The organism is Mesorhizobium sp. WSM4871 (assembly GCF_055811295.1).
In genome coordinates this window covers 56,717-166,313 of the sequence record NZ_JBVVPU010000013.1, presented here as the reverse complement: position 1 = coordinate 166,313, position 109,597 = coordinate 56,717, and the positions used below count along the sequence as shown (strand labels likewise).

Here is a 109,597-nt window from a genome sequence, read left to right as displayed (position 1 = left end):
CGCATTACAGCATCGCCACGGTCAAACCTCACCACGCGGCAGCCTCCGGACAATGCACAGTATCAAGCGGTTCATCCCCGCCTCTTTTGTCGTCCTGTGGGCGACAGGCTTCATCGGTGCGCGCTACGCCATGCCATGGGCGGAACCCTTCACCTTTCTCGCCGCGCGCTTCGTCCTGGCAGCCATCCTGCTGGTAGCCTTGATGGCGGCACTTGGTTCGAAGCGCGCCAGCCGTACGGAGGCACTGCACGCCACCGGCGCCGGCATCCTGATGCATGGCGTCTATCTCGGCGGCGTTTTCTGGGCGATCCACAGGGGCATGCCCGCCGGGCTGTCGGCCTTGATCGTCGGCCTGCAGCCGCTGATCACCGCCGTGCTCGCCGGCAAGTTCCTTGGCGAGGCCATCTTGCCGCGCCATTGGCTCGGTCTCGGCATCGGCCTGGTCGGGGTGATCATTGTGTTGTGGCCGAAGCTTGGCGCGATTGGCGGCGGAGTAACGCCTGAAACATTGGCTGCCTCGCTGGTCTCGGTGCTTGGCATGAGCGCCGGCACGATCTGGCAGAAGCGCTTTGCCTCCGGCGGCGATCTCGTGGCGGCCACCATGTGGCAATATGTCGGCGGCGCCTCGCTGATGGTCCTGGCCTCGCTGGCCTTCGAGACGCGCACGGTCACCGTCAATGGCGAGCTGATCTTTGCCATGGCATGGCTGGTGCTGGTGCTGTCGATCGGCGCCATCTTCCTTTTGATGCTGATGATCCGCGACGGCGAGATGTCGAAAGTCGCCTCGCTGTTCTACCTGGTGCCGGCCGTCACCGCGCTCATGGCCTGGGCGCTGTTCGGCGAGCATCTGAACCTTGTCCAGATCGTCGGCATGGCGATCACGACCTTCGGCGTCGGCCTAGCCACCGCCAGGCCAACCGCTCAGCCGACCCGCGCGCGCGCCTCGAGATAGCGGCTGATCGCGGCGTTGAGTTCGCCACCCAGGATGAAGATCGCCGAGACGATGTAGAGAAAGACGACAGCGATCATGATCGAGGCAAGGCCGGCATAGGTCGTCACATAGGACGAGAAATGGTCGAGATAAGTGGCGAAGATGGTTGAGCCGACCAGCCATGCGGCCAGTGTGAAGAGGATGCCCGGCACGATCGAGACGAAGCGGCGCTTGCCCGCCGGTAGCCAGAAATGCACCGCGAACAGCCCACCGACGATGACGGCGGAAGCGATGACGTAACGCCACAGCGTGATCGTCCCCATATAGGGCTTTATCCATTCGAAATTGGCCTCGGCCAGCCGCGCCAGCAAGGGCGCGAAGACCAGGAGCACGCTGATCGCCAGGAACCCTGCCGTGGCGATCAGCACGAAGGCGATGCTCTGCACCCGGCGGTAGATGATGCCGCGCGTTTCGGAGACGCGGTAGGCGCGGTTGAGTGAGGTGCGCAGCGCCTCGATGCCGTTGGAGGCGAAGAAAGCGGCGAGCACGACGCCATAGGTCAACAGATCGGTGCGCCGGACGGTAAGCACGTTGAGCACCTCGCGCGCGATCGGCTTGGCGATCTGCTCCGGCCAGGTGTCGAAGACGATATGCACGGCCGTGTCGGCGAAAGCCTGCGCCCCGAAAAAACTGGCCAGCGTCGTGGCGAAGATCAGGAACGGAAACAGCGCCATAAGCGCCGTGATCGCCAGATGGCTGGCCATCGCCCAGCCGTCGTCGGTGTTGAAATGGCCAAGCGCGTCATAGAGCACGCGGCGCAGGGCGACAATCTTCCGCAACAAGAACCACACCCCCTCGATTGTCTCGACGCCGCGAATATGGGAAGGGATTGCGGCAAATGGCAACCCTTGGTCGAACCACGAACTCCACAGCGGAAGCGTTGCGCACCATCATCGTCACCGGCGCCTCTTCCGGGATAGGCGCTTATTGCGCCCGGGCGCTGAAGGCGGACGGCTGGCGGGTGTTCGCGACGGCGCGCAAGCCTGAAGACATCGCCGCCCTCGAGACCGACGGCATCGAGGCCTTCTACCTCGACTACCGCGAAGCCGGGTCCATCGAGGCCCTGGTGGCGTCGGTGCTGGAGCGCACCGGCGGACAGCTCGATGCCCTGTTCAACAATGGCGCCTATGGACAGCCTGGCGCCGTCGAGGACCTGCCGGTTGCAGCGCTCAGGGAGCAATTCGAGGCCAATGTCTTCGGCTGGCATGACCTCACCCGCCGTGTCATGCCGGCAATGCGCCGTCAGGGACATGGCCGTCTCGTTCATTGCTCCTCGATCCTCGGCCTGACGCCGGTTCCCTTCCGGGGCGCCTATGCGGCATCCAAGCACGCGATCGAAGGATTGATGTTGTGCATGCATCAGGAGTTGCAGGGCAGCGGCATTCATGTCTCGCTGATCGAGCCGGGGCCCGTGACATCGAAGATCGCCAGCAATGGGCTCGTGTGGTTCCTCAGGAATATCGACTATGAGAATTCCGTCCACCGCCTCGCCTACAAGGCGCAACTGGAGCGGCTGCGGGCCGGCGGCAGCACGTCGCGCCTGAAGCCCGGTCCGGAAGTGGTTTATGTGGCCTTGCGCCATGCGCTTCTGTCGCGGCGCCCCCGCCCGCACTATGTGGTAACAGTGCCGGCCAGAATCGGCGTCATCCTCAAACGCATCCTGCCGGCATCGATGCTCTACCGCCTGCTTGCCAAACGCGCCTGAACGCAATCGAACTGGAACTCCACATGGCAACCGTCTTCAATGTCCTCGCCGTTCTCGTCATGGTCGCCGTGGTGATCGTGCTGGTTCGCGGCCTCATCAATATGATGCGCGGCGGCGACGGCGTGACCTCCAACAAGCTGATGCAGGCGCGCGTTCTGTTGCAGTTCGTGGCATTGGTGCTGATCATGCTGGCCGTCTGGTTCACCCGCAAATAAGGCGACCAGCGAGTTCGGGAGGCAGAGCGTGGTCAAGCTCAACAAGATCTACACCCGTACCGGCGACGACGGCACCACCGGCCTCGGCACCGGCGAACGGCGGCTGAAATCCGATCTGCGTGTCGATGCCTATGGTACCGTCGACGAGGCCAATGCCTGCATCGGCATGGCCCGCCTCCATACCGCAACGACGCATCCGTCGATCGATGCGATGCTTTCCCGCATCCAGAACGACCTTTTCGACCTCGGCGCCGATCTGGCGGTGCCTGACAGCGGCAAGCCGCTCGATTATGAGCCGCTGCGCATCACGGCCGCGCAGACCGACCGTGTCGAAAAGGACATCGATCTTCTCAACAAGGATCTTGAGCCGCTCAAATCCTTCGTGCTCAACGGCGGCACGCCGGCCGCAGCCGCCCTTCATCTCGCCCGCACGGTGGCGCGGCGTGCCGAGCGCAGCATGGTGGCGTTGGCCCAGAATCCGCGTGAGCACGTCAACCGCGAGGCCATCAAGTACATCAACCGTGTCTCGGACTTTCTGTTCGTCGCCGCGAGGGCGGTGAATGACAACGGAAATGCCGACGTGTTATGGGTTCCCGGCAAGAACCGCTGAATTTCGCCTGAGGCGGGAGGGGCTCGATGTTTATCCCGCTCTATGACACCAACAAGCTGCGGCACATCAAGCTGCAATACGTGACGATCGGCCTGATCGCGCTCAACACGCTCATCTACCTTGCCACCGCGCTTGCGGGCGAGAATTTCGCCAATGCCGCGGTGCTGGGCCTGGGCTTCATTCCTTCCGTCGTTCACGACAAGGTGGAACTGGCGCCGCAGTTTGTCGTCATCCCCGAGAGCCTGAGCTACCTGACCTATTCCTTCCTGCATGCCGATATTTTCCACCTCGGTGGCAACATGCTGTTCCTGTGGGTGTTCGGCGACAATGTCGAGGACGCGCTCGGCCATGTCAGGTACCTCATCTTCTACCTCCTTTGCGCCGTCGGCGGCGCCTTCTTCCAGGGCCTGGTCGCGTGGGACTCGCAGGTGCCGCTGATCGGCGCCTCGGGCGCCATCGCCGGCGTGGTCGCCGCCTACCTGATCCTCTATCCCAGGGTGAAAGTCTGGGTGCTGGCCTTTGCCCGTATTCCATTGCGGATCCCGGCCTTCATCCCGCTCATCTTGTGGATCCTCTTCCAGATCGTGATGTTCGCCGCCGGTGGCGAGGACCAGATTTCCTGGGCCTGCCATGTCGGCGGCATCATCACTGGGGCCGTGCTGGTGCTGATCTTGCGCAGACGCGGCGTGCCGCTGCTTGCCGCGGCGGATGAAGCGCCTGCGGCGGCGACCGATCCGGCGATCATTGCTCCAGAGCCTGCCGCCAGCGAGCCGCCAGCGGTTCGCTGGGGCCGTGCGTCGGCTCCGGACTGAACCGATTTGAGTGGCTAGAGCATGATCCCGAAAAGTTGCAGGCTTTTCGGACAAGATCATGCGAAAAAACAAAGACCTAGAGCAGGATGACTGGTCCGACTTCAACTCATCCTGCTCTAGCGCATATTGACGTGCAGGTTTGCCGCAACTACGGAAGCGCCATTGTCAGGCGTTTGGAGAGCAGAATTCCGTCCCGAATGTCGGCTTTCGACAACTCTGCGCAGGCGCAGGCTGTTATAGCGCGCAATTATCTCTAGAGAGGTGACAGGCAAATGAAGATCCTTGTGCCCGTGAAGCGGGTTGTGGATGCGAATGTGAAGGTTCGCGTCAAGGCTGACGGTTCGGCGGTGGAGCTCGCCAACGTCAAGATGGCGATGAACCCGTTCGACGAGATCGCGGTCGAGGAAGCGATCCGGCTGAAGGAAGCCGGCAAGGCCGAAGAGATCATCGTCGTCTCGATCGGACCGCAGCAGGCGCAGGAGACACTACGCACCGCACTCGCCATGGGCGCCGACCGCGCCATCCTGGTCAAGACCGACGAGCAGACCGAGCCGCTCGGCGTCGCCAAGGTGCTGAAGGGCGTCGTCGAAGCGGAACAGCCCGGCCTCGTCATTCTTGGCAAGCAGGCGATCGACGATGACTCGAACCAGACCGGCCAGATGCTGGCCGCACTGCTCGGCTGGGCTCAAGGGACATTCGCCTCCAAGGTCGTGCTCGATGGCGACAAGGCCAAGGTTACGCGCGAGGTCGATGGCGGACTGCAGACGGTGGAATTGAAGATGCCCGCGATCGTCACCGCCGACCTGCGCCTCAACCAGCCGCGCTATGCCTCGCTGCCCAACATCATGAAGGCCAAGAAAAAGCCGCTCGACGAGAAATCGCCCGCCGATTACGGCGCCGACGTCAAGCCGCGCCTGAAGGTGATCAAGACCGAGGAGCCGAGTGGCCGCAAGGCCGGCGTCAAGGTCAAGAGCGTCGCCGAACTGGTCGACAAGCTGAAGAACGAAGCCGGCGTGCTCTGAGATCGGAAGGAACAGATAAAATGACAATTCTCCTCATCGCCGAGCACGACAATGCGACGCTTTCCGACCAGACGGCCAAGGCGCTGTCGGCGGCGCTTCAGATCGGTTCGGACGTGCATGTGCTGGTGGCCGGCAAGGGCGCCAAGGGTGCCGCCGATGCCGCCGCCAAGCTCAAGGGCGTCAGCAAGGTGCTGCTCGCCGAGGCTGACGAGTTGAGCGAGCGCCTCGCCGAGCCGATGGCGGCGCTGGTTGTTTCTCTCGCTGGTTCCTATGACACCATCATCGCGCCGGCGACCTCGTCGGGCAAGAATGTCGCGCCGCGCGTGGCCGCACTGCTCGACGTCGCGCAAGTGTCCGAGATCATCGAAGTGGTCTCGCCCGACACCTTCAAGCGGCCGATCTATGCCGGCAACGCCATCCAGACGGTGCAGACGAGCGACGCCAAGAAGGTGATCACCGTGCGTACCGCCTCCTTCCAGGCAGCGCCCGAAGGCGGCTCGGCCGCGGTCGAGACCGTCAAGGCGGCAAGCAATCCCGGCCTGTCTTCCTTTGTCGAGAACAAGCTGTCGGAGACCGACCGTCCGGAACTGACCTCGGCCAAGATCATCATCTCGGGCGGCCGCGCGCTGGGTTCCTCGGAAAAATTCCAGGAGGTCATCCTGCCGGTGGCCGACAAGCTCGGCGCCGCCGTCGGCGCTTCCCGCGCGGCGGTTGACGCCGGCTATGCGCCCAACGACTGGCAGGTCGGCCAGACAGGCAAGGTCGTCGCTCCCGATCTCTACATCGCCGTCGGCATCTCCGGCGCCATCCAGCACCTTGCCGGCATGAAGGATTCCAAGGTCATCGTCGCCATCAACAAGGACGAGGAAGCTCCGATCTTCCAGGTTGCCGACTACGGCCTCGTCGGCGATCTCTTCGTCATCCTGCCGGAACTGCAAAAGGCGCTTTGACGCATTCTGCCAAAGCGTATTAAATTGTGAAGGGTGGGGTAGACGAAGCTGCCCCACCCTTTTAGTTTGCACCGCACAAAAAGCAGGCCGCAAAGGCCTTTTCGACGGGATCGGTGTAATGAGCAAGATCGAGACGATCGGCGTCATCGGGGCGGGCCAGATGGGCGGCGGCATAGCGCATGTGTCCGCGCTTTCTGGCTACAAGGTGCTGATCTACGATATTTCGCCCGACCGCATCGAAAAAGGCATCGCCACCGTCAGCGGCAACATGGCCCGCCAGGTCGGTTCCGGCAAACTGGAAGAGAAGCTGCGCAACGACGCCATGGCGCGCATTTCGGCAGCGCCCACCATGGCCGACCTTGCCGGCGCCGATCTGGTGATCGAAGCAGCGACCGAGGACGAGACGGTCAAGCGCAAGATCTATGCCCAGCTCTGTCCGCAGCTCAATCCCGAAGCCATCCTGGCGACGAACACCTCGTCGATCTCCATCACGCGTCTCGCCGCGCAGACCGACAGGCCTGAGCGTTTCATCGGCATCCATTTCATGAATCCGGTTCCGGTGATGAAGCTGGTCGAGCTGGTGCGCGGCATCGCCACCGAGGACCAGACCTTCGAGGCGGCCAAGGCCTATGTGAAGCAGCTCGACAAGACCATCACCGTCTCCGAGGATTTTCCGGCCTTCATCGTCAACCGCATCCTACTGCCGATGATCAACGAGGCGATCTACACGCTTTATGAAGGTGTCGGCTCGGTCGACGCCATCGACACCGCCATGAAACTCGGCGCCAACCATCCGATGGGGCCGCTGCAGCTTGCCGATTTCATCGGGCTGGACACCTGCCTGTCGATCATGCAGGTGCTGCATGACGGCTTGTCGGATTCGAAATACCGCCCCTGCCCGCTGCTGGTGAAATATGTCGAGGCCGGCTGGCTCGGCCGCAAGACCGGGCGCGGCTTCTACGACTATCGCGGCGAGCACCCCGTTCCGACCCGCTAGAGCGTCCATTTGGGCGCACAAGCACGCGCTTCTGTGTATACGAGTATCCAAGCGTCGTGCTTTCCAGAAGTCGAATTCGATTTCTCGTCGAAGCACTTACCGCGCGTTTTCTTGTTCCGATTGCGCGACTGTCGCTACCAGCGCACGAAAAGCCGTCCGCCGAGCGCGCCGAGCGCGGCAAGGGCGGTGATCGCGATCGAGTACCAGGTGGCGACGAAAAGCGGCGAATCGTCGAAGCAATGCGCCGCGTAGAAAGTCGCGGCCAGCCCGCCGGCGAGCAGGCCCGCGACCGCGCCGGCAAGCACCGGCCGCGTCGGCGCGCCGTAACGCAGCATCCATAGAAAGATGGCGAGCGGGCCGATGCCGATCAGCGGGATGAACGTCATGCAGACCATCATGTTGGTGCCGACCAGCCGCGTGCCCCAATCGGCCTCGGGCACGGCGAAAAGCTCCAGAACCACCGCAACCAGCACAAGCAGCGGCGCAGCGATCATCCATGCCGCCGCCTTGCCGGTCGACGCGCCGGGCGTCGACAGCGCCCGGATCAGGCCAAAAGCGGTGACGGCAAGCACGATGGTAAAGACGAATTTCGAAAGGAAGCGCATCGTGTGCATGGCTATCATGATGTCGAGACGTGGACCGATGGAGAGCCAGAAAACCGCCGCGGCGATCGCCGCTGCGGCAGCCGTGGCCAGCCACCAGGCCGAGCGCAGCGGCATCGCCTTGCTGCCGGCGTCAGCGTCCAATGCCTTGATGAGATCCTCGGTCCTCATGTCACCCGGCTCCGAACCGCTTGGCTATTGCGGCAAGCCCGCGGTGCAGCGACACCCGCACGGCCGTCTCGCTGATACCGAACTTCGCTGCCGTCTCGCCGATGGAGCGGCCTTCGACCGACACCGACGAAACCACTGAACGCTGCGCCGGCGGCAGGCCGTCCAGGGCCCGGTTGATGTCGCGCTCGCTGACCGTCTCGGCCTCCGGTTCGGCGAATGTCTCTGCGATCTCGTCGATTTCGATCTCGATGCGCCGCCCGCGCCGCCGGAAAGCGTCGATCAGCTTGAAACGCGCGATTGCATAGATCCATGGCAAGACAGGCGCATCCTGACGCCAGGTGTGCCGTTTCACATGAATGGCCAGCAAGGTTTCCTGCACGACATCCTCGGGGTCGACCCCGCCCTTTACGATCTTGCGCCTGACAAAGCCGCGAACGAGAGCGGCCGTCCGGTGCAGAAAGTCGGCATAGGCCCTTTCATCTCCTCCTATCGCAGCTCGCAATAGCCGGGAGAGTTCGGCTTCGTCCTTGCCGGTCACAAGAGTTCACTCCCCGATGTTCGCGCCTCGGCGCTGATTTGTTACGTGGCCGGCGAAATAATGTCCAAGCCAAAGTAGGGAGCGTCACGAAAGTTTGCAGCCTGCTCAGTGTTCGACAGTCAACGGATCAGACTTTCTCACCAAGCACGGCATTCCTGACAAATCTCAGGCCCTTCTTAACGATGAGCTTCCTACGTCTCTTCCCATACTCTCGCCGCAGACCCGCTAAAATCTCGGAATGCTTCTCATTGATCCCGGCAGGGCACGAAAGGTCATATGCATACCGCAGGGCCAAAAGGGCATCGGCGTGCATGCTGGCATAAGGCGTTGAATCATATGAATCGAAAGGTGTCGGCGGATAGCTCAGCACAGTCGGATTTGTATTGATCTCGAAGACCTGGATACGGCCATCCACGACCGTGTAGTCAATTCGGCCATATGTGATCGATGCTTTGTCGAAAATCGGCATCAGGCTCAATCTGTGCGGATTGTCGCGGACATAAGCGCGATGCTCCTCGACATGCTGCTCCGGAACACCTCGTCCCGGATCCTTGATGAACCAGTTCTGCTTGGCAAAACAATGTTGGGCATAGATGCGGCCGCCGATCCGGTAGGCGGAGTATTTTCGATAGTAGCCATCGAATCCAGGCTTCGAGCCGAACTCGACGATCATCGGCCGGACAAATCCCATGCCAGGCAAGCCTGCAAGGGCGTTGTCCAGTTCTCTATAGTTCTGCAGCAGTCGCGGCCTTTCGTAGGCCGCACCCGTCTCATCGCGGAGGAAGACGGGAAAGCGCGTGTCGTCCGGCAATGCCTCCGGCCGATAAACTCGGAAATCATTGATACCGTTCGCGAACAATTCGCGCAGCAGGTCGAAACGTTGGAGGCTTTCACGGGGATGATTGAGTTGAGCGACGTCCGGCTGCTCCAGCCGCATCTTGTGGCTGAGAGCGGACGCCGTTTCAATTTCGGCGACAGTCAGCCGATCCATATCGCTCCAGATCACCGTCCCCTTGGAAAGGGCGCTTAAAAGAGCCTTGTTTTCGTAGGGAACCAGCCGAAAAACTGCTTGGAGATCTGTGCGAAAATAGAGAAGCATAGTTGCCTGGGTATAGGCGTGCCGGCTATGGCAGACATAAAAAATCATAAGGATTAGCTGCCCACCCCGTGCGAAAGAGCACGACTAGCAAATAAAGGCGGCTTGTTCCATACCGGACTGTAGGGCGGAGACTTGCGATGACGAAGAAGATCCAGCTTCAACTGGTTTCCGAAGATGCGGTACCGCTGATGGCTGAGCTGGAAACCGCAGCCTGGGGCCCGCTCGGGGCCGGCCCGGACGTCATTCGTCGCCGCCTGTCGCTTGGGCACACGATGATCGCCGGCTCTGCAGGCTCTCTCGTCGCCGGCGCTATTTGTTTCGTCGAAACGAACCAGGACCCTCACGATACGGCAACTTTTCCCAAGACCTTTGCAGACTACTCTTCGATGGAAAGAAGCCAGCCACCGCTTTCGCTATACGTTTACAATCTCGGCCTGCGACCGGAGTTTCGCGGGACCGATCTGGTGCGTCGGCTGCTTTCGGAGATGCTTGAGCATGGTCGCCGGGTAGGAGCCCGCTGGGCCGTGGGCGATGGGCGATGCCCATCCTATGCGGGCGCGCAGGAAGATAGTCCAGACAAGGTCGTTATGGATCCAGGGTTCCGCGAAACCATCGGTGAATGGCACCGGACCGGTGTGATGCCTTCGGTAGATTCCATAGTCAGGGACCCATTGCTGCGGTTCTACCACAGAACCCTAAATTGCAAATTTCTGCATCTGGCCCCCGATTTCCTGCCGGAGGATGCAAGCTCTGGAGGCTACCGGGTCATCTTCGCGGTGGATGTCACCCGATGATCGGCGACGTTGAGCTTTTCGATCCTTTCGTTCTTGGCGACGATCCGTTCCCGGAGTTCGCTCGCCGCCGGGCGAATGGCGCAGCCGCCCGGGGCAAACCGCCCTATCCCGAGGCTGGCCAAGCCTACTATGTCTTCAGCCATGCACTGGTTTCGAAGGCACTGAAACATCCGTCGCTTTTGCAGGCGCCTCCCGGTGCTTATGAATCGGTTCGGCAAAAGATCACCCTTGATTTCGCGCTCGATCTCTTGACCAAATCCATGCTGCTTTCCGACCCGCCGGAACATATGCGGCTGCGCCGTCCGCTCGGCGGGTTGCTGGCGTCGTCCTCTATTGCCGGCCTGTTCGATAGGCTCCTGGCAACTGCATCGGAGTTGACGCGGAGATCCGCAAGCAAGCCGGAATTCGACGCGATTGGCGATCTGGCTGTCCCGCTGTCGTTCTCCGGGCTGGAACAGATCCTCGGGCTGAACATCGAGGACCCATGGTTGATCGGTGGCGATGCGCAACGCATGGCCACCGCATTGGAAATGAGGCTTGGTGGCATCGATCCGCAGGCCAATGATGCCTGCCGGCGGCTGCAGGATTGGGTGTCCTCGGCGATAGACAATGGGTCAGTGGTGCCGAATGGCATGACGGCGCAGATGCTGGCGGAAGTCGACGCCGGTCGCTGGCGGCGTGAAGACGCCGTTGCCAACGTCGTGTTTCTCCTTTTTGCGGGGCAGGCGACGGTCGTCGATACGTTCGGCAATGCGCTGATGGCGCTGGAGCGTTTCCCCGAACAGCGAAGACTGCTTGACGACGGACGCGTCAGCTGGTTGTCCGCCGCGGAAGAACTGCTGCGCTATTGCGCCCCGGTTCACTACGCCGGCGCGCGCATCGCCGCGGAGGACCTGGAGTTTGGGGGCATCGTCATTCAGGCCGGACAGGCTATCGTCCCGGTGCTTGCCAGCGCCAATCGCGACGCTTCGGTTTTCGTTGCCGGCGACCGATTGGATTTGCAGTCCAGCGTTCCTTCCACTCTTACTTTCGGCACCGGCCTGCATGTCTGCCTCGGTCAGCATCTCGCCCGGCTGGAACTTGCCGCCCTGCTGGAAGCCTTGTTCACCCATGCCGAGGGCTGGCGCCTTGATCTTCCAAGGGTTGGAAGGCGGCAATCGGTGCTGCTCTACGGCCTGCAAACGGCTCCTGTGATTTTGCCTAACACCGCATAAGCGCCCCAGCTGCCAGCGCACCTTTAGCCGCTCATTCCTTTCACACAGAGTTGTCCTTCGAAGGCGGGGCCTTTGCAGCCGGCGACCGATTGAAGCAGCCTCTCAATGTTGACTATTGTATTCAGGTATTGCTAGGTGCAGCTGTGCCAATTCAGAGACCATCGAGAGCGAGGACGACGCCCATGAAATCTGCCCTTTCCACCCTTGCCGGCGCCGCGCTGGCAATCGGCCTGATCATAGGCGCGGCAGTGGCCGAGGAAGACGGCATCGTCGTCTACAACGCCCAGCATGAAAGCCTGGCCAAGGAATGGGCCGAGGGCTTCACCAAGGAAACCGGCATCAAGGTCACGCTACGCAATGGCGGCGACAGCGATTTCTCCAACCAGATCGTTGCCGAAGGCGCCGCCTCGCCGGCCGATGTGTTCCTGACCGAAAATTCCCCGGCCATGGCTCTGGTCGAGGCATCGGGCCTGTTCGCGCCCGTCGATGCCGACACGCTGGCGCAGGTTCCCAAGGAATACCAGCCGACCACCGGCAAATGGGTCGGCGTTGCCGCGCGCAGCACCGTCTTTGCCTACAACAAGACCAAGCTCAGCGCCGACCAGTTGCCCAAGTCGCTGCTCGATCTTGCCGATCCGAGCTGGAAGGGCCGTTGGGCCGCATCCCCCTCCGGCGCCGACTTCCAGGCGATCGTCAGCGCGCTCTTGCAGCTCAAGGGCGAGGCCGCCACGACCGACTGGCTGAAGGCGATGAAAGAGAATTTCACCGCCTACAAGGGCAATGGCACGGTGATGAAGGCGGTCAATGCCGGCGAGATCGAAGGCGGCGTGATCTACCACTATTACTATTTCGGCGATCAGGCCAAGACCGGCGAGAACAGCAAGAACGTCGCGCTGCACTATTTCAAGAGCCAGGACCCCGGCGCTTTCGTCTCGATTTCGGGGGGTGGCGTGCTGGCCTCCAGCAAGCACCCGAAGGAAGCCCAGGCGTTCCTGAAATGGGTGACCGGCAAGGGCGGCCAGGAGGTGCTGAAGACCGGCACTTCCTATGAGTACGCTGTCGGCAAGGGCGCGGAGTCCAACCCCAAGCTGGTGCCGCTGGCCGATCTGCAAGCGCCGAAGGTCGATCCGGCGACGCTGAATTCCAGGAAGGTGACCGATCTGATGACGGCAGCCGGCTTGCTTTAGCCCGCATTCGTCCTAAAAGAGCAACCGACTGCGCTCCTGCGGGAATTCGCTTTCCGCGGGAGCGCTCTGTTTTCGAGATGGCATTCGTCCCCATGACGACCAGCATGACGGCAGACTGCATTTCCGGCCGCGTTCGCGGTTCCTTCAACCGTTGCCGCCGGCGGGCGGCGGCATGGCGTCCGGCCTGATGCAGTCAGCGGCCGATCTTGCCCGCCCAGGCCTGGCTGCCGGCCGGTCGGCCCGGCTTCGGTCCCCATCCTGGATCTTGCTCGCCGCAATCCTCGTCTCGCTGTTTGCGCTGCTGCCGCTTGCCTTCATCTTATGGGTCGCGGTGCAGACCGGCTGGGAAACCGTATCGACGCTGGTCTTCCGGCCGCGTGTTGGCGAGCTTCTGGTCAACACCGTGCTTTTGGTGGTGCTGGCCATTCCGATCTCGATCGTGCTTTCGGTGGCGCTGGCCTGGCTGACCGAACGCTCGGACCTGCCCGGCGCCCGCCTCTGGGCCTGGCTATCGGTGGCGCCGCTGGCCATTCCAGCCTTCGTCCACTCCTATGCCTGGATCACCCTGGTGCCTGGACTGCACGGCCTGTGGGCCGGCGTTCTGGTTTCGGTCATCGCCTATTTCCCGTTCCTCTATCTGCCGGTGGCGGCGGCGCTGCGCCGGCTCGACCCCGCCCTCGAAGACGCCGCCGCGGCGCTCGGTCTCGGTCCGTGGCGCGTGTTCGCCCGCGTGGTGCTGCCGCAGCTCAGGCTTGCCATCTGCGGCGGTTCGCTGCTGGTCGGCCTGCATCTGCTTGCCGAATACGGCCTCTACGTCTTCATCCGCTTCGACACCTTCACCACGGCGATCGTCGACCAGTTCCAGTCGACCTTCAACGGTCCCGCCGCCAACATGCTGGCCGCCGTGCTGGTGACCTGCTGCTTCGTCCTGCTTGGGCTGGAAGTGCTGGTGCGCGGCGAGGAGCGCTACGCCCGCGTCGGCTCCGGCGCCGCACGCCAGCAGCAGCGCACCGGGCTCGGCCGTGCCACGCTCCCTTGCCTGGCTCTGCCTGCCGTCACCGCGCTGCTGGCGCTTGGCGTGCCGTTTATCACCATCGGTCGCTGGCTGATCGCCGGCGGCGCCGATGTCTGGCGCCTCGACGAGATCGGCCTGGCGCTCGGCCAGACCCTGTTCCTGGCGCTCGCCGGCGCCTTGCTTGCCACCCTCGCCGCCATGCCGATGGCCTGGATCTCGATCCGCGCGCCGGGACCGCTGCAGCGTCTATTGGAGGGCTGCAACTACATCGTCGGTTCGCTACCCGGCGTGGTCGTGGCGCTGGCGCTGGTCACCATCACCGTGCGCATCGCCCTGCCGCTCTACCAGACCTTGTTCACCATCCTTGTCGCCTATGCGCTGATGTTCCTGCCGCGCGCCCTGATCAGCCTCAGGGCGTCGATCGCGCAGGCGCCGGTCGAGCTCGAACGCGCCGCCTCCAGCCTCGGCCGGCCGCCGCTCAAGGCGCTGTGGTCGACGACGATCCGCCTGTCGGCGCCGGGCGCGGCGGCGGGCATGGCGCTGGTGGCGCTCGGCATCATGAACGAACTGACCGCCACGCAGATGCTGGCGCCGAACGGCACCCGCACGCTGGCGATGGCGTTCTGGTCCTACAGCGGCGAGATCGACTATGCGGCGGCCGCACCCTATGCCTTCATCATGGTGGCGATGTCGCTGCCGCTGACCTGGCTGCTCTATGTCCAGTCGAAGCGAATGGCCGGACGATGAGCTTTCTCGAACTCACCGACGTGCACAAGCGCTACGGTTCGGTAGCGGCACTGGCCGGCGTCGACCTCAGCGTGGCCAGCGGCAGCCGCACGGCGATCGTCGGGCCGTCCGGCTGCGGCAAGACGACCTTGCTCCGTCTGATCGCCGGTTTCGAGGCGCCAGACCAAGGCCGCATCGTGCTCGACGGCGAGGTGCTGGCCAATGGCGGCGCTGCCGTGCCGGCATATCGCCGCGGCATCGGCGTGGTGGCGCAGGACGGCGCCCTGTTTCCGCATCTGAGCATCGCCGACAATATCGGCTTCGGCATGGCGCGCGGCGAGGACAAGCGCAGCGAACGCATCGTCGAACTCGCCTATATCGTCGGCCTGGACAAGGCGATCCTGAAGCGACGGCCGCACGAGCTCTCCGGCGGTCAGCAGCAGCGCGTGGCGCTGGCCCGCGCCATGGCGATGAAGCCACGGCTGATGCTGCTCGACGAGCCGTTCTCGGCGCTTGACACCGGCCTGCGCGCCTCGATGCGCAAGGCGGTCGCCGAGCTTCTGGAGGCGGCCGGCATCACCACCATCCTGGTCACCCACGACCAGGCCGAAGCGCTGTCCTTCGCCAGCCAGGTCGCTGTGATGCGCGACGGCCTGTTCTCGCAGGTCGGCACACCACGCGAGCTCTATCTCCAGCCGAAAGACCGCATGATTGCCGAATTCCTTGGCGACGCCATCATCTTGCCGGCGAAGATCGCCGATGGCTTCGCCAGCTCGCCGCTCGGCCGCATCGCCGTCGACACCAGGGAACGGCGCGACGTCGCCCGCATCATGCTGCGGCCGGAACAGGTGCTGTTGAAACGAACGTCGCGCGAAGGCATGTCGGGCACGCCGGAGATGCTGTTCGGCGAGGTGACGGAATCCGAATTCGCCGGCTCCATGTGCACTATCGCTGTGCGGCTGCTGAACAGTCCCGATCCGCCCGACGCCGCCGCGATCGGCAACACGCCGTTGATCCTGCGCAAGCCAGGCATGGACACGCCTGTCGTCGGCGAGATCGTGCGGCTGACCGTGTCCGGCAAGGCGCATGTATTCGCCTGAACGCTCTTGCGTCTCTCGCAGCTCGCTGGTCAGGACGATAGGCTGGCTTCAATCGACCCGTTTACCAGCCCGATCGAACCAGTGCAGCTTTTCGGACTTGGCCACGACGCGCAACTGGTCGCCGGGTTTGGCGGTGGCGCGACCTGAGACGCGCACGACGATACGGCTGCCGCCTGCCGAGCAGTGAAGAAAGCTTTCGGCGCCCACTGGTTCGACCGCCTCGACTGTCGCCGGCAAAACGAGCGCTCTGGGCGGCGCCTCCGCATTAAAGGTGACATCGGCATCTTCCGGGCGAAAACCGAGTGTCGCGGCGTTTGTTGCGGGAGGTGCCAAGCCGATCGCCGTACCGTCGGCCAATATTGGCCCCGAGGAACCTCCAGCCAGCGCCAGAAGATTCATCGGCGGCGCGCCTATGAAGGAGGCGACGAAGGTCGAGGCCGGTTTCTCGTAGATATCGAGCGGAGCGCCCATCTGCTCGACCAGTCCGCCATTCATCACGACGAGGATATCGGCCAACGTCATCGCCTCGAGTTGGTCATGCGTCACGTAAACAGAAGTAACGCCGAGCGTGCGCTGCAGATTCTTTATCTCGACCCGCATCTGGCCGCGCAATTTGGCGTCAAGGTTGGAAAGTGGTTCGTCGAACAGGAAGACCTTCGGATTGCGCACAATCGCGCGGCCCATGGCGACACGCTGGCGCTGACCGCCAGACAGCTCGCGCGGGCGGCGGTCGAGCAGCGCCGAAAGCTCCAGCACCTTGGCCGTCGAGCGCACCCTGCTGTCGATCTCGGCCTTCGGCGTGCCACGGTTACGCAGCCCATAGGCCATGTTGTCGTAGACCTTCATATGCGGGTAGAGGGCGTAGTTCTGGAACACCATGGCGATGTCGCGCTCGGTCGGACCGATTGTGTTGACCACCTTGCCGTCGATGGCGACCGTGCCGGCGGAAATGGTCTCCAGCCCGGCGATCATTCTGAGAAGGGTGGACTTGCCGCAGCCGGATGGACCGACCAGCACGCAGAGCTCTTTATCGGGAATGGCGATGGAGACGCCCTTCACCGCTTCGACCCCGCCGGGATAGACCTTCTTCACATCCTTCAGATCGACGGTAGCCATCAGCCTCTCACTTTTCGGAATCGACCAGGCCGCGCACGAACCAGCGCTGCATCAGCACCACCACCAGGATCGGCGGCACGATGGCCAGCATCGCCGTGACCATGACCAGATGCCATTGGGTGTCGGCATCGGCGAAGGACACCATCTTTCTCAGGGCGATGACGATGGTGTTCATGTCGTTGCTGTTGGTGACGAGCAACGGCCACAGATACTGCGTCCAGCCATAGATGAAGAGGATGACGAACAGCGCCGCGATGTTGGTGCGCGACAGCGGCAGGAGAATATCGAAGAAGAACCGCCAGGGCCCGGCGCCGTCAATCCGCGCCGCTTCGACCAGTTCACCCGGAATGGTCATGAAGAACTGGCGGAACAGCAGCGTTGCGGTGGCCGAGGCGATCAACGGGATGATCAGGCCCGCATAGGTGTCGATCATGCCGAGATCGACCATCACCTTGTAAGTCGGCAGGATGCGCACCTCCACGGGCAGCATCAAGGTGATGAAGATCAGCCAGAAGAAGGTCATGCGCAGGGGAAAGCGGAAGAACACGATCGCGTATGCCGACAGGATCGAGATGAAGATTTTTCCCACCGCCACGCCGAGCGCCATGATCGTGGTGTTGAGGAGCAGCCTGCCGACGCTGACACCGCCGATGCGACCAATGCCGCCGAACAGCGCCTCGCTGTAGTTGTTCCAGAGCTGGTCGCCGGGCAAGAGCGGCAGCGGCGGCCTGAGGATCGTTTGCAGCGTGTGTGTCGATGCCACGAACGTGTAGTAGATCGGAAAAGCCACGATCAATATGCCAAGGATGAGCACGGCATGGGCGATGAAGGTGCGGAGCGGGGACTGGCCGATCATCGCTGCCCTCAGCCGTAATGCACTTTGCGTTCCACGTAGCGGAACTGGATGGCGGTAAGCGCAATGACGATGGCCATCAGGATGACCGACTGCGCTGCTGAATCGCCGAGGATCAGATTGACGAAACCATCGTTGTAGACCTTGTAGACCAGCGTCTCGGTCGCCTTGCCCGGCCCGCCGCCGGTGACAGCATGGACGATGCCGAACGTGTCGAACAGGGCATAGACGGTGTTGACGACCAGCAGGAAAAAGGTCGTCGGCGCAAGCAGGGGGAAGACGATCGTCCAGAAGCGCTTGGTGTCGCGGGCGCCGTCCATGGCCGCCGCCTCGATCAGCGTTTTCGGCACCGCCTGCAGGCCGGCGACGAAGAACAGGAAATTGTAGCTGATCTGCTTCCAGGCCGCGGCCGACACCAGCAGGATCATGGCGTGGGTGCCGTTGAGCAGGGGGTCCCAGGCAATACCGAGATTTCTCAGCAAATAGGCCAGCGAGCCGATCGACGGATTGAACAGGAACAGCCAAAGCATGCCGGCAATAGCCGCGGCTACCGCGTAAGGCCAGATCATCAGCGTCCGATAGAGACCTTTGCCGCGCACCACTTTCTCCGCCATCACGGCAAGCAGCAGCGCCACGCCCATGGCGACGATCGCGGTCGCAAGCGAAAAAACCACCGTGACCTTGATCGAGTTGAGATATGCCGGGTCGGCCAGCACCTTCCGGAAATTGGCGAACCAGACGAACTTGGTCCTTAGCCCGAACGGATCTTGCCTGAGCATCGACTGGTAAACCGCCTGACCGGCCGGCCAGTAGAAGAAAACCAGTGTTATGGCGAGTTGTGGCGCCACCAGCAAGTAGGGCAGGATCTTGTTGGGAAAGACGACGCGTGGAGACAGGGCTGATTTCCCTCGCTATTCAGAAGTTACCCACGCGAGCTCGCGTGGGCGTTATTGCAACCGACTGACCGAGATAAACCTCGTCAGTTCTCGAGCGCTTCCTTGATCGCCGCGTCGCCGCGTGTGACAGCATTGTCAAGCGCCTGCTGAGCGGTTTGCTGACCGGCCAGCATCTTTTCGAACTCCTCGTTCTGGATATCGCGCACCTGCGGCAGATTCGGCAGGCGCACGCCCTTCGAGTTGTCGGTCGGCGCCTTGCCCGTCATTTGCAGAATGGGTGTCTCGCGGCCGGGGTTCTTGTCATAGAACCCTGATTTTTTGGTCGCCTCGTATGCAGCGAGCGTCACCGGCAGATAACCCGACTTCTGGTGCAGATATTCCTGCACATCTGTCTTGGACAGATAGGCGAAGAAGGCCGCGACGCCCTTGTATTCCTCGTCCGACTTGTTGCCGAACACCCAGAGGCTGGCACCGCCCGGGGTTGTGTTCTGCGGTGCGCCCTTGGCATCGGTATCATAGGGAAGCTGGCCGATACCATAGTTCATGCCGGACTTGACGATGTCGCCAAGGCCGCCCGACGATTCGGTGAAGATGCCGCATTCGCCGGCAAGGAATATCTGCTTGGCTTCGGAGGTGCGCCCGCCATATTTGAACGTACCATCCTTGGCGAGGTCTGCCAGCGCCTGGAAATGGTTGACGAAAATCGGCGCGTTTATCTTGAGCTCGACATCACCGCCGGCCAGGCCGTTCTGCTGTGTGGCCCACGGCACATCGTTCCAAGCCGCAAAATTCTCCAGATGAATCCAGGTCAGCCAGGTCGAGGTGTAGCCGCAAGGGGCCGCGCCGCTCGTCTTGATCTTCTTGGCGGCATCCCAAACCTCGTTCCAGGTCTTGGGCGGATTGTTCACGTCGAGACCCGCCTTTTGGAAGATGTCCTTGTTGTAGTACAGGATCGGGGAGGAAGAGTTGTAAGGGAAGGACAGCATGGTGCCGTCCGGCTTCGAATAATAGCCGACGATGCCGGGTAGATACTGGCTCTTGTCGAAGGTCATCCCAGCACCTGTCATCACATCGGCCACCGGCTTGATCGCGCCCTCGGCCGCCATCATCACGCCGGTGCCGACATCGAACACCTGCAGGATATCGGGCGCCTGTCCGGCACGGAACGCGGCGATGCCGGCATTCAGCGTCTCGGGATAGGTGCCCTTGAACACCGGAACGAGCTCATACTCGCTCTGGCTCGCATTGAAATCCTTGGAGATCTTGTCGACGACCTCGGCGTTGGCGCCGGTCATGGCATGCCACCAGCTTATCTGCGTGACCGCAAAGGCGGATGTGGTGGAAAGCAAGGTCAATGTGGCGGCAACACTGGCCGCGAAGCCGAACAACTTCATGTTTCATCTCCCGTTTGTCATTGGCGAAAGGGGCACTCCCGCAGAGGCAATATGTGGCGCTTGTGACAATCGGACAACGGTTTTGTTGCGGATCGATGAACTTCATCTCCGTCCGAGGTAACACTCGCTTCCGAAGAGAGACGGCGGAAAGGAATTGGTAAGCCGGCTTACTGCCCTAACGAAACGCGACCGCGACCTGCGACAAACGCCGATTGCCCGCGCTCAGTCTGACGGTCTGAGCGCCGTCTCGACCAGCCGCTTGGCGTCCGGGCTCGACCATTCGGCCGGGCCGTTCATATGCGCGATCAGGCAGCCTTCGCCATCAACCAGCATGGTGACCGGCAAGCCGAGCGCCAGGCCGCGCGTCTTGAGATCGTTGAACAGCGCCATCGTCGAATCGCGGTAGTAGTCGAGCGCCTCGATGCCGATATCCCTGAGGAACTTCTTCGGCTTGGCATCGTCTCCGGCATCGACATTGACCGCTACAACCTGGAAGGCGTCGCTGCCTTTGTCCTTTTGCAGCGCATCGAGCGCCGGCATTTCGGCGCGGCAGGGCGCGCACCATGTAGCCCACAGATTGAGCAGCACCGTTTTTCCCGCATGGTCGGCGAGCGTCATCGGCTTGCCGTCGGGGCCGTTGAAGGCGAGACTCTTCAGCGATTGCGGCGGGTCAGCCGGCAAAAGCGCCGCCACCTGGCCGGTGGCGGCCGCGGCGACCTTCTTGGCGCGGTCGGCCTTGGCGGCGCAGGCGACATCGTCCTTGCTGTCACCGGCAGCGACTTGTGCCGGGGCGTTGTTGCCAGAACCGCTCTCGCTGACATATACCGCGACCGCGCCCGCCAGCACGCCCGCCACCAGGGCGGCGAGGATAAGGCGCGGGGCCGGGAAGAATCTATTGCCGTCTGCCATGTCTTAAAAACTGCTCCGGAACAACGGGTTATAGCGATGAGCGACAAGAAGGCCAGCAACCAGATGTGGGGCGGACGTTTTGCCTCGGGTCCGGCCGCGATCATGGAAGCGATCAACGCGTCGATCTCGTTCGACCGCAAACTCTATGCGCAAGACATCAGAGGTTCGATCGCCCATAGCGAGATGTTGGCTGAAACGGGCATTATTTCGGCAGCCGATCAAGAAAAAATCGCTCACGGGCTGAACACGATCCTGACAGAGATCGAAGCCGGCACGTTCGAGTTCTCGACCCGGCTGGAAGACATCCACATGAATGTCGAGGCCCGCCTTGCCGAACTGATCGGCCCGGCCGCCGGCCGCCTGCACACCGCCCGCTCGCGCAACGACCAGGTGGCGGTCGACCTGCGGCTCTGGGTCAAGGACGAGTGTTTGCGCGTCGCCGAGGCGCTGAAAGGCCTGATCGCGGCCTTTCTGGAGCGGGCCGAGGAGCATGCGGCAACGGTGATGCCGGGCTTCACCCACATGCAGGCGGCGCAACCGGTGACCTTCGGCCATCACTGCATGGCCTATGTCGAGATGTTCTCGCGCGATTTGTCACGTGTTCGCGATGCCATCGAGCGGATGGACGAAAGCCCGCTCGGCGCCGCAGCCCTCGCCGGCACCAGCTTTCCCATCGACCGGCACAAGACGGCGAAGGATCTCGGCTTCCGCGAGCCGATGCGCAATTCTCTGGACAGCGTTTCGGACCGCGATTTCGCACTGGAATTCTTGGGCGTCGCGGCGATCTGCGCCACGCATCTGTCGCGGCTGGCCGAAGAGATCATCATCTGGTCGACGCCGCAATTCGGCTTCGTCAGGCTGTCGGACTCATTTTCCACCGGCTCCTCGATCATGCCGCAGAAGAAGAACCCCGACGCCGCCGAACTGGTGCGCGGTAAGACCGGCCGCGTCACCGGCCATCTGGTCGGCCTGCTGACCGTCATGAAGGGCATGCCGCTGACCTATGGCAAGGACATGCAGGAGGACAAGGAATCCGTATTCGACGCCGCCGAGACGCTCGACCTGATGCTGGCGGCGATGACCGGCATGGTGCGCGACATGACGGTCAACGCCGCAGCGATGAAAAAGGCGGCCGGCGCCGGCTATTCGACGGCCACCGATCTTGCCGACTGGCTGGTGCGCACGCTCGGCCTGCCGTTCCGTGAGGCGCATCACGTCACCGGCCGCGCTGTAGCACTGGCCGAGGAGAAAAAGGTTGGGCTCGACAGGCTTTCCCTCCAGGATCTGCAATGCGTTCATCCTGACATCACGGCTGATATCTTTTCGGTGCTTGCCGTGCAGAATTCGGTGAAGAGCCGCGTGAGCTTCGGCGGCACCGCACCGTCGGAAGTGAGGAAGCAGATACGCTATTGGAAAAAGCGGCTCGCCAAGGCCTGAGCCAGGGTGCAATGCGCCGAAAACTCGGCTAAAAGCGGCGGCACGCAAAAGTTTCGGACGGATGGATCGATGACCGGAAGCAGGATTTTGGTAACGTTGACGCTGCTGGCGGTGATCGCGACCGTTACGGCCTGCGGCAGGAAAGCCGGTCTCGACACGCCTTACGAGGCTGCCGTGCAGGCCCGCAAGGACGCCGAAAAGGCCAAGCAGCCGCTCCCGCCGGAGCCGGAAAAACCGGTCGAGGACAAGAAGTTCATTCTCGACCCGCTGCTCTAGCGTGATCCCGAACCGAAGGTCAGCGAAGCAAAAAGTTCCAGACTTTCGGACAGGATCACGCGAAAAAACAAGATCTAGAGCCGATGAGATCAGCCGATCGCAGCGTGCTCCAACTTCCGGAACCATTCTCGTGAACCATTTCGACTACCGCGACGGCGTGCTGCATGCCGAGGACGTCGCGATTTCAGATATCGCGGCCAGCGTCGGCACGCCTTTCTACTGCTATTCGACGGCGACGCTGACCAGGCATTTTCGCGTCTTCACCGACGCCTTTACCGGCCTCGACGCGCTGGTCTGCTATGCCATGAAGGCGAACTCCAACCAGGCGGTGCTGAAAACGCTGGCCAGGCTTGGCGCCGGCGCCGATGTGGTCTCGGAAGGCGAATTGCGCCGGGCGCTCGCCGCCGGCATTCCGGCCAACAAGATACTGTTTTCGGGCGTCGGCAAGACAGCGCGAGAAATGGATTTCGCGCTCTCGGCCGGCATCCTCTGCTTCAACGTCGAATCCGAACCGGAACTCGAGCTGCTGTCGGTCCGGGCCACCGCACTCGGCAAGGTCGCGCCGGTCTCGCTGCGCATCAATCCGGATGTCGATGCCAGGACGCACAAGAAGATCTCCACCGGCAAGGCCGAGAACAAGTTCGGCATTCCCTGGCAAAAGGCGCGCCAGGTCTACGCCCGCGCGGCCGAGCTGCCGGGCATCAAGATCACCGGCATCGACACCCATATCGGCAGCCAGATTACCGAGCTGCAGCCCTTCGACGACGCTTTCGCGCTGCTGGTCGAACTGGTCGGCACGCTGCGCGCCGACGGGCACGCCATCGAGCATATCGATCTCGGCGGCGGCCTCGGCATTCCCTACCGCGTCGACAACAGCCCGCCGCCGCTCCCGGACGCCTATGCCGAGATCGTCGGGAAGCACGTCACCAAGCTTGGACTGAAGGTTATGTTCGAGCCCGGCCGGCTGATATCAGGCAATGCCGGCATTCTCGTATCGGAAGTGATCTTCGTGAAGGAAGGCGACGCCAAGAACTTCCTCGTCGTCGATGCCGCGATGAACGATCTGGTCCGTCCGACACTCTACGACGCTTTTCACGACATAAGGCCGGTGGTGCAGCAGCCGGCAACGGCGCCGCGCATGACAGTCGACGTCGTCGGCCCGGTCTGCGAGACCGGCGACTATCTCGGTCTGGACCGCGACTTGCCCCGGCTCAAGTCCGGCGACCTCATCGCCATCGCCACCGCCGGCGCCTATGGCGCGGTGCAGGCCGGCACCTACAACAGCCGGCTTCTGGTGCCCGAGGTGCTGGTCGACGGCGATCGCTTCCACGTCGTGCGTCCGCGCCAGACCTATGACGAGCTGATCGGGCTGGATTCGCTGCCCGACTGGTTGAAATAGCCCCGGAATTCCAGAGCAGTCTACAATCGGTGCAGAACAAGCGCCCTTGTCTTGGCGATCCCGTCTTCGTCGCGGCGATAGAACGTCCACTGCTTGATCCGCTTGGCTTGCAGCAGGCCTGCCTGCGTGAGCACCCGCATGTGCTCGCTGAGTGTCGCCTGAGTAATGCCGAGTTTTTCGGCGATCAGCAGCGCGCAGACACCGTCCTCGACCAGATCGCCATCGGCTTGGCGTGGGAAATGGGCGCGCGGATCCTTCAGCCAGTCGAGGATATGCAGCCTGCGCTCGTTGGCGATCGCTTTGAAGACATCGACCTCTTGCATTTAGTCATTTTGCTAAGTTACTAAGTAATGTCAATCCCGGGAGGCGAGAACAAGCCATGCCAAATACGATCACGCGCGAACGCATTGCCGCCGCGGAAACGCGCATCCGGCCCTTCGTGCGCCGCACGCCGGTGCTGCGCGTCGACATGGCCGATTTCGACCGCCCGGCTCTCGGCGTCGACCTGAAGCTCGAATGCCTGCAGCATTCCGGCTCGTTCAAGGCGCGCGGCGCGTTCACCAATCTTCTCGAGCGGGCCGTGCCGAAGGCTGGCGTCGTCGCGGCATCGGGCGGCAATCATGGCGCCGCCGTCGCCTATGCCGCCATGCGGCTTGGCCACAAGGCGACCATCTTCGTTCCCGAGGTGAGCCCGCCGGCCAAGCTCGACCGTATCCGCGGCTATGGCGCCGATCTGATTGTCGGTGGCGCCCGCTACGCCGAGGCATTGGCCGCCAGCGAGAGCTTCGCCGAAAAGACCGGCGCATTGCAGATCCACGCCTTCAACCAGGAGGAGACATTGGTCGGGCAAGGCACGCTCGGCCTCGAGATCGAAGCCGAGCTGCCCAAGCTCGACACGCTTCTGGTCGCTGTCGGCGGCGGCGGGCTGATCGGCGGCATCGCCGCCTGGTTCGCCGGCCGCATCAGGATCATCGCCGTCGAGCCGGAAGGCGCGCCGACGCTCTACCGCGCCTTCGAGGCCGGGCGGCCGGTCGACGCGCCGGCCGAAGGCATCGCCGCGGATTCGCTGGCGCCCAAGCGCGTCGGCGAAAAGATGTTTCCGATCGCCGAGGCCTTCGTCGAACGTTCCATACTGGTCAGCGACGACGACATCATTGCAGCGCAGGCGGCACTTTGGGACCGGGTGCGAATCATCTCCGAGCCCGGCGGCGCGGCGGCCTTCGCGGCCCTCCTGTCGGGCCGCTACGTGCCGTCTGAGGGCGAGCGTATTGCCGTTCTGGTCTGCGGCGCGAACACGAATCCGGCGAAATTCTGACGATAATGGCTGCAATCCCCTTCACGTTTTTGGGAACCGCCTCGCCTTCGCCGTGTTTGTTGCTATTCTTCTACCCGTGAGGTTCGGGCTATCCCGCCCGACCAGGAAGGGCCGATGACGCAACGACCCACCTTCACCAGCGATCGCAGCCTGGCCGGGCGCCTTGCCCTGAGCCGGCTGGCGACGCGGGTTTCCATGACGGTCGAGTGCGGCTGGCCGTTGCTGCTGCCGCTGATCATCATCGCCAGCCTGTTCCTCAGCGTCTCGTGGCTCGGCCTCTTCCCTCTCCTGCCCGACATGGCGCGCATCGGCGTCGTCGCGGCATTCGCCATCGCAGCCCTTGGCGCACTCTACCCCTTGCGTTTCTTCCGGATGCCGTCCAGCGCCGAAGTCGACCGGCGTATCGAGGCGGCCAATGAACTGCTGCACAGCCCGGTGCTGGTGCAGACCGACCGTCCGAGCGGCAAGGAAAGCGGCTTTTCGCAGGCGTTGTGGCGCGAGCACCAGAAACGCATGGCCGAAAAGCTCGACCAGCTCGGCGCCGACCTGCCACGCACGCGCGTACCCGAGCGCGACCCGTGGGGACTGCGCGCCGTGGCGGCGCTTCTGCTCGTTACCGCTTTTGCCTTTTCCTTCGGGCCGTCCGGCGGTCGCATGACGGACGGATTCAGCGCCAATGCGGCGCGCGACGTGGTACCGCCGCGCGTCGACGCCTGGGTGACGCCGCCTGCCTATACCGGCAGGCCGCCGATCTTCCTTACGGCCCCTGTCTCCACGGCCGCCAACGCCACCAACGTCAATCAGGCGGCGCCCGCCTTCACCGTGCCGGAAGGCAGCGACGTGTCGCTGCGCGTCACCGGCGGGTCGGGCGAGGAAACGCTGAGCTATGCCGACGCCAGCGGCAATGCCCGCGCCATCGACCCGCAGGCCGCGGCAGCCAAGCCGCCGGCAAACCCGGCGCCTCCTTCCCCCGTGGCGCCCTCCACCGTGCGCCAGTTCACCGGCAAGCTTACGGCCAACGGCACGCTGACGCTGAAATCGGCTGACGACGAACTTGGCCGCTGGGCCTTCGCGGTGATCCCCGACAAGCCGCCGCAGATCCGCTTCGTCGGCGAGCCCAAGCGCGCCGCCAATGGCGCTTTCGAACTCAACTACCAGATCGATGACGACTATGGCGCGGCCTCGGCCAAGGCGAGCTTCGCCTTGGCCGACCCGCAGGCGCCGAATGCGCGTCCGCTCTATGGCCCGCCCGAAATGCCATTGGCCTTGCCGCGCCGCGGCGGCAATGCCGCCAAGGCCACGAAGGACCTGACCGAACATGTCTGGGCCGGCGGCAAGATCAAGCTGACGCTTGTCGCCACTGACGATGCCGGACATACGGCAACCAGCGAAACCAAGACGCTGGTGATGCCGGAGCGGCCATTCTCCAATCCGCTGGCGCGCGCCGTGATCGAGCAGCGCCGGATGCTGGCGCTCGACGCCAATGCCAAGAGCCGGGTGCTCGACCTGATGGACGCGATCACGCTTCGGCCCGAAGACACGTTCGACAACATGGCTCACTACCTCGCCATCATGAGCGCGCGCAGCCGCCTGAAGATGGCCGACAGCGACGACAAGTTGCGCGACGAAGTGTCTTATCTCTGGGAGATCGCGCTCGGCATCGAGGAGGGCAATCTGTCGGCGGCCGAGAGGCGGCTGCGCCAGGCCCAGCAGGCGCTGCAGGATGCCATCAAGAACGGTGCCAGCGACGAAGAAATCGACAAGGCGATGAAGGAACTGCGCGAGGCGATGAACCAGTTCCTGCAGGAATTCGCGGCGCGCGCGCAGCAGAATCCGAATGCGCCTCAGATGCAGCAGAACGGCCAGGAACTGCGCCAGAGCGACATCGAACGCATGATGGACCAGATCGAGAATCTGGCGAAATCAGGCGATCGCGACAACGCGCAGCAACTGCTCTCGCAACTGCAGGACATGATGAACAATCTGCAGGCCGGGCGCCAGCAACCGGGCGGTGGCGAGCAGGACAGCGAGATGCGCCAGCAGATGGACAAGCTCGGCGAGATCATGCGGCGCCAGCAGGAGATGATGAACGACACGTTCCGCATGGACCAGATGCAGCGTGGCGAGCGCCAGCGCGGCCAGAATCGCGACGAGCAGCTCGGTGAGAATGGCGAGCAGGGTCCGATGGGCGAACAGGGCAAGCCCGGCCCGGGCGATGATCGCGATCCGCTTGGCCGGCCGAAGCCGATGACGCCGCAGGAATTCGCCGATGCGCTGAAGCAGTTGCAGGAGGGTCAGGGCAAGCTGCAAGGCGACCTCGATCAGCTGAAGAAAGGGCTGGAAGGCATGGGGCTCGAGCCCAGTGAGGGATTTGGCGATGCCGGCAAATCCATGGGCAATGCCGAACAGTCGCTTGGCGAAGGCGACGGCGATCAGGCTGTCGGTCATCAGGGCCGCGCGCTGGAGGCGTTGCGCAAGGGCGCCAAGGACATGATGAAGCAATTGCAGGCCATGCAGGGCGACCAGGGCGGCAACGGAGAAGGCGGCCGCCAGCAGAATGCCGACCGCGACCCGCTCGGCCGGCCGCGCGCCACCCAAGGTCCCGATTTCGGCGAATCGGTGAAGGTGCCGGACGAGATCGACGTCCAACGCGCCCGCCAGATTCTCGAAGCGATCCGCAAGCGGCTCGGCAATGCGCTCAGCCCGGATATCGAACGCAGCTATCTGGAGCGGCTGCTGGAGCTGAAATAACTCCCCTCACCCCATCGCCTTAAGCATGAACCACTGAGACCACTATGGTGAAACTCGGCGCCGTCACCCCGATCCTGCGCATCTTCGACATCGCCAAGGCGCATGAATTTTATGTCGGCTTTCTCGGCTTTGAGGTGCAGTTCGAGCACCGCTTCGACGACAACGCTCCCCTCTATATGGGGATTTCGCGTGACGGCTGCGTGCTGCATCTGAGCGAACATCACGGCGACGGCGCGCCAGGCGTCCACGTGCGGATCGAGGTGACCGACATTGCGGGGCTGCACCGCGAATTGACGACCAGGAATTACCGTTTCGCCAGGCCGGGGCTTGAAGAGACGCCGTGGAAGACGAGGGAAATCACTGTCGGCGACCCATTCGGCAACCGGCTGACCTTCTATGAGGGCATCCGGTAGCAACTTGCTCTACCGGTTGGTGAACGCCTCGCGGATCGCCTCTTGCATGCCGTCTATGGCCTCGCCGGAAGCGTTCGGGTTGCGGCGCAGCACGACATTCGAGGCGTCGATGTCGCAGAACCCGTCGGCGGCGGCGAGTTCCCGGCAACCGGCCGGTATGTTGCTGCGCGAGATCGGCGCGATCGCCAGCCCGGAGGTGACGGCGAGCTTGAGGCCGCCATTGGTATCGCTGGTATAGGCGACGCGATAGGCGAGACCGCGCTGCTCCAGTGACTTGATGGCGAAATCCTTGCACCAGCCGGCGTGGTTGTAGAGCGCGATCGGCACCGGGCGCTCCTCATGCATGTGATGCAGTTCCGACGTTACCCACACGGTCGGATCCTGCATCAGCACCTCGCCGCCGGAAAGATCCTGCCATTCGAACACCACCGCCAGATCGAGCTCGCCGGTGGCGAGCGCCGCTATCTGGGCACCGGAATGTGCATAGCGCACGGTAACTTCGACCTGAGGATGGCGCTTGGCGAAGGCGCCGAGCGCGCGCGACAGGATGGCGTGACCATATTCTTCCGGGATGCCGATGCGCACCGGTCCGCCAAGCGGCGCCGCGGCCATCGACGCCGCGGTCTCCTCGAGCAGCGACACGATGCGCCGGGCGTTGCCGATAAGCTCACCGCCGCGCCGCGTCAGCGCCACGCCGCGCGAGCCGCGCTCGAACAGGCTGTCGCCGACCAGGCTTTCCAGCTTCTTCATCTGCATCGAGACCGCCGACTGGGTGCGGCCGGCCTGCTCGGCTGCCTTGGTGAAATTGCCGGTGTCGGCAACCGCGACGAAGGTGCGCAACAGGTCACTGTCGAGGGTTGGCCGCATGCTATCCGCCATAAGAAAATCTGATTGCAGGCATCATTCCAATTCGTTTGCAACATGTCAAACGCGAGAAGATACTTCATCCACCCATTGGATATGCGGCCGCGAAATCGGCCGCGGACCAATCTGAAGAGTCCTCACTCATACCCGCTGCCCGAAACGGTGGCGGGTTCTTTTTACCCCAAAGTAGGCCCGGTCTTCGAGGCCGCGCGCAAGGAGCCTGTGAAATCGCATGCAGAACCGGATCGTCCTCGGCATGGCAAGCCTTTGCCTCGGCGTGCTGGTGTTCTCGCTCCAGGATCCATTGGTCAAGGCCGTATCGAGCACCTATCCGGTGACCGAGGTGATGGCCATTCGCTCGATCGTCGCCCTGCCGATCCTGATCTTTCTCGTCCACGCCGATGTCGGATTGCAGGCAATACTTTCGAAGCGGTTTGGCATGCTGACGATGCGCGCCTTCATCCAGTTCTCGTCCTACACGGTCTACTATCTGGCGATCGCCGCCCTGCCACTGGCCGACGCGGTGGCGCTTTACTTCATGGCGCCGCTGTTCATCATGGCCCTGGCCGGACCCTACCTTGGCGAACATGTCTCCTGGCGGACGCTGGCCACTGTCCTGGTCGGCCTGCTTGGCGTGCTGGTGATGTTGCGCCCGGGCGCCGGGCTGTTCGACTGGGCGGCGCTGCTGTCGCTGGCCTCGGCGGCGCTTTACGGTTTTTCGCAACTGATGGCCCGCAAGATCGGCGACACCGAATCCTCCACCGTCATGGCGTTCTACCAGAACGGCGCCTATCTGGTGGGCGCTGCGGTGGTCGCCGGGTTGTTTTGGATGGCCGGCATAACCCATGCGGTCCACCCCAGCCTCGAATTCCTGGTCAGGCCATGGATCTGGCCGACAATGGCCGATTTCCTCAAGATGGGCGCCTGCGGCTTCGTCGCCTCGGCCGGGATGATCCTGTTGTCGCAGGCCTACCGGCTGGCGCCCGCCAACCGCGTCGCCACCTTCGAATACACCGGCATCATCTGGACGCCGCTGTGGGGTTTCCTGTTCTTTGCCGAGGTGCCGCGAGCGACCACCGTCATCGGCGCGGCCCTCATCATCGGCGCCGGTCTGTTCGCGCTTAATGCCAGCCGGCGTCTGACCGGCGAACCGGCAATTGCGGCGACCTGCGATCCCGCATGAACCCGATCAGGCGAAACAGGCAAGCGCCTGTTCGACACGCGCGCGGATTTCGGCCAGCGTGAACGGTTTCTGGACGACGTCGCGAATGATGCCGTTCAGTTCCTCGGCGCGCTCGCGCTGGTCGGCATAGCCGGTCATCAGCATGATCTTCATCGCCGGGAAGAGAGCGGCCGACGCCTTGGCCATCTCGATGCCATCCATCTCCGGCATGCGGATATCGGACAGCACGAGGTCGTAGCCGCCAGATGCGGCGCGGATCAGGGCAAGCCCTTGCGCGCCATCGGCGGCGATGTCGATCACATGCCCGGCGCGTTCGAGCGCGCGGGCCGCGAGGGTGCGAACGGACTCATCGTCCTCGACAATCAGGAGCTTTGCCATGGCGCGAATACTTGGCGAGGAAAAGTTGACTTTTCCTGAACCAAGAACGGCATCAATCTAGGCGTCGCCTTTGACGACGCCGACGAACGGCAGCTCACGAAAGGCGTGGGCGACATCCATGCCGTAGCCGACGACGAAATAGTCGGGGCAGTCGAAGCCGACATAGTCGGCGTTGAGCGCGGTCTGGCGGCGCATGCGCTTGTCGAGCAACACGGCGATGGCGCAGCTTCTGGCGCCGCGCGACAGCATCAGGTCGCGGGTGAAGGACAACGTCTTGCCGGATTCGAGAATGTCGTCGATCAACAGCACGTCGCGGCCGGCGACCTCATTGTCGATATCGCGCAGCACCTTCACCTCGCCGCTGCTGGTACCCGCGCCGTAGCTGGAGATGAAGATGAATTCCACCTCGGGCGACAGGCCGACATCGTGCATGGCGCGAATGAGATCGGCGGCGAAGATGAACGAGCCCTTCAGCACCGAGATCACCAGAAGATCCTGGTAATCGTGCCCGGCGATCTCCTTGGCCAGTTCGAGATTGCGGCGGGCGATCGCCGATGCCGAAAACAGGACTTCGATGTCCTTGCCGCGCACGATTGGCATTCTTTGCTTTCCTAGCTGGCGAACGTCACCGAGACCGCCTTAACGCCATTTCTAGGCACATCGAGTCTGCTGGAAAAGCCAAATCTTTCGCCAGGCGCCAGCGGCCGATTGGATGCCCCCAACGTGTAGCGGGTGATGCGGCCGTCATTGCCGATGACCCGGATTTCCAGCGGCGGCAATTGCGCAGCCTTGGCCCCGTCATTGGTCGCCTCGGCGTTGACAAGCAACACCGGATCGGGACCGGAGGCATCGACGCGGGAAGTGACGCCGGAAATGCTGAGCGCGACGCCGGCCGGCTGTTCAACAGCCCAGAAAGGCGCATGGCGCACCAGCGTGTGGCCACCCGAGACCCAGAAGGCCGCAAAGGCGGCGCTGAGGCCGGCAATCCAGAAGATCGGCCCGCCGCGCGATGCCAGCGGCCGCTCCGCGGCGGCTTCCGCCTTGCGAAGCATGTCCATGCCTTCGATCGATGGCGTGTCGATCACGCGCGAAGGCGGCGGCGACGGATCGATATCGGCGGCAGCGCGGGATACCACTTCGTAGTCGGCTTCGACAATGTCGGCGGCTGGGCCACGCATGACGCGTTCCGGCACGACGGCCGTATCCGTCATGATTTCGCCGGAAACCGGGCGCGCGGTTCGATCCTCAGCCATCATGGCCAACACTGCACCACTTGTTTGCTCTTCGTTTCTTTTGCGTAAATGGAAATGGTTAACGCTTCCCCACCGGAACCGCTGTGACGAACCGAAAAACATCGAAAATTAACCAAGGGTTAACCATGCCGGCCGATGGTCTTTTCCAGGAAAAGGCTGGCGTTTCGCCACCGCAAGTTTCAGGTCGTCGAACGTGATCCGCTTCGAAAATGTCGGCCTCCGCTATGGCATGGGTCCGGAAATCCTCCGCGACATTTCCCTGCACATACCGGAGCGTTCCTTCCAGTTCCTGAGCGGGCCTTCGGGCGCCGGCAAGACGACGCTGCTGCGGCTTTTGTTCATGTCGCTCAAGCCGACACGCGGGCTGATCACCATTTTCGGCAAGGACCGTTCGCGGATCTCGCGCGCCGAACTGCCGCATCTGCGGCGTCGCATCGGCGTAGTGTTCCAGGATTTTCGACTGCTCGACCACATGACGACCTACGAGAATGTCGCCTTGCCGTTGCGCGTGCGCGGGCGCGAGGAGATGAGCTACCGCACCGACGTCACCGAATTGCTGAAATGGGTCGGCCTTGGCGAACGCATGCATGTGCTGCCGCCGGTGCTGTCGGGTGGCGAGAAGCAGCGCGCCGCCATCGCCAGGGCGCTGATCGAGCAGCCCGAGATCCTGCTGGCGGACGAGCCGACCGGCAATGTCGATCCGCCATTGGCTCGGCGTCTGCTCAGGCTGTTCATCGAACTCAACCGGCTGGGCACCGCGGTGGTGATCGCCACGCACGACCTCGGCCTGATGGAACAGGTCGACGCACGGCGCATGATCCTGGCCGGCGGGAGGCTGGATATCTATGACTGACCTTCCCGCCGAACATCTTAGGGATCAGGGCATCGAAGAGGCCGGGATAAAACCCCGCGCCCAGCGCAAGATGGCGCCGATCGTGCCGGCGCAGAACATCGCCGGCCGGGCGCTGCTGCTGGTCATCGCCATCATGACGTTCCTCACCTGCCTGACCTTCGGCGCGGTGACGCTGGTGCGCGACACCGCCTCGGTCTGGGAGAACCAGATCTCGCGCGAGGCGACGATCCAGATCAAGCCAGTCGACGGTCTCGACATGGAGGCAGCCCTTGCCCAGGCCTCCGGGATCGCCGGTGAATTCCCGGGCGTCAAGGCCACAAGGATCATCGACCGCGACGCTACGGCACGGCTTTTGGAGCCGTGGCTGGGTTCGGGTCTCAACATCGACGAACTGCCGGTGCCGCGTCTGATCATCGTCACCATCGACGAGAACAACCCGCCCGACTTCGCCGCCATGCGCGCGGCGATCACGCCGAAGCTGCCGAGTGCGTCCCTCGACGACCATCGCACCTGGGTCGACCGTCTGGTGGCCATGGCCCGCACCACGGTGACCATCGGCATCGCCGTGCTGGCGCTGATGCTGTCGGCAACCGTGCTCACCGTGGTATTCGCCACGCGCGGCGCCATGGCCGGCAATGGCCATATCATCGAGGTGCTGCATTTCGTCGGCGCCGAGGCGCGCTTCATCGCTCGCGAATTCCGCCAGCATTTCCTGGTCACCGGCATGAAGGGCGCGGCCGCCGGCGGTGCGGCGGCAATCCTCGTCTTCATCGTCTTCTCATGGTGGTCGTCGCGCAACATGGCGACGCCGCAGGCCGACCAGGCGACTGCCCTGTTCGGCAATTTCGCTATCGGTTCGGCAGGCTATTTCGGCGTCGCCCTCATGGTGCTGGTCGTCGGCGCGCTGACGGCGGCAACCTCCCATGTCACCGTCGTTGCCTATCTCAGCGACATCGATGTTCGCCAGCCGGACGGCGGCTAATGCATGCTGCCCAACGACGACATGCGCAAAAGTACCGATCACGGATGGAAACCTGCCGTAACGCAAAGTGCGACTTCGACCTATCAAAGGCCGCAATTCGGGGTTAACCATGAGATGATGGACGCGAGGGACTCGATCGATACGGCTGGACGCATGCCAGTTCTGGTCATGCCGTCGCGTGGCTTTGGCAAACTTGGCCGGCTAAGTTCCGTCATCCGTGTCTGCGCTTATACCCTGATCGCGCTCATAGCGGTTTTTGTCGGCGGCTTTGCCTTCTTTGCCAATACCGTCAGTCACCTGACGACGCCTGCCAATCCGGTCAAGGCCGATGCTATCATCGTTTTGACCGGGGGCCAGTCGCGCCTTGACGCGGCGATGAACCTGCTTGCGTCCGGCAAGGGCGAACGGCTGCTGATCAGCGGCGTGCATCCATCCGCCAGCCGCCGCCAGCTTCAGGCCGCGACCGGCGGTGACAAGAAGCTGTTTTCCTGCTGCGTCGACATCGACCGCGCCGCGCTCGACACGATCGGCAATGCCGAGGAAAGCGCCAAATGGGTGGAAGACCACGCCTACGGCACCGTGATCCTCGTCACCAACAACTATCACATGCCGCGCAGCCTGCTGGAGATGGGCAGGCTCTTGCATGGCGCCAAGCTTGAGCCCTACCCGGTGGTCAACACCAATCTCGACAATGGCGGCTGGCTGACCAAGCCCCGGGCATTGCGCGTGCTGTTCACTGAATACAACAAGTACCTGCTGGCGCTGGCGCGCGGCATCGTGCCGGTGAAGCCGACGCCTGACGGCATCGCGCTGGCCGAGGCTGCCGCACCGAATTAAGCCGCCCTTGGACCCGGAGCGACAGCATTATTCTTTGCCCGCAGTGCTTGGAATGCCGCGCAGGCGCGCGATCTCCTGTTCGAGCAAGTCGATACGCTTGTCCCGCTCGGCCAGCGCCGCGGCCACGTCGGCCGCTTCGAACCGTTGCGGGATGTGCTGCGGGCAATTGGCATCCCAGGCCGAGACCGTGAACAGGATGATCTGCTCGGGCCTAGCCTTGTAGCCTTCCGGCATCAGCTTCGCCATCAGTTCCGCATCATCCTCGACCACGCGCGCTCTGCCCCAGAGCTTGATGCGCTGCCGGTGCGCATAGTCGATCAGGAACAGGAAGGCGCGCGGATTATCGGCCAGATTGCCCTGGGTGATGAATTGCCTGTTGCCGGCGAAATCCGCGAAACCGATCGTCCGCTCGTCGAGCACCTTGAGGAAGCCGGCCGGCCCGCCGCGATGCTGGATATAAGGCTGGCCCTCGCCATTGGCCGTCGAGAGGAAGACGCTGGTCTGCGCCTCGATGAAGGCGGCGAGATCGGGCGTGATACTGGCCTGCCAGCCGCCGCGCTCCTCGACCCGGGCATAGGCCTCGCGAGAGCCTTTGCGAGCCTGGATCGCCTTGACGGTCGGTGTAAAGGCGACGTCGCTGGTGAAAGCATGGGCGTTCATGAAGCCTCCTTCAGGCAGAGCCTCGAACCATAATCCGCTCTAAATAGAACCTTCCATCTTTCGGATGCAGATGGCATATTTGCAATCTATCCTTCCATTTTCCGGAAGAACCTATGGATCGTTTCGAAGCCATGTCGCTTTTCGTCGCCGCCGCGGAAGCCGGCAGCCTTTCGGCCGCGGGGCGCCATTTCGGCATTCCGCTCGCAACGGTCAGCCGCAAAGTCTCCGATCTGGAGCGGCATCTGGAGACGCGTCTCCTGAATCGCTCGACGCGGCGGCTAACGCTGACCGATGCCGGCCAAGCCTATCTCGCCGCCTGCCGCCGCATTCTGGGTGAGGTCGGCGAGGCCGAGCGTGCCGCTGCCGGCGAATACAGCACACCGACCGGCGAATTGATCGTCACCGCGCCGATCGTCCTTGGCCGCCTGCACGTGTTGCCGGTCGTCACCGGCTTCCTCGCAGCCTACCCCGACGTGGACATCCGCCTGACGCTTGCGGACCGGATAACCCAGTTGATCGAGGAGCATATCGATCTCGCCATCCGCATCGGCCAGCTTCCCGATTCGAGCCTGGTCGCCATCCGCGTCGGCTCGATCCGTCGCGTCGTCTGCGCGAGCCCGACCTATCTCGCCGAACACGGCACGCCGAAGACCCCGAGCGACCTTGCCGCGCACAGTTGCATCGCCTTCGAGGGGCTGACCTCTCCCGCCACATGGACTTTCGCCACAGGCAAGACCGAACGCGCCGTCACGATCCGCTCCAGGCTTCGGGTCAACACCGCGGAAGCGGCGATCGATGCCGCGATTGCCGGTGTCGGGGTTACAAGGGTGCTTTCCTACCAGATCGCCGCCGCGGTGCGCTCGGGCACGCTCTGCCCGGTGCTGGAGGCGTTCGAGCCGCAGCCATGGCCGGTGAACCTCGTGCATGCCGGCCAGGGCCTGCTGCCGGTGAAGCTGCGCGCCTTCCTCGATTTCGCCGCCCCACGCCTCAGGGAGCGCCTGGCGCAGGCGACGTGGTAGACTGGGAGAAGAAGCTGAACTGCAGCTCATTGCCGGCCGGACCGATCCGCGCCATCGTGCCGTTTCCTTTTTGCCCGCGCTTGGTGTAACCAACGCACACTTCCTCACCGGGCACTTCCCACATGCTCTATATCCGCTCGCTGGCGTTCAACCTCGTCTTCTACGTCAATTTGATCGTCCAGATGATCCTCTGGACGCCCTACTATTTTCTGTCGCCTCGCCACCGCGCCTGGTTCGTGCCGAAATTCTGGTCGCGCACCTCGATGTGGCTCTACGACAAGATCGCCGGCACCGGAAACGACATTACCGGGCTGGAAAACCTGCCCGAAGGCTCCTTCATCCTGGCGCCCAAGCACCAGTCCTTCTGGGACGCGATCGCCTTCTTCCCCTTCCTCAAGGACCCCCTCTATATCCTCAAGCGCGAATTGACCTGGATCCCCTTCTTTGGCTGGTACATCATGAAGATGCGGATGATCCCGGTCGACCGCGGCAGCCGCTCGAAAGCGCTCAAAGCGGTGGTCGCCGCCACCAGGCAGGAGATGGCGCGCAACCCGCGCCAGCTGATCATCTATCCCGAGGGCACGCGCCGGGCGCCGGGCGACGAGCCGGCTTACAAATACGGCATCGTCGAGCTCTACGCGCAGCTTGGCGTGCCAGTGGTGCCGGTCGCTCATGTTGCAGGCCTCTATTGGCCACGCCGGAAATTCATGCGCTATCCCGGCACGATCAAGGCCCGCTTCCTGCCACCGATCCCGCCCGGACTGGACAAGGAGGCATTCATGGAACGGCTGATCAGCGAGACGGAAGCCGCTTGCGACCAGCTGCTCGTCGAAGCCTCACGCTCGCCAAACCCGCCACCCATGCCGCCAACGGCGGTGAAGCGGCTGGCTGAACTGGGCGCGGCCGCGAAACAGAAAGCCTGATTCAGATTTTTTCGGCCGAAATGGATTGACCTCAAGAAAACGCAGCCAGCGCCGTGGTTAAGACCAGCGTCGCCGCGAAGATCAAATTGATGATCCGCGAGGCGCGCGGCCTGCGCAGGAAGCGCGCAAACGCTGCCCCGGCGAGAAGCCACAGGACGTGGATAGCGACGATCATCACGGCCACGACCACCAGTTTGAGCCGCGTGTCGAGGTCGGACGTACCGGCGAACACGGCGGCAATCGCCACATAGGCTTTTGGGTTGGCGATGGCCAGCAGGAACCCGCCCAGGAAGGTGGGAAGCGCGGCCCCGACGGCGCGCGCCGCCACGGGCGGGGCCGTTGCGATCTTGAAGGCAAGGTAGAGGATGTAGGCCGCTGACGCCGCGGTCAGCAGCGGCGTCAGTTTCGGTACAGAGGCGAGCACTGCCATGACGCCCGTCGTCACCACCAAAAGCACCGCAATGGTGCCAACGATGACGCCCCAGGTGTAGCGGAGCGATTGGCGCAGGCCGAAGGCGGCCGCGACAGCGGTGACGCTTATCGTCGCCGGCCCCGGACTGCCCATGACGACCGTCGATGCCAGGACAAGCGCGAGCAAGTGCTGCCATAGTTCCGGATTGGAGAGGGTCTGCTCGGCCACCTGCCGTCCCCGCATCTTGCGACGATGAAGGGACGGTATGGCAGGGCCGCGCCGGATGTCTTGAACGATCGTGCATCCCAGCCGGGATGCCTAAATTTAGTGCTGGAATGTCCAGGGAGGACAAGCAGCTTGAGATTTGGGCTACGCGCTCGCTTTGTCGAGTTCGGCCATGTCGTCCGGTCCGAGCTTCAACGATGCCGCGCGTACCAGGCTGTCGATCTGATCGAGCGTCGTGGCGCTGGCGATCGGGGCGGTCACGCCGGGTCGCGCTATCACCCAGGCGAGCGCCACTTCCGCCTGTTTGGCCGAATGCCGGGCCGATACCGCATCGAGGGCGGCCAGGATGCGCATGCCGCGCGCATTGAGATAATCCTTGACGCCATCGCCGCGCGCGCTTTTGCCGAGATCGGCCTCGCTGCGGTACTTGCCGCTCAAAAACCCCTTGGCGAGGCTGAAATAGGTGATCACACCGATATTCTCGGCCACGCACAGATCGTGCAGCGCGCCGTCGAAGGACGAGCGGTCGTAGAGATTGTATTCCGGCTGCAAGACCTCGTAACGCGGCAGGCCCCGCAGGCTCGCAACGTCGAGCGCGGCACGCAACTGCCCGGCATCGAGGTTCGACGCGCCAGCGTAGCGGATCTTGCCCTTGGCCAGGAGCTTCTGGTAGGCGCCGAGCGTTTCCTCGTAAGGCGTGGCCGGATCCGGCCAGTGCGACAGATACAGATCGACAACATCGGTCTGCAGCCGCTTCAGCGACGCGTCTATGGCTTTCTCGATATAAGCGGCGGAAAGGTCCTTCCTGCCCTGCCCCATATCCGACCCGACCTTGGTGATCACCACGACCTTGTCGCGATTGCCGCGGCTCTTCATCCATTTGCCGATGATGGTTTCCGATTCGCCGCCCTTGTTGCCGGCAATCCAGCGCGAATAGGAATCGGCGGTGTCGATGGCGTTGAGGCCGGCGTCGACGAACCGGTCGAGCAGGTCGAAGGAGGTTTTCTCGTCGGCGGTCCAGCCGAAGACGTTGCCGCCCAGAACCAGCGGCGCGATGGACAGGTCGGTTTGACCGAGACGACGTTTCTGCAAGGCTGATCTCCATGAGGATGGGAAAGCTCGGACGGGAACGCGCCCGACTGCGCTTAACCTATGTCGTGCGGCACGGAGGTCAAAGGCCAGGTCGTCCTTTACACCCCACCAGTGCTTCACAAAGGCGCGACCTGTCGCGCCACCTCTTCCAGCCAATGGTCACGGATGCCCAGCGCCTCGAGATGCTCCAGCGTGTTCGATACATAGTCCTCGTTCTTTCCCGACCGGCCGACGGCGCCGCGAACCACGCGCGCCGCGTCCGCTTCATCCAGCGCGCCGGCATATTGCTCATGGTCGCGGTCGACGACATAGGCGACCGCCTCGACCGTCCTGTCCGCGCCTGTATCGCTGTCGTCGAGGCGGACCCGCAGCATGCGCTCGAGATAGACACTGGTGACCAGCTCGCGCTCACGCAGATAGGCGATGACTTCGTCGCGCAGGTCACCGGGGACGCGGAAAGCCAGTCCGACGCAGGAGCCGCCGCGATCGAGGCCGAGCACCAGGCCGGGCCGCTCGCGCGTGCCGCGATGCACATAGGAATAGACGCAGAGCGACCGGCGGTAGCCGTGGAGGCGCGCGCGCCGCGTCTCGACATGCGCAAATCCCGGCCGCCAGATCAGTGAACCATAGCCAAAAACCCAAAAATCGCCCATATCGCCAAGCCTGACTGCAGCACCGCACCGGAATCGGTGTCTTTTCAATCGTCTCCGTCTATCTCTGTTGCCGGAAGCGATTCCTGCAACACGCGTTAACGAGAGCCGCAGCATGACGTCAAGTGAAGAGCGCCCGCCGAATTTTCGCCGCCGCCTCTTCTGGCTTGCCGCCTTCGTTGCGGTGCTGTTCGGCATCTACAGCGCCGGCTGGTTCTACCTGGCCGACAAGGTCAGGAGCGAAACCGACAAGGCCGTCACCGAGCTCAACGGCAAGGGCATCGAGGCTGACTGCGCCAATCTCACAGTCGGCGGCTATCCGCTGAGCTTTGCCATTTCCTGTGACAATCTGGCGTATCAGGACGACAACAGGAACGTCGCCGTTTCGAGCGGCAGCCTCAATGCCGTCACGCGGATCGACCGGATCCTGTCGCCTTTTGCCGAATTGCGCGGGCCGCTCAGAACCTCGTTTCCGGGTATGGCGCCGCTGTGGATCGACTGGGACAATCTGCAGGCGAACGCAAAATTGTCCTGGCCCCTGCCGCGGCGCGTTTCGCTGGAGACCGAAGGCCTGTCCGGCCAGACCGACCCGGCCGACGGCACCGATCCGGTCGAACTGTTCAGCGCCGGGACGGCGGCCGGGCAACTCAGTCCGAATGGCCAGGACATCGGTTATGTCGGGAGTTTTACCGATCTCGAAATCGACCCGGATGCCATCGATGGGCGCGTGCTGCCGCCGCTCAACGGCAGCGGCGAGGTGACCTTGAAGAACGGGCTGGCGCTGATCAAGATGCAAGCCAGGAGCCTGCGCGGCCAGGCTGTCGACATCACCAAGCTCGATCTGTCGTCGGGAACCGCACGTATCACCGTTTCCGGACCGGTGTCGGTCAACACCGACGGCCTGATCGACGCCAACCTGATGATCAAGCTGAACGACCCGAAAGCCGTTGCGGCAATCCTCGGCGCGGCTATCCCAGAGCAGAAAAGACAGATTGAAACCGGCTTTGCCGGACTGGCCCTGCTCGGCAACGAACCGTCGATGCCGCTGAGGATCGTCAAGGGCAAGGCCTCGCTGGGTTTCATCCCGCTGGGCAAGATCAAGCCGGTCGACTGACCCCATGAAAAAACCGGTCAGGCTCCTCAGCGTTGGCGCGTTTACCCAAGACACCATCCTTCGTGTCGAGACCCTGCCCGTGCATCAGGGCAAGTTCATAGCCACCGATGGTGTCCAGATCGCCTCGGGCATGGCGACAAGTGCCGCCTGCGCCGCGCGACGCCTCGGCGCGGCGGTATCGCTCTGGGCCAGCGCCGGGGACGACGCCGTCGGCGATCGTCTCATCGCTGAGGTCGAGGCCGAAGGCGTCGATTGCAGTCTTGTCCGGCGAATTCCCGGCGCGCGATCGGCACTGGCCGCCATCCTGGTCGATGCCCATGGCGAGCGTGTCATCGTCCCTTTCTACGACACGCGCACGCAGGCCGATCCCGTGGCGCTGCCTGTCGCGGATCTCACGGCCTTCGATGCCGTGCTGGTCGATGTGCGCTGGCCGGGCGCCGCCGCCCTGGCGCTGGCGGCGGCGCGCGCCATCGGCCGGCCGGCGATACTGGACGCCGACACCGCGCCGCTCGAGGTACTGGAGCATCTGCTGCCGCTGGCCTCGCACATCGTTGCTTCGGAATCGGCCGCGCGCATCGTCTGTGGCCAGGCCTTGGACCCGGAGACCGCCTGCGCCGATCTCGCCAGCCGCACGGACGCCTTCGTCGCGGTGACCGGCGGAGCGGCGGGAAGCTGGTGGTTCGATCGCCCGGCGCAATCCGTGCGCCATGTCGCGGCGCCGCGGATCAAGGCGGTGGACACTTTGGCCGCTGGCGACGTGTTTCACGGCGCCTTTGCCGTCGCATTGTCGGAAGCCATGCCGGTCGAGCAGGCCTTGCACTTTGCCAGCGCCGCCGCCGCGCTCAAATGCCTGCGTTTCGGCGGCAGGCTGGGCGCGCCGGACCGGGCCGAGACGCTGGCCATGATGGCGGCTCACTGGCCGGCCGACTGACGGCCCGCCGCCGAGACGGACTACTGCTTTACAGGATGCTCGACCGCCTGTCGGCCGAAATCCGGCGCATCGATATCCTGGCCTGCCTCGATGATCGAGCGGCGCACGGCGCGGGTGCGGGTGAACAGGTCGAACAGTTTCTCGCCGTCACCCCAGCGGATCGCTCGCTGCAGCGAGGCGAGGTCTTCCGAGAACCGCGCCAGCATTTCGAGGATGGCGTCCTTGTTGTGCAGGCAGACATCCCGCCACATGGTCGGGTCGGAAGCGGCAAGGCGAGTGAAGTCGCGAAAGCCGGAAGCCGAATATTTGATGACTTCGGACTTGGTCACCGACTGCAAGTCGTCGGCGGTGCCGACGATGTTGTAGGCGATGATGTGCGGCAGATGCGAGACGATAGCCAGCGTCATGTCGTGATGCTGCGGATCCATCGTGTCGATGTTGGACCCGCAGCGGCGCCAGAATTCCGAAAGCTTTTCCAGGGCCACGGGGTCGGTGCCGGGCAGCGGCGTAAAGATGCACCAGCGGTTTTCGAACAACTCGGCGAAGCCGGCGTCCGGCCCCGACTTTTAGGTGCCGGCCAGCGGGTGGCCAGGGATGAAATGCACGCCGTCGGGCACATGCGGCTCGATCTGTGCGATGACCGACGCCTTGGTGGAACCGACATCGGTGAGGATGGCGCCCTTTTTCAGTGCCGGCGCAATCTCCTCCGCCACTTCGCCCGAGGACCCGACCGGCACCGAGACGATGACCAGATCGGCATCGCGGACCGCTTCCCTGGCATCCATGGTGTAGGAGGAGCCGAGGTCCAGGTCGCTGGCCCGCGCCAGCGTGGTTTCGCTGCGCGTCGCGATGGCGACATGCAGGGCCAGGCCCTCGCGGCGGATGACGCGGGCCAGTGACGAGCCGATCAGGCCGATGCCGACCAGCGCGATCTTATCGAACATCGGTGATGTCATTGTCTCAGCTTTTCAGGAATGTCGTGAGTGCGGCGACAACGCCGCGATTGGCCTCTTCGGTGCCGATAGACATGCGCAGCGCATGCGGGAAGCCGTAGCCGGAAACACGCCGCAATATGTAGCCGCGCTGGGTGAGATAGTCGTCCGCGGCGGCCGCCGAATGCTTCTTGTCCTCGGGAAAATGGATGAGGATGAAATTGCCGACGCTCGGCGTCACCCGCAGCCCGAGCTTTGTCAGCTCCTCGCTCAGCCAAGCAAGCCAGGTTTCGTTGTGCGCGACGCTGCGCTCGACATGGGCACGGTCGCGGATCGCGGCAATGCCGGCCTCGATCGCCGTCGCATTGACGTTGAAGGGACCGCGAATGCGGTTGATCGCATCGACGATGTGCATGGGCCCGTACATCCAGCCGATCCGCGCGCCGCCAAGCCCGAGCTTGGAGAAGGTGCGGGTCATGACCACGTTCTCGGTTCCGCCGACCAACTCGATGCCGGCTTCATAGTCGTTGCGGCGCACATATTCGGCGTAAGCCGCGTCCAGCACCAGAAGCACGTTTTTGGGCAGCCCGGCATGCAGCCGACGCACCTCCTGGAACGGCATATAGGTGCCGGTCGGGTTGTTGGGATTGGCGAGAAAAACGATCCTGGTACGCGGTGTGATGGCCGCCAATATCGCATCGACATCGGCGCGCTCGTCGGTTTCCTTGACCGACACCGGGACAGCACCTGCCGACTGGATATAGATCTTGTAGACCATGAAGGCGTGTTCGGTGAAGATAGCTTCGTCGCCCGGCGCCAGATAGGTCTGCGCCAGCAGGCCCAGAATCTCGTCGGAACCATTGGAACAGATGATGTTTGCCGCATTCAGGCCGTGCACCTCGGCGATCGCCTCGCGCAGGCGCCTGGCGGTGCCGTCGGGATAGACGTCGAGCCTGGCTGCGACCTCGCGCGCGGCCTCTATCGCCTTCGGCGAGGGACCGAGCGGGTTCTCGTTCGACGACAATTTGTGGACTTTCGCCACGCCGGCCGGCGCCGTGCTCTTGCCCGGCACATAGGCTTCGATGTCCATGATCCCCGCGCGGGGCGTTGGCCGTGCCTTGTCCGGTGTCTGGTTCATGTCGTAAAAATCCGTCGAGAGTGCTTCCGTCCGGAAGCCGCAGCGGAAATACAAGCCATGGCCCGGAATGTCGAGAGGTGGCAAATCATGGCCGTTGACGCCGGCCCGCGCCGGTCTTAGAAGAGAGTGAAATTCCGTGGTGATTTGGCCGGTCGGCTTGCAGCCACGTTAAACAACTCGCTAAAGGGCCGTTTGCATCCTGTAACCGGCTTTGCGATGGCATTGCCGGTTTTTTGTTGTCCGCGGCCGGCCGGACGACCGCATCGGCGCGACGATCGCAAGCGATCTTCGCAAGGCCGTGTAAGAGGATGTGATGGCCGCTCTGCGCGCTCGAAAAACCAATAATGAGGCCGACCAGCCATCGAGCCCGGTATTGCGTTTCGGCGCCGACAAGCCGCTCAAGCTCGACGCCGGCGCGCTGCTGTCGCCGTTCCAGATCGCCTACCAGACCTACGGCACCCTCAATGACGCCCGCTCCAACGCCATCCTCGTCTGCCACGCCCTGACCGGCGACCAGCATGTCGCCAACACCAATCCGGTGACCGGAAAGCCCGGCTGGTGGGAGGTGCTGATCGGCCCTGGCAGGATCATCGACACCAACCGCTTCTTCGTCATCTGCTCCAACGTCATCGGCGGCTGCCTCGGCTCCACCGGTCCCGCCTCGATCAATCCCGCCACCGGCAAGCCTTACGGGCTCGATCTGCCGGTCATCACCATCCGCGACATGGTGCGGGCGCAGCTCATGCTGATCGACCATTTCGGCATCGAAAAACTGTTCTGCGTGCTCGGCGGCTCGATGGGCGGCATGCAGGTGCTGCAATGGGCGTCGAGCTATCCGGAACGCGTCTTCTCGGCGCTGCCGATCGCCACCGGCGCCCGCCATTCCTCGCAGAACATCGCCTTCCACGAGGTCGGCAGGCAAGCTGTCATGGCCGACCCGGACTGGCATGGCGGCAAATATTTCGAGCTAGGCAAGCGGCCTGAAAAGGGGCTGGCGGTGGCGCGCATGGCCGCCCACATCACCTATCTGTCGGAGGCGGCACTGCATCGGAAATTCGGCCGCAATCTGCAGGACCGCGAAGCACTCACCTTCGGTTTCGACGCCGATTTCCAGATCGAAAGCTACCTGCGCCATCAGGGCATGACCTTCGTCGACCGTTTCGACGCCAATTCCTATCTCTACATGACCCGTTCGATGGACTATTTCGACCTTGCCGCCGACCATGGCGGACGGCTGGCCGACGCCTTCGCCGGCACCAAAACCCGCTTTTGCCTGGTCTCTTTCACCAGCGACTGGCTGTTCCCGACCGAGGAAAGCCGCTCGGTCGTCCATGCGTTGAACGCGGCAGGCGCTTCGGTCTCCTTCGTCGAAATCGAGACCGACCGCGGCCACGACGCCTTCCTGCTCGACGAGCCGGAGCTGTTCGCCGCCATCAATGGCTTCATTGCCTCGGCCGCGCGCGCCAGAGGGCTCAGCGCATGACCCCGAAAAGTTGCCGACTTTCCGGATCGGGACCATGCGCCAGGCATCAGCGCATGACCCCGAAAAGTTGCAGACTTTTCGGATCGGGATCATGCGCCAGGCAAAGGTTCCGCCCATGAGCGTCAATCGCGCCCAGCGCGTCGACCTCGAAGTCGTCGCCGATCTCATCCCACCGCAGTCGCGGGTGCTGGACGTCGGCTCCGGCGACGGCCTGCTGCTCGAATTGCTGCAGGACACCAAGCAGGTCGACGGCCGCGGGATGGAATTGTCGCAGCGCGGCGTCAACGAATGCGTGGCGCGCGGCCTTTCGGTCATCCAGGGCGACGCCGACAAGGATCTCGAATTCTATCCCGACAAGGGCTTTGATTTCGTCGTCCTGTCGCAGACGCTGCAGGCGACCCGCAACCCCAAGCTGGTGCTCGACGAACTACTCCGGATCGGCAACCGCGCCATCGTCTCTTTCCCCAATTTCGGCCACTGGCGGGTGCGCCTCTCGCTGTTCGTCCATGGGCGGATGCCGGTGAACGACGACCTGCCCTACTCCTGGTACGACACGCCCAACATCCATTTCTGCACCATTCGCGACTTCGTCAATCTGTGCGACGAGCTCGGCGCCACTGTCGAAAAGGCGACCGCGCTCGACGGCAACGGCCAGAAGATCGGCCTCTCCATGCCGTGGTGGTTCTGGAATTTCTTCGGTCAGCAAGCGGTGTTCCTGCTGAAGCGATGAAACTCGCGCCCCGGCGATATGCCTACTTCAGGACATCCGTTGCCTTGTGCGGATGTTCGACGCCGTCGGCGAACACCACATCGGCTCGGGAATTGTCCGTGCGCAAGGCCAGTATCGCCTGGTAGGCCGGCGAATTGTACCAGCCGCGCACATGCTCCCTGTCGGGGAATTCGATGATGACGAGGTGGCCCGGCCATTCGTTCTCGATCACCTCCACATCGCCGCCATGGACCAGAAAACGGCCGCCGAAGGGCTCCAGGGTGGCGTCGATCCTGTGCAGATATTCGACGATCCCAGGCCCCATTGTGGCCTGGCGCATATGGGCAACGGCGTAAGCGGTCATGACGAAACTCCCTTGAAGATCGAAGCTGAACAACAGGCTTCATGCAGGGGACTTTGCCGACGCGCCGGACGCTGGTCGATTACCTCCAAGGTCATGAAATGTACCTCAGAGGTCATGAAATGTGCCTCCAAGGTCATGAAATCTACCCCGAAGCCACGAAGTACATACCGGCCAAGGGGTGGCGCCTGGAGCGCCGAGTTGCAAATTCGCCACATCGGATCAACCACCGTTCACTTTGGCGTGACACCGGTGCTTCTTTTTTGTACGGTCCCGCTAAACGCGACCTGGGACGGGCATGGAAGGCGAATATCAGATCCATTCGATTGTCGTGGAACGCGCCGAGGCGACATGTCCGAGACGATGAATCCCGCTCCGCTCATCACGGTGATAACGCCGACCCACAACCGGCGCGACAAAGTCCTGCGCGCGGTGGAGAGCGTGCTGGCGCAAAACCTCACCCGCTTCGAGCACATTGTCGTCGACGATGGCTCGACCGATGGCACCGAAGCCGCGCTTGCCGCCATCCGCGATCCCCGCCTCATCTATGTCGGCGCTAAATGGCGAGGCGCCAATGCCGCCCGCAATGCCGGCATTGAGCGCGCACGCGCCCCCGTGGTGACCTTCCTTGATTCCGACGACGTCTATCTGCCGAACCGGCTGGAGCGGACGCTGGCCTGGTTCGAGGAGAACCCAACGCTCGAAATCCTGATCAGCTCGTTCGTGTCCCTAAAGGGTGGCCGCAGCACCAACTGCATCAACCGCGACGCGTTCCTGAGCCGGGACACGCTGGAACGGGCATTGGTGGCGCAGACGATTTTCATTGCCGGATCGGCGATTACCGCCCGGCGCGAGGCCTTGCTGGCGATCGGCGGCTACGACAGCGACATAGCGCGGATGCAGGATCGCGAATTGCTGTTGCGCCTGGCTCGCCGCAGTGGCGCGCAACTGTCCGAAGACGTCGACTGGAAAAAGTACAATTCGGAGAATTCGATCTCCGGCCAGCGTGACGGCTATGTCGAAGCCTATGCGAACCTGATCTGCAAGCATCCCTATATCATCGACCGCTATCCCGACATTCCGCCCTACATGATCGCAAGACAGATCATTGCCGACACGATGAAGGGCAGGATCTCGCAGGCATTTGCCGGCTATCTGGCCAACCGCTCGTCGAAGGCGCTCGGTTACTCCTTGCCGCAATTGCTTCGCGGCTATGTCGGCGGCCGGCGCTGGCGGCGCGATCTCTACGATGAGTTCCGCAGCAAGTACGGCGCACGGCCCGCCTGACCCAGCTGCGAAGTTTCACCGGTCGAGTTCGGGGAAAAACGGATCTGAGAAAAACCGCCGGTCGCGCTCGCCTTGCAAGCAGTCGATCGGCGCCGCCGCATCGATCCGGACCGGCCGGGGATCGGCCCCCGGGTCGACCGACGGGTCGCCGCTGACCTCGAGGATCAGCTTGCGGCGTATGGCGGTGGTGAATTCGGACGCCGCGTAGATCGGCAGCACGAAGGAGCCGGGCCCGCCGGTCACGCATTCGGCATAGTACCGGTCGAGATGGCTGAAGGTCGGCGACGGGCTGATCAGGATCGGCAGGCCGTTGATGACGATGCCCTTCGCCAGCGCGGCGTCGCGTGTCATGGTGACCGGTAGCCCGATATTGTTCGGGCCATCGCCAGAAATATCGATGACCCTGCGCGCCGCATCAAAAGCGGCTCCATCCAGCAGCTCCGTGCCGAAGGCGAGCGCGCCGGAGATCGAGGTGGCGCGGAAACTCCTGAACGGGCGGGCCTCGATCCTGTCGGCGAAAGCGTTGGCGCTCTCGGCATCGTCGATGACCTGCCAGGCAATGACCCCATCGTCGCGGACGGTGCCGGCCCATTCGAAATAGGCCAGCGCAATGCGGCCGGTGGTGCCCGAGCGCACCGCCCTGATGAAGTCGGGGTGGCGCAACGCCTCGACATAGCCGGCGCGCTGCAGGGCGAACTCGTTTTCATCCATCGACTGCGAAATGTCGACCGCCAGCACCAGTTCGACGTCCACGGCCATACCATTGGCGGGTGCGGCCAGAGGGGTGGCAACAGGCGCTGCCTGGGCGCAGGCAAGGCAGGCAAGCAGGCTGATCGCGCCGCGCATGGTCTAAAGCCTCACAGGCTTTGCAACTATGCCGACAATTTCCCCGGCGATCGCGGCGAAATAAAGCTGGCGGGATGAAACCGGCTACTTCTTCTTCCGGCGCATAGCAGCGGCCGGCGGCGGCTCGATCGCCCCGGCCCTGACACTGGCCGGCTTGAGCGCCGGCCGGCCGGCATCCTTGACGATCGTCAGCGAGCGCGGAAAGAACTGGGTGTTGTGCTGGCCGCGGCCGATGTTGAGGATGGCCGCACCGGCGAGACGTTTTTCCAGCATCGCCAGCACCTGTCTCAGCGTCGCGCCGTCGAACGTATCCAGCGCTTCGTCGATGATCACCCATTTCGGCCGCCGCAAGGCGAGCCTGGCAAAGGCCAGCAGGCGCTGCTCGTCGTCGCTGAGTTCATGCTCCCACCGCGCGGAACGGTCGAGCGAGGACGACAGGCGCTCGAGACCGACCTCGGCGAGCACCTCCGAGATCTCGGCATCGTCGACCTTGGCGGTGCCGTCCACGTGATTGAGCACATCGCGCAGCGTGCCGAGCGGGAAATAGGGGGTGCGCGGGACGAAGGCGGGTATTTCCTTGGCCGGCATGCCGATCCGCCCGCTTCCCCACGGCCACAGGCCGGCGATGGCGCGGAAGAACAGCGTCTTGCCGGCGCGCGGATCGCCGGTGATCATGACGCGCTCGCCGGCGCCGATCTCGACATGCGGCTCGGCAAGCTTCGTGCATCCGTCGGGCGAGGCAATTTCGAGCTTCTCGAAGGTCAGGCGGCCATCCGGGTTTTCGCCGAACTCGATGCGGCTTTCCGTGTCGTGCAGCACATCCGTTTCGCCAAGCGCGATGCGGAAGTCGGCGACGCGCATCAGCGTGGCGCGCCAGTCGGCGATGGCGCCGATATTGTTGATGAACCAGCGCAGCGACGCATTGACCTGGTTGAAGGCGCCGACCGCCATCATCAGCCCGCCGAAGCTGATATCGCCGGCGAAATAGACCGGCGAAGCGACCAGGATGGGCGCGACGACGGTGATCCAGCCATAGGTGTCGGTGACCCAGGACAGGTTGATCTGGGCATGATAGATCCGCCGCATCGCGCCCAGCACCGTGCCAAGGTCGAGTTCAAGCTGGCGTCTGGCATCGACCTCGCCATGCGCGAGCGCTATGGCATCGATATTTTCGTTGACGCGAACCACCGAGGACCGCAGCTCCGCCTCGCGCGAATAGCGATCGCTGTTGAAACGGATGAGCGGCCTCCCGACCAGCCAGCTCAGCCAGGAGGCGATGCCGGCATAAAGGATGGCCGCCCAGACCATGTAGCCGGGGATCGCCAGCGAATGGCCGCCGATATGGAAGACGAAGCCCGAAGACAGCGTCCACAACACGCCGATGAACGACGCGAGCAGGATGAAGGATTGCAGCAGCCCGACGCCGAGATCGGTCGAGAGATCGGAGAGATGCCCGACATCCTGCTGTATGCGCTGATCGGGATTGACGCCGATGGCGCCGGCATGGGTCAGCCGGAAGGCACGCGCCGGCAGCATCCATTCGCCGATCAGGTCGACCGTCAGCGCCTCGCGCAACTTCAGCCGGATCATCTGGTTGAGCCAGGTCTGACCGACATTGAGCACCAGCAGCGTCCCGGCTATTGCCGCAAAGACGAGAAGCTGATGCAGGAAGCCCTGCATGTCGCGCCGCGCCAGCGCGTCGTAGAAAGGCTGGTTCCAGCGATTGAGCAGAACCTGCCCGACCGAGGTCGCCACGATGACGGCGACGATGCCGATGGAGAGCCAGAGCAGATATTTGCGCACCGGCGAAGCCGCCAGCGCCAGCCTGATCGTCGCGAGCTGGTCGCGCAGGCTGCTGGCCTCGACAGACGCGCGGGCCATGTCGTCTGGATGATCAGCCATGAGTGAGATCCCTGCGTTCGGAAGCGGCACTGGAACCGGTCACGGGCATTGGCGGCCCGCGCCTTCAATCGGGCTGCAAACCCGCTTTCGACAGATAGTTAGGAAAAAGCGCAAGCCCGATCACGAACGCGTCACCCTTGTGGGTAGGGACGCTCTGTCGGCGGCTTCGGACAGCCGCCCGAGCCTGGTGGCGCCATGCGGCGAGAAAACCGGCACGAAGACGCGGCGCGAGGCGCGCTGCGCGACCGGCACGCCCTGATAGAGCCGCTTCTGCGCCTCGACCACGATGACGCCGGAAAAGATCGGCCAGAACCGCCGGCCGGCGCGTTCCAGCACATTGTGGAACCGCATCATGAAGCGCCGCCGCGATGGCGGGAAGAACAGGGCATCGGACCAGGCAGCCGGCGTGAAATTCGTTTCGCGCAGCAACTCGGTGAGCTGGCCGCGCGAGAAGGGCCGGCCGTTGCCGAACGGCGTGTGCTCGAAACGGGCCCAGACGCCGCGCCTGTTGGGCACGACGATGACGACGCGCCCCGCGGGCGACAGCACCCGCCAGATCTCGTTCAGCGTCTCGCGCGGGTTCTCCACATGTTCGAGCGAATGGACGAGCAGCATGCGGTCGATGCAGGAATCGACCAGCGGCAATTCCTCGTCGAAGACCAGCGCCGTCGCGCTCGGCCCCGTGACCGGCCAGACCACCGCGCCTTGCGTCGCCGGCATGAAGGCGAAGACACGCTCGGCATCGGCGCCGAACCGCTCCAGCCACGGCAAGGTATAGCCGAGGCCGACCAGCCGCTCGTTGGGCACGACGGCCCATATCGAGGACAGCGCCATGGTGATCGAGCGCTCGGCGAGTCGCCCGAGCGTGGTCGAATAAAAGGAGCGGAGGTCGACGATGTCGGAATGCATGCGCCGGACGGTAGCTTCGATGCCGCCCAAGTTCAACAAAAGGCGGATGACATATGCGGGCAAGCGCCCTATGTCTGCGACGACTGCATTCCCGAAAATCGGATCCGATTTTCGGAAAGCACGATGCAGCAGATAAAAGCGAGAGATACTATGCCGGTTGAGATCGAACAATTCATGTGCCGCAGCGACAATTTCGGCGTGCTCGTGCATGACCCCAAAAGCGGCCAGACCGCGATCATCGATGCGCCCGAGGAGGCGCCGATCCTGGCCGCGATCGAGCGCACCGGCTGGACGCCGACGATGATCCTGATCACCCACCACCATGCCGACCACGTCGAGGCCAATCTGGCGCTGAAGGACCGTTTCAAGCTGCGCATTATCGGGCCGAAGGCCGAAGAGGCAAAGATCCCCGGCATCGACGAGACCGTGGCCCAGGGCTCGGTCATCCGCCTCGGCGACGAAAAGATCGACGTCATCGAGACGCCAGGCCACACGGCGGGCCATGTCTCCTATCATCTGCCGGCTTCGAAAGTGGCGTTCACCGCCGACACGCTGTTTGCGCTCGGCTGCGGCCGGCTGTTCGAATGCAAGCCGCCGGTGATGTATGATTCGCTGAAGAAGCTCGCCGCCCTTCCGGCCGAAACGGTCGTCTATTGCGGCCATGAATACACGCTCGCCAACGCCCGCTTCGCGCTGACGGTCGATCCGACCAATTCGGCGCTGAAGGAACGCGCCGCGAAAATCGAGGCACTGCGCGCCGACGACAAGCCGACGCTGCCGACCACGATCGGCGAGGAATTGTCGACCAACCCGTTCCTGCGCTGGCACGACCCGGCAATCCGCAAGCATCTCGGCATGGAGAAGGCCACCGACGCCGAAGTGTTCGCCGAGATCCGCAAGCGCAAGGACAATTTCTAGAGCACGATCCCGAACCGAAGGTCAGCACAGCAAAAAGTCGCAGACTTTTCGGAGAAGATCATGCGAAAAAACAAAGACTTGGATCTACTGCGTCATGGTTTTTTGGCCGAACACGGCAGTTACCGTTGGCGCTGCCCCTCACTGTCCTGCCGGACATCTCTCCCCGTATAGTGACGGGGAGAGAGTGGCTGGCCGCGACGCCGGCGTTCTTCCTCCAGCGCTGACAATTGGCGAAATCGTGGATGAGAGTGCCCCTCTCCCCGTCACTATACGGGGAGAGGATGCCGGCAGGCAGGTGAGGGGCAGCGCCGAGGAGCGACAATTATGAACAGTGGATATGACGCAGTAGAACTAGATCTTCGGACCCAGGGTGAGGATCGGCGTTGGGAAAAACCCGATGCTGGAACAAAAGCCGTGCTAGCCTGAACGCATGACCAGCGCCGCCGAAATCATCGCCACGCTCGGCCTGAAGCCACATCCGGAAGGCGGCTGGTACGCCGAGACCTTTCGCGACGGCGCGGAAGGCGGGCGCGGCCATTCGACCGCGATCTACTTCCTGCTGGAAGAGCAGCAACTGTCTGCCTGGCACCGGGTCAGGGACGCGGCCGAGGTCTGGCATTTCTATGCCGGCGCCCCGCTGGCGCTGTCGATGCACCAGGAAGATGGTCCGGTGATCGAACAGGTGCTGGGCACGGCGCTGGCCGCGGGCGAACGGCCGCAGATCGTCGTGCCCGCCGGCTGGTGGCAGTCGGCGCGCAGCCTCGGCGAATGGACGCTGGTCGGCTGCACCGTGGCGCCAGGCTTCGATTTCGCCGCCTTCGAGCTGGCCGAACCGGGCTGGGAGCCGGGGGCGCCCTAAAACCCAATCGCTTCGAACGACGAAATTCGACCTCAGCCGTTCAGCCTGCAACGGTCGCTACCCGAAACCCGTCGTTCGACTACAGACCGATTATGGGCATCAATGGGGCCGGAACCGGATTGGCGGCTTTAGGCTGCGGGTCTTCAAGAGCGGACGCTTGGATCGGCGTGGGCATTGTCGTGACGTGACCCGCTTCGGAAGTTCGGTCACGCTATCGATGATCAAGATTGAGCGTGCGTGTGCCTGTTAATTGACACTTGAAGTGGCCAACTCGGGCGATGGCCGGATTCGGATCCTGGCGGCTTTCAAGTCGCGAGCGGGCGGCAGCCCGAACATGCGACCGTACTCGCGCGTGAACTGCGGGACGCTCTCGTATCCCACGGCGTAGGCCGCGTTGCTGATCATCTCGCCATCGGCCAGCATCATCCGACGTGCTTCGATCAGCCTGAGTTGCTTTTGGAACTGAAGCGGCGTCAGGGACGTGATGGCCCGGAAGTGCTCATGGAACGACGAAACGCTCATGCTGGCGGCGTCCGCCAGCTGCTCCACGCCGAGCGGCTCAGCGACGTTTGCGCGAATGAGCGCCACCGCGCGCGCCACGCGCTGCGCATGGCTGTCGGTAACGCCGAGGCTACGAATTGCTCCGCCGTGCCGACCCGACAACAGCCAGAAATGCAGTTCCCGGATCAACTGAGGCTGCAGAACGGCCAACGACGCTGGCCGATCGAGGAGGCGCATCAAGCGCAATGCGGAGTCGGCGACTTCCGCTTCGGTCGGATCGACGCGGACCGGGTTGCCGGCATCGAACGGGAGCGAACCCATGTCAACGACCAGGCTCTCGATCACCGCGGGATCGAGATCGACGACGAGCGAGAAATAGGGAACGCTGATGTTGGCGCGCGTGATCTGGCTGACGGTCGGCACGTCGGCGGTGATCAGGAGAGACTCTCCCGAGCCGAAGTCGAACGTGCTGCTTCCCATGGCCACTCGCTTGCTTCCTTGCAGCACCATGGCGATCAGCGGCTTGTTGATGGCGTATTGCAACTCGGTCGGCGCCGTCTGCCGAATGAGCGTCAGTCCCGGGATCGGCGTCTGGGCAATGCCGTTCGCGTCTGCGTGTGCCTCCGCATAGCGCCGTACGGCCTCGAGCAAAGTGTGAGCCATGGGCGAATAGTAACCCACGTCCCCCCGGCGTCACAACGCCATGAGGAGAAATAGGCAAGAACTCGCGAGTTTCCAGCAACTTCGGACGTTTCTTTGATGGGGCTAGGGACGGGCGTGGGTTGCTAGGCTACTGGCTGCCACACGAAGACCGCAGGAGGTGCAGTTGACCTTCATCGATAATCCGTTCTTTCCGCTGTCCTTCATAGCGGGGCCAGCGATCCTGACGAACGCCTGCGCCGTCCTGCAAAACGGCGCGACGATGCGCTACAACCTCGCGATCACGCAATGGCGAGAGTTTCGCGCGTCGCTGGCCGCTCGCGACGACCGGTTGTCGTCGCAATATGCGGACCCGGCGGCGGCGACCACTCTCGCGGAGCGGCGGATACGCCTGCAGTTGCGCGGACTTGACCTGCTGAATGCCGCAGTGGTCCTGTTCGCTGCAACTACCGTCCTGGGTCTCGCCGGTTCGTACCTTGTCCAGTTGGGGTATCTCCCTGCCGCCCCTGTTACCACGGCCATGGTGGTCACCGGCGTCACCGGGCTTCTCTTTCTCCTCGTTGCCACCGTCACGCTTTTCCTGGAGAGCGTGTGCGGCAGGGCGCTGCTCCGCCTGCAGTTGCACTTCGACGGTTCCAACGGCGCGGATATGCAACGACGGAGCAGCAGCAGCGACGGCGTTTGAATCCCTTGCCCTACTTGCGCCACGCCGTCGCTCGTCGACTGGCCGCTGTTTGCAGCGAGCGCCGTCGACCTCGGCGGCGCCCGGGAAATGGCTATCGCGTCCCCGCATCGCACCGCGACAGCACATGCCCCGCGTAGAAACAGGCAAGAATGGCCGACTATCCGGCAACATGGATCGGGTCCGGTCGACGATAGTGCTGATGGGCACAATGCTCATCACCAAGGAGATACCGATGACCACCATCTCGATCGTCACCGGCGGCAGCCGCGGCCTGGGCCGCAACACCGCCATCAGCATCGCTCGCCATAGCGGCGATGTCATCCTCACCTATCGCAGCGGCGCCGAGGGCGCCAAGGCCGTGGTGGCCGAGATCGAAAGCATGGGCCGCAAGGCGGTCGCGCTGCAACTCGATGTCGGCGACGTCTCCGCCATTCCCGCCTTCGTCAAGAGCGTCCGTTCGGCGCTGAACTCGACATGGAACCGAGATAAGTTCGATCATCTGATCAACAACGCCGGCCACGGCGAAATGGCCGCCTTTGCCGAGACGACCGAGGCGCAGTTCGACCTCCTGTTCAACGTTCACGTCAAGGGCGTGTTCTTCCTGACCCAGGCGCTCCTGCCGCTGCTCGCCGATGGCGGGCGCATCGTGAACTTTTCTTCGGGCTTGACCCGCGTCAGCTATCCGGGATTCTCGGCCTATTCAGCCGCCAAGGGAGCGGTCGAGATCCTGACGCTCTACATGGCCAAGGAACTGGGCAGCCGCGGCATCACAGTGAACACAATCGCCCCCGGGGCGATCGAGACCGACTTTCTCGGCGGCGCGGTGCGCGACACGCCTGCGTACAATGAGGCCTTCGCCAACATGATCGCGCTTGGCCGCGTCGGTTTGCCAGACGACATCGGTCCGGCGGTCGCCAGCCTGATCGGTTCCGACAACCGCTGGGTCACCGCGCAGCGGATCGAAGTGTCGGGCGGCCAGAACATCTGACCGCGACCAGCCCGTCTCGCGGGCCGAAAAGCTCAGGCCGGCGCGGAGTCTCCGTCGCGTTGCGCAAGGGGTCCGAGAGCTGCCGGAAGGTGCTTCTCTCGATGCGTGCGCGATGCGACCTGGCTCTCGTAATTTCGCTGAACGCGACGAGGTCAGCTTATTGCCCCCAATTCCCAGGGGCGCGTCACTGGACGCGCCTCGCTACAGCACGAGTATGGTGGCCAGCCCCAGCATCAGGCCCATGCCTACGATATCGGTCAAGGTGGTGAGGAAGATCGCCGAAGCGACCGCCGGGTCAGCGCCGACCCGGCGCAGGCCCAACGGGATCAGCACGCCGGAGATTCCGGACATGAGGCACGATCCGGACATGGCAAGCAGGATCACAAGTGCCAGCATGGGCGCTTGGGCCGCCGACTCCGGTTGCCTCGAGGCGTAGAACCACATCGCCGCAGCCGCAAGAAGGCCGACCAGCAAGCCGTTGGCGATCCCGAGCGCGCCCTCTCTCATCACCAGGTGCAGCTTCGGTCGTTTGTCCACATCCCCCAGGGCAAGGCCACGCAGGGTCATCGCCAGTGCTTGGCAGCCGGTGTTTCCGCTCTGCCCGGCCAAGACCGGGAGGAACGCCGCCAGGGCAACGATCTTCTCGATCGTCCCTGTGAACGAACTGACGACGAATGCGGCCATGAAGGCCGTCAGGAGGTTTAACTGCAGCCACGGATGACGCTTCAGGAAGGCTGAAAACAGCGGCGTAGAAGGGCGCTCCTCCTTCTGGACACCTACCATCTGGCCAGACTGGGCGGAAACCTCGATGATTTGCTGCTCGAACAGGCGCCAACCGCGAACCTGGCCGAGCAGCCGGTTCTCCGCGTCCACCACCGGGTAGACAGGGTAGTGACGCCGTACCGCTGCCTCGCATGCGTTGCTCAAAGAGAGACCGACATTAAGAGCGAACGGCCTGGGCAGCATGATCTGATCGACAATTGCGTCCGGTTCGCTCAGCATTAGATCGCGCAGGACCACCAGGCCAACCAGTTTATTGCCCTCGTCCGTGACATAGAGATAAGTGAGCTCGGTCGGCACCTGGGCGCGTCTGACAGCTTCAACCGCGGCAGCAACTGTCGTCCCGACAGGAACGCTGGCGGAAATCGGGTCCATCAGCTCGATGAGCGACTCGGGCATCGCGACATCCTCGCCACCGCCATGAGACCCGATGGGCCGCATATGCAGTGGCAAATGCTCGGCCAGCTTACGGGCGTGCCCGTCCGGCAACAGCTTTAGTGTGTCGCGGATGAACTCGGGAGACTCTCTGGCGAGCAATTCAGCTGGGTCATCAGGTGCTCGGGCACGCAGCGTGCGCACCAACTTCTGAACGCCGGTCTCTTCTTTCATTTGCTATAGCCCCCAATTGAAGGCCACATAGTATGTAAAGTATCGGATCGTACCAGTGTGGAAATACCCAGCTTCTTCCGGCCCCTGCATTCCGCCTTGTGGTTCTCGAAGTTATTGCGGCCTAATATGAGTTGATGCACGTCGACTGAGCGTCGACCCAGCAGACGCCATCTCGCCACGCTCGGCCTGAAGCCGCATCCGGAAGGCGGCTGGTACGCCGAGACCTTTCGCGACGGCGCGGAAGGCGGGCGCGGCCATTCGACCGCGATCTGTTTCCTGCTGGAAGAGGAACAACTATCGGCCTGGCACCGGGTCAGGGACGCGGCCGAGGTCTGGCATTTCTATGCCGGCGCCCCGCTGGCGCTGTCGATGCACCAGGAAGACGGGCCGGTGATCGAACAGGTGCTGGGCACGGCTCTTCGCGCGGGCGAGCGGCCGCAAATCGTCGTACCCGCCGGCTGGTGGCAGTCGGCGCGCAGCCTGGGCGAATGGACGCTGGTCGGCTGCACCGTGGCGCCAGGCTTCGATTTCGCCGCCTTCGAACTGGCCGAACCGGGCTGGGAGCCGCCCCAGGGTTGAAACCCAATCGCTGCGAACGACGAAATTCGACCTCAGCCGTTCAGCCTGCAACGGTCGCTACCCGAAACCCGTCGCTCGACTACAGACCGATTATGGGCATCAATGGGGCCGGTAGCTGCACGTCGGCTTCGGTCTTCGGAAGGGCGACAGCGACGTGTGGCGCCTCATATCCCAGCCCGTCAGGGATGAGCATCTGCCGATCGTATCGCCCCATCAATCGCTGCTCTGTCGCCGGTGGCCCCCGCAAATCCTCGCGATCGTGCAGGCCTTCCGCTACGTAAGGCTTAAGTCCCGTTTCCGCTTCCCATTCACTTTTAGCCAGCGTCAGGGACGACGGGTCAACTTACTCGTGCTATGACTATACATGGACGTGGGGAGCGAGTGGGGGCTTGCCGGTACCATTGGTCGACCGGCCGATCCGAATCCATGCGCTGCGCGCGGCAGGATGTTCGGCATGTTCGGTCAGAGGTCGCAATGGAACTCATCATCCTCGGCATTATCGCCCTGATCGTAGTCGCCTGGTATTTCAGGAGGATCAAGACGCTCACGCCGAACAGCGAGGAACAGGGCTACGACTCAATCGCGGAACCGGCGCTGCATGAGTTCTTCGACCGCAAGGACGGCGTGCTTTGGTCCACGGGCATGGTGGACCGGAAGGTCAAAATCGAGATCGAGCGCAACGGCCAGCGCACCACGCCGAATGTGCGCGTAAGGTGCGCCTACCAGCTGCGCCGGAGCGTGGCGACAATGCAGCAGGAAGAACGCGAGGCCGCGCGCATACTTTTTCTGCTGCACCGTCGCAACCTGCTCGCAAAAGGCCGTTTCCGCAAGCTCCTCTTCGCGCTGGTCTGGGGCGACGGTAAGTGCGAGATCATAAAGGGAAACTGGGCTGTCGCCGACGTCCGCGCGGCCAACCAGTTCCAGCTCACATCCAGCGCCGGCATCATCAACTTCGAGGCGGTCAACTCTAACCTGACGCGCGACAGCGCCATCTCGGAGATATTCTCCACAGTCGAGAGCGTCCAAAAGCGCTACAAAGGCAAGCCCGCCGCCCAGGGACTGACAGACCGCATTTCCGGAGGCAACCGCTGGCACGAGCCCAGCGGCAGCGGGGCCGAGGCGGTCACGACGCAGGACGGGCTGGACGGGCTGTTCATCGGTAATAAGGAGGGCGGAACCGTACCGGTCTACTACCAAGGCGAGGGCTCGCTGATCACCATCGCGCCTCCGGGCTCTGGCAAGACCCAGTGCCACGTTCTGCCCAACCTTTTGAGATGGCGAGGTGCGGCCGTCGTGCTTGACGTGACCGGAGAGCTCTATCGAAAGACAAGCAAATGGCGCGAGGCTCTCGGCGGTCCCGTCTTCCGGCTGGATCTCGTCAACGCCGAGGAGAGCCATTCCTACAACCCCCTCGACGCCGTGCGCACGAATCCAGACTACATCTGGGAAGACAGCAAGCTCGTCGCCGACATGCTGGTCGTGAATAGGAGCGAACAAGACCCCTACTGGGACAATGCCGCGATCGGCCTGCTCACGGCAGTCGTCTGCTACACCTGCCTTCTACTCAAGCCAAAGGAACGCAACTTCGAGACCGTCCTCGACGTCTTGAGCCAGCAAATGTGGTCGCAGTTCATCCTGGGATCGGAAGACCAGTCCCAGGTGAGGAGCCTGCAGCGCGCGGCCCATTCGCTGAAGGCCATGGACCCCAAGACGCTGTCCGGCGTCACACAGACCGCCCTGGTCGCGCTGTCGGCCTGGGAGGGCAGCCAAATCCCCAAGGTCACGGCGAAGTCCGACTGGCGGCCGGGCGTGCTGAGGGAAGACAAGCCCGCCACCATCTACATCTGCCTATCGCCCGCTATACTGCGCACCTATGCTGGCCTGATCCGGCTGATCATCGCCCAGCACGTCAAGATGCTGTTTGACATGCCGGTCGAACGCAACGCGCCCCTCGTGCAACTTTTCCTCGACGAGCTACCGCAACTCGGCCGTATGGATCCCGTCCGCCAAGCGTTGGAAGTCGGTCTCAACAAGCGGCTCCGGCTCTGGATGTTCGTTCAATACATCTCCCAGCTCGAGGACGCCTACGGCAAGGACATCGCGCGCGGCATGATCGGCGCCTGTGGCCTGCGGGCCTACATGAACCCGCCGCTGGCGGACCAGACCGCGCAGCAGCTCTCAAACGAGCTCGGGGACGTCGACGCGGTCTTCGACAAGACGCGCCGCAAGCTCGCCGAGCCGCACGAGCTCGCGGGACCGCCCTACAAGGACCTGATCGTGGTCATGGCCACAGGCATGAAGCCGATCAGGTTAACGAAAACCTTCGCCGACAAAATGCCGGCGATTGCCAAGCTGTTTGGGACGAGGACCTGGACGCGCCGCGACGAAGCGGCTGACGCTGACTAACAGGTCCGTGGCGACCACTGCCCACCGCAGCCCCACAGACCGGGCGCGGGGACCAGGTATCAGCGAGAGCGGTCGAAATCGCGACGGACCTTGGTGATCTCGTCAGGCCCTTTGCCGTTGCGCACCTGGTCGAGCATCCGTTCGGCTTCTTGCTGCGCGCGGCGCTCCAGTTCTTCGCGTGCCCGTTGCTCGGCCAGGATTCTGTTGTTGTGCTCCAGCGCCTCGCGGCTCTGCTTTTCCGTGCCGACATTGCCCCGCCCCGCGACGTCGGGGCCACGGGTCTGACCCTGCGGAATGTGGTCGGGGGAGTCGTTGGTGCGCGTGGTCCGATCCTGTGCCTCCCGGGCCTGCTTCTGCTTTTCCTGCTCGCGGCGCTCGAGTTCCCGCTTGGCCGCCAACTCCTTGGCCTGCTGCTCCTTGCGCAACGCTTCCTTCCGCTGCCGCTCCTTCGTGGTTGCGTCGTCCTTCTGGAGCTGTTGCTTCTTTGCGGCTTCCTCCTTCAGGAGGTGCTCCTTACGTGCCCCTTGCTCCGCGAGGCGGCGCTCCTTCTCCGCGGTCTCACGGCGCTGGAGCTCCTGGGCGGCTTCCTGCTCCCTGGCCCTCCGCTCCAGATCCCGCTCGACCAGTTTCTCGAGGTCGCTCTTGAACTGCGCATCCTTTTCCAGCATCTCCTTCAGAAGATCCTGCTTCTCCTTTTCACGGCGCTCGCGCTCCTCAAACAACCGCCTCTCTTCTTCCTTACGGCGTTTCTGGTCATCGTCGATCATGACACCCCTCCTGCCCCCGTACCGCCCGCTGGCGCGCCTTTTTGCGCCCAGCCTGTCATCGCCGGTCCTAGGCCTCCATTGGCGCAAGGATCGGAAGCGCATGCCGTTACGTCATTTCGCAGACGGTCTTGGCAAAAGCATGGCCATCGACGTGATCTGCGAGGTCAAGCTCTCGCGTTCGACCTTACGCGACAGCTCGCGCCGCGAGACGAGGCGGGCAAGGAAGGCCTCGTCGGCGTCGTCGGTGCCGATCGCCATGATGTCGACGCCGCGCAGCCTAGCATTCTCGGCCGCGGACAGTGTGGCGGCGCGGTCGTTTGGCGCGCCGTCCGTGATGATGCACATGACGCGTTCGCGCTTAACCTTGAGCAGCTCGGTCTCGGCCAGCCTAATGGCCGCCGCCATGTCGGTCGTGCCCCCGGCATTCATCCTGGCAAGCGTATCCGAAATCGCCTGGCGTCCGCTCTGGGGCGGCAGGATGAGGCGCGCAGTGTCGTCGAAGGCGATCACGCCGACGTCGAACTCCCTCGTCACCGCCTCATCGAAATAGCCCAGGGCGCCTCTGCGCGCCTTATCGAGCTTGGACTGTTCGGCCATGCTGCCGGACGTGTCGAAGAGCAAGAAGACGACGCGGTCGCGGGTGCCTATCACTTTGCCGGTCGCCGACTGGAGCTTGAGCTGCCAAGCCGGCTTGCCGCCAGGATTGTGATTGGCCGGTAGCTGAGACATGTTGCCCCCCGGCTATAACTTCATTTCCTTCTTCAATATAGCATAGGCCTGGTTGAGCTTCTTCATGAATTTCTCCGAGACGTCCTTGACGCGATCGTCCGCGCCGGCGTGCTTGTCCGAGTGGTAGATCTGCACGAGAAGCCGGTAGCTTGCCTTCACCTCAGCCGCCGTCGCACCTGGCTCAAGGTCGAGCACCTTCAGCGCGGCCTCCCTGTCCATGTCGCCGGCTGAGCGATCACGCTGGGCGCTCTCCTTGGCATTGCCTCTGCTGAACGCCTCCTCCTGCTGCCGCTCCTGAGCGTCCTTCTGGGCCGCCTTGAGTTCATCACAGATGCTCCTGACGATTTCGATATATTCGTCCCAGCGCTCGCCCAGCAGGCATTCTGCCAAGGCCTCCGACTGCAGTCCTTCGAAGCACGCATCGACGCGGTCTCTCAGGCGGATGCTGTCCAGCGGCTCGATCGCATTTTTGGCCCGATGGTAGTCGCTCATCGCATCGAGGTAGGCGGCGTCGGCCTCGCCGAGTTTGCGGCGCATGTGACGTGTGGCGCCGGCGATGTCGCCGAAGACCGCTTGAGGGTCCGGCATTCCTTGGGTCACGCTTTCGGAGACCCATCGCGTCGCTGCCGCCTTTAGCGGGAGGGCGATCGACAAGACGTTGCGCTTGCGTGTCATACGCTCGTAGAAAGCGTTGACCTCGACAGCGTTGGACAGCGCCTCGGCGACCTGCGTGGCGGCCCCGGTCTGCAGGCTCTCCAGCGCAGGTTCGACTAGGCGGCGCATGTCGGCGCATTGCCGCTCCGTCTTCATCGCGTCCGCGGACGCGATGAAGACGGAGCGGCAATGCGCCGACATGCGCCGCCTAGTCGAACCTGCGCTGGAGAGCCTGCAGACCGGGGCCGCCACGCAGGTCGCCGAGGCGCTGTCCAACGCTGTCGAGGTCAACGCTTTCTACGAGCGTATGACACGCAAGCGCAACGTCTTGTCGATCGCCCTCCCGCTAAAGGCGGCAGCGACGCGATGGGTCTCCGAAAGCGTGACCCAAGGAATGCCGGACCCTCAAGCGGTCTTCGGCGACATCGCCGGCGCCACACGTCACATGCGCCGCAAACTCGGCGAGGCCGACGCCGCCTACCTCGATGCGATGAGCGACTACCATCGGGCCAAAAATGCGATCGAGCCGCTGGACAGCATCCGCCTGAGAGACCGCGTCGATGCGTGCTTCGAAGGACTGCAGTCGGAGGCCTTGGCAGAATGCCTGCTGGGCGAGCGCTGGGACGAATATATCGAAATCGTCAGGAGCATCTGTGATGAACTCAAGGCGGCCCAGAAGGACGCTCAGGAGCGGCAGCAGGAGGAGGCGTTCAGCAGAGGCAATGCCAAGGAGAGCGCCCAGCGTGATCGCTCAGCCGGCGACATGGACAGGGAGGCCGCGCTGAAGGTGCTCGACCTTGAGCCAGGTGCGACGGCGGCTGAGGTGAAGGCAAGCTACCGGCTTCTCGTGCAGATCTACCACTCGGACAAGCACGCCGGCGCGGACGATCGCGTCAAGGACGTCTCGGAGAAATTCATGAAGAAGCTCAACCAGGCCTATGCTATATTGAAGAAGGAAATGAAGTTATAGCCGGGGGGCAACATGTCTCAGCTACCGGCCAATCACAATCCTGGCGGCAAGCCGGCTTGGCAGCTCAAGCTCCAGTCGGCGACCGGCAAAGTGATAGGCACCCGCGACCGCGTCGTCTTCTTGCTCTTCGACACGTCCGGCAGCATGGCCGAACAGTCCAAGCTCGATAAGGCGCGCAGAGGCGCCCTGGGCTATTTCGATGAGGCGGTGACGAGGGAGTTCGACGTCGGCGTGATCGCCTTCGACGACACTGCGCGCCTCATCCTGCCGCCCCAGAGCGGACGCCAGGCGATTTCGGATACGCTTGCCAGGATGAATGCCGGGGGCACGACCGACATGGCGGCGGCCATTAGGCTGGCCGAGACCGAGCTGCTCAAGGTTAAGCGCGAACGCGTCATGTGCATCATCACGGACGGCGCGCCAAACGACCGCGCCGCCACACTGTCCGCGGCCGAGAATGCTAGGCTGCGCGGCGTCGACATCATGGCGATCGGCACCGACGACGCCGACGAGGCCTTCCTTGCCCGCCTCGTCTCGCGGCGCGAGCTGTCGCGTAAGGTCGAACGCGAGAGCTTGACCTCGCAGATCACGTCGATGGCCATGCTTTTGCCAAGACCGTCTGCGAAATGACGTAACGGCATGCGCTTCCGATCCTTGCGCCAATGGAGGCCTAGGACCGGCGATGACAGGCTGGGCGCAAAAAGGCGCGCCAGCGGGCGGTACGGGGGCAGGAGGGGTGTCATGATCGACGATGACCAGAAACGCCGTAAGGAAGAAGAGAGGCGGTTGTTTGAGGAGCGCGAGCGCCGTGAAAAGGAGAAGCAGGATCTTCTGAAGGAGATGCTGGAAAAGGATGCGCAGTTCAAGAGCGACCTCGAGAAACTGGTCGAGCGGGATCTGGAGCGGAGGGCCAGGGAGCAGGAAGCCGCCCAGGAGCTCCAGCGCCGTGAGACCGCGGAGAAGGAGCGCCGCCTCGCGGAGCAAGGGGCACGTAAGGAGCACCTCCTGAAGGAGGAAGCCGCAAAGAAGCAACAGCTCCAGAAGGACGACGCAACCACGAAGGAGCGGCAGCGGAAGGAAGCGTTGCGCAAGGAGCAGCAGGCCAAGGAGTTGGCGGCCAAGCGGGAACTCGAGCGCCGCGAGCAGGAAAAGCAGAAGCAGGCCCGGGAGGCACAGGATCGGACCACGCGCACCAACGACTCCCCCGACCACATTCCGCAGGGTCAGACCCGTGGCCCCGACGTCGCGGGGCGGGGCAATGTCGGCACGGAAAAGCAGAGCCGCGAGGCGCTGGAGCACAACAACAGAATCCTGGCCGAGCAACGGGCACGCGAAGAACTGGAGCGCCGCGCGCAGCAAGAAGCCGAACGGATGCTCGACCAGGTGCGCAACGGCAAAGGGCCTGACGAGATCACCAAGGTCCGTCGCGATTTCGACCGCTCTCGCTGATACCTGGTCCCCGCGCCCGGTCTGTGGGGCTGCGGTGGGCAGTGGTCGCCACGGACCTGTTAGTCAGCGTCAGCCGCTTCGTCGCGGCGCGTCCAGGTCCTCGTCCCAAACAGCTTGGCAATCGCCGGCATTTTGTCGGCGAAGGTTTTCGTTAACCTGATCGGCTTCATGCCTGTGGCCATGACCACGATCAGGTCCTTGTAGGGCGGTCCCGCGAGCTCGTGCGGCTCGGCGAGCTTGCGGCGCGTCTTGTCGAAGACCGCGTCGACGTCCCCGAGCTCGTTTGAGAGCTGCTGCGCGGTCTGGTCCGCCAGCGGCGGGTTCATGTAGGCCCGCAGGCCACAGGCGCCGATCATGCCGCGCGCGATGTCCTTGCCGTAGGCGTCCTCGAGCTGGGAGATGTATTGAACGAACATCCAGAGCCGGAGCCGCTTGTTGAGACCGACTTCCAACGCTTGGCGGACGGGATCCATACGGCCGAGTTGCGGTAGCTCGTCGAGGAAAAGTTGCACGAGGGGCGCGTTGCGTTCGACCGGCATGTCAAACAGCATCTTGACGTGCTGGGCGATGATCAGCCGGATCAGGCCAGCATAGGTGCGCAGTATAGCGGGCGATAGGCAGATGTAGATGGTGGCGGGCTTGTCTTCCCTCAGCACGCCCGGCCGCCAGTCGGACTTCGCCGTGACCTTGGGGATTTGGCTGCCCTCCCAGGCCGACAGCGCGACCAGGGCGGTCTGTGTGACGCCGGACAGCGTCTTGGGGTCCATGGCCTTCAGCGAATGGGCCGCGCGCTGCAGGCTCCTCACCTGGGACTGGTCTTCCGATCCCAGGATGAACTGCGACCACATTTGCTGGCTCAAGACGTCGAGGACGGTCTCGAAGTTGCGTTCCTTTGGCTTGAGTAGAAGGCAGGTGTAGCAGACGACTGCCGTGAGCAGGCCGATCGCGGCATTGTCCCAGTAGGGGTCTTGTTCGCTCCTATTCACGACCAGCATGTCGGCGACGAGCTTGCTGTCTTCCCAGATGTAGTCTGGATTCGTGCGCACGGCGTCGAGGGGGTTGTAGGAATGGCTCTCCTCGGCGTTGACGAGATCCAGCCGGAAGACGGGACCGCCGAGAGCCTCGCGCCATTTGCTTGTCTTTCGATAGAGCTCTCCGGTCACGTCAAGCACGACGGCCGCACCTCGCCATCTCAAAAGGTTGGGCAGAACGTGGCACTGGGTCTTGCCAGAGCCCGGAGGCGCGATGGTGATCAGCGAGCCCTCGCCTTGGTAGTAGACCGGTACGGTTCCGCCCTCCTTATTACCGATGAACAGCCCGTCCAGCCCGTCCTGCGTCGTGACCGCCTCGGCCCCGCTGCCGCTGGGCTCGTGCCAGCGGTTGCCTCCGGAAATGCGGTCTGTCAGTCCCTGGGCGGCGGGCTTGCCTTTGTAGCGCTTTTGGACGCTCTCGACTGTGGAGAATATCTCCGAGATGGCGCTGTCGCGCGTCAGGTTAGAGTTGACCGCCTCGAAGTTGATGATGCCGGCGCTGGATGTGAGCTGGAACTGGTTGGCCGCGCGGACGTCGGCGACAGCCCAGTTTCCCTTTATGATCTCGCACTTACCGTCGCCCCAGACCAGCGCGAAGAGGAGCTTGCGGAAACGGCCTTTTGCGAGCAGGTTGCGACGGTGCAGCAGAAAAAGTATGCGCGCGGCCTCGCGTTCTTCCTGCTGCATTGTCGCCACGCTCCGGCGCAGCTGGTAGGCGCACCTTACGCGCACATTCGGCGTGGTGCGCTGGCCGTTGCGCTCGATCTCGATTTTGACCTTCCGGTCCACCATGCCCGTGGACCAAAGCACGCCGTCCTTGCGGTCGAAGAACTCATGCAGCGCCGGTTCCGCGATTGAGTCGTAGCCCTGTTCCTCGCTGTTCGGCGTGAGCGTCTTGATCCTCCTGAAATACCAGGCGACTACGATCAGGGCGATAATGCCGAGGATGATGAGTTCCATTGCGACCTCTGACCGAACATGCCGAACATCCTGCCGCGCGCAGCGCATGGATTCGGATCGGCCGGTCGACCAATGGTACCGGCAAGCCCCCACTCGCTCCCCACGTCCATGTATAGTCATAGCACGAGTAAGTTGACCCGTCGTCCCTGACGCTGGCTAAAAGTGAATGGGAAGCGGAAACGGGACTTAAGCCTTACGTAGCGGAAGGCCTGCACGATCGCGAGGATTTGCGGGGGCCACCGGCGACAGAGCAGCGATTGATGGGGCGATACGATCGGCAGATGCTCATCCCTGACGGGCTGGGATATGAGGCGCCACACGTCGCTGTCGCCCTTCCGAAGACCGAAGCCGACGTGCAGCTACCGGCCCCATTGATGCCCATAATCGGTCTGTAGTCGAGCGACGGGTTTCGGGTAGCGACCGTTGCAGGCTGAACGGCTGAGGTCGAATTTCGTCGTTCGCAGCGATTGGGTTTCAACCCTGGGGCGGCTCCCAGCCCGGTTCGGCCAGTTCGAAGGCGGCGAAATCGAAGCCTGGCGCCACGGTGCAGCCGACCAGCGTCCATTCGCCCAGGCTGCGCGCCGACTGCCACCAGCCGGCGGGTACGACGATTTGCGGCCGCTCGCCCGCGCGAAGAGCCGTGCCCAGCACCTGTTCGATCACCGGCCCGTCTTCCTGGTGCATCGACAGCGCCAGCGGGGCGCCGGCATAGAAATGCCAGACCTCGGCCGCGTCCCTGACCCGGTGCCAGGCCGATAGTTGTTCCTCTTCCAGCAGGAAACAGATCGCGGTCGAATGGCCGCGCCCGCCTTCCGCGCCGTCGCGAAAGGTCTCGGCGTACCAGCCGCCTTCCGGATGCGGCTTCAGGCCGAGCGTGGCGAGATGGCGTCTGCTGGGTCGACGCTCAGTCGACGTGCATCAACTCATATTAGGCCGCAATAACTTCGAGAACCACAAGGCGGAATGCAGGGGCCGGAAGAAGCTGGGTATTTCCACACTGGTACGATCCGATACTTTACATACTATGTGGCCTTCAATTGGGGGCTATAGCAAATGAAAGAAGAGACCGGCGTTCAGAAGTTGGTGCGCACGCTGCGTGCCCGAGCACCTGATGACCCAGCTGAATTGCTCGCCAGAGAGTCTCCCGAGTTCATCCGCGACACACTAAAGCTGTTGCCGGACGGGCACGCCCGTAAGCTGGCCGAGCATTTGCCACTGCATATGCGGCCCATCGGGTCTCATGGCGGTGGCGAGGATGTCGCGATGCCCGAGTCGCTCATCGAGCTGATGGACCCGATTTCCGCCAGCGTTCCTGTCGGGACGACAGTTGCTGCCGCGGTTGAAGCTGTCAGACGCGCCCAGGTGCCGACCGAGCTCACTTATCTCTATGTCACGGACGAGGGCAATAAACTGGTTGGCCTGGTGGTCCTGCGCGATCTAATGCTGAGCGAACCGGACGCAATTGTCGATCAGATCATGCTGCCCAGGCCGTTCGCTCTTAATGTCGGTCTCTCTTTGAGCAACGCATGCGAGGCAGCGGTACGGCGTCACTACCCTGTCTACCCGGTGGTGGACGCGGAGAACCGGCTGCTCGGCCAGGTTCGCGGTTGGCGCCTGTTCGAGCAGCAAATCATCGAGGTTTCCGCCCAGTCTGGCCAGATGGTAGGTGTCCAGAAGGAGGAGCGCCCTTCTACGCCGCTGTTTTCAGCCTTCCTGAAGCGTCATCCGTGGCTGCAGTTAAACCTCCTGACGGCCTTCATGGCCGCATTCGTCGTCAGTTCGTTCACAGGGACGATCGAGAAGATCGTTGCCCTGGCGGCGTTCCTCCCGGTCTTGGCCGGGCAGAGCGGAAACACCGGCTGCCAAGCACTGGCGATGACCCTGCGTGGCCTTGCCCTGGGGGATGTGGACAAACGACCGAAGCTGCACCTGGTGATGAGAGAGGGCGCGCTCGGGATCGCCAACGGCTTGCTGGTCGGCCTTCTTGCGGCTGCGGCGATGTGGTTCTACGCCTCGAGGCAACCGGAGTCGGCGGCCCAAGCGCCCATGCTGGCACTTGTGATCCTGCTTGCCATGTCCGGATCGTGCCTCATGTCCGGAATCTCCGGCGTGCTGATCCCGTTGGGCCTGCGCCGGGTCGGCGCTGACCCGGCGGTCGCTTCGGCGATCTTCCTCACCACCTTGACCGATATCGTAGGCATGGGCCTGATGCTGGGGCTGGCCACCATACTCGTGCTGTAGCGAGGCGCGTCCAGTGACGCGCCCCTGGGAATTGGGGGCAATAAGCTGACCTCGTCGCGTTCAGCGAAATTACGAGAGCCAGGTCGCATCGCGCACGCATCGAGAGAAGCACCTTCCGGCAGCTCTCGGACCCCTTGCGCAACGCGACGGAGACTCCGCGCCGGCCTGAGCTTTTCGGCCCGCGAGACGGGCTGGTCGCGGTCAGATGTTCTGGCCGCCCGACACTTCGATCCGCTGCGCGGTGACCCAGCGGTTGTCGGAACCGATCAGGCTGGCGACCGCCGGACCGATGTCGTCTGGCAAACCGACGCGGCCAAGCGCGATCATGTTGGCGAAGGCCTCATTGTACGCAGGCGTGTCGCGCACCGCGCCGCCGAGAAAGTCGGTCTCGATCGCCCCGGGGGCGATTGTGTTCACTGTGATGCCGCGGCTGCCCAGTTCCTTGGCCATGTAGAGCGTCAGGATCTCGACCGCTCCCTTGGCGGCTGAATAGGCCGAGAATCCCGGATAGCTGACGCGGGTCAAGCCCGAAGAAAAGTTCACGATGCGCCCGCCATCGGCGAGCAGCGGCAGGAGCGCCTGGGTCAGGAAGAACACGCCCTTGACGTGAACGTTGAACAGGAGGTCGAACTGCGCCTCGGTCGTCTCGGCAAAGGCGGCCATTTCGCCGTGGCCGGCGTTGTTGATCAGATGATCGAACTTATCTCGGTTCCATGTCGAGTTCAGCGCCGAACGGACGCTCTTGACGAAGGCGGGAATGGCGGAGACGTCGCCGACATCGAGTTGCAGCGCGACCGCCTTGCGGCCCATGCTTTCGATCTCGGCCACCACGGCCTTGGCGCCCTCGGCGCCGCTGCGATAGGTGAGGATGACATCGCCGCTATGGCGAGCGATGCTGATGGCGGTGTTGCGGCCCAGGCCGCGGCTGCCGCCGGTGACGATCGAGATGGTGGTCATCGGTATCTCCTTGGTGATGAGCATTGTGCCCATCAGCACTATCGTCGACCGGACCCGATCCATGTTGCCGGATAGTCGGCCATTCTTGCCTGTTTCTACGCGGGGCATGTGCTGTCGCGGTGCGATGCGGGGACGCGATAGCCATTTCCCGGGCGCCGCCGAGGTCGACGGCGCTCGCTGCAAACAGCGGCCAGTCGACGAGCGACGGCGTGGCGCAAGTAGGGCAAGGGATTCAAACGCCGTCGCTGCTGCTGCTCCGTCGTTGCATATCCGCGCCGTTGGAACCGTCGAAGTGCAACTGCAGGCGGAGCAGCGCCCTGCCGCACACGCTCTCCAGGAAAAGCGTGACGGTGGCAACGAGGAGAAAGAGAAGCCCGGTGACGCCGGTGACCACCATGGCCGTGGTAACAGGGGCGGCAGGGAGATACCCCAACTGGACAAGGTACGAACCGGCGAGACCCAGGACGGTAGTTGCAGCGAACAGGACCACTGCGGCATTCAGCAGGTCAAGTCCGCGCAACTGCAGGCGTATCCGCCGCTCCGCGAGAGTGGTCGCCGCCGCCGGGTCCGCATATTGCGACGACAACCGGTCGTCGCGAGCGGCCAGCGACGCGCGAAACTCTCGCCATTGCGTGATCGCGAGGTTGTAGCGCATCGTCGCGCCGTTTTGCAGGACGGCGCAGGCGTTCGTCAGGATCGCTGGCCCCGCTATGAAGGACAGCGGAAAGAACGGATTATCGATGAAGGTCAACTGCACCTCCTGCGGTCTTCGTGTGGCAGCCAGTAGCCTAGCAACCCACGCCCGTCCCTAGCCCCATCAAAGAAACGTCCGAAGTTGCTGGAAACTCGCGAGTTCTTGCCTATTTCTCCTCATGGCGTTGTGACGCCGGGGGGACGTGGGTTACTATTCGCCCATGGCTCACACTTTGCTCGAGGCCGTACGGCGCTATGCGGAGGCACACGCAGACGCGAACGGCATTGCCCAGACGCCGATCCCGGGACTGACGCTCATTCGGCAGACGGCGCCGACCGAGTTGCAATACGCCATCAACAAGCCGCTGATCGCCATGGTGCTGCAAGGAAGCAAGCGAGTGGCCATGGGAAGCAGCACGTTCGACTTCGGCTCGGGAGAGTCTCTCCTGATCACCGCCGACGTGCCGACCGTCAGCCAGATCACGCGCGCCAACATCAGCGTTCCCTATTTCTCGCTCGTCGTCGATCTCGATCCCGCGGTGATCGAGAGCCTGGTCGTTGACATGGGTTCGCTCCCGTTCGATGCCGGCAACCCGGTCCGCGTCGATCCGACCGAAGCGGAAGTCGCCGACTCCGCATTGCGCTTGATGCGCCTCCTCGATCGGCCAGCGTCGTTGGCCGTTCTGCAGCCTCAGTTGATCCGGGAACTGCATTTCTGGCTGTTGTCGGGTCGGCACGGCGGAGCAATTCGTAGCCTCGGCGTTACCGACAGCCATGCGCAGCGCGTGGCGCGCGCGGTGGCGCTCATTCGCGCAAACGTCGCTGAGCCGCTCGGCGTGGAGCAGCTGGCGGACGCCGCCAGCATGAGCGTTTCGTCGTTCCATGAGCACTTCCGGGCCATCACGTCCCTGACGCCGCTTCAGTTCCAAAAGCAACTCAGGCTGATCGAAGCACGTCGGATGATGCTGGCCGATGGCGAGATGATCAGCAACGCGGCCTACGCCGTGGGATACGAGAGCGTCCCGCAGTTCACGCGCGAGTACGGTCGCATGTTCGGGCTGCCGCCCGCTCGCGACTTGAAAGCCGCCAGGATCCGAATCCGGCCATCGCCCGAGTTGGCCACTTCAAGTGTCAATTAACAGGCACACGCACGCTCAATCTTGATCATCGATAGCGTGACCGAACTTCCGAAGCGGGTCACGTCACGACAATGCCCACGCCGATCCAAGCGTCCGCTCTTGAAGACCCGCAGCCTAAAGCCGCCAATCCGGTTCCGGCCCCATTGATGCCCATAATCGGTCTGTAGTCGAACGACGGGTTTCGGGTAGCGACCGTTGCAGGCTGAACGGCTGAGGTCGAATTTCGTCGTTCGAAGCGATTGGGTTTTAGGGCGCCCCCGGCTCCCAGCCCGGTTCGGCCAGCTCGAAGGCGGCGAAATCGAAGCCTGGCGCCACGGTGCAGCCGACCAGCGTCCATTCGCCGAGGCTGCGCGCCGACTGCCACCAGCCGGCGGGCACGACGATCTGCGGCCGTTCGCCCGCGGCCAGCGCCGTGCCCAGCACCTGTTCGATCACCGGACCATCTTCCTGGTGCATCGACAGCGCCAGCGGGGCGCCGGCATAGAAATGCCAGACCTCGGCCGCGTCCCTGACCCGGTGCCAGGCAGACAGTTGCTGCTCTTCCAGCAGGAAGTAGATCGCGGTCGAATGGCCGCGCCCGCCTTCCGCGCCGTCGCGAAAGGTCTCGGCGTACCAGCCGCCTTCCGGATGTGGCTTCAGGCCGAGCGTGGCGATGATTTCGGCGGCGCTGGTCATGCGTTCAGGCTAGCACGGCTTTTGTTCCAGCATCGGGTTTTTCCCAACGCCGATCCTCACCCTGGGTCCGAAGATCTAGTTCTACTGCGTCATATCCACTGTTCATAATTGTCGCTCCTCGGCGCTGCCCCTCACCTGCCTGCCGGCATCCTCTCCCCGTATAGTGACGGGGAGAGGGGCACTCTCATCCACGATTTCGCCAATTGTCAGCGCTGGAGGAAGAACGCCGGCGTCGCGGCCAGCCACTCTCTCCCCGTCACTATACGGGGAGAGATGTCCGGCAGGACAGTGAGGGGCAGCGCCAACGGTAACTGCCGTGTTCGGCCAAAAAACCATGACGCAGTAGATCCAAGTCTTTGTTTTTTCGCATGATCTTCTCCGAAAAGTCTGCGACTTTTTGCTGTGCTGACCTTCGGTTCGGGATCGTGCTCTAGAAATTGTCCTTGCGCTTGCGGATCTCGGCGAACACTTCGGCGTCGGTGGCCTTCTCCATGCCGAGATGCTTGCGGATTGCCGGGTCGTGCCAGCGCAGGAACGGGTTGGTCGACAATTCCTCGCCGATCGTGGTCGGCAGCGTCGGCTTGTCGTCGGCGCGCAGTGCCTCGATTTTCGCGGCGCGTTCCTTCAGCGCCGAATTGGTCGGATCGACCGTCAGCGCGAAGCGGGCGTTGGCGAGCGTGTATTCATGGCCGCAATAGACGACCGTTTCGGCCGGAAGGGCGGCGAGCTTCTTCAGCGAATCATACATCACCGGCGGCTTGCATTCGAACAGCCGGCCGCAGCCGAGCGCAAACAGCGTGTCGGCGGTGAACGCCACTTTCGAAGCCGGCAGATGATAGGAGACATGGCCCGCCGTGTGGCCTGGCGTCTCGATGACGTCGATCTTTTCGTCGCCGAGGCGGATGACCGAGCCCTGGGCCACGGTCTCGTCGATGCCGGGGATCTTTGCCTCTTCGGCCTTCGGCCCGATAATGCGCAGCTTGAAACGGTCCTTCAGCGCCAGATTGGCCTCGACGTGGTCGGCATGGTGGTGGGTGATCAGGATCATCGTCGGCGTCCAGCCGGTGCGCTCGATCGCGGCCAGGATCGGCGCCTCCTCGGGCGCATCGATGATCGCGGTCTGGCCGCTTTTGGGGTCATGCACGAGCACGCCGAAATTGTCGCTGCGGCACATGAATTGTTCGATCTCAACCGGCATAGTATCTCTCGCTTTTATCTGCTGCATCGTGCTTTCCGAAAATCGGATCCGATTTTCGGGAATGCAGTCGTCGCAGACATAGGGCGCTTGCCCGCATATGTCATCCGCCTTTTGTTGAACTTGGGCGGCATCGAAGCTACCGTCCGGCGCATGCATTCCGACATCGTCGACCTCCGCTCCTTTTATTCGACCACGCTCGGGCGACTCGCCGAGCGCTCGATCACCATGGCGCTGTCCTCGATATGGGCCGTCGTGCCCAACGAGCGGCTGGTCGGCCTCGGCTATACCTTGCCGTGGCTGGAGCGGTTCGGCGCCGATGCCGAGCGTGTCTTCGCCTTCATGCCGGCGACGCAAGGCGCGGTGGTCTGGCCGGTCACGGGGCCGAGCGCGACGGCGCTGGTCTTCGACGAGGAATTGCCGCTGGTCGATTCCTGCATCGACCGCATGCTGCTCGTCCATTCGCTCGAACATGTGGAGAACCCGCGCGAGACGCTGAACGAGATCTGGCGGGTGCTGTCGCCCGCGGGGCGCGTCGTCATCGTCGTGCCCAACAGGCGCGGCGTCTGGGCCCGTTTCGAGCACACGCCGTTCGGCAACGGCCGGCCCTTCTCGCGCGGCCAGCTCACCGAGTTGCTGCGCGAAACGAATTTCACGCCGGCTGCCTGGTCCGATGCCCTGTTCTTCCCGCCATCGCGGCGGCGCTTCATGATGCGGTTCCACAATGTGCTGGAACGCGCCGGCCGGCGGTTCTGGCCGATCTTTTCCGGCGTCATCGTGGTCGAGGCGCAGAAGCGGCTCTATCAGGGCGTGCCGGTCGCGCAGCGCGCCTCGCGCCGCGTCTTCGTGCCGGTTTTCTCGCCGCATGGCGCCACCAGGCTCGGGCGGCTGTCCGAAGCCGCCGACAGAGCGTCCCTACCCACAAGGGTGACGCGTTCGTGATCGGGCTTGCGCTTTTTCCTAACTATCTGTCGAAAGCGGGTTTGCAGCCCGATTGAAGGCGCGGGCCGCCAATGCCCGTGACCGGTTCCAGTGCCGCTTCCGAACGCAGGGATCTCACTCATGGCTGATCATCCAGACGACATGGCCCGCGCGTCTGTCGAGGCCAGCAGCCTGCGCGACCAGCTCGCGACGATCAGGCTGGCGCTGGCGGCTTCGCCGGTGCGCAAATATCTGCTCTGGCTCTCCATCGGCATCGTCGCCGTCATCGTGGCGACCTCGGTCGGGCAGGTTCTGCTCAATCGCTGGAACCAGCCTTTCTACGACGCGCTGGCGCGGCGCGACATGCAGGGCTTCCTGCATCAGCTTCTCGTCTTTGCGGCAATAGCCGGGACGCTGCTGGTGCTCAATGTCGGTCAGACCTGGCTCAACCAGATGATCCGGCTGAAGTTGCGCGAGGCGCTGACGGTCGACCTGATCGGCGAATGGATGCTGCCGGCGCGTGCCTTCCGGCTGACCCATGCCGGCGCCATCGGCGTCAATCCCGATCAGCGCATACAGCAGGATGTCGGGCATCTCTCCGATCTCTCGACCGATCTCGGCGTCGGGCTGCTGCAATCCTTCATCCTGCTCGCGTCGTTCATCGGCGTGTTGTGGACGCTGTCTTCGGGCTTCGTCTTCCATATCGGCGGCCATTCGCTGGCGATCCCCGGCTACATGGTCTGGGCGGCCATCCTTTATGCCGGCATCGCCTCCTGGCTGAGCTGGCTGGTCGGGAGGCCGCTCATCCGTTTCAACAGCGATCGCTATTCGCGCGAGGCGGAGCTGCGGTCCTCGGTGGTTCGCGTCAACGAAAATATCGATGCCATAGCGCTCGCGCATGGCGAGGTCGATGCCAGACGCCAGCTTGAACTCGACCTTGGCACGGTGCTGGGCGCGATGCGGCGGATCTATCATGCCCAGATCAACCTGTCCTGGGTCACCGACACCTATGGCTGGATCACCGTCGTCGCGCCCATCCTGGTCGCTTCGCCGGTCTATTTCGCCGGCGATATCAGCTTCGGCGGGCTGATGATGGCGGTCGGCGCCTTCAACCAGGTCAATGCGTCGCTGCGCTGGTTCATCAACAATATCGGCGCCATCGCCGACTGGCGCGCCACGCTGATGCGCGTCGCCGACTTCCGCATCGCGCTTGGCGAAACGGATGTGCTGCACGACACGGAAAGCCGCATCGAGTTCGGCGAAAACCCGGATGGCCGCCTGACCTTCGAGAAGCTCGAAATTGCCTCGCCCGACGGATGCACGAAGCTTGCCGAGCCGCATGTCGAGATCGGCGCCGGCGAGCGCGTCATGATCACCGGCGATCCGCGCGCCGGCAAGACGCTGTTCTTCCGCGCCATCGCCGGCCTGTGGCCGTGGGGAAGCGGGCGGATCGGCATGCCGGCCAAGGAAATACCCGCCTTCGTCCCGCGCACCCCCTATTTCCCGCTCGGCACGCTGCGCGATGTGCTCAATCACGTGGACGGCACCGCCAAGGTCGACGATGCCGAGATCTCGGAGGTGCTCGCCGAGGTCGGTCTCGAGCGCCTGTCGTCCTCGCTCGACCGTTCCGCGCGGTGGGAGCATGAACTCAGCGACGACGAGCAGCGCCTGCTGGCCTTTGCCAGGCTCGCCTTGCGGCGGCCGAAATGGGTGATCATCGACGAAGCGCTGGATACGTTCGACGGCGCGACGCTGAGACAGGTGCTGGCGATGCTGGAAAAACGTCTCGCCGGTGCGGCCATCCTCAACATCGGCCGCGGCCAGCACAACACCCAGTTCTTTCCGCGCTCGCTGACGATCGTCAAGGATGCCGGCCGGCCGGCGCTCAAGCCGGCCAGTGTCAGGGCCGGGGCGATCGAGCCGCCGCCGGCCGCTGCTATGCGCCGGAAGAAGAAGTAGCCGGTTTCATCCCGCCAGCTTTATTTCGCCGCGATCGCCGGGGAAATTGTCGGCATAGTTGCAAAGCCTGTGAGGCTTTAGACCATGCGCGGCGCGATCAGCCTGCTTGCCTGCCTTGCCTGCGCCCAGGCAGCGCCTGTTGCCACCCCTCTGGCCGCACCCGCCAATGGTATGGCCGTGGACGTCGAACTGGTGCTGGCGGTCGACATTTCGCAGTCGATGGATGAAAACGAGTTCGCCCTGCAGCGCGCCGGCTATGTCGAGGCGTTGCGCCACCCCGACTTCATCAGGGCGGTGCGCTCGGGCACCACCGGCCGCATTGCGCTGGCCTATTTCGAATGGGCCGGCACCGTCCGCGACGATGGGGTCATTGCCTGGCAGGTCATCGACGATGCCGAGAGCGCCAACGCTTTCGCCGACAGGATCGAGGCCCGCCCGTTCAGGAGTTTCCGCGCCACCTCGATCTCCGGCGCGCTCGCCTTCGGCACGGAGCTGCTGGATGGAGCCGCTTTTGATGCGGCGCGCAGGGTCATCGATATTTCTGGCGATGGCCCGAACAATATCGGGCTACCGGTCACCATGACACGCGACGCCGCGCTGGCGAAGGGCATCGTCATCAACGGCCTGCCGATCCTGATCAGCCCGTCGCCGACCTTCAGCCATCTCGACCGGTACTATGCCGAATGCGTGACCGGCGGGCCCGGCTCCTTCGTGCTGCCGATCTACGCGGCGTCCGAATTCACCACCGCCATACGCCGCAAGCTGATCCTCGAGGTCAGCGGCGACCCGTCGGTCGACCCGGGGGCCGATCCCCGGCCGGTCCGGATCGATGCGGCGGCGCCGATCGACTGCTTGCAAGGCGAGCGCGACCGGCGGTTTTTCTCAGATCCGTTTTTCCCCGAACTCGACCGGTGAAACTTCGCAGCTGGGTCAGGCGGGCCGTGCGCCGTACTTGCTGCGGAACTCATCGTAGAGATCGCGCCGCCAGCGCCGGCCGCCGACATAGCCGCGAAGCAATTGCGGCAAGGAGTAACCGAGCGCCTTCGACGAGCGGTTGGCCAGATAGCCGGCAAATGCCTGCGAGATCCTGCCCTTCATCGTGTCGGCAATGATCTGTCTTGCGATCATGTAGGGCGGAATGTCGGGATAGCGGTCGATGATATAGGGATGCTTGCAGATCAGGTTCGCATAGGCTTCGACATAGCCGTCACGCTGGCCGGAGATCGAATTCTCCGAATTGTACTTTTTCCAGTCGACGTCTTCGGACAGTTGCGCGCCACTGCGGCGAGCCAGGCGCAACAGCAATTCGCGATCCTGCATCCGCGCTATGTCGCTGTCGTAGCCGCCGATCGCCAGCAAGGCCTCGCGCCGGGCGGTAATCGCCGATCCGGCAATGAAAATCGTCTGCGCCACCAATGCCCGTTCCAGCGTGTCCCGGCTCAGGAACGCGTCGCGGTTGATGCAGTTGGTGCTGCGGCCACCCTTTAGGGACACGAACGAGCTGATCAGGATTTCGAGCGTTGGGTTCTCCTCGAACCAGGCCAGCGTCCGCTCCAGCCGGTTCGGCAGATAGACGTCGTCGGAATCAAGGAAGGTCACCACGGGGGCGCGTGCGCGCTCAATGCCGGCATTGCGGGCGGCATTGGCGCCTCGCCATTTAGCGCCGACATAGATGAGGCGGGGATCGCGGATGGCGGCAAGCGCGGCTTCGGTGCCATCGGTCGAGCCATCGTCGACGACAATGTGCTCGAAGCGGGTGAGGTTTTGCGCCAGCACGCTCTCCACCGCGCGCAGGACTTTGTCGCGCCGGTTGTGGGTCGGCGTTATCACCGTGATGAGCGGAGCGGGATTCATCGTCTCGGACATGTCGCCTCGGCGCGTTCCACGACAATCGAATGGATCTGATATTCGCCTTCCATGCCCGTCCCAGGTCGCGTTTAGCGGGACCGTACAAAAAAGAAGCACCGGTGTCACGCCAAAGTGAACGGTGGTTGATCCGATGTGGCGAATTTGCAACTCGGCGCTCCAGGCGCCACCCCTTGGCCGGTATGTACTTCGTGGCTTCGGGGTAGATTTCATGACCTTGGAGGCACATTTCATGACCTCTGAGGTACATTTCATGACCTTGGAGGTAATCGACCAGCGTCCGGCGCGTCGGCAAAGTCCCCTGCATGAAGCCTGTTGTTCAGCTTCGATCTTCAAGGGAGTTTCGTCATGACCGCTTACGCCGTTGCCCATATGCGCCAGGCCACAATGGGGCCTGGGATCGTCGAATATCTGCACAGGATCGACGCCACCCTGGAGCCCTTCGGCGGCCGTTTTCTGGTCCATGGCGGCGATGTGGAGGTGATCGAGAACGAATGGCCGGGCCACCTCGTCATCATCGAATTCCCCGACAGGGAGCATGTGCGCGGCTGGTACAATTCGCCGGCCTACCAGGCGATACTGGCCTTGCGCACGGACAATTCCCGAGCCGATGTGGTGTTCGCCGACGGCGTCGAACATCCGCACAAGGCAACGGATGTCCTGAAGTAGGCATATCGCCGGGGCGCGAGTTTCATCGCTTCAGCAGGAACACCGCTTGCTGACCGAAGAAATTCCAGAACCACCACGGCATGGAGAGGCCGATCTTCTGGCCGTTGCCGTCGAGCGCGGTCGCCTTTTCGACAGTGGCGCCGAGCTCGTCGCACAGATTGACGAAGTCGCGAATGGTGCAGAAATGGATGTTGGGCGTGTCGTACCAGGAGTAGGGCAGGTCGTCGTTCACCGGCATCCGCCCATGGACGAACAGCGAGAGGCGCACCCGCCAGTGGCCGAAATTGGGGAAAGAGACGATGGCGCGGTTGCCGATCCGGAGTAGTTCGTCGAGCACCAGCTTGGGGTTGCGGGTCGCCTGCAGCGTCTGCGACAGGACGACGAAATCAAAGCCCTTGTCGGGATAGAATTCGAGATCCTTGTCGGCGTCGCCCTGGATGACCGAAAGGCCGCGCGCCACGCATTCGTTGACGCCGCGCTGCGACAATTCCATCCCGCGGCCGTCGACCTGCTTGGTGTCCTGCAGCAATTCGAGCAGCAGGCCGTCGCCGGAGCCGACGTCCAGCACCCGCGACTGCGGTGGGATGAGATCGGCGACGACTTCGAGGTCGACGCGCTGGGCGCGATTGACGCTCATGGGCGGAACCTTTGCCTGGCGCATGATCCCGATCCGAAAAGTCTGCAACTTTTCGGGGTCATGCGCTGATGCCTGGCGCATGGTCCCGATCCGGAAAGTCGGCAACTTTTCGGGGTCATGCGCTGAGCCCTCTGGCGCGCGCGGCCGAGGCAATGAAGCCATTGATGGCGGCGAACAGCTCCGGCTCGTCGAGCAGGAAGGCGTCGTGGCCGCGGTCGGTCTCGATTTCGACGAAGGAGACCGAAGCGCCTGCCGCGTTCAACGCATGGACGACCGAGCGGCTTTCCTCGGTCGGGAACAGCCAGTCGCTGGTGAAAGAGACCAGGCAAAAGCGGGTTTTGGTGCCGGCGAAGGCGTCGGCCAGCCGTCCGCCATGGTCGGCGGCAAGGTCGAAATAGTCCATCGAACGGGTCATGTAGAGATAGGAATTGGCGTCGAAACGGTCGACGAAGGTCATGCCCTGATGGCGCAGGTAGCTTTCGATCTGGAAATCGGCGTCGAAACCGAAGGTGAGTGCTTCGCGGTCCTGCAGATTGCGGCCGAATTTCCGATGCAGTGCCGCCTCCGACAGATAGGTGATGTGGGCGGCCATGCGCGCCACCGCCAGCCCCTTTTCAGGCCGCTTGCCTAGCTCGAAATATTTGCCGCCATGCCAGTCCGGGTCGGCCATGACAGCTTGCCTGCCGACCTCGTGGAAGGCGATGTTCTGCGAGGAATGGCGGGCGCCGGTGGCGATCGGCAGCGCCGAGAAGACGCGTTCCGGATAGCTCGACGCCCATTGCAGCACCTGCATGCCGCCCATCGAGCCGCCGAGCACGCAGAACAGTTTTTCGATGCCGAAATGGTCGATCAGCATGAGCTGCGCCCGCACCATGTCGCGGATGGTGATGACCGGCAGATCGAGCCCGTAAGGCTTGCCGGTGGCGGGATTGATCGAGGCGGGACCGGTGGAGCCGAGGCAGCCGCCGATGACGTTGGAGCAGATGACGAAGAAGCGGTTGGTGTCGATGATCCTGCCAGGGCCGATCAGCACCTCCCACCAGCCGGGCTTTCCGGTCACCGGATTGGTGTTGGCGACATGCTGGTCGCCGGTCAGGGCGTGGCAGACGAGGATGGCGTTGGAGCGGGCGTCATTGAGGGTGCCGTAGGTCTGGTAGGCGATCTGGAACGGCGACAGCAGCGCGCCGGCGTCGAGCTTGAGCGGCTTGTCGGCGCCGAAACGCAATACCGGGCTCGATGGCTGGTCGGCCTCATTATTGGTTTTTCGAGCGCGCAGAGCGGCCATCACATCCTCTTACACGGCCTTGCGAAGATCGCTTGCGATCGTCGCGCCGATGCGGTCGTCCGGCCGGCCGCGGACAACAAAAAACCGGCAATGCCATCGCAAAGCCGGTTACAGGATGCAAACGGCCCTTTAGCGAGTTGTTTAACGTGGCTGCAAGCCGACCGGCCAAATCACCACGGAATTTCACTCTCTTCTAAGACCGGCGCGGGCCGGCGTCAACGGCCATGATTTGCCACCTCTCGACATTCCGGGCCATGGCTTGTATTTCCGCTGCGGCTTCCGGACGGAAGCACTCTCGACGGATTTTTACGACATGAACCAGACACCGGACAAGGCACGGCCAACGCCCCGCGCGGGGATCATGGACATCGAAGCCTATGTGCCGGGCAAGAGCACGGCGCCGGCCGGCGTGGCGAAAGTCCACAAATTGTCGTCGAACGAGAACCCGCTCGGTCCCTCGCCGAAGGCGATAGAGGCCGCGCGCGAGGTCGCAGCCAGGCTCGACGTCTATCCCGACGGCACCGCCAGGCGCCTGCGCGAGGCGATCGCCGAGGTGCACGGCCTGAATGCGGCAAACATCATCTGTTCCAATGGTTCCGACGAGATTCTGGGCCTGCTGGCGCAGACCTATCTGGCGCCGGGCGACGAAGCTATCTTCACCGAACACGCCTTCATGGTCTACAAGATCTATATCCAGTCGGCAGGTGCTGTCCCGGTGTCGGTCAAGGAAACCGACGAGCGCGCCGATGTCGATGCGATATTGGCGGCCATCACACCGCGTACCAGGATCGTTTTTCTCGCCAATCCCAACAACCCGACCGGCACCTATATGCCGTTCCAGGAGGTGCGTCGGCTGCATGCCGGGCTGCCCAAAAACGTGCTTCTGGTGCTGGACGCGGCTTACGCCGAATATGTGCGCCGCAACGACTATGAAGCCGGCATCGAGTTGGTCGGCGGAACCGAGAACGTGGTCATGACCCGCACCTTCTCCAAGCTCGGGCTTGGCGGCGCGCGGATCGGCTGGATGTACGGGCCCATGCACATCGTCGATGCGATCAACCGCATTCGCGGTCCCTTCAACGTCAATGCGACGGCGATCGAGGCCGGCATTGCCGCGATCCGCGACCGTGCCCATGTCGAGCGCAGCGTCGCGCACAACGAAACCTGGCTTGCTTGGCTGAGCGAGGAGCTGACAAAGCTCGGGCTGCGGGTGACGCCGAGCGTCGGCAATTTCATCCTCATCCATTTTCCCGAGGACAAGAAGCATTCGGCGGCCGCCGCGGACGACTATCTCACCCAGCGCGGCTACATATTGCGGCGTGTTTCCGGCTACGGCTTCCCGCATGCGCTGCGCATGTCTATCGGCACCGAAGAGGCCAATCGCGGCGTTGTCGCCGCACTCACGACATTCCTGAAAAGCTGAGACAATGACATCACCGATGTTCGATAAGATCGCGCTGGTCGGCATCGGCCTGATCGGCTCGTCACTGGCCCGCGTCATCCGCCGCGAGGGCCTGGCCCTGCATGTCGCCATCGCGACGCGCAGCGAAACCACGCTGGCGCGGGCCAGCGACCTGGACCTCGGCTCCTCCTACACCATGGATGCCAGGGAAGCGGTCCGCGATGCCGATCTGGTCATCGTCTCGGTGCCGGTCGGGTCCTCGGGCGAAGTGGCGGAGGAGATTGCGCCGGCACTGAAAAAGGGCGCCATCCTCACCGATGTCGGTTCCACCAAGGCGTCGGTCATCGCACAGATCGAGCCGCATGTGCCCGACGGCGTGCATTTCATCCCTGGCCACCCGCTGGCCGGCACCTAAAAGTCGGGGCCGGACGCCGGCTTCGCCGAGTTGTTCGAAAACCGCTGGTGCATCTTTACGCCGCTGCCCGGCACCGACCCCGTGGCCCTGGAAAAGCTTTCGGAATTCTGGCGCCGCTGCGGGTCCAACATCGACACGATGGATCCGCAGCATCACGACATGACGCTGGCTATCGTCTCGCATCTGCCGCACATCATCGCCTACAACATCGTCGGCACCGCCGACGACTTGCAGTCGGTGACCAAGTCCGAAGTCATCAAATATTCGGCTTCCGGCTTTCGCGACTTCACTCGCCTTGCCGCTTCCGACCCGACCATGTGGCGGGATGTCTGCCTGCACAACAAGGACGCCATCCTCGAAATGCTGGCGCGGTTCTCGGAAGACCTCGCCTCGCTGCAGCGAGCGATCCGCTGGGGTGACGGCGAGAAACTGTTCGACCTGTTCACCCGCACCCGCGCCGTGCGCCGCTCGATCATCGAGGCAGGCCAGGATATCGATGCGCCGGATTTCGGCCGACAGGCGGTCGAGCATCCTGTAAAGCAGTAGTCCGTCTCGGCGGCGGGCCGTCAGTCGGCCGGCCAGTGAGCCGCCATCATGGCCAGCGTCTCGGCCCGGTCCGGCGCGCCCAGCCTGCCGCCGAAACGCAGGCATTTGAGCGCGGCGGCGGCGCTGGCAAAGTGCAAGGCCTGCTCGACCGGCATGGCTTCCGACAATGCGACGGCAAAGGCGCCGTGAAACACGTCGCCAGCGGCCAAAGTGTCCACCGCCTTGATCCGCGGCGCCGCGACATGGCGCACGGATTGCGCCGGGCGATCGAACCACCAGCTTCCCGCCGCTCCGCCGGTCACCGCGACGAAGGCGTCCGTGCGGCTGGCGAGATCGGCGCAGGCGGTCTCCGGGTCCAAGGCCTGGCCACAGACGATGCGCGCGGCCGATTCCGAAGCAACGATGTGCGAGGCCAGCGGCAGCAGATGCTCCAGTACCTCGAGCGGCGCGGTGTCGGCGTCCAGTATCGCCGGCCGGCCGATGGCGCGCGCCGCCGCCAGCGCCAGGGCGGCGGCGCCCGGCCAGCGCACATCGACCAGCACGGCATCGAAGGCCGTGAGATCCGCGACAGGCAGCGCCACGGGATCGGCCTGCGTGCGCGTGTCGTAGAAAGGGACGATGACACGCTCGCCATGGGCATCGACCAGGATGGCGGCCAGTGCCGATCGCGCGCCGGGAATTCGCCGGACAAGACTGCAATCGACGCCTTCGGCCTCGACCTCAGCGATGAGACGATCGCCGACGGCGTCGTCCCCGGCGCTGGCCCAGAGCGATACCGCCGCGCCGAGGCGTCGCGCGGCGCAGGCGGCACTTGTCGCCATGCCCGAGGCGATCTGGACACCATCGGTGGCTATGAACTTGCCCTGATGCACGGGCAGGGTCTCGACACGAAGGATGGTGTCTTGGGTAAACGCGCCAACGCTGAGGAGCCTGACCGGTTTTTTCATGGGGTCAGTCGACCGGCTTGATCTTGCCCAGCGGGATGAAACCCAGCGAGGCCTTGCCCTTGACGATCCTCAGCGGCATCGACGGTTCGTTGCCGAGCAGGGCCAGTCCGGCAAAGCCGGTTTCAATCTGTCTTTTCTGCTCTGGGATAGCCGCGCCGAGGATTGCCGCAACGGCTTTCGGGTCGTTCAGCTTGATCATCAGGTTGGCGTCGATCAGGCCGTCGGTGTTGACCGACACCGGTCCGGAAACGGTGATACGTGCGGTTCCCGACGACAGATCGAGCTTGGTGATGTCGACAGCCTGGCCGCGCAGGCTCCTGGCTTGCATCTTGATCAGCGCCAGCCCGTTCTTCAAGGTCACCTCGCCGCTGCCGTTGAGCGGCGGCAGCACGCGCCCATCGATGGCATCCGGGTCGATTTCGAGATCGGTAAAACTCCCGACATAACCGATGTCCTGGCCATTCGGACTGAGTTGCCCGGCCGCCGTCCCGGCGCTGAACAGTTCGACCGGATCGGTGCCGTCGGCCGGGTCGGTCTGGCCGGACAGGCCTTCGGTCTCCAGCGAAACGCGCCGCGGCAGGGGCCAGGACAATTTTGCGTTCGCCTGCAGATTGTCCCAGTCGATCCACAGCGGCGCCATACCCGGAAACGAGGTTCTGAGCGGCCCGCGCAATTCGGCAAAAGGCGACAGGATCCGGTCGATCCGCGTGACGGCATTGAGGCTGCCGCTCGAAACGGCGACGTTCCTGTTGTCGTCCTGATACGCCAGATTGTCACAGGAAATGGCAAAGCTCAGCGGATAGCCGCCGACTGTGAGATTGGCGCAGTCAGCCTCGATGCCCTTGCCGTTGAGCTCGGTGACGGCCTTGTCGGTTTCGCTCCTGACCTTGTCGGCCAGGTAGAACCAGCCGGCGCTGTAGATGCCGAACAGCACCGCAACGAAGGCGGCAAGCCAGAAGAGGCGGCGGCGAAAATTCGGCGGGCGCTCTTCACTTGACGTCATGCTGCGGCTCTCGTTAACGCGTGTTGCAGGAATCGCTTCCGGCAACAGAGATAGACGGAGACGATTGAAAAGACACCGATTCCGGTGCGGTGCTGCAGTCAGGCTTGGCGATATGGGCGATTTTTGGGTTTTTGGCTATGGTTCACTGATCTGGCGGCCGGGATTTGCGCATGTCGAGACGCGGCGCGCGCGCCTCCACGGCTACCGCCGGTCGCTCTGCGTCTATTCCTATGTGCATCGCGGCACGCGCGAGCGGCCCGGCCTGGTGCTCGGCCTCGATCGCGGCGGCTCCTGCGTCGGACTGGCTTTCCGCGTCCCCGGTGACCTGCGCGACGAAGTCATCGCCTATCTGCGTGAGCGCGAGCTGGTCACCAGTGTCTATCTCGAGCGCATGCTGCGGGTCCGCCTCGACGACAGCGATACAGGCGCGGACAGGACGGTCGAGGCGGTCGCCTATGTCGTCGACCGCGACCATGAGCAATATGCCGGCGCGCTGGATGAAGCGGACGCGGCGCGCGTGGTTCGCGGCGCCGTCGGCCGGTCGGGAAAGAACGAGGACTATGTATCGAACACGCTGGAGCATCTCGAGGCGCTGGGCATCCGTGACCATTGGCTGGAAGAGGTGGCGCGACAGGTCGCGCCTTTGTGAAGCACTGGTGGGGTGTAAAGGACGACCTGGCCTTTGACCTCCGTGCCGCACGACATAGGTTAAGCGCAGTCGGGCGCGTTCCCGTCCGAGCTTTCCCATCCTCATGGAGATCAGCCTTGCAGAAACGTCGTCTCGGTCAAACCGACCTGTCCATCGCGCCGCTGGTTCTGGGCGGCAACGTCTTCGGCTGGACCGCCGACGAGAAAACCTCCTTCGACCTGCTCGACCGGTTCGTCGACGCCGGCCTCAACGCCATCGACACCGCCGATTCCTATTCGCGCTGGATTGCCGGCAACAAGGGCGGCGAATCGGAAACCATCATCGGCAAATGGATGAAGAGCCGCGGCAATCGCGACAAGGTCGTGGTGATCACCAAGGTCGGGTCGGATATGGGGCAGGGCAGGAAGGACCTTTCCGCCGCTTATATCGAGAAAGCCATAGACGCGTCGCTGAAGCGGCTGCAGACCGATGTTGTCGATCTGTATCTGTCGCACTGGCCGGATCCGGCCACGCCTTACGAGGAAACGCTCGGCGCCTACCAGAAGCTCCTGGCCAAGGGCAAGATCCGCTACGCTGGCGCGTCGAACCTCGATGCCGGGCAGTTGCGTGCCGCGCTCGACGTTGCGAGCCTGCGGGGCCTGCCGCGTTACGAGGTCTTGCAGCCGGAATACAATCTCTACGACCGCTCGTCCTTCGACGGCGCGCTGCACGATCTGTGCGTGGCCGAGAATATCGGTGTGATCACCTATTTCAGCCTCGCCAAGGGGTTTTTGAGCGGCAAGTACCGCAGCGAGGCCGATCTCGGCAAAAGCGCGCGCGGCGATGGCGTCAAGGATTATCTCAATGCGCGCGGCATGCGCATCCTGGCCGCCCTCGATGCGGTATCGGCCCGGCATTCGGCCAAACAGGCGGAAGTGGCGCTCGCCTGGGTGATAGCGCGACCCGGCGTGACCGCCCCGATCGCCAGCGCCACGACGCTCGATCAGATCGACAGCCTGGTACGCGCGGCATCGTTGAAGCTCGGACCGGACGACATGGCCGAACTCGACAAAGCGAGCGCGTAGCCCAAATCTCAAGCTGCTTGTCCTCCCTGGACATTCCAGCACTAAATTTAGGCATCCCGGCTGGGATGCACGATCGTTCAAGACATCCGGCGCGGCCCTGCCATACCGTCCCTTCATCGTCGCAAGATGCGGGGACGGCAGGTGGCCGAGCAGACCCTCTCCAATCCGGAACTATGGCAGCACTTGCTCGCGCTTGTCCTGGCATCGACGGTCGTCATGGGCAGTCCGGGGCCGGCGACGATAAGCGTCACCGCTGTCGCGGCCGCCTTCGGCCTGCGCCAATCGCTCCGCTACACCTGGGGCGTCATCGTTGGCACCATTGCGGTGCTTTTGGTGGTGACGACGGGCGTCATGGCAGTGCTCGCCTCTGTACCGAAACTGACGCCGCTGCTGACCGCGGCGTCAGCGGCCTACATCCTCTACCTTGCCTTCAAGATCGCAACGGCCCCGCCCGTGGCGGCGCGCGCCGTCGGGGCCGCGCTTCCCACCTTCCTGGGCGGGTTCCTGCTGGCCATCGCCAACCCAAAAGCCTATGTGGCGATTGCCGCCGTGTTCGCCGGTACGTCCGACCTCGACACGCGGCTCAAACTGGTGGTCGTGGCCGTGATGATCGTCGCTATCCACGTCCTGTGGCTTCTCGCCGGGGCAGCGTTTGCGCGCTTCCTGCGCAGGCCGCGCGCCTCGCGGATCATCAATTTGATCTTCGCGGCGACGCTGGTCTTAACCACGGCGCTGGCTGCGTTTTCTTGAGGTCAATCCATTTCGGCCGAAAAAATCTGAATCAGGCTTTCTGTTTCGCGGCCGCGCCCAGTTCAGCCAGCCGCTTCACCGCCGTTGGCGGCATGGGTGGCGGGTTTGGCGAGCGTGAGGCTTCGACGAGCAGCTGGTCGCAAGCGGCTTCCGTCTCGCTGATCAGCCGTTCCATGAATGCCTCCTTGTCCAGTCCGGGCGGGATCGGTGGCAGGAAGCGGGCCTTGATCGTGCCGGGATAGCGCATGAATTTCCGGCGTGGCCAATAGAGGCCTGCAACATGAGCGACCGGCACCACTGGCACGCCAAGCTGCGCGTAGAGCTCGACGATGCCGTATTTGTAAGCCGGCTCGTCGCCCGGCGCCCGGCGCGTGCCCTCGGGATAGATGATCAGCTGGCGCGGGTTGCGCGCCATCTCCTGCCTGGTGGCGGCGACCACCGCTTTGAGCGCTTTCGAGCGGCTGCCGCGGTCGACCGGGATCATCCGCATCTTCATGATGTACCAGCCAAAGAAGGGGATCCAGGTCAATTCGCGCTTGAGGATATAGAGGGGGTCCTTGAGGAAGGGGAAGAAGGCGATCGCGTCCCAGAAGGACTGGTGCTTGGGCGCCAGGATGAAGGAGCCTTCGGGCAGGTTTTCCAGCCCGGTAATGTCGTTTCCGGTGCCGGCGATCTTGTCGTAGAGCCACATCGAGGTGCGCGACCAGAATTTCGGCACGAACCAGGCGCGGTGGCGAGGCGACAGAAAATAGTAGGGCGTCCAGAGGATCATCTGGACGATCAAATTGACGTAGAAGACGAGGTTGAACGCCAGCGAGCGGATATAGAGCATGTGGGAAGTGCCCGGTGAGGAAGTGTGCGTTGGTTACACCAAGCGCGGGCAAAAAGGAAACGGCACGATGGCGCGGATCGGTCCGGCCGGCAATGAGCTGCAGTTCAGCTTCTTCTCCCAGTCTACCACGTCGCCTGCGCCAGGCGCTCCCTGAGGCGTGGGGCGGCGAAATCGAGGAAGGCGCGCAGCTTCACCGGCAGCAGGCCCTGGCCGGCATGCACGAGGTTCACCGGCCATGGCTGCGGCTCGAACGCCTCCAGCACCGGGCAGAGCGTGCCCGAGCGCACCGCGGCGGCGATCTGGTAGGAAAGCACCCTTGTAACCCCGACACCGGCAATCGCGGCATCGATCGCCGCTTCCGCGGTGTTGACCCGAAGCCTGGAGCGGATCGTGACGGCGCGTTCGGTCTTGCCTGTGGCGAAAGTCCATGTGGCGGGAGAGGTCAGCCCCTCGAAGGCGATGCAACTGTGCGCGGCAAGGTCGCTCGGGGTCTTCGGCGTGCCGTGTTCGGCGAGATAGGTCGGGCTCGCGCAGACGACGCGACGGATCGAGCCGACGCGGATGGCGACCAGGCTCGAATCGGGAAGCTGGCCGATGCGGATGGCGAGATCGATATGCTCCTCGATCAACTGGGTTATCCGGTCCGCAAGCGTCAGGCGGATGTCCACGTCGGGGTAGGCTGCGAGGAAGCCGGTGACGACCGGCAACACGTGCAGGCGGCCAAGGACGATCGGCGCGGTGACGATCAATTCGCCGGTCGGTGTGCTGTATTCGCCGGCAGCGGCACGCTCGGCCTCGCCGACCTCACCCAGAATGCGGCGGCAGGCGGCGAGATAGGCTTGGCCGGCATCGGTCAGCGTTAGCCGCCGCGTCGAGCGATTCAGGAGACGCGTCTCCAGATGCCGCTCCAGATCGGAGACTTTGCGGCTGACCGTTGCGAGCGGAATGCCGAAATGGCGCCCCGCGGCCGAAAGGCTGCCGGCTTCCGCGGCGGCGACGAAAAGCGACATGGCTTCGAAACGATCCATAGGTTCTTCCGGAAAATGGAAGGATAGATTGCAAATATGCCATCTGCATCCGAAAGATGGAAGGTTCTATTTAGAGCGGATTATGGTTCGAGGCTCTGCCTGAAGGAGGCTTCATGAACGCCCATGCTTTCACCAGCGACGTCGCCTTTACACCGACCGTCAAGGCGATCCAGGCTCGCAAAGGCTCTCGCGAGGCCTATGCCCGGGTCGAGGAGCGCGGCGGCTGGCAGGCCAGTATCACGCCCGATCTCGCCGCCTTCATCGAGGCGCAGACCAGCGTCTTCCTCTCGACGGCCAATGGCGAGGGCCAGCCTTATATCCAGCATCGCGGCGGGCCGGCCGGCTTCCTCAAGGTGCTCGACGAGCGGACGATCGGTTTCGCGGATTTCGCCGGCAACAGGCAATTCATCACCCAGGGCAATCTGGCCGATAATCCGCGCGCCTTCCTGTTCCTGATCGACTATGCGCACCGGCAGCGCATCAAGCTCTGGGGCAGAGCGCGCGTGGTCGAGGATGATGCGGAACTGATGGCGAAGCTGATGCCGGAAGGCTACAAGGCTAGGCCCGAGCAGATCATCCTGTTCACGGTCTCGGCCTGGGATGCCAATTGCCCGCAGCACATCCCGCAACGGTTCGAAGCGGCCGACGTGGCCGCGGCGCTGGCCGAGCGGGACAAGCGTATCGACTTGCTCGAACAGGAGATCGCGCGCCTGCGCGGCATTCCAAGCACTGCGGGCAAAGAATAATGCTGTCGCTCCGGGTCCAAGGGCGGCTTAATTCGGTGCGGCAGCCTCGGCCAGCGCGATGCCGTCAGGCGTCGGCTTCACCGGCACGATGCCGCGCGCCAGCGCCAGCAGGTACTTGTTGTATTCAGTGAACAGCACGCGCAATGCCCGGGGCTTGGTCAGCCAGCCGCCATTGTCGAGATTGGTGTTGACCACCGGGTAGGGCTCAAGCTTGGCGCCATGCAAGAGCCTGCCCATCTCCAGCAGGCTGCGCGGCATGTGATAGTTGTTGGTGACGAGGATCACGGTGCCGTAGGCGTGGTCTTCCACCCATTTGGCGCTTTCCTCGGCATTGCCGATCGTGTCGAGCGCGGCGCGGTCGATGTCGACGCAGCAGGAAAACAGCTTCTTGTCACCGCCGGTCGCGGCCTGAAGCTGGCGGCGGCTGGCGGATGGATGCACGCCGCTGATCAGCAGCCGTTCGCCCTTGCCGGACGCAAGCAGGTTCATCGCCGCGTCAAGGCGCGACTGGCCCCCGGTCAAAACGATGATAGCATCGGCCTTGACCGGATTGGCAGGCGTCGTCAGGTGACTGACGGTATTGGCAAAGAAGGCAAAGCCGCCGACAAAAACCGCTATGAGCGCGATCAGGGTATAAGCGCAGACACGGATGACGGAACTTAGCCGGCCAAGTTTGCCAAAGCCACGCGACGGCATGACCAGAACTGGCATGCGTCCAGCCGTATCGATCGAGTCCCTCGCGTCCATCATCTCATGGTTAACCCCGAATTGCGGCCTTTGATAGGTCGAAGTCGCACTTTGCGTTACGGCAGGTTTCCATCCGTGATCGGTACTTTTGCGCATGTCGTCGTTGGGCAGCATGCATTAGCCGCCGTCCGGCTGGCGAACATCGATGTCGCTGAGATAGGCAACGACGGTGACATGGGAGGTTGCCGCCGTCAGCGCGCCGACGACCAGCACCATGAGGGCGACGCCGAAATAGCCTGCCGAACCGATAGCGAAATTGCCGAACAGGGCAGTCGCCTGGTCGGCCTGCGGCGTCGCCATGTTGCGCGACGACCACCATGAGAAGACGATGAAGACGAGGATTGCCGCCGCACCGCCGGCGGCCGCGCCCTTCATGCCGGTGACCAGGAAATGCTGGCGGAATTCGCGAGCGATGAAGCGCGCCTCGGCGCCGACGAAATGCAGCACCTCGATGATATGGCCATTGCCGGCCATGGCGCCGCGCGTGGCGAATACCACGGTGAGCACGGTTGCCGACAGCATCAGCGCCAGCACGGCGATGCCGATGGTCACCGTGGTGCGGGCCATGGCCACCAGACGGTCGACCCAGGTGCGATGGTCGTCGAGGGACGCACTCGGCAGCTTCGGCGTGATCGCCGCGCGCATGGCGGCGAAGTCGGGCGGGTTGTTCTCGTCGATGGTGACGATGATCAGACGCGGCACCGGCAGTTCGTCGATGTTGAGACCCGAACCCAGCCACGGCTCCAAAAGCCGTGCCGTAGCGTCGCGGTCGATGATCCTTGTGGCCTTGACGCCCGGGAATTCACCGGCGATCCCGGAGGCCTGGGCAAGGGCTGCCTCCATGTCGAGACCGTCGACTGGCTTGATCTGGATCGTCGCCTCGCGCGAGATCTGGTTCTCCCAGACCGAGGCGGTGTCGCGCACCAGCGTCACCGCGCCGAAGGTCAGGCAGGTGAGGAACGTCATGATGGCGATGACCAGCAGCAGCGCCCGGCCGGCGATGTTCTGCGCCGGCACGATCGGCGCCATCTTGCGCTGGGCGCGGGGTTTTATCCCGGCCTCTTCGATGCCCTGATCCCTAAGATGTTCGGCGGGAAGGTCAGTCATAGATATCCAGCCTCCCGCCGGCCAGGATCATGCGCCGTGCGTCGACCTGTTCCATCAGGCCGAGGTCGTGCGTGGCGATCACCACCGCGGTGCCCAGCCGGTTGAGTTCGATGAACAGCCTGAGCAGACGCCGAGCCAATGGCGGATCGACATTGCCGGTCGGCTCGTCCGCCAGCAGGATCTCGGGCTGCTCGATCAGCGCCCTGGCGATGGCGGCGCGCTGCTTCTCGCCACCCGACAGCACCGGCGGCAGCACATGCATGCGTTCGCCAAGGCCGACCCATTTCAGCAATTCGGTGACGTCGGTGCGGTAGCTCATCTCCTCGCGCCCGCGCACGCGCAACGGCAAGGCGACATTCTCGTAGGTCGTCATGTGGTCGAGCAGTCGAAAATCCTGGAACACTACGCCGATGCGACGCCGCAGATGCGGCAGTTCGGCGCGCGAGATCCGCGAACGGTCCTTGCCGAAAATGGTGATCAGCCCGCGTGTCGGCTTGAGCGACATGAACAAAAGCCGCAGCAGCGTCGTCTTGCCGGCGCCCGAAGGCCCGCTCAGGAACTGGAAGGAACGCTCCGGTATGTGCAGGGAAATGTCGCGGAGGATTTCCGGACCCATGCCATAGCGGAGGCCGACATTTTCGAAGCGGATCACGTTCGACGACCTGAAACTTGCGGTGGCGAAACGCCAGCCTTTTCCTGGAAAAGACCATCGGCCGGCATGGTTAACCCTTGGTTAATTTTCGATGTTTTTCGGTTCGTCACAGCGGTTCCGGTGGGGAAGCGTTAACCATTTCCATTTACGCAAAAGAAACGAAGAGCAAACAAGTGGTGCAGTGTTGGCCATGATGGCTGAGGATCGAACCGCGCGCCCGGTTTCCGGCGAAATCATGACGGATACGGCCGTCGTGCCGGAACGCGTCATGCGTGGCCCAGCCGCCGACATTGTCGAAGCCGACTACGAAGTGGTATCCCGCGCTGCCGCCGATATCGATCCGTCGCCGCCGCCTTCGCGCGTGATCGACACGCCATCGATCGAAGGCATGGACATGCTTCGCAAGGCGGAAGCCGCCGCGGAGCGGCCGCTGGCATCGCGCGGCGGGCCGATCTTCTGGATTGCCGGCCTCAGCGCCGCCTTTGCGGCCTTCTGGGTCTCGGGTGGCCACACGCTGGTGCGCCATGCGCCTTTCTGGGCTGTTGAACAGCCGGCCGGCGTCGCGCTCAGCATTTCCGGCGTCACTTCCCGCGTCGATGCCTCCGGTCCCGATCCGGTGTTGCTTGTCAACGCCGAGGCGACCAATGACGGGGCCAAGGCTGCGCAATTGCCGCCGCTGGAAATCCGGGTCATCGGCAATGACGGCCGCATCACCCGCTACACGTTGGGGGCATCCAATCGGCCGCTGGCGCCTGGCGAAAGATTTGGCTTTTCCAGCAGACTCGATGTGCCTAGAAATGGCGTTAAGGCGGTCTCGGTGACGTTCGCCAGCTAGGAAAGCAAAGAATGCCAATCGTGCGCGGCAAGGACATCGAAGTCCTGTTTTCGGCATCGGCGATCGCCCGCCGCAATCTCGAACTGGCCAAGGAGATCGCCGGGCACGATTACCAGGATCTTCTGGTGATCTCGGTGCTGAAGGGCTCGTTCATCTTCGCCGCCGATCTCATTCGCGCCATGCACGATGTCGGCCTGTCGCCCGAGGTGGAATTCATCTTCATCTCCAGCTACGGCGCGGGTACCAGCAGCGGCGAGGTGAAGGTGCTGCGCGATATCGACAATGAGGTCGCCGGCCGCGACGTGCTGTTGATCGACGACATTCTCGAATCCGGCAAGACGTTGTCCTTCACCCGCGACCTGATGCTGTCGCGCGGCGCCAGAAGCTGCGCCATCGCCGTGTTGCTCGACAAGCGCATGCGCCGCCAGACCGCGCTCAACGCCGACTATGTCGGCTTCGACTGCCCCGACTATTTCGTCGTCGGCTACGGCATGGATGTCGCCCACGCCTTTCGTGAGCTGCCGTTCGTCGGCGTCGTCAAAGGCGACGCCTAGATTGATGCCGTTCTTGGTTCAGGAAAAGTCAACTTTTCCTCGCCAAGTATTCGCGCCATGGCAAAGCTCCTGATTGTCGAGGACGATGAGTCCGTTCGCACCCTCGCGGCCCGCGCGCTCGAACGCGCCGGGCATGTGATCGACATCGCCGCCGATGGCGCGCAAGGGCTTGCCCTGATCCGCGCCGCATCTGGCGGCTACGACCTCGTGCTGTCCGATATCCGCATGCCGGAGATGGATGGCATCGAGATGGCCAAGGCGTCGGCCGCTCTCTTCCCGGCGATGAAGATCATGCTGATGACCGGCTATGCCGACCAGCGCGAGCGCGCCGAGGAACTGAACGGCATCATTCGCGACGTCGTCCAGAAACCGTTCACGCTGGCCGAAATCCGCGCGCGTGTCGAACAGGCGCTTGCCTGTTTCGCCTGATCGGGTTCATGCGGGATCGCAGGTCGCCGCAATTGCCGGTTCGCCGGTCAGACGCCGGCTGGCATTAAGCGCGAACAGACCGGCGCCGATGATGAGGGCCGCGCCGATGACGGTGGTCGCTCGCGGCACCTCGGCAAAGAACAGGAAACCCCACAGCGGCGTCCAGATGATGCCGGTGTATTCGAAGGTGGCGACGCGGTTGGCGGGCGCCAGCCGGTAGGCCTGCGACAACAGGATCATCCCGGCCGAGGCGACGAAGCCGCAGGCGCCCATCTTGAGGAAATCGGCCATTGTCGGCCAGATCCATGGCCTGACCAGGAATTCGAGGCTGGGGTGGACCGCATGGGTTATGCCGGCCATCCAAAACAACCCGGCGACCACCGCAGCGCCCACCAGATAGGCGCCGTTCTGGTAGAACGCCATGACGGTGGAGGATTCGGTGTCGCCGATCTTGCGGGCCATCAGTTGCGAAAAACCGTAAAGCGCCGCCGAGGCCAGCGACAGCAGCGCCGCCCAGTCGAACAGCCCGGCGCCCGGGCGCAACATCACCAGCACGCCAAGCAGGCCGACCAGGACAGTGGCCAGCGTCCGCCAGGAGACATGTTCGCCAAGGTAGGGTCCGGCCAGGGCCATGATGAACAGCGGCGCCATGAAGTAAAGCGCCACCGCGTCGGCCAGTGGCAGGGCGGCGATCGCCAGATAGTAGACCGTGTAGGACGAGAACTGGATGAAGGCGCGCATCGTCAGCATGCCAAACCGCTTCGAAAGTATTGCCTGCAATCCGACATCGGCGTGGACGAGAAAGATCAGGATCGGCAGGGCGACGATCGAGCGAATGGCCATCACCTCGGTCACCGGATAGGTGCTCGATACGGCCTTGACCAATGGATCCTGGAGCGAGAACACCAGCACGCCGAGGCAAAGGCTTGCCATGCCGAGGACGATCCGGTTCTGCATGCGATTTCACAGGCTCCTTGCGCGCGGCCTCGAAGACCGGGCCTACTTTGGGGTAAAAAGAACCCGCCACCGTTTCGGGCAGCGGGTATGAGTGAGGACTCTTCAGATTGGTCCGCGGCCGATTTCGCGGCCGCATATCCAATGGGTGGATGAAGTATCTTCTCGCGTTTGACATGTTGCAAACGAATTGGAATGATGCCTGCAATCAGATTTTCTTATGGCGGATAGCATGCGGCCAACCCTCGACAGTGACCTGTTGCGCACCTTCGTCGCGGTTGCCGACACCGGCAATTTCACCAAGGCAGCCGAGCAGGCCGGCCGCACCCAGTCGGCGGTCTCGATGCAGATGAAGAAGCTGGAAAGCCTGGTCGGCGACAGCCTGTTCGAGCGCGGCTCGCGCGGCGTGGCGCTGACGCGGCGCGGCGGTGAGCTTATCGGCAACGCCCGGCGCATCGTGTCGCTGCTCGAGGAGACCGCGGCGTCGATGGCCGCGGCGCCGCTTGGCGGACCGGTGCGCATCGGCATCCCGGAAGAATATGGTCACGCCATCCTGTCGCGCGCGCTCGGCGCCTTCGCCAAGCGCCATCCTCAGGTCGAAGTTACCGTGCGCTATGCACATTCCGGTGCCCAGATAGCGGCGCTCGCCACCGGCGAGCTCGATCTGGCGGTGGTGTTCGAATGGCAGGATCTTTCCGGCGGCGAGGTGCTGATGCAGGATCCGACCGTGTGGGTAACGTCGGAACTGCATCACATGCATGAGGAGCGCCCGGTGCCGATCGCGCTCTACAACCACGCCGGCTGGTGCAAGGATTTCGCCATCAAGTCACTGGAGCAGCGCGGTCTCGCCTATCGCGTCGCCTATACCAGCGATACCAATGGCGGCCTCAAGCTCGCCGTCACCTCCGGGCTGGCGATCGCGCCGATCTCGCGCAGCAACATACCGGCCGGTTGCCGGGAACTCGCCGCCGCCGACGGGTTCTGCGACATCGACGCCTCGAATGTCGTGCTGCGCCGCAACCCGAACGCTTCCGGCGAGGCCATAGACGGCATGCAAGAGGCGATCCGCGAGGCGTTCACCAACCGGTAGAGCAAGTTGCTACCGGATGCCCTCATAGAAGGTCAGCCGGTTGCCGAATGGGTCGCCGACAGTGATTTCCCTCGTCTTCCACGGCGTCTCTTCAAGCCCCGGCCTGGCGAAACGGTAATTCCTGGTCGTCAATTCGCGGTGCAGCCCCGCAATGTCGGTCACCTCGATCCGCACGTGGACGCCTGGCGCGCCGTCGCCGTGATGTTCGCTCAGATGCAGCACGCAGCCGTCACGCGAAATCCCCATATAGAGGGGAGCGTTGTCGTCGAAGCGGTGCTCGAACTGCACCTCAAAGCCGAGAAAGCCGACATAAAATTCATGCGCCTTGGCGATGTCGAAGATGCGCAGGATCGGGGTGACGGCGCCGAGTTTCACCATAGTGGTCTCAGTGGTTCATGCTTAAGGCGATGGGGTGAGGGGAGTTATTTCAGCTCCAGCAGCCGCTCCAGATAGCTGCGTTCGATATCCGGGCTGAGCGCATTGCCGAGCCGCTTGCGGATCGCTTCGAGAATCTGGCGGGCGCGTTGGACGTCGATCTCGTCCGGCACCTTCACCGATTCGCCGAAATCGGGACCTTGGGTGGCGCGCGGCCGGCCGAGCGGGTCGCGGTCGGCATTCTGCTGGCGGCCGCCTTCTCCGTTGCCGCCCTGGTCGCCCTGCATGGCCTGCAATTGCTTCATCATGTCCTTGGCGCCCTTGCGCAACGCCTCCAGCGCGCGGCCCTGATGACCGACAGCCTGATCGCCGTCGCCTTCGCCAAGCGACTGTTCGGCATTGCCCATGGATTTGCCGGCATCGCCAAATCCCTCACTGGGCTCGAGCCCCATGCCTTCCAGCCCTTTCTTCAGCTGATCGAGGTCGCCTTGCAGCTTGCCCTGACCCTCCTGCAACTGCTTCAGCGCATCGGCGAATTCCTGCGGCGTCATCGGCTTCGGCCGGCCAAGCGGATCGCGATCATCGCCCGGGCCGGGCTTGCCCTGTTCGCCCATCGGACCCTGCTCGCCATTCTCACCGAGCTGCTCGTCGCGATTCTGGCCGCGCTGGCGCTCGCCACGCTGCATCTGGTCCATGCGGAACGTGTCGTTCATCATCTCCTGCTGGCGCCGCATGATCTCGCCGAGCTTGTCCATCTGCTGGCGCATCTCGCTGTCCTGCTCGCCACCGCCCGGTTGCTGGCGCCCGGCCTGCAGATTGTTCATCATGTCCTGCAGTTGCGAGAGCAGTTGCTGCGCGTTGTCGCGATCGCCTGATTTCGCCAGATTCTCGATCTGGTCCATCATGCGTTCGATGTCGCTCTGGCGCAGTTCCTGGCCGTTCTGCTGCATCTGAGGCGCATTCGGATTCTGCTGCGCGCGCGCCGCGAATTCCTGCAGGAACTGGTTCATCGCCTCGCGCAGTTCCTTCATCGCCTTGTCGATTTCTTCGTCGCTGGCACCGTTCTTGATGGCATCCTGCAGCGCCTGCTGGGCCTGGCGCAGCCGCCTCTCGGCCGCCGACAGATTGCCCTCCTCGATGCCGAGCGCGATCTCCCAGAGATAAGACACTTCGTCGCGCAACTTGTCGTCGCTGTCGGCCATCTTCAGGCGGCTGCGCGCGCTCATGATGGCGAGGTAGTGAGCCATGTTGTCGAACGTGTCTTCGGGCCGAAGCGTGATCGCGTCCATCAGGTCGAGCACCCGGCTCTTGGCATTGGCGTCGAGCGCCAGCATCCGGCGCTGCTCGATCACGGCGCGCGCCAGCGGATTGGAGAATGGCCGCTCCGGCATCACCAGCGTCTTGGTTTCGCTGGTTGCCGTATGTCCGGCATCGTCAGTGGCGACAAGCGTCAGCTTGATCTTGCCGCCGGCCCAGACATGTTCGGTCAGGTCCTTCGTGGCCTTGGCGGCATTGCCGCCGCGGCGCGGCAAGGCCAATGGCATTTCGGGCGGGCCATAGAGCGGACGCGCATTCGGCGCCTGCGGGTCGGCCAAGGCGAAGCTCGCCTTGGCCGAGGCCGCGCCATAGTCGTCATCGATCTGGTAGTTGAGTTCGAAAGCGCCATTGGCGGCGCGCTTGGGCTCGCCGACGAAGCGGATCTGCGGCGGCTTGTCGGGGATCACCGCGAAGGCCCAGCGGCCAAGTTCGTCGTCAGCCGATTTCAGCGTCAGCGTGCCGTTGGCCGTAAGCTTGCCGGTGAACTGGCGCACGGTGGAGGGCGCCACGGGGGAAGGAGGCGCCGGGTTTGCCGGCGGCTTGGCTGCCGCGGCCTGCGGGTCGATGGCGCGGGCATTGCCGCTGGCGTCGGCATAGCTCAGCGTTTCCTCGCCCGACCCGCCGGTGACGCGCAGCGACACGTCGCTGCCTTCCGGCACGGTGAAGGCGGGCGCCGCCTGATTGACGTTGGTGGCGTTGGCGGCCGTGGAGACAGGGGCCGTAAGGAAGATCGGCGGCCTGCCGGTATAGGCAGGCGGCGTCACCCAGGCGTCGACGCGCGGCGGTACCACGTCGCGCGCCGCATTGGCGCTGAATCCGTCCGTCATGCGACCGCCGGACGGCCCGAAGGAAAAGGCAAAAGCGGTAACGAGCAGAAGCGCCGCCACGGCGCGCAGTCCCCACGGGTCGCGCTCGGGTACGCGCGTGCGTGGCAGGTCGGCGCCGAGCTGGTCGAGCTTTTCGGCCATGCGTTTCTGGTGCTCGCGCCACAACGCCTGCGAAAAGCCGCTTTCCTTGCCGCTCGGACGGTCGGTCTGCACCAGCACCGGGCTGTGCAGCAGTTCATTGGCCGCCTCGATACGCCGGTCGACTTCGGCGCTGGACGGCATCCGGAAGAAACGCAAGGGGTAGAGTGCGCCAAGGGCTGCGATGGCGAATGCCGCGACGACGCCGATGCGCGCCATGTCGGGCAGGAGAGGGAAGAGGCCGAGCCACGAGACGCTGAGGAACAGGCTGGCGATGATGATCAGCGGCAGCAGCAACGGCCAGCCGCACTCGACCGTCATGGAAACCCGCGTCGCCAGCCGGCTCAGGGCAAGGCGCCCGGCCAGGCTGCGATCGCTGGTGAAGGTGGGTCGTTGCGTCATCGGCCCTTCCTGGTCGGGCGGGATAGCCCGAACCTCACGGGTAGAAGAATAGCAACAAACACGGCGAAGGCGAGGCGGTTCCCAAAAACGTGAAGGGGATTGCAGCCATTATCGTCAGAATTTCGCCGGATTCGTGTTCGCGCCGCAGACCAGAACGGCAATACGCTCGCCCTCAGACGGCACGTAGCGGCCCGACAGGAGGGCCGCGAAGGCCGCCGCGCCGCCGGGCTCGGAGATGATTCGCACCCGGTCCCAAAGTGCCGCCTGCGCTGCAATGATGTCGTCGTCGCTGACCAGTATGGAACGTTCGACGAAGGCCTCGGCGATCGGAAACATCTTTTCGCCGACGCGCTTGGGCGCCAGCGAATCCGCGGCGATGCCTTCGGCCGGCGCGTCGACCGGCCGCCCGGCCTCGAAGGCGCGGTAGAGCGTCGGCGCGCCTTCCGGCTCGACGGCGATGATCCTGATGCGGCCGGCGAACCAGGCGGCGATGCCGCCGATCAGCCCGCCGCCGCCGACAGCGACCAGAAGCGTGTCGAGCTTGGGCAGCTCGGCTTCGATCTCGAGGCCGAGCGTGCCTTGCCCGACCAATGTCTCCTCCTGGTTGAAGGCGTGGATCTGCAATGCGCCGGTCTTTTCGGCGAAGCTCTCGCTGGCGGCCAATGCCTCGGCGTAGCGGGCGCCACCGACAATCAGATCGGCGCCATAGCCGCGGATACGGTCGAGCTTGGCCGGCGGGCTCACCTCGGGAACGAAGATGGTCGCCTTGTGGCCAAGCCGCATGGCGGCATAGGCGACGGCGGCGCCATGATTGCCGCCCGATGCCGCGACGACGCCAGCCTTCGGCACGGCCCGCTCGAGAAGATTGGTGAACGCGCCGCGCGCCTTGAACGAGCCGGAATGCTGCAGGCATTCGAGCTTCAGGTCGACGCCGAGAGCCGGGCGGTCGAAATCGGCCATGTCGACGCGCAGCACCGGCGTGCGGCGCACGAAGGGCCGGATGCGCGTTTCCGCGGCGGCAATGCGTTCGCGCGTGATCGTATTTGGCATGGCTTGTTCTCGCCTCCCGGGATTGACATTACTTAGTAACTTAGCAAAATGACTAAATGCAAGAGGTCGATGTCTTCAAAGCGATCGCCAACGAGCGCAGGCTGCATATCCTCGACTGGCTGAAGGATCCGCGCGCCCATTTCCCACGCCAAGCCGATGGCGATCTGGTCGAGGACGGTGTCTGCGCGCTGCTGATCGCCGAAAAACTCGGCATTACTCAGGCGACACTCAGCGAGCACATGCGGGTGCTCACGCAGGCAGGCCTGCTGCAAGCCAAGCGGATCAAGCAGTGGACGTTCTATCGCCGCGACGAAGACGGGATCGCCAAGACAAGGGCGCTTGTTCTGCACCGATTGTAGACTGCTCTGGAATTCCGGGGCTATTTCAACCAGTCGGGCAGCGAATCCAGCCCGATCAGCTCGTCATAGGTCTGGCGCGGACGCACGACGTGGAAGCGATCGCCGTCGACCAGCACCTCGGGCACCAGAAGCCGGCTGTTGTAGGTGCCGGCCTGCACCGCGCCATAGGCGCCGGCGGTGGCGATGGCGATGAGGTCGCCGGACTTGAGCCGGGGCAAGTCGCGGTCCAGACCGAGATAGTCGCCGGTCTCGCAGACCGGGCCGACGACGTCGACTGTCATGCGCGGCGCCGTTGCCGGCTGCTGCACCACCGGCCTTATGTCGTGAAAAGCGTCGTAGAGTGTCGGACGGACCAGATCGTTCATCGCGGCATCGACGACGAGGAAGTTCTTGGCGTCGCCTTCCTTCACGAAGATCACTTCCGATACGAGAATGCCGGCATTGCCTGATATCAGCCGGCCGGGCTCGAACATAACCTTCAGTCCAAGCTTGGTGACGTGCTTCCCGACGATCTCGGCATAGGCGTCCGGGAGCGGCGGCGGGCTGTTGTCGACGCGGTAGGGAATGCCGAGGCCGCCGCCGAGATCGATATGCTCGATGGCGTGCCCGTCGGCGCGCAGCGTGCCGACCAGTTCGACCAGCAGCGCGAAAGCGTCGTCGAAGGGCTGCAGCTCGGTAATCTGGCTGCCGATATGGGTGTCGATGCCGGTGATCTTGATGCCCGGCAGCTCGGCCGCGCGGGCGTAGACCTGGCGCGCCTTTTGCCAGGGAATGCCGAACTTGTTCTCGGCCTTGCCGGTGGAGATCTTCTTGTGCGTCCTGGCATCGACATCCGGATTGATGCGCAGCGAGACCGGCGCGACCTTGCCGAGTGCGGTGGCCCGGACCGACAGCAGCTCGAGTTCCGGTTCGGATTCGACGTTGAAGCAGAGGATGCCGGCCGAGAGCGCGAAATCCATTTCTCGCGCTGTCTTGCCGACGCCCGAAAACAGTATCTTGTTGGCCGGAATGCCGGCGGCGAGCGCCCGGCGCAATTCGCCTTCCGAGACCACATCGGCGCCGGCGCCAAGCCTGGCCAGCGTTTTCAGCACCGCCTGGTTGGAGTTCGCCTTCATGGCATAGCAGACCAGCGCGTCGAGGCCGGTAAAGGCGTCGGTGAAGACGCGAAAATGCCTGGTCAGCGTCGCCGTCGAATAGCAGTAGAAAGGCGTGCCGACGCTGGCCGCGATATCTGAAATCGCGACGTCCTCGGCATGCAGCACGCCGTCGCGGTAGTCGAAATGGTTCACGAGAATGGTTCCGGAAGTTGGAGCACGCTGCGATCGGCTGATCTCATCGGCTCTAGATCTTGTTTTTTCGCGTGATCCTGTCCGAAAGTCTGGAACTTTTTGCTTCGCTGACCTTCGGTTCGGGATCACGCTAGAGCAGCGGGTCGAGAATGAACTTCTTGTCCTCGACCGGTTTTTCCGGCTCCGGCGGGAGCGGCTGCTTGGCCTTTTCGGCGTCCTTGCGGGCCTGCACGGCAGCCTCGTAAGGCGTGTCGAGACCGGCTTTCCTGCCGCAGGCCGTAACGGTCGCGATCACCGCCAGCAGCGTCAACGTTACCAAAATCCTGCTTCCGGTCATCGATCCATCCGTCCGAAACTTTTGCGTGCCGCCGCTTTTAGCCGAGTTTTCGGCGCATTGCACCCTGGCTCAGGCCTTGGCGAGCCGCTTTTTCCAATAGCGTATCTGCTTCCTCACTTCCGACGGTGCGGTGCCGCCGAAGCTCACGCGGCTCTTCACCGAATTCTGCACGGCAAGCACCGAAAAGATATCAGCCGTGATGTCAGGATGAACGCATTGCAGATCCTGGAGGGAAAGCCTGTCGAGCCCAACCTTTTTCTCCTCGGCCAGTGCTACAGCGCGGCCGGTGACGTGATGCGCCTCACGGAACGGCAGGCCGAGCGTGCGCACCAGCCAGTCGGCAAGATCGGTGGCCGTCGAATAGCCGGCGCCGGCCGCCTTTTTCATCGCTGCGGCGTTGACCGTCATGTCGCGCACCATGCCGGTCATCGCCGCCAGCATCAGGTCGAGCGTCTCGGCGGCGTCGAATACGGATTCCTTGTCCTCCTGCATGTCCTTGCCATAGGTCAGCGGCATGCCCTTCATGACGGTCAGCAGGCCGACCAGATGGCCGGTGACGCGGCCGGTCTTACCGCGCACCAGTTCGGCGGCGTCGGGGTTCTTCTTCTGCGGCATGATCGAGGAGCCGGTGGAAAATGAGTCCGACAGCCTGACGAAGCCGAATTGCGGCGTCGACCAGATGATGATCTCTTCGGCCAGCCGCGACAGATGCGTGGCGCAGATCGCCGCGACGCCCAAGAATTCCAGTGCGAAATCGCGGTCCGAAACGCTGTCCAGAGAATTGCGCATCGGCTCGCGGAAGCCGAGATCCTTCGCCGTCTTGTGCCGGTCGATGGGAAAGCTGGTGCCGGCGAGGGCTGCGGCGCCGAGCGGGCTTTCGTCCATCCGCTCGATGGCATCGCGAACACGTGACAAATCGCGCGAGAACATCTCGACATAGGCCATGCAGTGATGGCCGAAGGTCACCGGTTGCGCCGCCTGCATGTGGGTGAAGCCCGGCATCACCGTTGCCGCATGCTCCTCGGCCCGCTCCAGAAAGGCCGCGATCAGGCCTTTCAGCGCCTCGGCGACGCGCAAACACTCGTCCTTGACCCAGAGCCGCAGGTCGACCGCCACCTGGTCGTTGCGCGAGCGGGCGGTGTGCAGGCGGCCGGCGGCCGGGCCGATCAGTTCGGCAAGGCGGGCCTCGACATTCATGTGGATGTCTTCCAGCCGGGTCGAGAACTCGAACGTGCCGGCTTCGATCTCTGTCAGGATCGTGTTCAGCCCGTGAGCGATTTTTTCTTGATCGGCTGCCGAAATAATGCCCGTTTCAGCCAACATCTCGCTATGGGCGATCGAACCTCTGATGTCTTGCGCATAGAGTTTGCGGTCGAACGAGATCGACGCGTTGATCGCTTCCATGATCGCGGCCGGACCCGAGGCAAAACGTCCGCCCCACATCTGGTTGCTGGCCTTCTTGTCGCTCATCGCTATAACCCGTTGTTCCGGAGCAGTTTTTAAGACATGGCAGACGGCAATAGATTCTTCCCGGCCCCGCGCCTTATCCTCGCCGCCCTGGTGGCGGGCGTGCTGGCGGGCGCGGTCGCGGTATATGTCAGCGAGAGCGGTTCTGGCAACAACGCCCCGGCACAAGTCGCTGCCGGTGACAGCAAGGACGATGTCGCCTGCGCCGCCAAGGCCGACCGCGCCAAGAAGGTCGCCGCGGCCGCCACCGGCCAGGTGGCGGCGCTTTTGCCGGCTGACCCGCCGCAATCGCTGAAGAGTCTCGCCTTCAACGGCCCCGACGGCAAGCCGATGACGCTCGCCGACCATGCGGGAAAAACGGTGCTGCTCAATCTGTGGGCTACATGGTGCGCGCCCTGCCGCGCCGAAATGCCGGCGCTCGATGCGCTGCAAAAGGACAAAGGCAGCGACGCCTTCCAGGTTGTAGCGGTCAATGTCGATGCCGGAGACGATGCCAAGCCGAAGAAGTTCCTCAGGGATATCGGCATCGAGGCGCTCGACTACTACCGCGATTCGACGATGGCGCTGTTCAACGATCTCAAGACGCGCGGCCTGGCGCTCGGCTTGCCGGTCACCATGCTGGTTGATGGCGAAGGCTGCCTGATCGCGCATATGAACGGCCCGGCCGAATGGTCGAGCCCGGACGCCAAGCGGCTGGTCGAGACGGCGCTCAGACCGTCAGACTGAGCGCGGGCAATCGGCGTTTGTCGCAGGTCGCGGTCGCGTTTCGTTAGGGCAGTAAGCCGGCTTACCAATTCCTTTCCGCCGTCTCTCTTCGGAAGCGAGTGTTACCTCGGACGGAGATGAAGTTCATCGATCCGCAACAAAACCGTTGTCCGATTGTCACAAGCGCCACATATTGCCTCTGCGGGAGTGCCCCTTTCGCCAATGACAAACGGGAGATGAAACATGAAGTTGTTCGGCTTCGCGGCCAGTGTTGCCGCCACATTGACCTTGCTTTCCACCACATCCGCCTTTGCGGTCACGCAGATAAGCTGGTGGCATGCCATGACCGGCGCCAACGCCGAGGTCGTCGACAAGATCTCCAAGGATTTCAATGCGAGCCAGAGCGAGTATGAGCTCGTTCCGGTGTTCAAGGGCACCTATCCCGAGACGCTGAATGCCGGCATCGCCGCGTTCCGTGCCGGACAGGCGCCCGATATCCTGCAGGTGTTCGATGTCGGCACCGGCGTGATGATGGCGGCCGAGGGCGCGATCAAGCCGGTGGCCGATGTGATGACAGGTGCTGGGATGACCTTCGACAAGAGCCAGTATCTACCCGGCATCGTCGGCTATTATTCGAAGCCGGACGGCACCATGCTGTCCTTCCCTTACAACTCTTCCTCCCCGATCCTGTACTACAACAAGGACATCTTCCAAAAGGCGGGTCTCGACGTGAACAATCCGCCCAAGACCTGGAACGAGGTTTGGGATGCCGCCAAGAAGATCAAGACGAGCGGCGCGGCCCCTTGCGGCTACACCTCGACCTGGCTGACCTGGATTCATCTGGAGAATTTTGCGGCTTGGAACGATGTGCCGTGGGCCACACAGCAGAACGGCCTGGCCGGCGGTGATGTCGAGCTCAAGATAAACGCGCCGATTTTCGTCAACCATTTCCAGGCGCTGGCAGACCTCGCCAAGGATGGTACGTTCAAATATGGCGGGCGCACCTCCGAAGCCAAGCAGATATTCCTTGCCGGCGAATGCGGCATCTTCACCGAATCGTCGGGCGGCCTTGGCGACATCGTCAAGTCCGGCATGAACTATGGTATCGGCCAGCTTCCCTATGATACCGATGCCAAGGGCGCACCGCAGAACACAACCCCGGGCGGTGCCAGCCTCTGGGTGTTCGGCAACAAGTCGGACGAGGAATACAAGGGCGTCGCGGCCTTCTTCGCCTATCTGTCCAAGACAGATGTGCAGGAATATCTGCACCAGAAGTCGGGTTATCTGCCGGTGACGCTCGCTGCATACGAGGCGACCAAAAAATCAGGGTTCTATGACAAGAACCCCGGCCGCGAGACACCCATTCTGCAAATGACGGGCAAGGCGCCGACCGACAACTCGAAGGGCGTGCGCCTGCCGAATCTGCCGCAGGTGCGCGATATCCAGAACGAGGAGTTCGAAAAGATGCTGGCCGGTCAGCAAACCGCTCAGCAGGCGCTTGACAATGCTGTCACACGCGGCGACGCGGCGATCAAGGAAGCGCTCGAGAACTGACGAGGTTTATCTCGGTCAGTCGGTTGCAATAACGCCCACGCGAGCTCGCGTGGGTAACTTCTGAATAGCGAGGGAAATCAGCCCTGTCTCCACGCGTCGTCTTTCCCAACAAGATCCTGCCCTACTTGCTGGTGGCGCCACAACTCGCCATAACACTGGTTTTCTTCTACTGGCCGGCCGGTCAGGCGGTTTACCAGTCGATGCTCAGGCAAGATCCGTTCGGGCTAAGGACCAAGTTCGTCTGGTTCGCCAATTTCCGGAAGGTGCTGGCCGACCCGGCATATCTCAACTCGATCAAGGTCACGGTGGTTTTTTCGCTTGCGACCGCGATCGTCGCCATGGGCGTGGCGCTGCTGCTTGCCGTGATGGCGGAGAAAGTGGTGCGCGGCAAAGGTCTCTATCGGACGCTGATGATCTGGCCTTACGCGGTAGCCGCGGCTATTGCCGGCATGCTTTGGCTGTTCCTGTTCAATCCGTCGATCGGCTCGCTGGCCTATTTGCTGAGAAATCTCGGTATTGCCTGGGACCCCCTGCTCAACGGCACCCACGCCATGATCCTGCTGGTGTCGGCCGCGGCCTGGAAGCAGATCAGCTACAATTTCCTGTTCTTCGTCGCCGGCCTGCAGGCGGTGCCGAAAACGCTGATCGAGGCGGCGGCCATGGACGGCGCCCGCGACACCAAGCGCTTCTGGACGATCGTCTTCCCCCTGCTTGCGCCGACGACCTTTTTCCTGCTGGTCGTCAACACCGTCTATGCCCTGTTCGACACGTTCGGCATCGTCCATGCTGTCACCGGCGGCGGGCCGGGCAAGGCGACCGAGACGCTGGTCTACAAGGTCTACAACGATGGTTTCGTCAATCTGATCCTCGGCGATTCAGCAGCGCAGTCGGTCATCCTGATGGCCATCGTCATTGCGCTTACCGCCATCCAGTTCCGCTACGTGGAACGCAAAGTGCATTACGGCTGAGGGCAGCGATGATCGGCCAGTCCCCGCTCCGCACCTTCATCGCCCATGCCGTGCTCATCCTTGGCATATTGATCGTGGCTTTTCCGATCTACTACACGTTCGTGGCATCGACACACACGCTGCAAACGATCCTCAGGCCGCCGCTGCCGCTCTTGCCCGGCGACCAGCTCTGGAACAACTACAGCGAGGCGCTGTTCGGCGGCATTGGTCGCATCGGCGGTGTCAGCGTCGGCAGGCTGCTCCTCAACACCACGATCATGGCGCTCGGCGTGGCGGTGGGAAAAATCTTCATCTCGATCCTGTCGGCATACGCGATCGTGTTCTTCCGCTTTCCCCTGCGCATGACCTTCTTCTGGCTGATCTTCATCACCTTGATGCTGCCCGTGGAGGTGCGCATCCTGCCGACTTACAAGGTGATGGTCGATCTCGGCATGATCGACACCTATGCGGGCCTGATCATCCCGTTGATCGCCTCGGCCACCGCAACGCTGCTGTTCCGCCAGTTCTTCATGACCATTCCGGGTGAACTGGTCGAAGCGGCGCGGATTGACGGCGCCGGGCCCTGGCGGTTCTTCTTCGATATTCTCCTGCCGCTGTCGCGCACCAACATCGCGGCGCTGTTCGTCATCCTCTTCATCTATGGCTGGACGCAGTATCTGTGGCCGTTGCTCGTCACCAACAGCAACGACATGAACACCATCGTCATCGCCCTGAGAAAGATGGTGTCCTTCGCCGATGCCGACACCCAATGGCATCTGGTCATGGTCACGGCGATGCTGGCCATCGTGCCGCCGATCCTGGTGGTGGTGCTGATGCAGCGCTGGTTCGTGCGCGGCCTGGTCGATTCCGAAAAGTGAGAGGCTGATGGCTACCGTCGATCTGAAGGATGTGAAGAAGGTCTATCCCGGCGGGGTCGAAGCGGTGAAGGGCGTCTCCATCGCCATTCCCGATAAAGAGCTCTGCGTGCTGGTCGGTCCATCCGGCTGCGGCAAGTCCACCCTTCTCAGAATGATCGCCGGGCTGGAGACCATTTCCGCCGGCACGGTCGCCATCGACGGCAAGGTGGTCAACACAATCGGTCCGACCGAGCGCGACATCGCCATGGTGTTCCAGAACTACGCCCTCTACCCGCATATGAAGGTCTACGACAACATGGCCTATGGGCTGCGTAACCGTGGCACGCCGAAGGCCGAGATCGACAGCAGGGTGCGCTCGACGGCCAAGGTGCTGGAGCTTTCGGCGCTGCTCGACCGCCGCCCGCGCGAGCTGTCTGGCGGTCAGCGCCAGCGTGTCGCCATGGGCCGCGCGATTGTGCGCAATCCGAAGGTCTTCCTGTTCGACGAACCACTTTCCAACCTTGACGCCAAATTGCGCGGCCAGATGCGGGTCGAGATAAAGAATCTGCAGCGCACGCTCGGCGTTACTTCTGTTTACGTGACGCATGACCAACTCGAGGCGATGACGTTGGCCGATATCCTCGTCGTGATGAATGGCGGACTGGTCGAGCAGATGGGCGCTCCGCTCGATATCTACGAGAAACCGGCCTCGACCTTCGTCGCCTCCTTCATAGGCGCGCCGCCGATGAATCTTCTGGCGCTGGCTGGAGGTTCCTCGGGGCCAATATTGGCCGACGGTACGGCGATCGGCTTGGCACCTCCCGCAACAAACGCCGCGACACTCGGTTTTCGCCCGGAAGATGCCGATGTCACCTTTAATGCGGAGGCGCCGCCCAGAGCGCTCGTTTTGCCGGCGACAGTCGAGGCGGTCGAACCAGTGGGCGCCGAAAGCTTTCTTCACTGCTCGGCAGGCGGCAGCCGTATCGTCGTG

At 63.4% G+C, this 109,597-nt stretch carries 109 protein-coding genes, 4 pseudogenes and 2 riboswitches (1 of these 115 only partly in view); of the genes and pseudogenes, 61 read left to right on the top strand and 52 right to left on the bottom strand.

The window, feature by feature from the left end; genetic code table 11:
- The first annotated feature begins 52 nt into the window (after positions 1 to 52).
- Positions 53 to 952 carry a DMT family transporter gene (locus AC0L2H_RS25420; protein WP_473592713.1) on the top strand — a complete coding sequence of 300 codons (900 nt, stop codon included), beginning with the start codon at positions 53 to 55 and terminating at the stop codon, positions 950 to 952.
- Here AC0L2H_RS25420 and AC0L2H_RS25415 read toward each other — a convergent pair.
- Positions 922 to 1,773, bottom strand: a complete 852-nt coding sequence (locus AC0L2H_RS25415) for a YihY/virulence factor BrkB family protein (protein ID WP_473592714.1) — start codon at positions 1,771 to 1,773, stop codon at positions 922 to 924. The genes AC0L2H_RS25420 and AC0L2H_RS25415 overlap by 31 nt on opposite strands.
- Before the next feature lie 56 nt (positions 1,774 to 1,829).
- Between AC0L2H_RS25415 and AC0L2H_RS25410 the strand changes: the two genes are divergently transcribed.
- The 7 genes from AC0L2H_RS25410 (at position 1,830) to AC0L2H_RS25380 (ending at position 7,302) form a co-directional block, all read left to right on the top strand.
- Complete coding sequence (locus AC0L2H_RS25410; protein ID WP_473592715.1) at positions 1,830 to 2,696, top strand: SDR family oxidoreductase; 867 nt, start codon at positions 1,830 to 1,832, stop codon at positions 2,694 to 2,696.
- 23 nt (positions 2,697 to 2,719) lie between these two features.
- A complete protein-coding gene (locus tag AC0L2H_RS25405; RefSeq protein WP_097573703.1) occupies positions 2,720 to 2,911 on the top strand; it encodes a twin transmembrane helix small protein in 192 nt (63 codons plus the stop codon).
- A gap of 28 nt (positions 2,912 to 2,939) precedes the next feature.
- Positions 2,940 to 3,521 carry a cob(I)yrinic acid a,c-diamide adenosyltransferase gene (locus AC0L2H_RS25400; protein WP_473592717.1) on the top strand — a complete coding sequence of 194 codons (582 nt, stop codon included), beginning with the start codon at positions 2,940 to 2,942 and terminating at the stop codon, positions 3,519 to 3,521.
- Positions 3,522 to 3,547: 26 nt separating this feature from the next.
- Positions 3,548 to 4,333 (top strand): rhomboid family intramembrane serine protease, encoded by a 786-nt coding sequence (locus AC0L2H_RS25395; protein WP_473592718.1) that lies wholly within the window; start codon positions 3,548 to 3,550, stop codon positions 4,331 to 4,333.
- A gap of 272 nt (positions 4,334 to 4,605) precedes the next feature.
- Positions 4,606 to 5,355 (top strand): electron transfer flavoprotein subunit beta/FixA family protein, encoded by a 750-nt coding sequence (locus AC0L2H_RS25390; protein ID WP_013892836.1) that lies wholly within the window; start codon positions 4,606 to 4,608, stop codon positions 5,353 to 5,355.
- Positions 5,356 to 5,375: 20 nt separating this feature from the next.
- Positions 5,376 to 6,305, top strand: coding sequence for an electron transfer flavoprotein subunit alpha/FixB family protein (locus AC0L2H_RS25385; protein ID WP_473592720.1), 930 nt, complete (start codon positions 5,376 to 5,378; stop codon positions 6,303 to 6,305).
- Between the two features lie 118 nt (positions 6,306 to 6,423).
- A complete protein-coding gene (locus tag AC0L2H_RS25380; RefSeq protein WP_473592722.1) occupies positions 6,424 to 7,302 on the top strand; it encodes a 3-hydroxybutyryl-CoA dehydrogenase in 879 nt (292 codons plus the stop codon).
- Between the two features lie 134 nt (positions 7,303 to 7,436).
- On the opposite strand, the gene AC0L2H_RS25375 is transcribed toward AC0L2H_RS25380, so the two are convergent.
- The 3 genes from AC0L2H_RS25375 to AC0L2H_RS25365 form a co-directional block, all read right to left on the bottom strand.
- On the bottom strand, positions 7,437 to 8,075 hold the full coding sequence (locus AC0L2H_RS25375) for an NrsF family protein (protein ID WP_473592723.1): 639 nt from the start codon (positions 8,073 to 8,075) through the stop codon (positions 7,437 to 7,439).
- Between the two features lies 1 nt (position 8,076).
- Complete coding sequence (locus tag AC0L2H_RS25370; RefSeq protein WP_473592725.1) at positions 8,077 to 8,613, bottom strand: sigma-70 family RNA polymerase sigma factor; 537 nt, start codon at positions 8,611 to 8,613, stop codon at positions 8,077 to 8,079.
- A gap of 127 nt (positions 8,614 to 8,740) precedes the next feature.
- Positions 8,741 to 9,760, bottom strand: a complete 1,020-nt coding sequence (locus tag AC0L2H_RS25365) for a hypothetical protein (RefSeq protein ID WP_473592726.1) — start codon at positions 9,758 to 9,760, stop codon at positions 8,741 to 8,743.
- Between the two features lie 89 nt (positions 9,761 to 9,849).
- Here AC0L2H_RS25365 and AC0L2H_RS25360 point away from each other — a divergent pair, with 89 nt between their 5' ends.
- The 5 genes from AC0L2H_RS25360 (at position 9,850) to AC0L2H_RS25340 (ending at position 15,748) form a co-directional block, all read left to right on the top strand.
- The gene (locus AC0L2H_RS25360; RefSeq protein WP_473592728.1) at positions 9,850 to 10,506 is read left to right on the top strand and encodes an N-acetyltransferase; all 657 of its coding nucleotides are present in this window, start codon (positions 9,850 to 9,852) and stop codon (positions 10,504 to 10,506) included.
- Positions 10,503 to 11,720 (top strand): cytochrome P450, encoded by a 1,218-nt coding sequence (locus AC0L2H_RS25355; protein WP_473592730.1) that lies wholly within the window; start codon positions 10,503 to 10,505, stop codon positions 11,718 to 11,720. The genes AC0L2H_RS25360 and AC0L2H_RS25355 overlap by 4 nt, the downstream gene beginning before the upstream one ends.
- Positions 11,721 to 11,902: 182 nt before the next feature.
- Entirely contained in the window at positions 11,903 to 12,907 is a 1,005-nt protein-coding gene (locus tag AC0L2H_RS25350; protein WP_473592731.1) for an iron ABC transporter substrate-binding protein, read from the top strand.
- Positions 12,908 to 13,094: 187 nt separating this feature from the next.
- Positions 13,095 to 14,669, top strand: coding sequence for an ABC transporter permease (locus AC0L2H_RS25345; protein WP_473592783.1), 1,575 nt, complete (start codon positions 13,095 to 13,097; stop codon positions 14,667 to 14,669).
- Complete coding sequence (locus tag AC0L2H_RS25340; protein WP_473592732.1) at positions 14,666 to 15,748, top strand: ABC transporter ATP-binding protein; 1,083 nt, start codon at positions 14,666 to 14,668, stop codon at positions 15,746 to 15,748. Before AC0L2H_RS25345 ends, AC0L2H_RS25340 begins: the two co-directional genes overlap by 4 nt.
- 48 nt (positions 15,749 to 15,796) lie before the next feature.
- Here the strand turns inward: AC0L2H_RS25340 and AC0L2H_RS25335 are convergent, their stop codons facing one another.
- The 5 genes from AC0L2H_RS25335 to tlpA (AC0L2H_RS25315) all read right to left on the bottom strand — a co-directional run bounded on the left by AC0L2H_RS25335 (position 15,797) and on the right by tlpA (AC0L2H_RS25315) (position 20,916).
- Complete coding sequence (locus AC0L2H_RS25335) at positions 15,797 to 16,864, bottom strand: sn-glycerol-3-phosphate import ATP-binding protein UgpC (protein WP_473592734.1); 1,068 nt, start codon at positions 16,862 to 16,864, stop codon at positions 15,797 to 15,799.
- A gap of 7 nt (positions 16,865 to 16,871) precedes the next feature.
- A complete protein-coding gene (ugpE, locus tag AC0L2H_RS25330) occupies positions 16,872 to 17,720 on the bottom strand; it encodes a sn-glycerol-3-phosphate ABC transporter permease UgpE (RefSeq protein WP_097573673.1) in 849 nt (282 codons plus the stop codon).
- 8 nt (positions 17,721 to 17,728) lie between these two features.
- Positions 17,729 to 18,613 (bottom strand): sn-glycerol-3-phosphate ABC transporter permease UgpA, encoded by an 885-nt coding sequence (gene ugpA / locus AC0L2H_RS25325; protein ID WP_473592784.1) that lies wholly within the window; start codon positions 18,611 to 18,613, stop codon positions 17,729 to 17,731.
- Between the two features lie 83 nt (positions 18,614 to 18,696).
- A complete protein-coding gene (gene ugpB, locus AC0L2H_RS25320) occupies positions 18,697 to 20,007 on the bottom strand; it encodes a sn-glycerol-3-phosphate ABC transporter substrate-binding protein UgpB (protein ID WP_473592736.1) in 1,311 nt (436 codons plus the stop codon).
- Positions 20,008 to 20,229: 222 nt separating this feature from the next.
- On the bottom strand, positions 20,230 to 20,916 hold the full coding sequence (gene tlpA, locus AC0L2H_RS25315) for a thiol:disulfide interchange protein TlpA (RefSeq protein ID WP_473592737.1): 687 nt from the start codon (positions 20,914 to 20,916) through the stop codon (positions 20,230 to 20,232).
- Between the two features lie 36 nt (positions 20,917 to 20,952).
- Here tlpA (AC0L2H_RS25315) and argH (AC0L2H_RS25310) point away from each other — a divergent pair, with 36 nt between their 5' ends.
- The 3 genes from argH (AC0L2H_RS25310) (at position 20,953) to lysA (AC0L2H_RS25300) (ending at position 24,028) form a co-directional block, all read left to right on the top strand.
- Entirely contained in the window at positions 20,953 to 22,353 is a 1,401-nt protein-coding gene (gene argH / locus AC0L2H_RS25310; protein WP_473592738.1) for an argininosuccinate lyase, read from the top strand.
- Between the two features lie 69 nt (positions 22,354 to 22,422).
- The gene (locus tag AC0L2H_RS25305) at positions 22,423 to 22,629 is read left to right on the top strand and encodes a lipoprotein (protein ID WP_473592739.1); all 207 of its coding nucleotides are present in this window, start codon (positions 22,423 to 22,425) and stop codon (positions 22,627 to 22,629) included.
- A 130-nt stretch (positions 22,630 to 22,759) separates the two neighbouring features.
- Complete coding sequence (gene lysA, locus AC0L2H_RS25300) at positions 22,760 to 24,028, top strand: diaminopimelate decarboxylase (RefSeq protein WP_473592740.1); 1,269 nt, start codon at positions 22,760 to 22,762, stop codon at positions 24,026 to 24,028.
- A gap of 20 nt (positions 24,029 to 24,048) precedes the next feature.
- Here lysA (AC0L2H_RS25300) and AC0L2H_RS25295 read toward each other — a convergent pair whose 3' ends face one another.
- On the bottom strand, positions 24,049 to 24,351 hold the full coding sequence (locus tag AC0L2H_RS25295; protein ID WP_473592741.1) for an ArsR/SmtB family transcription factor: 303 nt from the start codon (positions 24,349 to 24,351) through the stop codon (positions 24,049 to 24,051).
- A 56-nt stretch (positions 24,352 to 24,407) separates the two neighbouring features.
- Between AC0L2H_RS25295 and AC0L2H_RS25290 the strand changes: the two genes are divergently transcribed.
- The 3 genes from AC0L2H_RS25290 (at position 24,408) to AC0L2H_RS25280 (ending at position 28,507) form a co-directional block, all read left to right on the top strand.
- Positions 24,408 to 25,343, top strand: coding sequence for a threonine/serine dehydratase (locus AC0L2H_RS25290; protein WP_473592742.1), 936 nt, complete (start codon positions 24,408 to 24,410; stop codon positions 25,341 to 25,343).
- Positions 25,344 to 25,457: 114 nt separating this feature from the next.
- Positions 25,458 to 28,094: a TIGR02302 family protein gene (locus tag AC0L2H_RS25285; protein WP_473592743.1), complete on the top strand. Its 2,637-nt coding sequence runs from the start codon at positions 25,458 to 25,460 to the stop codon at positions 28,092 to 28,094.
- Positions 28,095 to 28,138: 44 nt separating this feature from the next.
- The gene (locus AC0L2H_RS25280; protein ID WP_473592744.1) at positions 28,139 to 28,507 is read left to right on the top strand and encodes a glyoxalase superfamily protein; all 369 of its coding nucleotides are present in this window, start codon (positions 28,139 to 28,141) and stop codon (positions 28,505 to 28,507) included.
- A gap of 9 nt (positions 28,508 to 28,516) precedes the next feature.
- Here the strand turns inward: AC0L2H_RS25280 and AC0L2H_RS25275 are convergent, their stop codons facing one another.
- Entirely contained in the window at positions 28,517 to 29,374 is an 858-nt protein-coding gene (locus AC0L2H_RS25275; protein ID WP_473592745.1) for a LysR family transcriptional regulator, read from the bottom strand.
- A gap of 229 nt (positions 29,375 to 29,603) precedes the next feature.
- Between AC0L2H_RS25275 and AC0L2H_RS25270 the strand changes: the two genes are divergently transcribed.
- Positions 29,604 to 30,554, top strand: a complete 951-nt coding sequence (locus AC0L2H_RS25270; protein ID WP_473592747.1) for a DMT family transporter — start codon at positions 29,604 to 29,606, stop codon at positions 30,552 to 30,554.
- A 6-nt stretch (positions 30,555 to 30,560) separates the two neighbouring features.
- On the opposite strand, the gene AC0L2H_RS25265 is transcribed toward AC0L2H_RS25270, so the two are convergent.
- The 3 genes from AC0L2H_RS25265 to AC0L2H_RS25255 are packed head-to-tail and all read right to left on the bottom strand — an operon-like array spanning position 30,561 to position 32,188.
- The gene (locus tag AC0L2H_RS25265; RefSeq protein ID WP_473592749.1) at positions 30,561 to 30,932 is read right to left on the bottom strand and encodes a response regulator; all 372 of its coding nucleotides are present in this window, start codon (positions 30,930 to 30,932) and stop codon (positions 30,561 to 30,563) included.
- 57 nt (positions 30,933 to 30,989) lie between these two features.
- Positions 30,990 to 31,532: a hypoxanthine phosphoribosyltransferase gene (gene hpt / locus AC0L2H_RS25260; protein WP_473592751.1), complete on the bottom strand. Its 543-nt coding sequence runs from the start codon at positions 31,530 to 31,532 to the stop codon at positions 30,990 to 30,992.
- 11 nt (positions 31,533 to 31,543) lie between these two features.
- A complete protein-coding gene (locus tag AC0L2H_RS25255; RefSeq protein ID WP_473592752.1) occupies positions 31,544 to 32,188 on the bottom strand; it encodes a hypothetical protein in 645 nt (214 codons plus the stop codon).
- Positions 32,189 to 32,378: 190 nt separating this feature from the next.
- Here AC0L2H_RS25255 and ftsE (AC0L2H_RS25250) point away from each other — a divergent pair, with 190 nt between their 5' ends.
- The 3 genes from ftsE (AC0L2H_RS25250) to AC0L2H_RS25240 all read left to right on the top strand — a co-directional run bounded on the left by ftsE (AC0L2H_RS25250) (position 32,379) and on the right by AC0L2H_RS25240 (position 34,857).
- Positions 32,379 to 33,038 carry a cell division ATP-binding protein FtsE gene (gene ftsE / locus AC0L2H_RS25250; protein WP_006328438.1) on the top strand — a complete coding sequence of 220 codons (660 nt, stop codon included), beginning with the start codon at positions 32,379 to 32,381 and terminating at the stop codon, positions 33,036 to 33,038.
- Entirely contained in the window at positions 33,031 to 34,020 is a 990-nt protein-coding gene (locus tag AC0L2H_RS25245) for a cell division protein FtsX (protein WP_473592754.1), read from the top strand. Before ftsE (AC0L2H_RS25250) ends, AC0L2H_RS25245 begins: the two co-directional genes overlap by 8 nt.
- Before the next feature lie 153 nt (positions 34,021 to 34,173).
- Positions 34,174 to 34,857, top strand: a complete 684-nt coding sequence (locus AC0L2H_RS25240; RefSeq protein WP_473592756.1) for a YdcF family protein — start codon at positions 34,174 to 34,176, stop codon at positions 34,855 to 34,857.
- A 27-nt stretch (positions 34,858 to 34,884) separates the two neighbouring features.
- Here AC0L2H_RS25240 and AC0L2H_RS25235 read toward each other — a convergent pair whose 3' ends face one another.
- Positions 34,885 to 35,517: a pyridoxamine 5'-phosphate oxidase family protein gene (locus AC0L2H_RS25235; RefSeq protein ID WP_473592758.1), complete on the bottom strand. Its 633-nt coding sequence runs from the start codon at positions 35,515 to 35,517 to the stop codon at positions 34,885 to 34,887.
- A gap of 113 nt (positions 35,518 to 35,630) precedes the next feature.
- Between AC0L2H_RS25235 and AC0L2H_RS25230 the strand changes: the two genes are divergently transcribed.
- On the top strand, positions 35,631 to 36,536 hold the full coding sequence (locus tag AC0L2H_RS25230; RefSeq protein ID WP_473592759.1) for a LysR family transcriptional regulator: 906 nt from the start codon (positions 35,631 to 35,633) through the stop codon (positions 36,534 to 36,536).
- 122 nt (positions 36,537 to 36,658) lie between these two features.
- Complete coding sequence (locus tag AC0L2H_RS25225) at positions 36,659 to 37,459, top strand: lysophospholipid acyltransferase family protein (protein WP_473592760.1); 801 nt, start codon at positions 36,659 to 36,661, stop codon at positions 37,457 to 37,459.
- Between the two features lie 31 nt (positions 37,460 to 37,490).
- Here AC0L2H_RS25225 and AC0L2H_RS25220 read toward each other — a convergent pair whose 3' ends face one another.
- The 3 genes from AC0L2H_RS25220 to AC0L2H_RS25210 all read right to left on the bottom strand — a co-directional run bounded on the left by AC0L2H_RS25220 (position 37,491) and on the right by AC0L2H_RS25210 (position 39,841).
- Positions 37,491 to 38,114, bottom strand: a complete 624-nt coding sequence (locus AC0L2H_RS25220; protein ID WP_473592761.1) for a LysE family translocator — start codon at positions 38,112 to 38,114, stop codon at positions 37,491 to 37,493.
- Between the two features lie 126 nt (positions 38,115 to 38,240).
- Positions 38,241 to 39,188, bottom strand: a complete 948-nt coding sequence (locus AC0L2H_RS25215; protein ID WP_473592762.1) for an aldo/keto reductase — start codon at positions 39,186 to 39,188, stop codon at positions 38,241 to 38,243.
- 116 nt (positions 39,189 to 39,304) lie between these two features.
- Positions 39,305 to 39,841 (bottom strand): gamma-glutamylcyclotransferase, encoded by a 537-nt coding sequence (locus tag AC0L2H_RS25210; RefSeq protein WP_473592763.1) that lies wholly within the window; start codon positions 39,839 to 39,841, stop codon positions 39,305 to 39,307.
- A 112-nt stretch (positions 39,842 to 39,953) separates the two neighbouring features.
- Between AC0L2H_RS25210 and AC0L2H_RS25205 the strand changes: the two genes are divergently transcribed.
- Both AC0L2H_RS25205 and AC0L2H_RS25200 read left to right on the top strand, forming a co-directional pair.
- Positions 39,954 to 40,952 (top strand): DUF2125 domain-containing protein, encoded by a 999-nt coding sequence (locus tag AC0L2H_RS25205; protein ID WP_473592764.1) that lies wholly within the window; start codon positions 39,954 to 39,956, stop codon positions 40,950 to 40,952.
- Between the two features lie 4 nt (positions 40,953 to 40,956).
- Positions 40,957 to 41,883 carry a sugar kinase gene (locus AC0L2H_RS25200; RefSeq protein WP_473592765.1) on the top strand — a complete coding sequence of 309 codons (927 nt, stop codon included), beginning with the start codon at positions 40,957 to 40,959 and terminating at the stop codon, positions 41,881 to 41,883.
- Between the two features lie 20 nt (positions 41,884 to 41,903).
- Here the strand turns inward: AC0L2H_RS25200 and AC0L2H_RS25195 are convergent.
- Both AC0L2H_RS25195 and hisC (AC0L2H_RS25190) read right to left on the bottom strand, forming a co-directional pair.
- A pseudogene (locus AC0L2H_RS25195) lies at positions 41,904 to 42,839 on the bottom strand (prephenate/arogenate dehydrogenase family protein).
- Positions 42,840 to 42,843: 4 nt separating this feature from the next.
- On the bottom strand, positions 42,844 to 43,953 hold the full coding sequence (gene hisC, locus AC0L2H_RS25190) for a histidinol-phosphate transaminase (RefSeq protein ID WP_473592766.1): 1,110 nt from the start codon (positions 43,951 to 43,953) through the stop codon (positions 42,844 to 42,846).
- Between the two features lie 126 nt (positions 43,954 to 44,079).
- A riboswitch (SAM riboswitch) is annotated at positions 44,080 to 44,157 on the top strand.
- 109 nt (positions 44,158 to 44,266) lie between these two features.
- Here hisC (AC0L2H_RS25190) and metX (AC0L2H_RS25185) point away from each other — a divergent pair.
- Together metX (AC0L2H_RS25185) and metW (AC0L2H_RS25180) are read left to right on the top strand one after the other, a co-directional pair.
- A complete protein-coding gene (gene metX, locus AC0L2H_RS25185) occupies positions 44,267 to 45,436 on the top strand; it encodes a homoserine O-acetyltransferase MetX (protein ID WP_473592767.1) in 1,170 nt (389 codons plus the stop codon).
- Positions 45,437 to 45,551: 115 nt separating this feature from the next.
- Entirely contained in the window at positions 45,552 to 46,166 is a 615-nt protein-coding gene (gene metW / locus AC0L2H_RS25180) for a methionine biosynthesis protein MetW (protein ID WP_107650738.1), read from the top strand.
- 22 nt (positions 46,167 to 46,188) lie between these two features.
- Here the strand turns inward: metW (AC0L2H_RS25180) and AC0L2H_RS25175 are convergent, their stop codons facing one another.
- Positions 46,189 to 46,509: a DUF1330 domain-containing protein gene (locus AC0L2H_RS25175; protein WP_473592768.1), complete on the bottom strand. Its 321-nt coding sequence runs from the start codon at positions 46,507 to 46,509 to the stop codon at positions 46,189 to 46,191.
- Between the two features lie 348 nt (positions 46,510 to 46,857).
- On the opposite strand from AC0L2H_RS25175, the gene AC0L2H_RS25170 reads away from it, so the two are divergent.
- Positions 46,858 to 47,793 (top strand): glycosyltransferase family 2 protein, encoded by a 936-nt coding sequence (locus AC0L2H_RS25170; RefSeq protein WP_473592769.1) that lies wholly within the window; start codon positions 46,858 to 46,860, stop codon positions 47,791 to 47,793.
- 15 nt (positions 47,794 to 47,808) lie between these two features.
- Here the strand turns inward: AC0L2H_RS25170 and AC0L2H_RS25165 are convergent, their stop codons facing one another.
- From AC0L2H_RS25165 to AC0L2H_RS25155, 3 genes are all read right to left on the bottom strand, one after another.
- Positions 47,809 to 48,639, bottom strand: a complete 831-nt coding sequence (locus AC0L2H_RS25165; RefSeq protein WP_473592770.1) for a DUF1194 domain-containing protein — start codon at positions 48,637 to 48,639, stop codon at positions 47,809 to 47,811.
- Positions 48,640 to 48,723: 84 nt separating this feature from the next.
- Complete coding sequence (locus AC0L2H_RS25160) at positions 48,724 to 50,541, bottom strand: ABC transporter ATP-binding protein/permease (RefSeq protein ID WP_473592771.1); 1,818 nt, start codon at positions 50,539 to 50,541, stop codon at positions 48,724 to 48,726.
- A gap of 120 nt (positions 50,542 to 50,661) precedes the next feature.
- Positions 50,662 to 51,450: a class I SAM-dependent methyltransferase gene (locus tag AC0L2H_RS25155; protein ID WP_473592785.1), complete on the bottom strand. Its 789-nt coding sequence runs from the start codon at positions 51,448 to 51,450 to the stop codon at positions 50,662 to 50,664.
- A 150-nt stretch (positions 51,451 to 51,600) separates the two neighbouring features.
- On the opposite strand from AC0L2H_RS25155, the gene gloB (AC0L2H_RS25150) reads away from it, so the two are divergent.
- Both gloB (AC0L2H_RS25150) and AC0L2H_RS25145 read left to right on the top strand, forming a co-directional pair.
- A complete protein-coding gene (gene gloB / locus AC0L2H_RS25150) occupies positions 51,601 to 52,368 on the top strand; it encodes a hydroxyacylglutathione hydrolase (protein ID WP_473592787.1) in 768 nt (255 codons plus the stop codon).
- 430 nt (positions 52,369 to 52,798) lie between these two features.
- Positions 52,799 to 53,227: a cupin domain-containing protein gene (locus AC0L2H_RS25145; protein ID WP_473592772.1), complete on the top strand. Its 429-nt coding sequence runs from the start codon at positions 52,799 to 52,801 to the stop codon at positions 53,225 to 53,227.
- Between the two features lie 246 nt (positions 53,228 to 53,473).
- Here the strand turns inward: AC0L2H_RS25145 and AC0L2H_RS25140 are convergent, their stop codons facing one another.
- Complete coding sequence (locus tag AC0L2H_RS25140) at positions 53,474 to 54,391, bottom strand: AraC family transcriptional regulator (RefSeq protein WP_473592773.1); 918 nt, start codon at positions 54,389 to 54,391, stop codon at positions 53,474 to 53,476.
- Positions 54,392 to 54,554: 163 nt separating this feature from the next.
- On the opposite strand from AC0L2H_RS25140, the gene AC0L2H_RS25135 reads away from it, so the two are divergent.
- Entirely contained in the window at positions 54,555 to 55,073 is a 519-nt protein-coding gene (locus tag AC0L2H_RS25135) for a hypothetical protein (protein ID WP_473592774.1), read from the top strand.
- A gap of 232 nt (positions 55,074 to 55,305) precedes the next feature.
- Positions 55,306 to 56,061 carry an SDR family NAD(P)-dependent oxidoreductase gene (locus tag AC0L2H_RS25130; protein ID WP_107650733.1) on the top strand — a complete coding sequence of 252 codons (756 nt, stop codon included), beginning with the start codon at positions 55,306 to 55,308 and terminating at the stop codon, positions 56,059 to 56,061.
- Between the two features lie 201 nt (positions 56,062 to 56,262).
- Here the strand turns inward: AC0L2H_RS25130 and AC0L2H_RS25125 are convergent, their stop codons facing one another.
- The gene (locus AC0L2H_RS25125) at positions 56,263 to 57,450 is read right to left on the bottom strand and encodes a magnesium transporter (RefSeq protein ID WP_473592775.1); all 1,188 of its coding nucleotides are present in this window, start codon (positions 57,448 to 57,450) and stop codon (positions 56,263 to 56,265) included.
- A 171-nt stretch (positions 57,451 to 57,621) separates the two neighbouring features.
- Between AC0L2H_RS25125 and AC0L2H_RS25120 the strand changes: the two are divergent.
- A pseudogene (locus AC0L2H_RS25120) lies at positions 57,622 to 58,029 on the top strand (cupin domain-containing protein); the annotation flags it as partial.
- A 474-nt stretch (positions 58,030 to 58,503) separates the two neighbouring features.
- Positions 58,504 to 60,435 (top strand): type IV secretory system conjugative DNA transfer family protein, encoded by a 1,932-nt coding sequence (locus AC0L2H_RS25115; RefSeq protein WP_473592776.1) that lies wholly within the window; start codon positions 58,504 to 58,506, stop codon positions 60,433 to 60,435.
- Between the two features lie 59 nt (positions 60,436 to 60,494).
- Here AC0L2H_RS25115 and AC0L2H_RS25110 read toward each other — a convergent pair whose 3' ends face one another.
- From AC0L2H_RS25110 to AC0L2H_RS25100, 3 genes are all read right to left on the bottom strand, one after another.
- Complete coding sequence (locus tag AC0L2H_RS25110; protein WP_473592777.1) at positions 60,495 to 61,202, bottom strand: hypothetical protein; 708 nt, start codon at positions 61,200 to 61,202, stop codon at positions 60,495 to 60,497.
- Positions 61,203 to 61,313: 111 nt separating this feature from the next.
- Complete coding sequence (locus AC0L2H_RS25105; RefSeq protein WP_473592778.1) at positions 61,314 to 61,931, bottom strand: vWA domain-containing protein; 618 nt, start codon at positions 61,929 to 61,931, stop codon at positions 61,314 to 61,316.
- Between the two features lie 12 nt (positions 61,932 to 61,943).
- Positions 61,944 to 62,714 (bottom strand): J domain-containing protein, encoded by a 771-nt coding sequence (locus tag AC0L2H_RS25100; RefSeq protein WP_473592780.1) that lies wholly within the window; start codon positions 62,712 to 62,714, stop codon positions 61,944 to 61,946.
- Here AC0L2H_RS25100 and AC0L2H_RS25095 point away from each other — a divergent pair.
- From AC0L2H_RS25095 to AC0L2H_RS25085, 3 genes are all read left to right on the top strand, one after another.
- Positions 62,713 to 63,555 (top strand): J domain-containing protein, encoded by an 843-nt coding sequence (locus tag AC0L2H_RS25095; protein ID WP_473592779.1) that lies wholly within the window; start codon positions 62,713 to 62,715, stop codon positions 63,553 to 63,555. The genes AC0L2H_RS25100 and AC0L2H_RS25095 overlap by 2 nt on opposite strands.
- A 12-nt stretch (positions 63,556 to 63,567) precedes the next feature.
- Positions 63,568 to 64,185, top strand: coding sequence for a vWA domain-containing protein (locus AC0L2H_RS25090; RefSeq protein ID WP_473592778.1), 618 nt, complete (start codon positions 63,568 to 63,570; stop codon positions 64,183 to 64,185).
- Between the two features lie 111 nt (positions 64,186 to 64,296).
- Positions 64,297 to 65,004 carry a hypothetical protein gene (locus AC0L2H_RS25085; protein WP_473592777.1) on the top strand — a complete coding sequence of 236 codons (708 nt, stop codon included), beginning with the start codon at positions 64,297 to 64,299 and terminating at the stop codon, positions 65,002 to 65,004.
- A gap of 59 nt (positions 65,005 to 65,063) precedes the next feature.
- Here AC0L2H_RS25085 and AC0L2H_RS25080 read toward each other — a convergent pair whose 3' ends face one another.
- Together AC0L2H_RS25080 and AC0L2H_RS25075 are read right to left on the bottom strand one after the other, a co-directional pair.
- Entirely contained in the window at positions 65,064 to 66,995 is a 1,932-nt protein-coding gene (locus tag AC0L2H_RS25080) for a type IV secretory system conjugative DNA transfer family protein (protein WP_473592776.1), read from the bottom strand.
- A gap of 474 nt (positions 66,996 to 67,469) precedes the next feature.
- Positions 67,470 to 67,877: pseudogene (locus tag AC0L2H_RS25075) on the bottom strand (cupin domain-containing protein); the annotation flags it as partial.
- Between the two features lie 171 nt (positions 67,878 to 68,048).
- On the opposite strand from AC0L2H_RS25075, the gene AC0L2H_RS25070 reads away from it, so the two are divergent.
- Positions 68,049 to 69,236, top strand: a complete 1,188-nt coding sequence (locus AC0L2H_RS25070) for a magnesium transporter (RefSeq protein WP_473592775.1) — start codon at positions 68,049 to 68,051, stop codon at positions 69,234 to 69,236.
- A gap of 201 nt (positions 69,237 to 69,437) precedes the next feature.
- Here the strand turns inward: AC0L2H_RS25070 and AC0L2H_RS25065 are convergent, their stop codons facing one another.
- Positions 69,438 to 70,193 carry an SDR family NAD(P)-dependent oxidoreductase gene (locus AC0L2H_RS25065; protein WP_107650733.1) on the bottom strand — a complete coding sequence of 252 codons (756 nt, stop codon included), beginning with the start codon at positions 70,191 to 70,193 and terminating at the stop codon, positions 69,438 to 69,440.
- A 232-nt stretch (positions 70,194 to 70,425) separates the two neighbouring features.
- Positions 70,426 to 70,944 (bottom strand): hypothetical protein, encoded by a 519-nt coding sequence (locus AC0L2H_RS25060; RefSeq protein ID WP_473592774.1) that lies wholly within the window; start codon positions 70,942 to 70,944, stop codon positions 70,426 to 70,428.
- Positions 70,945 to 71,107: 163 nt separating this feature from the next.
- Here AC0L2H_RS25060 and AC0L2H_RS25055 point away from each other — a divergent pair, with 163 nt between their 5' ends.
- Positions 71,108 to 72,025, top strand: a complete 918-nt coding sequence (locus tag AC0L2H_RS25055; protein WP_473592773.1) for an AraC family transcriptional regulator — start codon at positions 71,108 to 71,110, stop codon at positions 72,023 to 72,025.
- Between the two features lie 246 nt (positions 72,026 to 72,271).
- On the opposite strand, the gene AC0L2H_RS25050 is transcribed toward AC0L2H_RS25055, so the two are convergent.
- Both AC0L2H_RS25050 and gloB (AC0L2H_RS25045) read right to left on the bottom strand, forming a co-directional pair.
- On the bottom strand, positions 72,272 to 72,700 hold the full coding sequence (locus tag AC0L2H_RS25050; RefSeq protein ID WP_473592772.1) for a cupin domain-containing protein: 429 nt from the start codon (positions 72,698 to 72,700) through the stop codon (positions 72,272 to 72,274).
- A gap of 430 nt (positions 72,701 to 73,130) precedes the next feature.
- Positions 73,131 to 73,898, bottom strand: a complete 768-nt coding sequence (gene gloB / locus AC0L2H_RS25045; RefSeq protein ID WP_473592787.1) for a hydroxyacylglutathione hydrolase — start codon at positions 73,896 to 73,898, stop codon at positions 73,131 to 73,133.
- Between the two features lie 150 nt (positions 73,899 to 74,048).
- Here gloB (AC0L2H_RS25045) and AC0L2H_RS25040 point away from each other — a divergent pair, with 150 nt between their 5' ends.
- From AC0L2H_RS25040 to AC0L2H_RS25030, 3 genes are all read left to right on the top strand, one after another.
- Complete coding sequence (locus tag AC0L2H_RS25040) at positions 74,049 to 74,837, top strand: class I SAM-dependent methyltransferase (protein ID WP_473592785.1); 789 nt, start codon at positions 74,049 to 74,051, stop codon at positions 74,835 to 74,837.
- A 120-nt stretch (positions 74,838 to 74,957) separates the two neighbouring features.
- On the top strand, positions 74,958 to 76,775 hold the full coding sequence (locus AC0L2H_RS25035; protein ID WP_473592771.1) for an ABC transporter ATP-binding protein/permease: 1,818 nt from the start codon (positions 74,958 to 74,960) through the stop codon (positions 76,773 to 76,775).
- A gap of 84 nt (positions 76,776 to 76,859) precedes the next feature.
- Positions 76,860 to 77,690 carry a DUF1194 domain-containing protein gene (locus AC0L2H_RS25030; protein ID WP_473592770.1) on the top strand — a complete coding sequence of 277 codons (831 nt, stop codon included), beginning with the start codon at positions 76,860 to 76,862 and terminating at the stop codon, positions 77,688 to 77,690.
- A gap of 15 nt (positions 77,691 to 77,705) precedes the next feature.
- Here the strand turns inward: AC0L2H_RS25030 and AC0L2H_RS25025 are convergent, their stop codons facing one another.
- Positions 77,706 to 78,641 (bottom strand): glycosyltransferase family 2 protein, encoded by a 936-nt coding sequence (locus AC0L2H_RS25025; RefSeq protein WP_473592769.1) that lies wholly within the window; start codon positions 78,639 to 78,641, stop codon positions 77,706 to 77,708.
- Positions 78,642 to 78,989: 348 nt separating this feature from the next.
- Between AC0L2H_RS25025 and AC0L2H_RS25020 the strand changes: the two genes are divergently transcribed.
- Positions 78,990 to 79,310, top strand: coding sequence for a DUF1330 domain-containing protein (locus tag AC0L2H_RS25020; RefSeq protein WP_473592768.1), 321 nt, complete (start codon positions 78,990 to 78,992; stop codon positions 79,308 to 79,310).
- 22 nt (positions 79,311 to 79,332) lie between these two features.
- On the opposite strand, the gene metW (AC0L2H_RS25015) is transcribed toward AC0L2H_RS25020, so the two are convergent.
- Both metW (AC0L2H_RS25015) and metX (AC0L2H_RS25010) read right to left on the bottom strand, forming a co-directional pair.
- A complete protein-coding gene (gene metW, locus AC0L2H_RS25015) occupies positions 79,333 to 79,947 on the bottom strand; it encodes a methionine biosynthesis protein MetW (RefSeq protein WP_107650738.1) in 615 nt (204 codons plus the stop codon).
- Between the two features lie 115 nt (positions 79,948 to 80,062).
- The gene (metX, locus tag AC0L2H_RS25010) at positions 80,063 to 81,232 is read right to left on the bottom strand and encodes a homoserine O-acetyltransferase MetX (RefSeq protein ID WP_473592767.1); all 1,170 of its coding nucleotides are present in this window, start codon (positions 81,230 to 81,232) and stop codon (positions 80,063 to 80,065) included.
- Between the two features lie 109 nt (positions 81,233 to 81,341).
- A riboswitch (SAM riboswitch) is annotated at positions 81,342 to 81,419 on the bottom strand.
- Positions 81,420 to 81,545: 126 nt separating this feature from the next.
- On the opposite strand from metX (AC0L2H_RS25010), the gene hisC (AC0L2H_RS25005) reads away from it, so the two are divergent.
- Complete coding sequence (gene hisC / locus AC0L2H_RS25005; RefSeq protein ID WP_473592766.1) at positions 81,546 to 82,655, top strand: histidinol-phosphate transaminase; 1,110 nt, start codon at positions 81,546 to 81,548, stop codon at positions 82,653 to 82,655.
- Between the two features lie 4 nt (positions 82,656 to 82,659).
- Positions 82,660 to 83,595 (top strand): annotated as a pseudogene (locus AC0L2H_RS25000) (prephenate/arogenate dehydrogenase family protein).
- 20 nt (positions 83,596 to 83,615) lie between these two features.
- On the opposite strand, the gene AC0L2H_RS24995 reads toward AC0L2H_RS25000, so the two are convergent.
- Both AC0L2H_RS24995 and AC0L2H_RS24990 read right to left on the bottom strand, forming a co-directional pair.
- Positions 83,616 to 84,542: a sugar kinase gene (locus AC0L2H_RS24995; RefSeq protein ID WP_473592765.1), complete on the bottom strand. Its 927-nt coding sequence runs from the start codon at positions 84,540 to 84,542 to the stop codon at positions 83,616 to 83,618.
- A gap of 4 nt (positions 84,543 to 84,546) precedes the next feature.
- A complete protein-coding gene (locus tag AC0L2H_RS24990; RefSeq protein ID WP_473592764.1) occupies positions 84,547 to 85,545 on the bottom strand; it encodes a DUF2125 domain-containing protein in 999 nt (332 codons plus the stop codon).
- 112 nt (positions 85,546 to 85,657) lie between these two features.
- Here AC0L2H_RS24990 and AC0L2H_RS24985 point away from each other — a divergent pair, with 112 nt between their 5' ends.
- From AC0L2H_RS24985 to AC0L2H_RS24975, 3 genes are all read left to right on the top strand, one after another.
- On the top strand, positions 85,658 to 86,194 hold the full coding sequence (locus tag AC0L2H_RS24985) for a gamma-glutamylcyclotransferase (RefSeq protein WP_473592763.1): 537 nt from the start codon (positions 85,658 to 85,660) through the stop codon (positions 86,192 to 86,194).
- 116 nt (positions 86,195 to 86,310) lie between these two features.
- Positions 86,311 to 87,258, top strand: a complete 948-nt coding sequence (locus AC0L2H_RS24980; RefSeq protein WP_473592762.1) for an aldo/keto reductase — start codon at positions 86,311 to 86,313, stop codon at positions 87,256 to 87,258.
- A gap of 126 nt (positions 87,259 to 87,384) precedes the next feature.
- A complete protein-coding gene (locus AC0L2H_RS24975) occupies positions 87,385 to 88,008 on the top strand; it encodes a LysE family translocator (RefSeq protein WP_473592761.1) in 624 nt (207 codons plus the stop codon).
- Positions 88,009 to 88,039: 31 nt separating this feature from the next.
- Here the strand turns inward: AC0L2H_RS24975 and AC0L2H_RS24970 are convergent, their stop codons facing one another.
- Positions 88,040 to 88,840 carry a lysophospholipid acyltransferase family protein gene (locus AC0L2H_RS24970; RefSeq protein ID WP_473592760.1) on the bottom strand — a complete coding sequence of 267 codons (801 nt, stop codon included), beginning with the start codon at positions 88,838 to 88,840 and terminating at the stop codon, positions 88,040 to 88,042.
- A gap of 122 nt (positions 88,841 to 88,962) precedes the next feature.
- Positions 88,963 to 89,868, bottom strand: coding sequence for a LysR family transcriptional regulator (locus AC0L2H_RS24965; RefSeq protein WP_473592759.1), 906 nt, complete (start codon positions 89,866 to 89,868; stop codon positions 88,963 to 88,965).
- Positions 89,869 to 89,981: 113 nt separating this feature from the next.
- Here AC0L2H_RS24965 and AC0L2H_RS24960 point away from each other — a divergent pair, with 113 nt between their 5' ends.
- On the top strand, positions 89,982 to 90,614 hold the full coding sequence (locus AC0L2H_RS24960) for a pyridoxamine 5'-phosphate oxidase family protein (RefSeq protein ID WP_473592758.1): 633 nt from the start codon (positions 89,982 to 89,984) through the stop codon (positions 90,612 to 90,614).
- 27 nt (positions 90,615 to 90,641) lie between these two features.
- On the opposite strand, the gene AC0L2H_RS24955 is transcribed toward AC0L2H_RS24960, so the two are convergent.
- The 3 genes from AC0L2H_RS24955 to ftsE (AC0L2H_RS24945) form a co-directional block, all read right to left on the bottom strand.
- Positions 90,642 to 91,325, bottom strand: a complete 684-nt coding sequence (locus AC0L2H_RS24955) for a YdcF family protein (protein ID WP_473592756.1) — start codon at positions 91,323 to 91,325, stop codon at positions 90,642 to 90,644.
- Between the two features lie 153 nt (positions 91,326 to 91,478).
- The gene (locus AC0L2H_RS24950; protein WP_473592754.1) at positions 91,479 to 92,468 is read right to left on the bottom strand and encodes a cell division protein FtsX; all 990 of its coding nucleotides are present in this window, start codon (positions 92,466 to 92,468) and stop codon (positions 91,479 to 91,481) included.
- Positions 92,461 to 93,120: a cell division ATP-binding protein FtsE gene (gene ftsE, locus AC0L2H_RS24945; protein WP_006328438.1), complete on the bottom strand. Its 660-nt coding sequence runs from the start codon at positions 93,118 to 93,120 to the stop codon at positions 92,461 to 92,463. The genes AC0L2H_RS24950 and ftsE (AC0L2H_RS24945) overlap by 8 nt, the downstream gene beginning before the upstream one ends.
- 190 nt (positions 93,121 to 93,310) lie before the next feature.
- On the opposite strand from ftsE (AC0L2H_RS24945), the gene AC0L2H_RS24940 reads away from it, so the two are divergent.
- Genes AC0L2H_RS24940 through AC0L2H_RS24930 form a run of 3 tightly spaced genes read left to right on the top strand, consistent with a single transcriptional unit; the run spans position 93,311 to position 94,938 of the window.
- Positions 93,311 to 93,955, top strand: a complete 645-nt coding sequence (locus AC0L2H_RS24940; protein WP_473592752.1) for a hypothetical protein — start codon at positions 93,311 to 93,313, stop codon at positions 93,953 to 93,955.
- A gap of 11 nt (positions 93,956 to 93,966) precedes the next feature.
- Positions 93,967 to 94,509, top strand: a complete 543-nt coding sequence (hpt, locus tag AC0L2H_RS24935; RefSeq protein ID WP_473592751.1) for a hypoxanthine phosphoribosyltransferase — start codon at positions 93,967 to 93,969, stop codon at positions 94,507 to 94,509.
- 57 nt (positions 94,510 to 94,566) lie between these two features.
- Positions 94,567 to 94,938 carry a response regulator gene (locus AC0L2H_RS24930; RefSeq protein ID WP_473592749.1) on the top strand — a complete coding sequence of 124 codons (372 nt, stop codon included), beginning with the start codon at positions 94,567 to 94,569 and terminating at the stop codon, positions 94,936 to 94,938.
- 6 nt (positions 94,939 to 94,944) lie between these two features.
- Here AC0L2H_RS24930 and AC0L2H_RS24925 read toward each other — a convergent pair whose 3' ends face one another.
- Positions 94,945 to 95,895, bottom strand: a complete 951-nt coding sequence (locus AC0L2H_RS24925; protein ID WP_473592747.1) for a DMT family transporter — start codon at positions 95,893 to 95,895, stop codon at positions 94,945 to 94,947.
- Between the two features lie 229 nt (positions 95,896 to 96,124).
- Between AC0L2H_RS24925 and AC0L2H_RS24920 the strand changes: the two genes are divergently transcribed.
- On the top strand, positions 96,125 to 96,982 hold the full coding sequence (locus AC0L2H_RS24920; RefSeq protein ID WP_473592745.1) for a LysR family transcriptional regulator: 858 nt from the start codon (positions 96,125 to 96,127) through the stop codon (positions 96,980 to 96,982).
- Positions 96,983 to 96,991: 9 nt separating this feature from the next.
- Here AC0L2H_RS24920 and AC0L2H_RS24915 read toward each other — a convergent pair whose 3' ends face one another.
- The 3 genes from AC0L2H_RS24915 to AC0L2H_RS24905 all read right to left on the bottom strand — a co-directional run bounded on the left by AC0L2H_RS24915 (position 96,992) and on the right by AC0L2H_RS24905 (position 101,091).
- The gene (locus tag AC0L2H_RS24915; protein WP_473592744.1) at positions 96,992 to 97,360 is read right to left on the bottom strand and encodes a glyoxalase superfamily protein; all 369 of its coding nucleotides are present in this window, start codon (positions 97,358 to 97,360) and stop codon (positions 96,992 to 96,994) included.
- A 44-nt stretch (positions 97,361 to 97,404) separates the two neighbouring features.
- Positions 97,405 to 100,041: a TIGR02302 family protein gene (locus tag AC0L2H_RS24910; protein WP_473592743.1), complete on the bottom strand. Its 2,637-nt coding sequence runs from the start codon at positions 100,039 to 100,041 to the stop codon at positions 97,405 to 97,407.
- Between the two features lie 114 nt (positions 100,042 to 100,155).
- Complete coding sequence (locus AC0L2H_RS24905) at positions 100,156 to 101,091, bottom strand: threonine/serine dehydratase (RefSeq protein ID WP_473592742.1); 936 nt, start codon at positions 101,089 to 101,091, stop codon at positions 100,156 to 100,158.
- Positions 101,092 to 101,147: 56 nt separating this feature from the next.
- On the opposite strand from AC0L2H_RS24905, the gene AC0L2H_RS24900 reads away from it, so the two are divergent.
- Positions 101,148 to 101,450, top strand: a complete 303-nt coding sequence (locus tag AC0L2H_RS24900) for an ArsR/SmtB family transcription factor (RefSeq protein WP_473592741.1) — start codon at positions 101,148 to 101,150, stop codon at positions 101,448 to 101,450.
- A gap of 20 nt (positions 101,451 to 101,470) precedes the next feature.
- Here AC0L2H_RS24900 and lysA (AC0L2H_RS24895) read toward each other — a convergent pair whose 3' ends face one another.
- The 3 genes from lysA (AC0L2H_RS24895) to argH (AC0L2H_RS24885) all read right to left on the bottom strand — a co-directional run bounded on the left by lysA (AC0L2H_RS24895) (position 101,471) and on the right by argH (AC0L2H_RS24885) (position 104,546).
- A complete protein-coding gene (gene lysA / locus AC0L2H_RS24895) occupies positions 101,471 to 102,739 on the bottom strand; it encodes a diaminopimelate decarboxylase (protein ID WP_473592740.1) in 1,269 nt (422 codons plus the stop codon).
- Positions 102,740 to 102,869: 130 nt separating this feature from the next.
- Complete coding sequence (locus tag AC0L2H_RS24890) at positions 102,870 to 103,076, bottom strand: lipoprotein (protein ID WP_473592739.1); 207 nt, start codon at positions 103,074 to 103,076, stop codon at positions 102,870 to 102,872.
- A gap of 69 nt (positions 103,077 to 103,145) precedes the next feature.
- Positions 103,146 to 104,546: an argininosuccinate lyase gene (gene argH / locus AC0L2H_RS24885; protein ID WP_473592738.1), complete on the bottom strand. Its 1,401-nt coding sequence runs from the start codon at positions 104,544 to 104,546 to the stop codon at positions 103,146 to 103,148.
- Between the two features lie 36 nt (positions 104,547 to 104,582).
- On the opposite strand from argH (AC0L2H_RS24885), the gene tlpA (AC0L2H_RS24880) reads away from it, so the two are divergent.
- The 5 genes from tlpA (AC0L2H_RS24880) to AC0L2H_RS24860 all read left to right on the top strand — a co-directional run.
- On the top strand, positions 104,583 to 105,269 hold the full coding sequence (gene tlpA, locus AC0L2H_RS24880) for a thiol:disulfide interchange protein TlpA (RefSeq protein ID WP_473592737.1): 687 nt from the start codon (positions 104,583 to 104,585) through the stop codon (positions 105,267 to 105,269).
- A 222-nt stretch (positions 105,270 to 105,491) separates the two neighbouring features.
- The gene (gene ugpB, locus AC0L2H_RS24875) at positions 105,492 to 106,802 is read left to right on the top strand and encodes a sn-glycerol-3-phosphate ABC transporter substrate-binding protein UgpB (protein ID WP_473592736.1); all 1,311 of its coding nucleotides are present in this window, start codon (positions 105,492 to 105,494) and stop codon (positions 106,800 to 106,802) included.
- An 83-nt stretch (positions 106,803 to 106,885) separates the two neighbouring features.
- Positions 106,886 to 107,770 (top strand): sn-glycerol-3-phosphate ABC transporter permease UgpA, encoded by an 885-nt coding sequence (ugpA, locus tag AC0L2H_RS24870; protein ID WP_473592784.1) that lies wholly within the window; start codon positions 106,886 to 106,888, stop codon positions 107,768 to 107,770.
- Between the two features lie 8 nt (positions 107,771 to 107,778).
- Positions 107,779 to 108,627: a sn-glycerol-3-phosphate ABC transporter permease UgpE gene (gene ugpE, locus AC0L2H_RS24865; protein ID WP_097573673.1), complete on the top strand. Its 849-nt coding sequence runs from the start codon at positions 107,779 to 107,781 to the stop codon at positions 108,625 to 108,627.
- Between the two features lie 7 nt (positions 108,628 to 108,634).
- Positions 108,635 to 109,597, top strand: partial view of a sn-glycerol-3-phosphate import ATP-binding protein UgpC gene (locus AC0L2H_RS24860; RefSeq protein WP_473592734.1) — the 5' portion only. 105 nt of this gene lie beyond the right edge of the window; only the first 963 of its 1,068 coding nucleotides appear in the window; the start codon lies at positions 108,635 to 108,637; its stop codon lies beyond the right edge, outside the window.

Bases quoted from the DNA above. Each gene is read 5' to 3' on its own strand.
- AC0L2H_RS25420 (WP_473592713.1), top strand. From the start codon at position 53: ATGCACAGTATCAAGCGGTTCATCCCCGCCTCTTTTGTCGTCCTGTGG.
- AC0L2H_RS25410 (WP_473592715.1), top strand. From the start codon at position 1,830: ATGGCAACCCTTGGTCGAACCACGAACTCCACAGCGGAAGCGTTGCGC.
- AC0L2H_RS25405 (WP_097573703.1), top strand. From the start codon at position 2,720: ATGGCAACCGTCTTCAATGTCCTCGCCGTTCTCGTCATGGTCGCCGTG.
- AC0L2H_RS25395 (WP_473592718.1), top strand. From the start codon at position 3,548: ATGTTTATCCCGCTCTATGACACCAACAAGCTGCGGCACATCAAGCTG.
- AC0L2H_RS25390 (WP_013892836.1), top strand. From the start codon at position 4,606: ATGAAGATCCTTGTGCCCGTGAAGCGGGTTGTGGATGCGAATGTGAAG.
- AC0L2H_RS25385 (WP_473592720.1), top strand. From the start codon at position 5,376: ATGACAATTCTCCTCATCGCCGAGCACGACAATGCGACGCTTTCCGAC.
- AC0L2H_RS25380 (WP_473592722.1), top strand. From the start codon at position 6,424: ATGAGCAAGATCGAGACGATCGGCGTCATCGGGGCGGGCCAGATGGGC.
- AC0L2H_RS25375 (WP_473592723.1), bottom strand. From the start codon at position 8,075: ATGAGGACCGAGGATCTCATCAAGGCATTGGACGCTGACGCCGGCAGC.
- AC0L2H_RS25365 (WP_473592726.1), bottom strand. From the start codon at position 9,760: ATGATTTTTTATGTCTGCCATAGCCGGCACGCCTATACCCAGGCAACT.
- AC0L2H_RS25360 (WP_473592728.1), top strand. From the start codon at position 9,850: ATGACGAAGAAGATCCAGCTTCAACTGGTTTCCGAAGATGCGGTACCG.
- AC0L2H_RS25355 (WP_473592730.1), top strand. From the start codon at position 10,503: ATGATCGGCGACGTTGAGCTTTTCGATCCTTTCGTTCTTGGCGACGAT.
- AC0L2H_RS25350 (WP_473592731.1), top strand. From the start codon at position 11,903: ATGAAATCTGCCCTTTCCACCCTTGCCGGCGCCGCGCTGGCAATCGGC.
- AC0L2H_RS25345 (WP_473592783.1), top strand. From the start codon at position 13,095: ATGCAGTCAGCGGCCGATCTTGCCCGCCCAGGCCTGGCTGCCGGCCGG.
- AC0L2H_RS25340 (WP_473592732.1), top strand. From the start codon at position 14,666: ATGAGCTTTCTCGAACTCACCGACGTGCACAAGCGCTACGGTTCGGTA.
- AC0L2H_RS25335 (WP_473592734.1), bottom strand. From the start codon at position 16,864: ATGGCTACCGTCGATCTGAAGGATGTGAAGAAGGTCTATCCCGGCGGG.
- ugpE (WP_097573673.1), bottom strand. From the start codon at position 17,720: ATGATCGGCCAGTCCCCGCTCCGCACCTTCATCGCCCATGCCGTGCTC.
- ugpB (WP_473592736.1), bottom strand. From the start codon at position 20,007: ATGAAGTTGTTCGGCTTCGCGGCCAGTGTTGCCGCCACATTGACCTTG.
- tlpA (WP_473592737.1), bottom strand. From the start codon at position 20,916: ATGGCAGACGGCAATAGATTCTTCCCGGCCCCGCGCCTTATCCTCGCC.
- argH (WP_473592738.1), top strand. From the start codon at position 20,953: ATGAGCGACAAGAAGGCCAGCAACCAGATGTGGGGCGGACGTTTTGCC.
- AC0L2H_RS25305 (WP_473592739.1), top strand. From the start codon at position 22,423: ATGACCGGAAGCAGGATTTTGGTAACGTTGACGCTGCTGGCGGTGATC.
- AC0L2H_RS25295 (WP_473592741.1), bottom strand. From the start codon at position 24,351: ATGCAAGAGGTCGATGTCTTCAAAGCGATCGCCAACGAGCGCAGGCTG.
- AC0L2H_RS25290 (WP_473592742.1), top strand. From the start codon at position 24,408: ATGCCAAATACGATCACGCGCGAACGCATTGCCGCCGCGGAAACGCGC.
- AC0L2H_RS25285 (WP_473592743.1), top strand. From the start codon at position 25,458: ATGACGCAACGACCCACCTTCACCAGCGATCGCAGCCTGGCCGGGCGC.
- AC0L2H_RS25280 (WP_473592744.1), top strand. From the start codon at position 28,139: ATGGTGAAACTCGGCGCCGTCACCCCGATCCTGCGCATCTTCGACATC.
- AC0L2H_RS25275 (WP_473592745.1), bottom strand. From the start codon at position 29,374: ATGCGGCCAACCCTCGACAGTGACCTGTTGCGCACCTTCGTCGCGGTT.
- AC0L2H_RS25270 (WP_473592747.1), top strand. From the start codon at position 29,604: ATGCAGAACCGGATCGTCCTCGGCATGGCAAGCCTTTGCCTCGGCGTG.
- AC0L2H_RS25265 (WP_473592749.1), bottom strand. From the start codon at position 30,932: ATGGCAAAGCTCCTGATTGTCGAGGACGATGAGTCCGTTCGCACCCTC.
- hpt (WP_473592751.1), bottom strand. From the start codon at position 31,532: ATGCCAATCGTGCGCGGCAAGGACATCGAAGTCCTGTTTTCGGCATCG.
- AC0L2H_RS25255 (WP_473592752.1), bottom strand. From the start codon at position 32,188: ATGATGGCTGAGGATCGAACCGCGCGCCCGGTTTCCGGCGAAATCATG.
- AC0L2H_RS25245 (WP_473592754.1), top strand. From the start codon at position 33,031: ATGACTGACCTTCCCGCCGAACATCTTAGGGATCAGGGCATCGAAGAG.
- AC0L2H_RS25240 (WP_473592756.1), top strand. From the start codon at position 34,174: ATGCCAGTTCTGGTCATGCCGTCGCGTGGCTTTGGCAAACTTGGCCGG.
- AC0L2H_RS25235 (WP_473592758.1), bottom strand. From the start codon at position 35,517: ATGAACGCCCATGCTTTCACCAGCGACGTCGCCTTTACACCGACCGTC.
- AC0L2H_RS25230 (WP_473592759.1), top strand. From the start codon at position 35,631: ATGGATCGTTTCGAAGCCATGTCGCTTTTCGTCGCCGCCGCGGAAGCC.
- AC0L2H_RS25225 (WP_473592760.1), top strand. From the start codon at position 36,659: ATGCTCTATATCCGCTCGCTGGCGTTCAACCTCGTCTTCTACGTCAAT.
- AC0L2H_RS25220 (WP_473592761.1), bottom strand. From the start codon at position 38,114: ATGCGGGGACGGCAGGTGGCCGAGCAGACCCTCTCCAATCCGGAACTA.
- AC0L2H_RS25210 (WP_473592763.1), bottom strand. From the start codon at position 39,841: ATGGGCGATTTTTGGGTTTTTGGCTATGGTTCACTGATCTGGCGGCCG.
- AC0L2H_RS25205 (WP_473592764.1), top strand. From the start codon at position 39,954: ATGACGTCAAGTGAAGAGCGCCCGCCGAATTTTCGCCGCCGCCTCTTC.
- AC0L2H_RS25200 (WP_473592765.1), top strand. From the start codon at position 40,957: ATGAAAAAACCGGTCAGGCTCCTCAGCGTTGGCGCGTTTACCCAAGAC.
- hisC (WP_473592766.1), bottom strand. From the start codon at position 43,953: ATGAACCAGACACCGGACAAGGCACGGCCAACGCCCCGCGCGGGGATC.
- metX (WP_473592767.1), top strand. From the start codon at position 44,267: ATGGCCGCTCTGCGCGCTCGAAAAACCAATAATGAGGCCGACCAGCCA.
- metW (WP_107650738.1), top strand. From the start codon at position 45,552: ATGAGCGTCAATCGCGCCCAGCGCGTCGACCTCGAAGTCGTCGCCGAT.
- AC0L2H_RS25175 (WP_473592768.1), bottom strand. From the start codon at position 46,509: ATGACCGCTTACGCCGTTGCCCATATGCGCCAGGCCACAATGGGGCCT.
- AC0L2H_RS25170 (WP_473592769.1), top strand. From the start codon at position 46,858: ATGTCCGAGACGATGAATCCCGCTCCGCTCATCACGGTGATAACGCCG.
- AC0L2H_RS25165 (WP_473592770.1), bottom strand. From the start codon at position 48,639: ATGCGCGGCGCGATCAGCCTGCTTGCCTGCCTTGCCTGCGCCCAGGCA.
- AC0L2H_RS25160 (WP_473592771.1), bottom strand. From the start codon at position 50,541: ATGGCTGATCATCCAGACGACATGGCCCGCGCGTCTGTCGAGGCCAGC.
- AC0L2H_RS25155 (WP_473592785.1), bottom strand. From the start codon at position 51,450: ATGCATTCCGACATCGTCGACCTCCGCTCCTTTTATTCGACCACGCTC.
- gloB (WP_473592787.1), top strand. From the start codon at position 51,601: ATGCCGGTTGAGATCGAACAATTCATGTGCCGCAGCGACAATTTCGGC.
- AC0L2H_RS25145 (WP_473592772.1), top strand. From the start codon at position 52,799: ATGACCAGCGCCGCCGAAATCATCGCCACGCTCGGCCTGAAGCCACAT.
- AC0L2H_RS25140 (WP_473592773.1), bottom strand. From the start codon at position 54,391: ATGGCTCACACTTTGCTCGAGGCCGTACGGCGCTATGCGGAGGCACAC.
- AC0L2H_RS25130 (WP_107650733.1), top strand. From the start codon at position 55,306: ATGACCACCATCTCGATCGTCACCGGCGGCAGCCGCGGCCTGGGCCGC.
- AC0L2H_RS25125 (WP_473592775.1), bottom strand. From the start codon at position 57,450: ATGAAAGAAGAGACCGGCGTTCAGAAGTTGGTGCGCACGCTGCGTGCC.
- AC0L2H_RS25115 (WP_473592776.1), top strand. From the start codon at position 58,504: ATGGAACTCATCATCCTCGGCATTATCGCCCTGATCGTAGTCGCCTGG.
- AC0L2H_RS25110 (WP_473592777.1), bottom strand. From the start codon at position 61,202: ATGATCGACGATGACCAGAAACGCCGTAAGGAAGAAGAGAGGCGGTTG.
- AC0L2H_RS25105 (WP_473592778.1), bottom strand. From the start codon at position 61,931: ATGTCTCAGCTACCGGCCAATCACAATCCTGGCGGCAAGCCGGCTTGG.
- AC0L2H_RS25095 (WP_473592779.1), top strand. From the start codon at position 62,713: ATGTCGGCGCATTGCCGCTCCGTCTTCATCGCGTCCGCGGACGCGATG.
- AC0L2H_RS25100 (WP_473592780.1), bottom strand. From the start codon at position 62,714: ATGCGCCGCCTAGTCGAACCTGCGCTGGAGAGCCTGCAGACCGGGGCC.
- AC0L2H_RS25090 (WP_473592778.1), top strand. From the start codon at position 63,568: ATGTCTCAGCTACCGGCCAATCACAATCCTGGCGGCAAGCCGGCTTGG.
- AC0L2H_RS25085 (WP_473592777.1), top strand. From the start codon at position 64,297: ATGATCGACGATGACCAGAAACGCCGTAAGGAAGAAGAGAGGCGGTTG.
- AC0L2H_RS25080 (WP_473592776.1), bottom strand. From the start codon at position 66,995: ATGGAACTCATCATCCTCGGCATTATCGCCCTGATCGTAGTCGCCTGG.
- AC0L2H_RS25070 (WP_473592775.1), top strand. From the start codon at position 68,049: ATGAAAGAAGAGACCGGCGTTCAGAAGTTGGTGCGCACGCTGCGTGCC.
- AC0L2H_RS25065 (WP_107650733.1), bottom strand. From the start codon at position 70,193: ATGACCACCATCTCGATCGTCACCGGCGGCAGCCGCGGCCTGGGCCGC.
- AC0L2H_RS25055 (WP_473592773.1), top strand. From the start codon at position 71,108: ATGGCTCACACTTTGCTCGAGGCCGTACGGCGCTATGCGGAGGCACAC.
- AC0L2H_RS25050 (WP_473592772.1), bottom strand. From the start codon at position 72,700: ATGACCAGCGCCGCCGAAATCATCGCCACGCTCGGCCTGAAGCCACAT.
- gloB (WP_473592787.1), bottom strand. From the start codon at position 73,898: ATGCCGGTTGAGATCGAACAATTCATGTGCCGCAGCGACAATTTCGGC.
- AC0L2H_RS25040 (WP_473592785.1), top strand. From the start codon at position 74,049: ATGCATTCCGACATCGTCGACCTCCGCTCCTTTTATTCGACCACGCTC.
- AC0L2H_RS25035 (WP_473592771.1), top strand. From the start codon at position 74,958: ATGGCTGATCATCCAGACGACATGGCCCGCGCGTCTGTCGAGGCCAGC.
- AC0L2H_RS25030 (WP_473592770.1), top strand. From the start codon at position 76,860: ATGCGCGGCGCGATCAGCCTGCTTGCCTGCCTTGCCTGCGCCCAGGCA.
- AC0L2H_RS25025 (WP_473592769.1), bottom strand. From the start codon at position 78,641: ATGTCCGAGACGATGAATCCCGCTCCGCTCATCACGGTGATAACGCCG.
- AC0L2H_RS25020 (WP_473592768.1), top strand. From the start codon at position 78,990: ATGACCGCTTACGCCGTTGCCCATATGCGCCAGGCCACAATGGGGCCT.
- metW (WP_107650738.1), bottom strand. From the start codon at position 79,947: ATGAGCGTCAATCGCGCCCAGCGCGTCGACCTCGAAGTCGTCGCCGAT.
- metX (WP_473592767.1), bottom strand. From the start codon at position 81,232: ATGGCCGCTCTGCGCGCTCGAAAAACCAATAATGAGGCCGACCAGCCA.
- hisC (WP_473592766.1), top strand. From the start codon at position 81,546: ATGAACCAGACACCGGACAAGGCACGGCCAACGCCCCGCGCGGGGATC.
- AC0L2H_RS24995 (WP_473592765.1), bottom strand. From the start codon at position 84,542: ATGAAAAAACCGGTCAGGCTCCTCAGCGTTGGCGCGTTTACCCAAGAC.
- AC0L2H_RS24990 (WP_473592764.1), bottom strand. From the start codon at position 85,545: ATGACGTCAAGTGAAGAGCGCCCGCCGAATTTTCGCCGCCGCCTCTTC.
- AC0L2H_RS24985 (WP_473592763.1), top strand. From the start codon at position 85,658: ATGGGCGATTTTTGGGTTTTTGGCTATGGTTCACTGATCTGGCGGCCG.
- AC0L2H_RS24975 (WP_473592761.1), top strand. From the start codon at position 87,385: ATGCGGGGACGGCAGGTGGCCGAGCAGACCCTCTCCAATCCGGAACTA.
- AC0L2H_RS24970 (WP_473592760.1), bottom strand. From the start codon at position 88,840: ATGCTCTATATCCGCTCGCTGGCGTTCAACCTCGTCTTCTACGTCAAT.
- AC0L2H_RS24965 (WP_473592759.1), bottom strand. From the start codon at position 89,868: ATGGATCGTTTCGAAGCCATGTCGCTTTTCGTCGCCGCCGCGGAAGCC.
- AC0L2H_RS24960 (WP_473592758.1), top strand. From the start codon at position 89,982: ATGAACGCCCATGCTTTCACCAGCGACGTCGCCTTTACACCGACCGTC.
- AC0L2H_RS24955 (WP_473592756.1), bottom strand. From the start codon at position 91,325: ATGCCAGTTCTGGTCATGCCGTCGCGTGGCTTTGGCAAACTTGGCCGG.
- AC0L2H_RS24950 (WP_473592754.1), bottom strand. From the start codon at position 92,468: ATGACTGACCTTCCCGCCGAACATCTTAGGGATCAGGGCATCGAAGAG.
- AC0L2H_RS24940 (WP_473592752.1), top strand. From the start codon at position 93,311: ATGATGGCTGAGGATCGAACCGCGCGCCCGGTTTCCGGCGAAATCATG.
- hpt (WP_473592751.1), top strand. From the start codon at position 93,967: ATGCCAATCGTGCGCGGCAAGGACATCGAAGTCCTGTTTTCGGCATCG.
- AC0L2H_RS24930 (WP_473592749.1), top strand. From the start codon at position 94,567: ATGGCAAAGCTCCTGATTGTCGAGGACGATGAGTCCGTTCGCACCCTC.
- AC0L2H_RS24925 (WP_473592747.1), bottom strand. From the start codon at position 95,895: ATGCAGAACCGGATCGTCCTCGGCATGGCAAGCCTTTGCCTCGGCGTG.
- AC0L2H_RS24920 (WP_473592745.1), top strand. From the start codon at position 96,125: ATGCGGCCAACCCTCGACAGTGACCTGTTGCGCACCTTCGTCGCGGTT.
- AC0L2H_RS24915 (WP_473592744.1), bottom strand. From the start codon at position 97,360: ATGGTGAAACTCGGCGCCGTCACCCCGATCCTGCGCATCTTCGACATC.
- AC0L2H_RS24910 (WP_473592743.1), bottom strand. From the start codon at position 100,041: ATGACGCAACGACCCACCTTCACCAGCGATCGCAGCCTGGCCGGGCGC.
- AC0L2H_RS24905 (WP_473592742.1), bottom strand. From the start codon at position 101,091: ATGCCAAATACGATCACGCGCGAACGCATTGCCGCCGCGGAAACGCGC.
- AC0L2H_RS24900 (WP_473592741.1), top strand. From the start codon at position 101,148: ATGCAAGAGGTCGATGTCTTCAAAGCGATCGCCAACGAGCGCAGGCTG.
- AC0L2H_RS24890 (WP_473592739.1), bottom strand. From the start codon at position 103,076: ATGACCGGAAGCAGGATTTTGGTAACGTTGACGCTGCTGGCGGTGATC.
- argH (WP_473592738.1), bottom strand. From the start codon at position 104,546: ATGAGCGACAAGAAGGCCAGCAACCAGATGTGGGGCGGACGTTTTGCC.
- tlpA (WP_473592737.1), top strand. From the start codon at position 104,583: ATGGCAGACGGCAATAGATTCTTCCCGGCCCCGCGCCTTATCCTCGCC.
- ugpB (WP_473592736.1), top strand. From the start codon at position 105,492: ATGAAGTTGTTCGGCTTCGCGGCCAGTGTTGCCGCCACATTGACCTTG.
- ugpE (WP_097573673.1), top strand. From the start codon at position 107,779: ATGATCGGCCAGTCCCCGCTCCGCACCTTCATCGCCCATGCCGTGCTC.